Below are 115343 nucleotides of genomic sequence, written 5' to 3' on the forward strand. Positions count from 1 at the left end.
CGATTTCAGGATCGATAAAAAGTACTTCTTTGATAAATGGAATTTAAATTGGTACTTTGATGTCCAAAATGCCCTCAACTTAGACGCAGACCAACCCCCTCTGCTGCTGCCAACACGGAATCCTGACGGATCCCTCCGCATCAGTAGTACAAACCCGGAAAAGTATGACTTGCGGCAGGTGGCGAATCCGGCGGGGACGATTCTGCCGACGATAGGGCTAATTATTGAGTTTTAAACGGACCCAGTTCCACGGCATGAGAGACGCTTTCTTACTCCTTGTTTTTACGTTTTTCTTTACTTTTTCAGTTCAAGGGCAGCAGGAAGGTACCGACACCTTAGCGCATACTGCGGCGGATTCGGATTCCCAGATAAAGGTGCTAGATCAGCTCTTCCGCCTCGGTGATCGGGTGCTCCGTGGCCTGACCGTGGGTGAGCGAATCTTTATCCCGGCGGTAGTTTTCACCCCTGAAACTTCAGTGGGTCTCGGTGTGAAATCTGTTAAGGTCGCTGAAAAAGAGGGGGAAGGGCGACCTAATACCTATCCCCTGACTTTTCTGTATACCCTGAATAATCAATGGATTCTGAGCGCCGAGGCAGACATCTGGGCGGATGCAGACAAGCAGCATTACTTCGCACGTGTGGAGTTTAACGATTATCCTTTTTTCTTTTTTGGCACGGGGGCCAATCCTTTAGCAGAAGGGCAAGCCTATTCCAGTCGTTTTGCACGTGTGTTTGTTAGTGCCACTGAAAACTATTTCCATCGCCACCTTTACGGGGGGGCCTTCCTCCGCTACCGCAGAGAGTCCGTATATGCTTTCGAAGCGAATGGTGTTTTCGAGGACGCGGAGCTGCTCGGCCTAGACCCTTTTCAGCAGTTAACCATCGGTGTGCAGTGGACTTTTGATTCGAGGGACAACTTATTCTACCCTACGCGTGGAATATGGGCAACTTTTCGGGCCGGCTTTGCGGTAGAAGGCCTGCTTTCGAATTTCGAAAATTCAACCTTCGAGCAGGATATTCGGGCCTATCGGCAAATTTCTACTCGTGGGGTGCTGGCTGCACAGCTGTACCATGAGTTCCAAGGGGGGGATGTCCCCTTCACCACCCTTTCTCAGTTCGGAGGGGCCAACTTGATGCGTGGGTATTTTCGTGGAAGGTATCGAGATCGTGGGGTGCTGGCCTTTCAGGCGGAACTCCGGCAGCCGCTGTATAAAAAGTTGAGTTTGGCCTTTTTCAGTGGCCTCGGTACGGTCTATCGTCCCGGGGATGTGGCACCACTTCGGGCTTCGGCTGGACTAGGGGCGCGCTATCGGCTGAGCGATAACGGTCTGCAGTTACGCATCGATCTGGCATACGGAGATGCACTGAAAGGGTATTTCGGGCTGAATGAAGCTTTTTAGCCAGCAGCTGGTTTTTGTTCTATGAGAGGTCGCACTTTCCGAATACCTGCAGGCGAAGGTTAAGAAGCATGATCGCTCCAGTGTCGCTTTCATCGAAGCCTGTAAACGATGAGCGTTTTCATCCGAGTTTTTTTAATGGCTTTTTTTCTTCCCCCTTCGAAAGCTGTATCTTTGTTCAGCACGAAAAATATTTTTATGTTCCGAATAACTTTAGTTGCGGGTGCGCGTCCGAATTTTATGAAAATAGCGCCGATTATCCATGCCATTCAGGCCCATAATGAAGCTGCTGAGCGTCCGATTCACTTCCGCCTGGTTCATACGGGGCAGCATTACGATAAGAAAATGTCGGATTCCTTTTTCGAGCAGCTCCGTATACCCGCGCCTGATGCGAACCTGGGCGCTGGTGGAGGGAGTCAGGCCGAGCAGACGGCGGCCATTATGGTGGCCTTTGAGCGGGAGCTCCTCCAAAACCGCCCTGACGTGGTCCTGGTAGTAGGCGATGTCACCTCTACCCTGGCCTGTAGCATCGCGGCAAAAAAACTTGTGATCGATGTTGTACACGTGGAGGGAGGCATTCGCTCTGGAGACCTGAGCATGCCCGAAGAGATTAACCGTATGGTGACCGACAGTATCAGCGATCATTTTTTTACCACCTCGGAGGTAGCCAATGCCAATTTACGTCGCCTGGGCTTCCGCGAGGAGCAAATTCACTTCGTCGGTAACACCATGATCGATACGTTACTGGCCAACAAAGCCAAATTTCGCGCTCCGGAGGGAGCAGCCTACCAGGCCTTAGCGCCTAAAAAATACCTGGTGATGACCATGCACCGCCCGGCCAATGTAGACCAAGAAGAAAAGTTGGCCACCTTTCTCCAGGTGATTTTAGACCGGACGGCGCCTTTCACCATCGTTTTCCCTGTACACCCAAGAACAGCGAAAATCCTCGAAAGTACGGGCCTGGCGCATGAGCGGCTCCTGCAGTGTGAGCCGCTAGGCTACTTGGAGTTTAACTATTTAGTGCAGCATGCTGCGGGGGTGATCACCGACTCAGGGGGCATCACCGAGGAGGCCTCTGTGCTTGGGGTGCCCTGTATGACCCTTCGGGACAATACGGAGCGACCAGAAACGGTCACCTTAGGGACGAATGTGCTCGTGGGAACAGATCCCGAGCGGCTAGCCCCTTTCTTGGATCGCCTGATGCGCGGTGACTGGCAGCAGGGTGGGGACATTCCGAACTGGGATGGTAAAGCAGCCGAACGTATTGTGGCCAAGCTGCTGGAACTCTATGGGAAAACAGATACTACTGATTCTAATTGACATCTAATACGGTAGATCCGAAGGAAGCGCTAATATTGCGGTATGAAAGAGCACCATATTCTGTTAGTGGAGGATGATGAACGGCTAGCGGAGGTCATTCTGAAAAGTTTACAGGAAAAAGGCTATGCCACCTCGCTGGCCACAGATGGGGCAGAGGGGCTACGTCGCTGGCAGTCAGGAGGTATCGACCTGATTATCACCGATCTGATCCTTCCTGAAATGGATGGCATGCAGCTATCGCGGGAAATACGTGCTTTGGACAAAAGGGTGCCCATCATCATGCTGACAGCGCTGGGTACCACAGACGATAAGGTGGAGGGCTTTGATGCGGGGGCGGATGACTACCTGGTGAAGCCTTTTGACATTCGGGAGCTCTATGTGCGCATCAAGTCCCTGCTCCAGCGCGCTAGCCTGCCGCCAGAAACGGCAGAACCCAATACGGAGATGCTGCGCTTTGCAGATATTCGGATCGACTTGCAGGCAAAGAAAGCCTTTCGGGAGGAGCGAGAACTGCAGCTCACCCCGAAAGAGTTTAATCTGCTGCGCTACATGGTAGAGCATTCCACGCGCGTACTTTCGCGGGAAGAAATCGCGAAGGAAGTCTGGGGTGTGGATTTCGACACTGGGACGAATTTTATCGATGTGTACATCAATTACCTCCGTAAAAAAGTGGATAAGCCTTTCGGAGAAAAACTAATCCATACCCGTACCGGGATGGGATTTGTACTCGAACGATCATGAGCATACAGCAGCGCCTTACCTTACGATTTACCTTTTTAGCCGGGGGGCTCCTGCTGGTGTTTTGCTTGGGGGTGTATTTTTTCTCTGCCCAAAACCGCCAAAATGCCTTTTATTCCATTTTAGAAAAGGAGGCCAGCACTAAGTTGAACCTCTTCCTGAACAGCGGCCTCGATGAGAAGACCCTGCAGACCATTTACCGTAACAATCGGGAAATTCTGTATGAGGTGGAGGTGGCCATTTACGAAGAGGAGGACTTTACGCTGCGCTATCACGATGCCGTAGAGATCGACTTCGTGAAAGAGACCGATGAGATGCTGACGCAAATACAGCAGGAAGTACACCTCACCTTCCAGCAGGAGGGCTGGGATGTCTTAGGTCAGAAATTTCGCACCCAGCAGGGAAATTACCTGGTCACTGCCGCGGCTTTTGATGAATATGGCTATGCCAAATTAGCCGACCTAGGCCGGTTTTTGCTCGCTGGCTACCTGATAGCCATCATCATCCTTTTCTTTTTGGGTAAATATTTTGCGCGGCGCGCGCTCAGCCCCATCAGCGATATGATTCAGGAGGCAGGGAAGATCACAGCCTCCAACTTAGACTTGCGCCTGAAAATGGGCCCGAATCGGGATGAGTTGTATGCTTTAGCAGCGACCATAAATGCATTACTCGAAAAGTTAGAAAAATCTTTCGACACCCAGAAGCAGTTTGTCTATTTTATGGCGCATGAGGTCCGCACTCCGCTGGCGGCCATGATCACCGAGCTGGAGCTCTCTCTGACCCGGAAGCGAGAGAAAAAGGAATACCGTCAGGTAGCGGAGACGGTGCTGGGAGATGCGAAAAAGTTAGCCAAGCTTTCCGGGAGTTTGTTGGATTTCGCACGTGCCAGTTATGATCGGACAGCTGTCAATTTCCGCATGCAGCGGGTGGATGAGCTGGTACTGGATGCCAGCCAGCAGGTGCAGCAGGCGAACCCTGGGTACCGCATCGACCTTTCTTTTGAAGGCCTGACCGAACAGGAAGAAGCCCTAAATGTCACCGGCAACGGCTATCTGCTGACCATCGCATTCGTAAATTTGATGGAAAATGCTTGCAAGTTTTCCACCAATAAGACCTGTCAAGTGTTTATCGCCCCAGACGTATCGGGCGTGCACTTAAAATTTCGGGACACCGGCGTAGGCATCCCGAAAGAAGAGGTGGAAGAGATCTTCGAGCCCTTTTTTCGGGGGAAAAACCAAAATGTGGCCTTTGGAAGTGGCATCGGCCTCAGCCTGGTGAAGCGCATCATCACGCTGCATCAGGGAAAAATCGCTGTGAGCTCCAAGCCGGGGGAGACCATTTTTACCCTGCACCTGAACCATTCCTTCTAAGTTTTTTCTAATCCCATCTTAATGGCTTTCTAAAAGGGGGCGAAATAATGTTTCGTACCTTTGTAAACGTTAAATAAGCCTATCACATGGAACTAGGTCCCATATTTGCATTAAAACGATACATGCGCTAGCGGTTCTTCCTGTCCTACAGGCCACCTGCTGGTGCTGTAGGAACGTGAAAAAAAAGGAGGAAAAGCGATGGAACTAGTAGAATTCATCTTTCGGTTAGGCCTGGCACTGGTTTTAGGTGCAGGCATCGGTTTCGAGCGGCAGTGGCGTCAGAAAAGTGCTGGCCTGCGCACGAATACCTTAGTGGCGATGGGGGCAGCTGCGTTTATTTTGCTCTCCGTTTCCCTCACAGGAGATATGGGGGATCCCTCGCGCGTGGCGGGGCAGATCGTAACGGGAATAGGCTTTCTGGGGGCTGGCGTCATCATGAAGGATGGCCTGAATGTACAGGGGCTGAACACCGCCGCGACGATTTGGTGCTCTGCGGCGGTAGGTTCGCTAGCAGGAGTAGGCCTGACATGGGAGGCGGTCATCACTGCCGCATTCGTAATGTTTGCGCATATTGTTTTGCGGCCCGTGGGGCGCAAAATGTACAGCCTGACAGCTAACCACGACGATGACGACAGCACGGGAACCTACTACTACCAGTTTCAGATCAAGTGTCTGGATAAGGTAGAAAACCACCTGCGGGTGATGCTCCTGGAGACGGTCAAGTCGGATAAAAGTTTGCGCCTGCGCTCCCTAAAAAGCTTCGATAATGGTAATCCCGAGCATGCCTATGTGGAGGCCTTGGTGTTAGCGAATGGCAAGCGGGATGAGATCATGGAGACCTTCGCAGGTAAATTAACATTAGAATATGGTGTGCTGGAGGTGAGTTGGGAAATTCACGGGCAGCAGCCGGCAGAACTGTAAACAGCGGTAGTGATGAAAACAGGAACAGAAAATTGGATCGTGATGAGCGAAAAACAAAAAGTACGGGAGCTGATTCCTGCCCTTCGAAAAATGCCGGCTTTGGAGATCGCACAGACCTTAGAGCCCCTGGAAGAAGCTAGTATCTTAGAGGCTTTGGAGTTTTTTTCTCCCGAGGAGCAGGGCAAGATCATCGCGGAGATGGAGATGGGGCGGCAGCTGGCTTTTTTCCAGCAGGTGAGTAAAAAACGCTTTGCGCCTATTTTCGAGAATATGGCCTCAGATGATCGCTGTGACTTGTTTCAGCACATGAGCCAGGAGGAGCAGGTGGCGCTGCTGCCGTACCTGACCAAGACGGTGCGGGAGGATGTTATCAAGCTGAGTGCCTATCCGCCTGAAACTGCGGGTGGTATCATGAGTACGGATTTCGCGACGGTGCTGGCCACCATGACCGTGGAATCCGCCATCAGTAAGGTGCGGCGCGACAGCCCTTCGAAGAAGATGATTTACTACATCTACGTGGTGGATCATCGCATGAAGATGGTCGGCTTCGTCTCCTTAAAGGACTTGATTATGTCCAGCCCCAGCCAGTTGATTTCCGATGTGCTGCATGAAAATTTCGTCCATGTGCATGTGGAAGAAGACCGCGAAGAGGTGGCGAAGAGGATCGAGTCCTATGATCTTTTGGCCATTCCGGTGCTGAACCATGCGGGACAGCTCGTGGGCATCGTGACCCAGGATGATGCGATCGACGTCATCCGAGCGGAACATACCGAGGATATGGAAAAATTTATGGGAATCATGCAGGAAAGCGAAGGGGCGGACTACCTCGGCACGAGCACCATGGGGCATTTTAAAAAGCGTGTGGTGTGGATCGTCTCGCTGGCCGCTGTAGGCATCCTTTCCGGTATGATTATTCACCGTTTTGAGGCCACCTTGGAAGCCTTGATTATCTTGGCGCTCTACATGCCCATGGTGGCGGATACGGGGGGAAATTCCGGCTCACAGGCTGCTACGGTGATCGTACGTTCCCTAGCGCTCGGCCAAGTGGCACCGAAGCAGTGGTTTCAGATTATTTTTAAAGAGTTTAAAATTTCCTTTCTGTTAGCGATCTGTTTGGGGGTTTTGGCCTTCGGCAAAGTGCTCTTCCTGAGCTGGGAAACAACGGTTCCCCCGGAGTATTCCCTGATGCAAATCGCCAGCGTGATCGCCTTGGCACTTTCCCTACAAGTGGTGACAGCTACTTGTATTGGGGCAGGTTTGCCCCTACTGGTGCGGCGCTTTGGAGGGGATCCTGCGGTGGCAGCCTCGCCCGCTATTACGACAGTCGTAGACGTCACCGGCCTGCTTATCTACTTTACGGTAACCGTCACCTTACTGGGGCTGAGTTAAAATAAGTATATTAAATCTATCTAAATTTATAAATTCGCTTTCTTTCAGAGAGCGGCTAAACGATTATTGCCATGAAAAAAATGTTACTTGCTTTCGCCATGTTAGCTGGCCTGGCGTTCACAGGGGCTCAGGCGCAGGAAGATCCTATCTCCCCGCCTCCTGCCAAGTTGAAAAACCTGAGGGAACAAAATGCCTATCGGCTTCAGATCCTGGATACGCTGACGACGCCTTTAAACATCGATCCAATTAAAAGACTCAGTGAGGATGATATTTTAACGAAGAAGGAAGGCTTTTTCGTGACGGGTTTTCCAGATATCGAAGTTGATCCGATTCGAGGATTAGGCATCGGGGGAACCGCCTTCTTTTTTCAAAATAGAGACTCTAGTGATCCATTCTTCTATTACACGCCCTATCGGTATCGCTTGTCCACAGACTTCCGTTTCTTCACGAATGGCCGCTTACAAGGGGGGCTGAACCTGGATGTGCCGTATATGTTCGGTACCAAGTGGAGGATGCGGGTCGATGCCCTCTATGAGTTTGATCCTAACTTCCAGTACTTCGGTATCGGGGAGCAGAGTTTGCGCTCTTTGGAACAGTTCGATCAAGCCAGAACGGGTCAGCCTGCACAGTCCTTTGCGAATATCGATGCGTATCTGGATAATTTAGCGCAAGCGCAAACACGAAATGGAGGCTTCATCACGAATACCCATTATAACGAGATCGAAATCGAAGAAATGCTGTTTAACGTGCTTCCGGAGCGTGTCTGGTATGGTGGTAAACTGCGCTTGATGTTCGGGTACGAGGCTTTGTTTACACGTACGAATGACTGGACAGGAAGAATAGCAGAGGAGGCCTTCTTTAACGGACAGGAAGTGGAAGCGGTCAATGCCCAGACTTTAATCAACAAGGATGCAATCGCCAGAACAGGAGATGGCAGCACGGAAGGAAGTACGTGGGATCGCTTTAATATCAGTGGATTGAATGCGATCGGAAATAACGATTGGTTTTTTACTTCCATGTTAGCTGCGGCCCTGATCTGGGATACGCGAGATTTAGAGCCGGACCCTTCTAAGGGAACTTTCTTAGAATATTCTCATGAGTATTCTGCTAAATGGTTAGGTTCTGACTTTTCGTTCAACAAGTTTATGGTCCAAGGGCAGCACTTCCAAACAGTCGCGAAGTGGAGAGGTGGAAAGAGCCGCCTGACGCTAGCGGGTATGGCGGCCTTCGGTTACGTGTGGGGGAGTAATATCAACTGGCTGGAAATGTTTGACCTATCTTCTCAAGCCGAGGCGGGTGGCATCAATGTGCTCGGGGGTGACCGTTCGCTACGAGCCTTCCGGGAGTCTCGCTTCGTAGCTCCCGCGATTGGTTTGATTAATCTTGAAGCCCGTTTCCGCTTGTATGACTTCAGAGCCTTGAATCAGCATTTCGCTTTAGGCCTCACGCCCTTCTACGATATGGGAAGAGGTTGGGATGAACTCAGCCGAGTAGGTTTAGAGGGCTGGAGAGGAGCACCCGGAATCGGTGGTCGTATCGCCTGGAATCAGTCTACGATTATCCGCTTAGACTTCGCGTCAGGGGCGGAAGGGAACCAATTTTTCTTCGGTTTCGGTCATATCTTTTAAGGGGTTTCCGTGCCTCGAATGTGTGTTTTACTGTTTTAAAAAGGTGCAGACGCTGTCGGCACCTTTTTTAGTTTTTTTGTGTCAGCGTATAAGCCATTGTTAAACTTTAATGATAATCTAATACGTGATTGGGTATTTGCCTTGTGTAAAGCGGTATTTTTGCGCTCTGAAAATCAGGTGGATGTGAGTATAATTCCATCTTCCTGAAAACCAACACACATTCGACTCCTTAGAAATGAAAAGACTTCGCAATTTAGTGGTAGGGGGGCTTTTACTGCTCTTCACCTGCTCGCAGCTGTCGGCTCAGCAGAGCGACGTACAGGTGGCCACGGCCAAAGATCGTTCTGCGCGTACCGAGAACCTCGATCGGCTGGCGATTTTAGATACCATTCAGCTTCCTTTTACCTTAGCAGAAGAGAAGCGGCTTTCGAAGGAGGATATCCTTTCCAAAAAGGAAGGTTTCTTTGTGACGGGATTGCCACGTTTTGAGTTCGATCCGATCCGGGGTTTTGGCCTGGGGGGCAATGTGTTTTTCTATCAAAATAAGACCAAGGAAGACCCTTTGTTTTATTACACACCCTATCGCTGGAGTTTAAATTCGGAGTTTTTTGTCTTTGAGAATGGCCGCGTAAAGGCGGCGTTAAATTTAGATGTTCCTTATATTTTCAATTCGAAGTGGCGGCTGCGTGCAGATGCCGTACTTTGGGAAGACCCCAATGCGCAGTATTGGGGTATCGGCCGTGAATCTTTAAACCCCTTGCGTTTTGAGGATAAAGCCACAGGTCAGGTTCGTCAGTTTAATCGCGTAAATCGCTACGAAGAAAATTTGCGCGTAGCTGTTCCGGGAGAAGGGGGAGCGCTTTTTACCGATACGCACTTCAACCAGTTTATTCAGCGCGAAGCTTTGTTTAATCTCTTGGGTGAGCGCGTAGAAATGGGCGGAAAGCTGCGTTTGATGTTTGGCTATGAGATGTTGTTTACCGCTTTCGAGGATTATACTGGACGCATCGCGGAGGAGGCTTTTTTACCGGATGGCACAGAGGTGGAGGCGATACAGCGGCAGACCTTAGTAAATCGGCAGATTCAAGACGGCACGTGGGATCGCTTTAACCTTTCGGGTTTTTCGGATTCCTTCATGTTTACTTCCATGTTAGCAGGAGCTATTATTTACGATACCCGTGACTTGGAGCCAGATCCATCGAAAGGGGTTTTCCTGCAGTATAGCCATGAGTACTCGGCGCCTTGGTTGGGCTCAGACTTTAATTTCAATAAATTTATGGTTCAGGGGCAGTATGTGCGCACGCTGCATCGCTGGAAGGATGGGCGCAACCGCATTACCTTTGCGGGCTTAGCGGCTTTCGGTCATATTTTTGGTCCCAATATTAATTTTATCGAAATGTGGGATTTGTCTTCCCAGGCCGAGGCGGGAGGTATCTTGGTCTTAGGGGGTGCCCGCTCGCTACGGGGGTATCGGGAAGCGCGCTTTTTAGCTCCTACCGTCGGTTTAGTGAATTTAGAGATGCGCACGCGATTGTATGATTTTAATGCGTTTAACCAGCATTTCGCCCTCGGGCTGACACCGTTCTATGATTTCGGCACAGTATGGGACGGCATTCGGGATATCCAGCTAAACCAGATGCGTGGTGCTCCAGGTATCGGGGGGCGAATCGCCTGGAATCAGAGTACGGTCCTCCGGCTTGACTTCGCCACCAGCAGGGAAGGCAGCCAGTTCTTCTTTGGTTTTGGACATATTTTCTAGAGGCATGCGTCTTTTAGGGGTATGTGCCCCGGCTTCTTGCTTGGGCCGGGGTGTCGTACCTTTCGGTTTGTCTGCGGCTTTTACAAAGAAAAAGAGATAAGCTGTTTTTTTTATCCATTTTATTCCCTTTTTTTAAAACTAACCCAATACACTATGAAACTAAATAATGCCTCTCCATTATTTCTGTTAGACAGTTTCAAGACTTAATCCGTTAAAACAACTCTTTAAGACAAGAAACGTCAGAGAAGAAATAAATTTTTTCTTAAGTCCTTTATTTCGGTTAACGGTTTTTGTAATCCTTGCTACTTGCGTCATATCTTGTATACCCGAAGATACTGAAAGTATGCTCCCAATACATCAGGCGCAAGTTGTACACACATGAGGCATATATCTTCAAAAGTAAATCACTTCAACCATGGTTAAGAAGAAATCGAAATCAGTCAAAATGATTAGATTAAATCCAACATTCTATTCGCGGAAAAATTGACCTTTGAAGAATGCAGTGAGTTACAGCAAATTGGATTGAATCAGCAGGTTTACATGATCTTTCCGGAAGATAATTTAGCTAAAGATCGCTTTGTGCTGAGTCAGCCATTCCAGGCTTATGAAGTTTGAGTAACAGTTGATAGGCCAATATGAGAGATTTATCCTATAGGCTTTATCTTTTAACAGGGTGCCACTATTCATTTCTACCCTAGCATCTTGTATGCCCGAAAATACTGAAAGTATGCTTGAAAAGTATTCGTTCAGAAGGAACTAGCGCAGGGCGACATAGACCGTCTGATCTGGGTCCCGAAGCCCAAAACGAAAGGAAAAGAAAGTAAACGAACAACAAAAAGAAGGCAAACGAAAGAAAAAGAAAGCAAACGAACACGCTTTTTCTTAAAAAGGAAAGGAAAAGAAAGTAATCGAACATTCGCCTGCTGTTCGCATATCTTCTTCTAGAAGAGAGCTTGTTGGTGTTTATGCCACTGCGGAAAGAGCCCTGCACTGATGGATATATTATATAGAAGGGCTAAGGAATTATTTTTGTTAAGCGGGCTTGTTGAAGGAAGGTTATTTCGTTATTTTACCGATTAGTTATATATAACACCTAATCTGGCACTATGAAAAAAATATTATTTATTCTTTCTGTCCTAATTATTGTAGGAAAGTTACAGGCGCAAGAGTCGAAGCATGAAGCCTTTATTGTAAAGAATTTAGATGCGAAAGAGGCTCAGTATGCTAAAATCGCGCGCGAAATTTGGGAAAACCCAGAATTGGGTTATCTGGAGTTTACCAGTTCGAAGTTGCTAGCTGAAGAGCTTAAAGCGTCAGGGTTTTCTGTGGAGATGGGTGTGGCGGGGATGCCTACTTCCTTCGTGGCCACCTATGACAGAGGGGGGCCGGTCATCGGCTTCTTGGCGGAGTATGATGCGCTGCCAGGTTTATCTCAAGACGCTGTACCTTTTCGTTCGGTACTCGTAGAAGGCGGAAATGGTCATGGTTGTGGGCACAACTTATTTGGTACTGCCGTGGTAGCTTCCGCTGTCACATTAAAAGAGTGGATCGACGCGAACCAGATAAAAGCCACGCTAAAGATTTTTGGCACGCCTGCTGAGGAAGGTGGTGCTGGTAAGGTGTATATGGTACGTGAAGGCCTTTTTGATCAAGTAGATGCAGTCATCAACTGGCACCCAGGAGATCGAAATAGCGCCGATGCCTCCACATGTACAGCTGTTATGCAGGGTTATTTTAAGTTTCATGGGCAGACCTCGCATGCGGCAGGAGCCCCCGAGCGTGGTCGGTCTGCCCTAGATGCCGTGGAAGCGATGAACATGATGGTTAACATGATGCGCGAGCATATCGATCAGGAAAGCCGTATTCATTATGTGATTACGAATGGAGGCCTGGCGGCTAATGTTGTGCCTGATTATGCAGTAGTCGAATACATGGTGCGGCATCCGGATGTTACTGAAGTGAAGCAAATATGGGAGCGTGTCAAGCTCGCCGCAGAAGGTGCTGCTTTGGGGACAGAGACTCGTGTGGAGGTAGAAGTTGTGGCGGGAATTTATGGTTTACTACCGAATGAAACTTTAGCCAAGACGATGCATGCCAACCTAATGCGAGTCGGTGGAGTACATTATGATGAGGAAGAGCGGGTATTTGCAGAAAAGATTCAAGTGAGCCTTCAACTTTCTAAGCTACCAGCACTTTCGGTAGCCCAAGAAGTTCAGCCCTACCAGCTCACCCATTTTCCTGCCTCTACGGATGTAGGAGATGTGAGCTACGTGGTGCCTACCGTCGGTCTGCGGACAGCCACATGGGTTCCTGGCACAGCGGCACACACCTGGCAAGCGGTGGCCGCAGACGGAATGAGCATAGGGTATAAAGGAATGATGGTGGCTGCTAAGACTATGGCACTTACAGGAAAAGACTTAATCATGAATCCTTTGTTAATTCGCGAAGCCAAGCAGGAATTCGAAAAACGTCTTGGAGGACTTGAGTATGAACCCTTAATCGGAGATATGGCCCCTCCTTTGCATTTTCGAAAAGATCAAAATAAGGTGCGGTAACTATCACATTCTGCAATATAGAGCCGGTGAGGCTTTGGAAGTAAAGGAAGTTCGCATTATCTTTAGTTGATACGATTTGTTTTCCTTTACCTTTTAAGGCCCCTATGATATCGAATCTAGCTACGAAGTTACAAGAAAAGGCAGCCCTGAAAGCGGCTGTCTTTCAACTTACCCAGTCCGCTTTTAAGCGCTTAGAAATGCAGGCTCATCAGTTGGCTCAGGAGTTACACGCACAGGTTAAAACGAATGATGGCGTGCAGGTGCAGTTTGATCAGGTAAATTCACATGAGTTTATTTTACGCTTCGGTGAAGATGCTCTTGTAGTCATCCTTCAAAGTAATGTGGTCAAACTTCCTGAGGAGCGCTATCTCAGTAAGGCGAAGTATGTGAAAGCAGATGAAAAACGTGCTTATTTCGGGCAGATACTTGTCTATAACTTTCTGAGTGATACCATCAATTTTAACCGAATGGATGATCACGGGTATCTTATCGGCAGGTTCTTGCTGAATGTCGAAAATAAATTCTTTATCGAAGGAGAAAGACAGCTGGTGTTTCATTATCCCGAGTTGAAGGAAAATGAACTCACAGACGAAAAGTTACGCGATATGTTGGCGCTGCTTATGCGCTCTGCTGTGGATAATGATCTTTTAGCACCGGCCTTTCAAGAGTTAATGGTCATTAACTATCAGCAGAAGCTGCTGTATACGTCTGGCTTGGGAAGTCCACAGAAAATCGGGTTCGATGTGTTCGCTAAAAATCGTGAAGAAGAGAGAGGTACTTCAACTTAAATCCGCCGACAGCTTAAACATAGCTTATCGGCGGATAACAGTCACATATACCTGTAACAGGTTTATGGTCCGCAAATATATTCCTTACCATTTTTTTACAAAATGTCTGTTTTTCGTGGATCCGGGCCGTAGGCATTCTCGCCATCCTGTCCAGGTTTTAAGGCCAGCCAAATGAAGCCTATAAAATTAAGAGGTGGTGGAATGAGGAGGTAGATGACGTATTTATAATCTAATCCGATATCATGAAGGCGGCGAATAGCCTGTACCAGGAGCATGACGATGGTGCTAATCAGAATGGTTCCGAAAATGGCGAAGGCTATCCAATCTTGTAGCTTGTAGGCATAAAAGAGCTGAATTAGCGAGATTACATTCGTACTATAAAAGATGAGAAATAAAGTCAGATATTTCCTTCGGGTGATGCGCCCGTTTGGATTTAAAACAGCTATCATGATTCATTGGTTCTTGGTTAAAGTCATAAATAGAACAAATCATAGGCTGAATTGTTTAAAATGTTTCTGTAGGAAAGCGGTCTCAAAGGGTTTAACGCATGAACTTGCTCCATGCGGTCTGGGTAACGGTTCCGTCTGAATCCCTACACAAATGCCGAAGGTCTTGTGGGTAAATATCCCACTGATTGTCATAACCTCTTGGTAACTTAATTTCTTTATGTTCTAGTAAATTTACATCGAATATATGTACCACGCACTCCACCTCATCTAAAGCATACAGCGTGTCATCTCTCAGCAATATCGTTCGATGTGGAAGATAGGTAAATCACTCCAAACACAAATGAATAGCATTATCAATAAAATGATTCGTTTCATCTCTTCACGATGTCAATATAATTGTTGTAAACAAAGAAATCTTCCCCCGAATAATTATCACACATTCCAGAGGCTAAAAACCCCGTAGATGTAGGAAGTACAAAGGACCAATCTACTTGAAAGCTGTTTCCCAATTCAATTTCTTCGATCTTGGTCAAGTTTTTATCTAATAGGATCAAAGAATAAGTTCTAGCGCAAACATTTTGGGTGTCTATTGGAAGTGCATGTACTACCACCCTAGAAAAGATATCCAAATCTTTATGATAAGAAAGAGCACCATATTGATTGGCATAATAAAATAATTTAAATACCTCACTTCGATCTTTACGATCCTTAAAGGGAGGAGGAAAATTAAAAAAGTCGCTATCGGCTTTTACAGTATGGTAATTTTGAAAATCATTAACATCGTACACGATTAATTCATTACTCAGCGGAAATCCAACGATAAAGCGATTTTCATGGAGTAAATAAAATGGAATTTGAAACTCCTTCGGATAATTGCCTTTTGCTTCCAAGATTTCCGCGGGATAAGAACCGAAAAACTGAGTGACCTGCTGACGATCAAAATCATAAACCCCAAAGGTCGTTAGCTTGTCGTTAATCATCTCATGTGGGTAGGCTCCGATGTCTCCTTGGGTTAAGGAAACAATCATCTCAGTAGGAGACGCAAAATACCCTTTGGTTTTTCTATTGTCGACAATAAAGTAATCCGTAAGTTTCAAGGGATGCAAGGAAGGAGTGCCCTCATGAATCTTTACAAAGCCATTTATTTTTTCCGAATGACCGTAGATAGCATCGTCAAATGGATTAAAAGATAGGACGCTTAGGTCACTCACCTCAAAATCTTGAAATTCAAGGAGAGAGTCCCGGAGCAGATGCATATCTTCCAATACCAGGAGCTTATTTGATGCGTTTGTAACAAACACTTTATCCTCACAAATGTATGCAGTGGAAAGAAAGGTAGAAAACTCCATAGGGATGGGAGTACGGAACGTGTCGCGAACTTCGACTATGTATTTATTGGCTTTTTTCTCTGAGCAAGCAAGCGCAAGTAACAGAAGGACAAAGGGAATTCTTTGCATGACAAAATTTGGTTATGCATCATGCGCTGGGAAGGAACCGGTTGACAAAGCTTATCTAAAGCACAAACATTTTTTCACAGCTACAGATTACGTTTTTTTTAGATAGATTTTTTATAACGAAAATAGATTAATTACGCATTTAGTGCTATTTGCATTGCAATATACCCCCCCCCCCACTTGTTGTATCCAAATATTCATCGCTAAATTTTGCATGAAATATTCCGTGGCTAGGCAAAAAGGTAGAAGGAAGTGTACCCTTTTCTCTTTCCCTTTTTTTCGCTTCGCTCTCGACGTAAAAGTGTGAGGTCCCTGGTATAAATTTCGCTACGCTACTCGTAGTGCACTAGAGCCCCAAAATTCAAACTTTCCGCTAAGTTGCTTGACGTAAGAATACAAAAAAACCTTTGGGACATCGATAGGTTCCCAAAGGTTTTAAAGTATTGCTGCCTACAGCTTGAAACGCTCGTGCTTAGATAATTTCTACACTTCTCTTTACAAAAGCGGTTAAATCCTTACCGGTGAGCAAGCCTTGCGCCAAAAGGGCTAGATCAAAGGCCTGCTTAGCGAGCTTAGCCTGGTCATCGGAAGATTCCGTCTTAAGGATTTTGTCCACCAAAGGATGGTTGCCGTTAATCGCTACCTTATACCGGTCCGGCATAGCGCCATAAAAACTCATGCCGCCCCCGCCCGTCTGGGCCATATCCTTCATGCGACGCATGAACTCATCCATGGTCACGGTCACGGGCAGCTCCTCCGGACTAAGTCCCTCCACTTGAATTTCATAGGTTTCTTTCGCGATCGCCTTTTCGAAAATTTCCTTCACCTGCTTACTTTGCTCCTCTGTGAGTAAATTTTCAATGCTGCTCTCTTTTTCGATCAACTTATCCACCACATCGGCATCCACACGCTTGAAGGCTATTTTTTCACCCTTCATTTCTACATGTTGGATAAAATGACTGTCGATCGGATGGTCCAGCACGAGAACATCATAGCCTTTTTGGTTCGCAGAACCGATGAAGGCATCTTGCTTCTCTACATCAGTAGCATACAGGTAAACTTTCTGCTCGTTCTTATCCGTCTGTAGCGCTTGCACCTTTTCAGCATACTCTTCCAAGGTGAAGCAAGCTCCTTCTGTATTTTTTAGTAAGGCGAACTGCTTGGCCTTATCGGCAAATTTATCTTCGCTAATCATGCCGTATTTCACGAACAAGCCGATATCCGCCCATTTTTGCTCATAGGCGGCACGGTCTTTTTTAAACAGTTCCCCTAGTTTATCCGCTACCTTTTTCGTGATGTGGTTGTTTATCTTCTTCACATTTCCATCGGCCTGTAGGAAGCTTCTGGACACATTTAGCGGAATATCCGGAGAATCGATCACCCCATGTAGGAGCATTAAAAATTCCGGTACGATGTCTTTTACCTCATCGGTTATGAAAACCTGGCGGCTAAAGAGCTTGATTTTATTTTTCTGAAGGTCAAAATCATTTTTGATCTTAGGAAAATAAAGGACTCCTGTTAAGTTGAAAGGGAAATCAACATTCAAATGGATCCAGAATAGCGGGTCCTCACTAAATGGATAAAGCTCCTTATAAAACGCAAGGTAATCTTCATCCTTCAGGTCACTGGGAGATTTGGTCCAAATCGGGGCCGTCGTGTTGATCACATTCGGCACTTCCACGGAGGCGTACTTCGTTTTTCCTTCCTCATCCACACCATCTTCCTTACTCTCAGTTTTAGTGCCGAACTGGATCGGAACAGGTAGGAACTTGGCATACTTATCTAAAATGCCTTGTAGCTTATGCTTATCTAAAAACTCTTCTCCTTCCTCAGAAAGATGTAAAATCACCGTGGTTCCACGAGATGTGCGCGATCCCTCACTGATTTCAAAACTGGTACTTCCATCGCATACCCAGCGAGCAGGCTCTGCCCCCTCCTGATAGGATAAGGTCTGAATTTCAACCTCCTTGGCCACCATAAAGGCAGAGTAAAAGCCCAAGCCGAACTTACCGATGATTTCATTCGCATCCTTTCCCTCTTTAAACTTTTCCACAAATTCAGTAGCCCCGGAAAACGCAATCTGATTGATATACTTTTTGATCTCCTCAGCTGTCATCCCCAAGCCATTATCTGCGATGGTGATGGTCTTTTTTTCCTCATCGAAGCTCACCTGCACGGTGGTATCGCCCAAGTCTCCGCCATACTGACCGAGTGAGGCCAGACGCTTGATTTTTTGCGTAGCATCGACGGCATTCGACACAAGCTCACGCAAAAAAATCTCGTTATCGGAATACAAAAATTTCTTGATAATCGGGAAAATGTTCTCGGTATGAATCGAGATGGTACCTTTTTCTTGCATATCTAATTATTCGTTTAGAATGGAACGCTCTGTTTAAAGCTGCTAGGGCAAGAGCTGTTCCAATCCCTGTTTTCTGTCATTTTGTCATTTTATGCCCCGGCCTTACCTACGCTATGTCTTTTTGAAGTAAATTGCCACCCGACCGTCTCGGATAAAACATGCATACCCCTAGTCTGACTCCTGCCAAAACCCTTTATCAACACACGCTTTCCCAACTTCGTTATGTGTACGAGGAGGAAGAGGCACCGGCAGTAGTAGAACTCCTGCTGGAGGAAGTCTACGGGATTTCGCGCATGCAGATGCATAGCCAGGAGTTGCTCGACGCTGAGCGGCTTAGCCCTTTTTTAGCGCTGCTCGCCACAGGCATGCCGCTACAGCAGGCGCTCGGTTATGCCTATTTTTATGGGCGTAAGTTTCGCGTCAGTGAGGCGGTTTTAATTCCTAGGAGAGAGACGGAAGAGCTGGTATACACCTTGCTGCAGCGCCATCAGCCCGCCAAAGGGAAACGCCTCCTCGATATCGGTACAGGGAGCGGCTGTATCGCGCTGACCCTTGCCCTAGAGTTGCCCGCCGCCACTGTCTGGGGGCTAGATGTGTCAGAAGAAGCTTTGGCCGTGGCCAAAGAAAACGGAAAACGGCTCTCCGCGGCGGTGCACTGGCTGCAAGGGGATATCTTAAACTGGAAACAGGAGGGTCCAGCGGGCCCTTGGGACATTATTGTGAGTAACCCTCCTTATGTCTGCCGCACAGAAAAGGAGCAGATGGCAGCCCGCGTACTGGATTTTGAGCCCCATCTGGCGCTTTTCGTCCCTGATGAAGATCCCCTCCAGTTTTATCGGGAAATTGGGAGCTACGGACGCCAGACCCTGCTGCCAGGAGGAGCGCTCTATGTGGAAATAAATGAGGCATATGGACGGGCTTGCTGCCAACTTTTTACCGAGCAGGGCTATGAAAAAGTGGCCCTACATGTGGACATGCAGGGCAAAGACCGTATCGTGGAGGCCTTTCAGCCGAGGCCGGTGGACCTAGTCTAAGTGGCGCTCGCGGCAGCATAGTCTTTGGCCGGTAGGCCAAAGAACGGGAAGGAAAAGGTCCCTTAGTCCTCCCAGCCCCATGCGGGCCCTGGGTTTTCCACCTCTTCGCTCAGGTCAAAGCGCACCGTAAACTCCCGGCTGGCGCCCACACGGCGTAAGTTGTAGGTAAAGCTCTTCTCGTCAACAGTGATCCACCAAATATTATTCGCCGCATAAGGAATCAGATCAGCCGTCTCTTGGTCGGCAGGAAAAAACTGGATGCCTGCCATGCCCGTGTTCGAGCTCACACCGCCATACTGCGTGATTTCATCTTCGCTGCCGTCCTCATGGCGGTGGTCATGCTTGAGCTTGATCGTGCCTCCTGCCTCGCGGGTAAGGACCCAGGTGCGTGATTTGTCTTCGCCCACAAAGAATGGGATCGTGATGCGGTCAGGGTCACAGCTGCGGACATGCATGACCAGTTTTTTCCCTGCGAACTGGTCATTCGGGCCCATCGGGGTGGTAACCTCACCTGCAAATGTCTTTCCGCAGTGCTGACTGAGGCGTGCCCAGAAAGTATCTGAACCGCGCTCTTTCTCCTGAGCAGCGGCAGAAAAAGTGGATAAATGGAAAATAAGTAGGAAAAGTCCTGTCGTTAATTGCGTGATATACTTCATTCTTTTACAAAATTATACGGTAAACATAAGAATAAATAATCGATCAGCAGTTCCCAAAAACAGTTTTATTCCATGAGCGGTTTTAAAGGAAATGAATACAAAAAGAGTTGTAGTTTGGTTTAGAAATGATTTAAGGGTGCATGATCATGCACCTTTATTTTCTGCCTACGAAAAAGATGCGGAGGTCATTCCGGTTTACTGTGTGGATCCGAGACAGTTCGCTACCATGCGCTTAGGCCTTCCTAAGACAGGCGCCTTTCGGGCCAAATTCCTCATCGAGGCGCTCTGCGACTTACGGCTTAGGCTTATCGATTTAGGCGCCCAGCTGCATCTCTTATACGGCAAGCCCGAGGAGGTGCTGCCCGACTTTCTACGTGCAGTAGAGGCAGATGCGCTGTACTTTTCAGAGGAAATCGCATCTGAGGAGGTAGCGGTGGAGAAGGCTGTGGAGGCTGCTGCCTGGAAAGCGGGGGTGGTGACAGAGTCTTTTTGGCAGCAAACGTTCTTTCATATTCAAGACCTTCCTTTCCCTGTGGGGCAGACCCCGGAAGTCTTTACCCAGTTTCGGAAAGAATGCGAAAAATTTAGCAAAATCAGACCGGCCTATCCTGCGCCGGAGGAATTATATTATCCCTTTCCAGATGTGCCAAAAGGAGAAATTCCCACTTTGGCAGCTCTTGGTTTGGAGGAGCCCGAAGTTTCGGACCGTGGCGTGTTGGTGTTTGAAGGTGGTGAAGGTCCGGCTTTGGCGCGACTCCAAACCTACTTTTGGGAAAATGACTGCCTAAAAGTCTACAAAGAGACACGTAACGGTCTTCTCGGTGCGGATTATTCCAGTAAATTTTCTCCTTGGCTGGCCTTAGGCTGTATCTCGCCCCGCTACATCTATGAGGAGGTAGTCCGCTATGAGAAGGAGCGCAAGAAAAACCAGTCTACCTACTGGCTCGTTTTCGAGCTGATCTGGAGAGATTATTTTAAGTTTATCGCTAAGAAACACGGCAATAAGATCTTTTGGCTGCAGGGCATCAAGCCGAATGCAGAAAGGTGGCAGCGTAATGAGACCCTCTTTCAGCGCTGGGTGGCAGGGCAAACGGGCATTCCTTTTGTAGACGCCAACATGCGCGAGCTGGCAGAAACGGGTTTTATGTCGAATCGGGGCCGCCAAAATGTGGCGAGCTTCCTAGTGAATGATTTGAATATCGACTGGCGCTGGGGTGCTTCCTACTTCGAGTCGGTGCTCATCGATTACGACGTGTGCAGCAACTGGGGCAACTGGATGTATGTGGCGGGCGTTGGAAATGATCCACGAGAAAACCGTTATTTTGCGATTTTGAAGCAAGCGAAAAATTACGATTCTAAGGGTGATTATGTGCGTCACTGGGTGCCGGAACTCGCTGCATTGCCGGGTTATGATATCCAAAAGCCTTTTGATTTGCCGCCAGGCACCCTTAAAAAATACGGCATCAGCCTCGGTGGGCACTATCCTCATCCTATGGTTAAGATGCGTGCGATCTATTAAGTATTTTCTATAGTCATCCGTATATCAAGCTTTCCTATTCCGCGACTCGGGAGGAAAGGTCTTTTCTAAAAATGCTGCTAGTGCTTCGATGCCGGCAGCATTTTTTTCGTACATGCCCATGTGTCCTACTCCTTCCAAGAGAACAAAACTATCGACGAGGCCTTCCTGTGCACGGCTGTCTGTGACTGAAATGGCGGGGTCCTCTAGGCCGGCGATGAATAGGCTAGGGGACATGCGGGCGAGCACTTCACGGCGGTCTGGTCGATTGCGCATGGCTCGGGTATAGGCGAGCGCCACCTCGGTGGGTGTCCGACTCCCCTGCCGGATGAGAGATTGGATGGGGCCCTGCAGCAGCTCCCTTTGCCCCTGGGCAAATAGGCTGGGCACAAATCCCCTCAGAAAGGCTTCTACACCCTGTTTTTCCAGAAAGCTGCATACCTTATCGCGCATACGTTGCTTTTCGGGGCTATCTGCAAAGGCCGTGGAGTGGAACAGGCAAATCCCTTTCAGCTTCGCTCCCAGTAGTTCAGCTAGGGCTAGGGCAATGTAGCCACCGAGGCTGTGGCCGATGAGAAAGAGGTTTTCTGTGGCATCTTGTTCCTCAAGCCAGTCGAGCAGGCTTACGGCCACACTTTCTACGCTAAGAGGACCTTCTGTTTCAGCAGGCATGGGGCTTTGCCCAAAGCCCGGTAAGTCGACTAAGAGCAGCTCAAACTCCCCTTCCAGAGCGGGCAGGGCAGCTTGCCAGATGCGATGGTCTTCGAGGAAGCCATGGAGAAAGAGTAGGCAGGGGCGTCCTTTCTGGATGCTGGCGATACGGCGGACGAAGCGTGTGGACATAAAAAAGACCTTTAAGAACGATGCTTAAAGGTCTTGAAATCTTTTCATGGGCCAAAGTGTCGCCAAGAATTTTTTTAGGCGCGGATTTTTTCGCTTAGCGCCCGAACGGTTTCTGCGATGCCGGCGGGATCAAAACCACAGTCGGCATGGAGCTCCAGCTGCTCTCCGTGTTCGATAACCTCATCCGGGATGCCGAGTCGCTTCACCTGAGCCTGATACCCATGGTCCATCATCCACTCCAAAACAGCACTTCCGAAGCCACCCATCAGGCAGCCATCTTCGACGGTAATGACTTTGGAGAACTTGCTGAAGACCTCATGTAAAAGTCCTTCATCCAGTGGCTTCACGAATCGCATGTCGTAGTGTGCGGGGTTAAGCCCCTCTTTAGCAAGCGCTTCACAGGCCTCTACAGCATAGTTTCCGATGTGGCCAATGGTTAGGATGGCCACCTCTTCTCCTTCTTTAATGATACGTCCTTGGCCTACGGGAATTTCCCGCATCGGCGTGCGCCATTCCGGCATGACCCCATTCCCTCTCGGGTAGCGGATGGAGAAGGGCCCTCCGAAACGGGAGGCGGTGAACATCAGGTTACGCAGCTCTTCTTCGTCCATCGGAGCACTGACGACCAAGTTAGGAATACAGCGGAAGAAGGCGATATCATAGGCTCCATGATGCGTAGGGCCATCAGCTCCCGCGAACCCTGCGCGGTCTAAACAGAATACTACAGGAAGTTCTTGTAAGCAGACATCATGGAGAACTTGATCGTAAGCACGCTGCATGAAGGTGCTGTAGATGTTACAGAAAGGCACAAGTCCCTGCGTCGCTAAACCAGCGGAGAAGGTCACCGCATGCTGCTCGGCGATGCCCACATCGAAAGCTCTATCCGGCATTTCTTTCATCATGATGTTCAGCGAAGAGCCGGAAGGCATGGCTGGGGTGACGCCCATGATGGCAGGGTTTTCCTTTGCCAGTTCTACGAGTGTATGACCGAATACATCTTGGTACTTTGGCGGCTGTGGGGCCGAAGGTTTTTTCTTGTAAATTTCACCTGTAACTTTATCGAAAAGCCCAGGCGCGTGCCAAGTGGTTTTATTACCGTTTTCTGCCGGCGCGAAGCCTTTTCCTTTTACGGTTACACAGTGCAGGATTTTCGGCCCAGGGATATGTTTCAGGTCTTCTAACAGTTCGACCAGATGGTGCACGTCATGTCCATCTACAGGGCCGAAGTAGCGCAAGTTCAAGCTTTCGAAAAGATTCGACTGCTTCATCACGGCAGACTTGATCGCCCCCTCCACTTTAGAAAGCACCTCCTGGGCGGAGCTACCAAATTTACTCAGCTTTCCGAGCAAGTTCCACACCTCATCCTTCGCCTTGTTATAGGTCTGCGAGACGGTGATGTCGGTCAAGTATTCTTTTAAAGCACCCACGTTCGGGTCGATGGACATGCAGTTATCGTTTAGGATAATGAGCATGTTCGTATCCGCTACGCCGGCATGGTTCATGGCTTCGAAGGCCATCCCGCCCGTCATGGCACCATCTCCGATGACCGCGACATGTTGCTTCTTCCGATCTCCCTTATACGTCGATGCTACTGCCATGCCTAGTGCTGCCGAGATGGAGGTGCTGGAGTGGCCTACGCCGAAGGTGTCGTATTCACTTTCTTTACGTTTCGGAAATCCCGAGATTCCCCCATACTGTCTATTGGTATGAAAGCGGGATTTTCTTCCCGTTAAAATTTTATGTCCATATGCCTGATGGCCCACATCCCAGACCAGCTGATCTTCGGGGGTATTCAGTACATAGTGCAGGGCTACTGTCAGCTCTACGACTCCTAGGCTGGCGCCAAAGTGCCCGCCATAGATCGATACATTGTCCACGATGAACTGTCGCAGTTCATCACAAATCTGTACCAGCTCATCCTTAGAGAACTTTTTTAGGTCCTCAGGACTGTCGATCTGAGCGAGTAATTTACCTGGTTTTATCAACATGCCTTTCCTGTTTCGATTTAAAATAACTAAACCAGCCACTTCACGTGAATGTTTAGCGGCGGTTTGATCATTTTGGATTCCTATCTCGTATTATATCAACGGAATATGATATCTTTGAATTCGATTAGGCGACAAAAATACGACAAAATAAATAGTATTCAGTGAGTTTCGAAATCAAATTACCACTTTTCGAGGGACCTTTCGATCTGATGCTCTTTTTTATAGAGCGGGATGAGCTGGATATTTACGATATTCCTATCGCGCGGATCATCCGCGATTTTTTAGCCTACATCGAGCAGCTAGAGCAGATGGAAATTGAGGTGGCCAGTGAGTTTATCCTCTTTGCAGCTACGCTGATGAAAATTAAATCCAAGATGCTGATTCCCCGCCCCGAGTTAAATGAGGATGGGGAAGAAGTCGATCCGCGGGAGGAGCTGATCCGGCATCTGGTCGAATATAAGAAGTATAAGTCTGTGGTGGGGACGCTGGCAGAGATGGAAGAGCGCCGCCTCTCCATGCATGTGCGTGGCAATGTGGAGCAGGAACTGAAAAGTCTGACGCCGGTCCACGAGGTGGAGGCAGAGGTACAGGACATCGACTTGTATAAGCTCTTGAAGGTGTATCAGCGCGTGCTCGGGAAATTTGCGGCGCGAGCCGAGGAGACCCGCCATACGGTCATCCCTTACCCCTATACCATCGAGCAGCAAAAGGCCTACCTTCTGGACAGGATCAGTCTTCAGGAGCGAATCGCATTTACGGATATCATCACAGAAAATCCGGATAAAATCCGTATAATCTATACTTTTTTGGCCATTTTGGAACTCCTGCAGGCTTCGCTGGTTACCATTAGGATCGGTGAGGGCTTTAATAACTTCTGGGTGGAGAAAACTGCGGGCACACCGACGCTAATCGTATGAAGTTAGACAATAAAAAGATTTTCGAGACGCTCAATCCGAATCGGGTGTGGGTACCTGTATTGATCGGGGTGGCGATCGTGCTGCTCCTTTTTTATCTGGATCCGAATGTAAACACAGCGACGCTTCGAGGGATTTTTGATGCTTCTTGGGTGGGCATCGTGCTGGCTATCGTGGTGATCTTATTCCGAGATCTGGGGTATATTTACCGGATTCGTGTGATCACCGACGGGGAGCTCACATGGGTTCGGGCGCTCTATGTGATCATTTTATGGGAGTTCGCCAGTGCCGTTACCCCCTCTATCGTAGGTGGTACGGCTGTAGCGGTCTTTATTTTGAACAAAGAAAAAATCAAGTTGGGCAAGGCCCTAGCCTATGTCATGTTGACGGCGATTTTAGACAATTTATTCTTTGTGATCGGAGCGCCTTTGATCCTGTTTTTCGCACAAGGGGATATTTTTCCTTCTGGGCGTCTGATGGAAATGAAGCTGGGCCGCAGTTTAGAAATCATTTTTTTTACCAGCTACGGGCTTTATGCCTTTTACTCCTTGGTGATGGCCTCAGCGCTGTTTTGGCGGCCTCGCGTGTTCAAGTGGCTCTTACTGAAAATCGCTTCCATTAAATGGCTGCGGCGCTGGCGCCATCAAGCCAGCGAATATGGAGACCAGATCATTGAGGCCTCTAAGGAGCTGCGTGGCAAGCGCTGGGATTACTGGGTGCCGATCGTGTTGGCTACTGTTTTCATTTGGTCGAGCCGCTATTTTATGTTGAACGCGCTGATGTCCGCCTACATTCCATTAGAAATTGGTGAACACATACTCATTTTCGCCCGTCAGGTGATCATGTGGATCGCGATGATGGTATCGCCGACGCCGGGAAGCAGTGGCACGGCAGAGTTCTTCTTTAACCAATTCTTCTCTGAGTTTTTAGGGGGCTACACTTTTGTGACGTCGATTCTCTGGAGACTCTTATCCTACTACCCGTATTTACTTTTGGGCGCCTTTTTCTTACCCCGCTGGGTGAAGCAGGTGTTCTTTAGTGCTAAGAAATCTTCATGATATATGCATTTCGTCCTCGTGAGCTGGTGGACCTTTGCGCGGGAGCGCTCCACAGCTTACTCCCTACTGAGCAGGTAGATTTACTGACCATCGAGTCCTTGAGTATCGATAGCCGCGAGTCTTTTTTGGGGCAGGGGCACCTGTTTGTCTGCTTACGGGGGGCCAAGTTTGACGGGCATGCGTATGTGGCGGAACTGTATGCGCGCGGTTTACGGCATTTTTTAGTAGGTAGGGAGCAGCTTCCGGTGTTAGCGGCCTACCCGGAGGCCATTTTTTATGCAGTGGCGGACACGCGCGAGGCTTTACAGGCATTAGCAGCGGCCCAGCGGAATGCCTTTCAGCGGCCCCTGCTCGCGGTGACGGGTAGTAATGGAAAAACGATCGTGAAGGAGTGGCTGGGTCAGGTGCTCTCCGAGCAATTTGCCGTGGCCAAAAGCCCGAAAAGTTACAATAGCCAGGTGGGGGTGCCCCTTTCACTCTTTGGGCTGGCTCCTTATCACCAGGTGGCGCTCATGGAGGCGGGCATCTCGCAAGTAGGTGAGATGGAGCGGCTCGAAGCGATGCTGCGCCCCGAAATAGGTATTTTCACGAACATCGGGACAGCTCATGATGCGGGCTTCCGAGATCGGGAGGAAAAACTGCGGGAGAAGCTGCTACTTTTTCGACGGTCTCGGTTGATTATCGCCAGGGCCGATCAGCCGGCAGTACGTGCAGCCCTTTTGGCCACCTTTCCTCGTGAGCGCTTGGTGCTATGGTCCGATACCCCGGGAGAAGATTACTGCCTAGGGGTAAAGATACGCGAGGGGCAGGCACAAATCCTCCTACTTAAGCCCGATATGAGCATGTTCACCTTTCGAGTCCGCTTTACGGATCCGGCTTCTTTAGAAAATGTACGTGCGGTGATCGTGGCGGCGCTTACGGTAGGCATGTCTCCGTCCACCATTCAGCAGGGCCTGGAAAAGCTGCGCACAGTTCCGATGCGGCTGACGGTGAAAAATGGGGTGGCGGGTAACCTGCTTATCGACGATACGTATAATAACGACCTTGCGGGATTGCGCATCGCGCTAGCCTTCATGCAGCAGCAGCGGCCGATGCGGCGTAAGATCCTGGTCCTTTCCGCGCTGAAGCAGGGGGGAGAGCCGGAACCCCTTTATGCGGAGGTGGCGGCTTTACTCATCCAGCATGACATTAACTCCATTTACTTGGTAGGAGAGGAAGCCTTTGGCTTGAAGGATTTACTGGAAAACGTACACTGCTTTCGGACGACAGACGAGCTGCTGGCCTACCTGCGGGAGCGGGAGCCTTTTCAGCAGGATGTCATCCTCATCTCAGGTGCGCGTACTTACCGTTTCGAACGTATCGTGGAGGCGCTAGAGCGCAACATCCATGGTACTTCACTGGAAATTAACTTGAATGCGCTGACGCATAACTATAATTTCTATAAGCGGAAGCTGGCGCCTGGGACGAAGGTCATGGTGATGGTCAAGGCCTTTGCTTATGGAGGAGGAGCGGTGGAAATCGCGAATCACCTGAGCTATCTCCAGGCGGACTACTTGGCAGTAGCCTATACAGATGAGGGTGTGGCCTTACGGCAAGCGGGCATTCGGCTGCCCATCATGGTGTTGAACCCCCTGGAGGAGGCTTTTCCACTGTTGGCAGAGCACCAGCTGGAGCCAGTGGTGTATAGCTTACGCTTTTTGCGGGAGCTCCAGCACTTTGTGCAGCAGCGAGCCGTCACCTTGCAGATTCACTTGGATCTGGATACCGGCATGAAGCGTTTGGGCTTCGACTGGAAGGATGTAGATGCACTAAAGCAGCAGCTATCTACTGCTTCGGGTTTAGCCGTTGCCTCGGTCTACACCCATTTAGTGGGGGCGGATGGAGAGGAGCATAATGCATTTAGCAGGGAGCAGATTGCTCGTTTCGAGCAAATGTATGCGGCTGTCGTGGCGGATTTGCCAAACAAACCACTGCGTCATGTGTTAAACTCTGCGGGAATCCTTCGTTTTCCAGAGAAACAGATGGATATGGTGCGGTTAGGAATCGGGCTCTATGGAGTGGAGGTGAACCGCATGGCAGATCGAGAGCTTCGCGCCGTTTCTCGCCTAAAGACGGTTATCAGCCAGATAAAGGTTTTAGAACCGGGAGAAACAGTGGGCTATAGCAGAGCGGGTAGTCTTCCGAAAGGAGGTCGCATCGCCACCATTGCGATCGGATATGCCGATGGCTTCGATCGCCGCTTTAGCCAAGGCGTGGGCAAGGTGTACATCCAGGGGCAGCTGGCACCGGTCGTGGGCAATGTCTGCATGGATATGTGTATGGTAGATGTCAGTCATATACCAGAGGCCAGCGAGGGGGATACGGTAATTATCTTCGGAGAAGAGCTTCCGCTTATTCAGCTGGCCCAGGAGATAGGGACGATCCCGTATGAACTACTTACAGCTATTTCAACACGTGTGAAGCGTGTGTATTATTTAGATTAAAAAAAGAACCATGATTAAACGTGTTTTCACGCGTCGCTTTCGCCTTTCTGGGGCGCTCTACACACTCGCTTTACTCTTGCTGGCCCAAGGCTGGTGGGCCTGTTCGCCTTCAGAAGGCGAGATCAACTTTTCTATTATAGAGGCATTAGAAGCTCAGGAAGGGATCCGAGGGAAAGAGGCGTATTTAAAATCTCCTTTTTTCGCAGCAGGAGATCGGCTTTACATGGTGGGGCATCAAGATGGAACCTTTCCCGATATGGGTTTTCATGTTCCTGGCGAAATGGGGGGAATTTGGAACCACCCGATAAAGCTAATGGACGGTTTTACCATGACAGCCATGGCCGATAATGGGGAATACTGTTTAAATGATGCGGATGAGTTCGTCAACTATCCTATCGGGAATAAGCATGTCTTCCGTAATCAAGTGCCGAATTTTGAGATTACACGTGCGCAGTTTGTACCGGATGGTGTGGAAGGCATGGTCGTAGAGTACCGCATGACGAATGTGTCGCCGGAGAAGCGGCCGATACTCATGGAATTTACCGGCTACACGGACTTGCGGCCAGTGTGGTTAGGAGAAGAGACCGGCATGCTGGATGCTGAGGATGACCTTACCTTTCATCGAGACCTTCAGGGCTGGATGGGAAAGGACAGTCAGAACCCTTGGTACGTAATCTTCGGAGGTGACCAGCGCTTAGCGATGTACCGCGAGGGTAGAGCTACCTTTTGTATTTACAAGCCGAATGGCCTGGGCAAGGCCTCCAAGCTAAGCTATAATTTTGAGATAGAGCCGGGCCAAAGTGCGGATATGCGCATTTTTATCGCGGGATCCTACACCGACCAAGAGACGATGGAGGCCACCTACGAGGATTTGAAGAGAAACTATGCGAAGTATTTTCAAGACAAGGCCGCGCGCTATGCAGAAATCGCCGCCCAAGCGAATCTAACTACGCCCGACTCGGTATTTAATCAAGCGTTTCGCTGGGTGAAGTACAACACAGAATGGCTTGTTCGGGAGGTGCCTGAATTTGGCCGTGGCTTGGGAGCGGGTATGCCCGATTATCCATGGTGGTTCGGCGTAGACAATGAGTACACCTTAAAAGGCGCCATCGCTACAGGCCGGAAAGACATCACCCTCCATACCATCGACCTGATCCGAAAGTTTTCTGAGCAGGGGACTGAAGATGGACGCATCATCCATGAGGTAAGTACGAATGGAGTCGTTTTTAATCCGGGAAATGTGAATGAGACGCCGCAGTTTAGCTCCCTCATCCGCTGGGTATACGACTGGACCGGCGAGCAGGACTTGCTGACGCAAAATTACCCCATCATGCGCTCCGGACTCAACTGGCTGCTGGATAAAAAGGACAGCGACGGCAACTTATTTCCTGATGGGTATGGCATGATGGAAATTCATGGCCTCAACAGTGAAATGATCGACGTGGCTGTTTACACGCAGCGGGGATTAGAGGATGCTGCCTATGTGGCGGGCGTGCTCGGTGAGCAGCAGGATCAGCGACGCTTTGAAAGGTTAGCGAAGGAACTAAAAGAGAAGATCAACGAAGAATTTTGGGTGGAGGAAATGGGTGCTTACGCCGATTTTATTGGCACCCCAGAAGAGGCACTTCTCCTGCTAGAAGATGCTTTAATACGTGCCGACACCCTGGAGAAACCCTGGGCGGTAGCCGAGCTGCAAGAGGCCCGCGAGCGCATTCGCAAGTATCCGAAAGGGGTGAAGCGGGGCTTCGTGTTGTATCATAACTGGGTAGTTAATACGCCTATGGAGATGGGCATCGCGCCACAGGAGAAAGGCATACGTGCACTGGATAAGGGGGCTAAGTTTACGAATCCCTTCGGTGTATTCGTTACGGGAATCGATCGGGATGAGCGTGCAGATGAGGAGGATGGAAGTTTCTCTGGCAGCCAGGTATTTTCGTATGTAGGCGCCGTCATGACACTGCCTACGGGAGTTCAAGCGGTGGCGGAGAATAACTATGGTCGCCCGAATCAGGCGTTGGACTACCTGCAGCGTATGACGCGTTCTTTCAGTTTCGCCCTTCCGGGCTCCATTTATGAGGTTTCTCCAGATTATGGCATGATGACGCAGGCTTGGAACCTATATAGTTATGCTGTTCCGGTGATCACGCAGTTTTTGGGCATCCGCCCAAAGGCCGCTGAGCGCCATGTAGAACTAATGCCACACCTTCCGGATGCCTGGCAGCCAGGCGTAAGTATCGAGCGTCTCCCTATGGGGGATAATGAGCTGACGGTCAAGTATAAGTGGAAAGATGGACGTAAAATCGCGCAGGTGGAACATTCTCAAAAAGACTGGACGACGAGTTTCGCCTTTCCTGCGGGGAAGTATAAAGAAATCCTTCTTAATGGGACCCCGCAGGAAATTTTGACGGAGGGCGAAAAGTCCTACATCAAAACAAATAAGCCAGATTTTATCTTGGAAATTCTCCTGTAGCCTGCCTTATAAGTTCAGCCAGTACGTCCATTTCGCGATTAAGGCTCGCTGCTTGGAGACGAACGTGGTTGGGAAATAGTTATCCGTGTAGACAAAAAAGAAATCGGATACAGGAGCATAGCGCCATTGTAGGCGCGTGTTGATGTTGAGGTTATCGATTTGATTATTGTACTGTACAAAAGTGGTCCAGAAGAGGCTTTTCGAGAAGGTGAGGTCGATTCTGGGCCCGATTAGAAAGAGGTCGGCGCTGTTTTGTGGCTCTGGGAGGCGGATGCGGTTAAAGCTGAAGTTCATGGAGATATTGGCTCGATAGCCATAGCGGTAGTTCGCCGAACCCGCCAGCGTTAGGATATCGCCGGTGAAATATTCTCCGATTTCCGTTCGTCCACTGACAAAGAAGCTATTGCGTGGATTTGTAAAGAAATTCATGCGAAAGAAGGTGTTGCGGTAGTCAGTGCCTGATTCGAGGGCTTTGCCGCCCGTCCGGGTGGGATCAAAGGGGAAGAAAAGGTAGGTATATCGGTTACTCACGGCCATGGTGATGGTCGATAAGGACTGAAATTGGATGCGGTAAAACAGGGTGTGCAGTTCATCGGTCACGCCGAGGGTCTCGTTCCAGAGGGTTTCTGTTTCAGCGCCTGGCCCGTGTCTATTGATAAGTCGGGAGCGCGGGAACCACTGGTAGCCGATGCTGCCCGCGGCGCGCTGGAAGTCATTTCGAGGAGTGAAGCCTACCGTGGGATTAAAGTTCTCTCCCACTTTCGAGTAGCTTACGCTGGCGTTGAAGTTGACCTGAGCGTAATTCAGCTGTCCATGAATGGCTTGGTTACGATTTTTCACGCCTTCATCTTGCGTTTGGTGGTAGAAAAATTTCCCTGTCCAGCGATTGTCCCTGGAGGCCAAGTTGTAATCGAATCCGATGAGGGAGTTGCGGGCATTCGGGTCAAAATTGAAGCCACCTTGTTCCAGGTCGAGGCGTTCCCGGTTCACAAAGATCATCCCCACATTAGAGCGGTTAAAGACTTTGCGCTGCACAGCGGCCACGGAAAAGTTACTACCGGCGATACCGCGTTCGGCGTCGGAGGCGGTCTGCATGTTCATGGCCCCTACTCGCCAGTCATCGGTAATTTTTCCGGAGAGGCGCGCGCCGTATAGAATTTGGTTTTGCACGTTTTGGCCAGTGCGCTCATCGCGGTCGACTCCTATGCGTCGGGAGAAGAAGGGACGAATCCGATCTGCGCCGAAGTCAGCGAAGAGGTCTGCATTTTCGAGGAAAAATTGCCGCTGCTCGGGAAAAAAGATCTCAAAACGATCTAGATTAGTTACCTGCTGGTCTACTTCTACCTGTGAAAAGTCTGGATTAAAGGTCAGGTCCAGGTTAAGTCCCGGTCCTAGACCCACCTTGGCATCGCCGCCGAAGGAGGGCCGGAAGGGGTCAGCGGTCTTGTCGATGTTATTTTGGGCGCTGCCCCCTGCGACGTAAGGGATAAGGGAGACATTACTGCCCCGTTTTTTTAGTGGTTCTTCGAAGTGCAGCTCCTTCATGAAGGCCAGCGCGATCATGCTGAAGTTTCGGGGGATGGGTGCCCAGGTGCTGCGCTCATTATATTCACTGTCGATGCGGTAGAAATTCAGGTTCCACTTTTTCGCGCCATCGTTATAGCGCAGGGTACTAAAAGGTATCATGGCTTCTACCACCCAGTAGTCTTCATAGATTTTAGCTTCTGCCCACCAGACATTATCCCAGGCGAGGTTTAGGTCGCCCGGCACCATGCCACCATTTGCGATAAGAGACTCTCGCATGACCCCGAAAGGATTAACACCGAACTGGAAGGCATTCGTTTTATCGTTAAAGGTATCGAAAAGGAAGCTGACTCCATCGTTTTGCTCTCCGCGGTAGTCTCGGCGCAGGGAGGTGCTGACATACTGATCTTCTGTGCGCGGGCCTTTGTTGAGCATGACGGCCGCGATGTAGAGGTTGCGCTCATCGTAGGCCACTTTTACGCGGGTTTGGGCTTCCGCCAAAGAGGTGTCTGAGGGAAAATACTGGGTAAACTGGCCGGCCCAGCCGTCCTCCTGCCAGATAGCTTCATCTAAAATGCCATCGAGGACGATCGTCTCGGTGATTTTTTTAGCATGATGGGCATCTACTTGGAGGTTCTGCGCCTGGAGTGAAGGGCATGGAGCGAATAGGGCGAGCAGTATCAGGCCACTAAGGAGAAAGTGGATAACATATTTCATTGTGCTGGGGTCTACTCTAAAAGTATAAAATTTTGTCTTTAAGAAGTAAACCCTTTACACGTAAGGTTTAATTTTGATTTGATGGTTTTAATACCAAGAGGCTCTTAGTTTTAAATCCTAAAAAAACTTTTCATAGTATTATTTAAGTGCCCTCTATAATTAAAAGGAGCAGCAGCGTAGGACCTCTTATAAAAAAGAAGGTTGGTGGCGCTACTTAGCGCATCAGGAAGCTCACTGAAAGCTGTTGTCTTTTCTAGGTTTTTAGCCTAAGGGGGCTAAAAGCTCGGCCCCGATGCCGGGTCCATCAGGAAATTTTACTCCTTCGACGGCTATCTGTACACCCTTGGCGATATCCTCTGCTAGCAGCATGGCGCCATCCATGTCTACGTAATCTAAAAGTGGGGCTAGATGTGCGATAGCAGAAATACCGATAGAACTTTCTGTCATGCAGCCCACCATCGTGAGCATGCCCAGCTGCCGTGCTTCCTTTAACATCCTGAGAGCAGGGGTGATGCCGCCCGCCTTTACCAGCTTCACGTTAATGCCATGAAATCTGCCGGCGCATTTTTTCACGTCGGCTTCTTCGATGCAACTTTCATCTGCGATGATCGGCAGCACGCTATGCGCATAGACACGCTCCATGCCTGCTAAATCATCCTTAGGTAGGGGCTGCTCCATAAACTCTACTCCTAGTGCCTTTAGCTTTGGCGCCAGCCGGATCGTTTCCTCTGCCGTCCAAGCACAGTTCGCATCGATCCGGAAGCGTGCATGGGTGTGCTCGCGCAAAGACCGGATAATGGAGAGATCATCGGGGGTGCCCAACTTGATTTTATAAAGGGGCCAGTCTACTTCTTTCATTTTCGCTACCATGGTGGGAATATCTGCGATGCCGATGGTGAAATTAGTAAGTGGGATTTTCCTCGGGTCTAGGTCGAGGTATTCGTACAGTTTTTTCCCCTGGTGCTTCGTAAACAGGTCCCAAAGTGCCATGTCTAAGGCGCAGTGTGCGAAAGGATTGTCTTCAAAAAAAGGCTTCACATGTGTCCAGAAATGCTCAGGATGCGGGATGCCCGGCAGGGCCTCTACGATGTCGCGCACACGCTCCAGAGCTCCCGTGATATTTTCCCGGGTCATGCCATAAAAAGGATTAGTCGTCGTCTCGCCCAGCCCAAAGTATCCCTCATGTTCCACTTTCACGATAACAGTATCCTGCACATCGCGACTTTGATGGGCGATGGTAAAGGTGTGCTTTAGGGGCAGGTCGGCAATAAAATAAGAGAGCTTCATGGGCTTTTCTACTTGAATGTGTAATTTAGGCTATCATTTCCTCTGGCTTGTACGGTGCTGCTCTGGGAAGAGTTGGCCGCTCGTACAAAATTGCATAAAGGCTTTTGTAAAATAAAATTTTTACATAAGTTTTGTGTGTAAACAAAGAATTTTAGCATTTATCTCTTTTCTTTTATGATCAAGCATTTCTCATCGTTTTTCTTCTTTTTCTCTGTAGCGTTCCTGCTATTTTCCTGTTCAGGTGCAGGGGATTTCTCCAAGCAGGCAGAAGTCTCTTACACGCTCAGCCAGCTGGAGCAGGCCTATACGGCTTCACAAGAGAAACGTATTCAAGAGCGCCGTTTCCTGTATGCGGATGTTTTGCCGCTCATCACGGCGCGAGCTTCGGATAAGTTGTCCGTTTCTCCTCTTGGAAAATCGGTGGAGGGACAGCAGGTGTATCAGGTGGATTATGGTCAGGGGCCGGTGAAGGTGATGCTATGGTCTCAAATGCACGGAAATGAAAGTACGGCGACGATGGCGCTATTCGATCTGTTTAACTTTTTAGAGGGAGAGGACCCAGAATTTGCGCTTTGGCGCGAGCTCCTGCATGAGCGTTTACAGCTCAAGTTTATTCCCGTGGTGAACCCGGATGGGGCTGACCGCTGGATACGGCGGAATGCGCTGGACATCGACTTGAATCGGGATGCGATCGCGCAAGCTTCTCCTGAGGCACGCTTTTTGAAGGCTGTTCGCGATGATTTTGCGCCTGATTTTGGCTTTAATTTACATGATCAGCAGACCTATTATAATGTAAAGGGTACGGGCAACCCGGCTACGATTTCTGTTTTGGCGCCAGCCTACAATGCTGCCACGGAGGTAAATGCGGTGCGGGAGGCAGCCATGCAGGTGATCGTAGGGATGCATGCGCTGATGCAGGAAGCGGAGCCAGACCATGTGGGCAAGTATAACGATGCTTTCGAGCCACGGGCCTTCGGGGATAATTTTCAGAAGTGGGGCACCTCTACGATATTAATTGAATCGGGTGGCTACCCGAATGATCCGGAGAAGCAGGTAATTCGCAAGTACAATTTTATGCTCATGCTACAGGCGCTTTTGGCGATCGCGACGGAGGAGTACAAGCAGCAGGATATCGCAGCTTACTATGCCATTCCGGATAATGATTTGAAGTTGATGGATCTGGTGCTGCGCAATGTACAGGTGGAGCTAGCGGGGCAGGAGCTGCGCATGGACCTCGGGGTGAAGCGGCGAGAGGTCGAGGCTATGGGGGGTTACTATGTGCAGGGGGCTATCGATGATATGGGCGATTTATCTGTTTTTTACGGATATGAGGAATTAGATGGGAGTGCACTGCGTGTGCGTGCAGCGGAGGTTGTTTCCGAGCCTTTACCGTCACTGACCGATTTAAGTATGGAGAAGGCGATGGGATATTTGCGTGCGGGGCAGCTGGCGCTTCAGGTAAAGGGATTGCCTGAGGGCTTGGTACATCCTTATCCTTTGCTGCTCAGCAGCGGACCTGCTTCCACCCCTACTGGCATCGGTTTAGGTGCTCCTGCGAATTTTTTCTTAGCTGATGATGCCGGCGTCCTTCGGTATGCGGTAGTCAATGGCTATCTGATAGACCTAGAGGAGGGGCCTTCGCGATCGATGCGGATGCGTAGTCGCTAGGGGCAAGGTAAAGCATAATGTTTTCATAAACTGGGGGTCAAAAATAGGTCATGCATGAAAGGTACCTTTGAAGAAAACCCAGTAGGTATGCTTAGTGCTCATGTAAATCGGTCGGATCAGGAACTTTTATACTGTCTACAGCGGGGCGATAGTGCCGCTTTAGCGCAACTTATGGAGCGCTATAATGGGCTGCTGTTTACGGTGGCTCGGCATATGCTTCCCGAAGAGGCGGAAGCGGAGGAGCTAGTAGCGGATTTTTTTATCGGGCTGTGGGAGCGTGAGGAGCTGCTCGTTTTACATGGTACGTTCAAGCTTTATGCGACGATAAGTGTGAAGAATGCGGCCTTAAATAGGTTGAAAAAACGTCGTCTTCCGACCACACCCCTCTCGTCAGAGGAGGTAGGAATAGGGTATTTGCAGGCGGGGGAGGTAGCAGATGCTGCTTTGCGGATGGAGGGGCTGCAGGAGGAGTTAGCCATTTTTATGGGTGCATTACCGCGCCAGCGCAAGCTTATCTTTGAACTTTCGCGCTTTCAGGGTCTGCGGCATGAGGAAATTGCGGCTGTTTTACATTTACATCCGAAGACGGTGGCGAATCAGGTGGCTCTAGCCCTGCAGGAGCTGGCGAAGTTTTTTCATCTAAAGGGCTAAATGCTTTTTATTTTTTCGAGTAACATTATGTTAACTTGTTTTTTAGGCGTAAGGCTTCACGATTTGTTCATCCTTTTTTTCGGGAGTAAGGAGTGGAAACCTTGTCCTAAGGGTGCATGGAAAATCAACTACTAGCAGAAAAAAAGTATAAGGCCTTACTGGTACGTCGCTTGGCTGCAGAATCCTTAACTACGGCTGAGGAGGAAGCTCTGGCTAGCCTGGCGGCGGAGCTGGACGGAGAGGGTGCCATCGCGGAGGCATTTGCGCTTGCTTGGCATTGTGCGGAAGCCACGGACAGTTCGCTCGCTTTAGCCCGAATTCAGCAGCGGGTATTGGCTCAGGTGCATGTATCAGAACCTAGCGCTCCGAAGGCTGCGCAAGCGGATTTTTCCTCTATGTGGACGGATAGGTTGGCGCGTTCTATTTGGCCGAAGGCCATAGCAGCAGTACTGTTAGGCGCCTTACTTGTTCTTTCTTTCTTGTTTTATCCTGCAGAGCCGATCGACCAGTCGGCCTCGTTAAGCATCTTTACTGCGGAAGGCGGGCGTCGATTTTTGCAGTTAGAAGATGGTACACGCGTGACTTTGGCACCTGGGGCTAGTTTAAGCTACGCTTCTGGCTACGGAACGGTCCACAGGGAGGTTCAGGTGGAGGGGCAGTTTTTCTTTCATGTGGCTAAGGATGAGGCGCTCCCTTTTCTGATCGTGGGAGAAGCTACTACGACACGTGTGACGGGCACTTCCTTCAATTTATTATCAGTTGCGGGCCATTTTCAGGTGGAGGTAGCTACTGGCAGTGTGCAGATTATAGATGCAAATCAGCCGCGAAGTTCTGCGGTGGCTGCCGGTGAGCGACTACGGGTGATGGATAGTGTATGGAGCCAGGAAGAAATCGGCGCTGAGCAGCCCTTTTTGTGGACGGAGCGGGAGTGGTCTTTCGAGGCTGTTCCGCTGGCGGAAGTGTTTCAGGCGATGGAACGTGCCAAAGGGATCAAGATACAAGTAGCAGACTCGGCTTTACTCGGCTGCCGCTTTACCGGGAAAATAGGTGCTGAAAGTGGTACCGAGGTCTTGCGCATGATCGCGCAGGTTATGCAGCTAGAACTTACAGAAATTCACCAACATACTTTCTTATTTCGTGGTAGGCCCTGCTAAAAAAAGGAGATCTGGGGGGATCTCCTTTTGGTAAGCTTAGTAGGTGCTACCGCACCCACTGAACATTCAAATTTATGAAAAATTCTTTACTTCATCCACTTTGGTGTATGACGAAATCAGCATTTTGGGGTTTTACCCTGAGTCTTTTTTTTACTTGCCTGGCACTGGCTTCTGGGACATCGGCCCAGAGTGTCTACAAGATGAAAGCTTTCCGTAGCATGGAACAGGCACGCACCTTCGGCTCCTTTATGGAAGCGGTGGAGCGGGAGACTCCTTTACACTTTGTGTACAGCAGTGATCGGGTGGACCTTTTGGAGGCCATTCAGCTGGACGCGGAGCTAGAATCACTAGGAGAAGTGCTGGAGCAGGTTTCCGCGCAGACGGGGCATAGTTTCCGACAAATTCGGGAGCGTGTCATCGTAGTACCACGTACACCCTTAAAGGTGCGGGAGCAGGAAAAGGGAGAAGTGCGCGGCCGTGTGTTCGATGCGGTCTCCGGAGAGCCCTTAATCGGGGTCACCATCCGCGTGGAGACGGTGTCTGGAACTGTCGGTACGGTTACCGATAGCAATGGCAGTTACCGGCTACAAAATATCCCAGAGGGGCCGCAGGTATTACTTTTTTCCTATATGGGATATACCTCCTCTGCTGAAGAGGTTTTGATTCGTGCAGATACGGCCGAAGCGCTTACTGTTCGCTTAAAGGCTACATTCGATGAGCTGCAGGAGATTACGATCGTCGGCTTTCGCAAAGGGCAGTCTCGGGCACTTAGCGTGCAAAAGGAGGCACTTAACCTGAAGCATGTTGTGGCTTACGAGCAAATGGAGCGTTTTCCGGATTTGAATGTAACCGAGGCGATCAAGCGTGTGCCTGGCGTGGTGACTGAGCCCCAGCGAGGTGAGGCGCAGTCGGTCATGATTCGTGGCTTAAACTCGAGCTTCCACACGGTTACTTTAAATGGGCAGCGGGTGGCTTCCACAGGTGAAACGGATCGAGAAACGAATACGGCCATCATTCCGATCGGCATGATCAGTTCTATGGAGGTAGTTAAGTCAGTGACTGCCGACATGGACGCCGATGCGACAAGCGGTTCGATCAATTTATTAACCACACGACCTGTAGGCGATAGTGTTCTTTTTAAAGCTTCTGCCGCGACTGGCTATAATCACATGTCGGGGCGCCCGCAGTGGTTGTCTTCGGCTACGTACAGCCAGCGTGTGGGGAGATGGGACTTCGTGTTAAGTGGCACTTTTCAGCAGGATAATAGGGCCACGGAAGATATCCGACACGACTGGGGTGTTCAGGATTATGGTCAGGGTCCGCAGGATGTTTTGGCCGGCCTACGGCCTTCTTTTTATGAGACCGAAAGACGCCGGATCGGCATCGGGGGCCAGATAGATTACACGGTTTCGGATCGATCGAGCATGTATTTTCGCGCAGTATATAATAATTACGATGAATATGAGGTAAGAAATGACGCGCGTCTGGGTTTAGATGCCGGAAATTTCGTCGCTCCCGGACAGGTGGAGCGTGGGCGATACGAAAAGGTGCTGCGTGAATACAACCGGATCACGAATCTAATCAGTTTAAATGCCGGTGGGCAGCAGGACATCGGCAAGAGTACCTTGGATTACAATGTAGGCTATTCCTATGGGACGTTCCAGGTACCTCTGCGCGAGTATTATGCTTTCCGTCATGCAGGGAGGCCTAATTTCAGCTATGATATATCGAATCGACAGTTTGGGTCGGCCACGGTGAGTAATGAGGTGGAGCTTTCGGATATGGACCAGATGGATTTTCGGTATTATGAGCGCAGAAGAGACGAGGTTCGCGATACAGATTTGTTTGCGACGATTAATTTAAAGACCCCTTACCTGCTTGGTTCTGGCAGGGGATATTTTAAAGTAGGCGCTAAAGCCTGGCAAAAAGTGAAGCAACGCGAGATGCTGGAACAGCGCTGGACTTCCTTCGATGGTCGGCTGACGATGGCGGATTTATATGCCCCACTGGATCGTAACTTGATCGGTGGTCGCTATCCGATAAACGGTCAGATCGACTGGGAAAGGGGCAAAGCATTTTTCAATGAAAATGAGGCGCGTTTTGGTTTAGATGAAAATCGTACGCGCAGTGCATCGGATCCCAATAATTATCGTGCGGTAGAAAATATCTTTGCAGGCTATGTCATGACCGATTACACGGTAGGGAAGTTCAGCGCTAATTTGGGCTTGCGGGCCGAACAAGTAGCCAATGCCTATGTGGGGAATGAGGTCTTTTTCGATGCAGAAGGAAATTATGCGCGGACGGAGGAGGTACGAAATGATGCCATAAATTATTTTAATCTCTTTCCGATGATGAATCTGCGGTACGCTCTTTCACGTGATGCCAACATTCGATTCGCCTACACGAACACGATTGCGCGCCCGATGTTTTCTGATTTAGTGCCTTATCGTGTGGTGAATGAGGACAATCAGGTGATCCTGACAGGAAATCCGGACCTAGCGCCATCACGAGCCCATAATATCGACTTGATGTTCGAAAATTATTTTCAGAACGTAGGGGTGCTCTCGGTAGGGGCTTACTTCAAAAAGCTGAATGACTTTATCTATAACGAAACGCTCTTCATCCACGATGGCAGTGAGTTTGATGGCTACCAGTTGATCACGCCGTTAAATGGGGAAGAGGCCTTTGTTTATGGCATTGAGCTGGCGTGGCAGCAGAAATTAGACTTTTTACCTGGTTTCCTCAGTAACTTCGGACTCTATGCTAATTATACCTACAGCCGGTCTGAGGCTAAGATTATCGTACCCAATGAACGCCGCATTCCACTTCCACTTCAGACGCCACATGTCTACAATGTCGCCCTACAGTATGATAAAGGCGGCTTTTCTGCTCAGCTTTCGTATAACTGGAGAGATACATGGTTGCACAGCGTAGGGGGGAGCACGAGCGCCCCTTCCATTCAGGAGCGTGGAGAGCTGTTTTTAGACCGGTATTTTGCATCGATCGGGCAGTTAGACTTTACTGCCTCTCAGCGTATCAGCAAGAATTTCTCGAGTTTTATCAACTTGAATAATTTAACAAATTCCTCGCACGTTCATTATTTTGGACAGCCCGTGTATCCGTACAGAGCCTCTTTCCACTCTTGGTGGGGCCATTTAGGGCTACGATATAATTTATAAGGTACTTCCGCTCATCAGGTGTTAACTTGATGGGCGGAAATAATTTCTTGACTATGCATAAATCAAGTAAGCGCCTGCTGGCGTGTTTTGGCCTATTGCTACTACTCGTTGGCATCACCGCCTTTTATGGCCCATCGCGGCAATTGGAAATTCGGCATGCGCGGGTGATTTGGGTGGAGCGGCCCGCCACTGAGGCGATTATTTCTTGGACCACATTACATGCTCAGGGTAAGGAGTCCCGCGTGTTACTGGACACTCGGCCAGGGATTACAGCGGAGCGTTTTGCGCTGGCGCAAAGAACCGTTCGGCAGGGGGCGATTACCATGACGGCAGAAGACCGGGAGTTTACCGATCTGCCACAGGGGTTTTATCATCATGCTGAGCTAAAAAGTCTGCAGCCGGATACACGCTATTATTTTCGTATTCAGGTGGATGGTCAGCTTTCTGAGGAATACTACTTTCTGACGGCTTCACAGACCGATAAGCCGGTGGCATTTATGTGGGGAGGAGATTCGCGCATGGGAGGAGATAAGCCCCGCTATGCCGGGCTGCGGCCGCATGTCGATCGCCAGGCGATGAACCGCAGGATTCGAACTTTGATGGAGGATAATCCGGAGATTTTAGCCTTTGTGCATGGAGCCGATTACGGTAGCACAGCCAACTGGATGCATTTATACTGGTGGTTTGAAGATCAGGAGCTCTGTAAAGGGCGGGATGGCCGTATTTTACCACTCGTACTTTCTCGGGGGAATCATGATATGCAGGTAGGCTTCGAGGAGAATTTTTACATCGGAAGGCCACGTTCTGGCAGCGGTGAGGGCTATTATTTCGGTACGCAGTTCAGTGCACAGTTTCATCTTTTGACCATGAACACGGAAATATCTGTTGCGGGCGATCAGTACGACTGGCTGGAGGAAGCTTTGGCGCGGGAGCGCCTACGGCATCGCTGGCTGGTGGTCAATTATCACCGTCCGGCTTATCCGGTGCACAAAGATGTGAATGCGGCGCCATTTAAGCGGGTGCGGGACAATTGGGTCCCCCTTTTTGAGCGCTATACCATCGATTTAGCGCTCGAGTCAGATGGGCATACTTTGAAGCGGACCTTGCCGATACGCAATAATAGGCCAGATGAATCCGGCATCGTATATATTGGAGAGGGTGGTTTAGGGGTACCGCAGCGGGTACCGGATACGAGTCGTTGGTTTATTCAGGAGCCGGGATTCGCTACGAGTGCTCATAATGTGCATGTGCTGCGTGCCACAGGCGAAAAACTCCACATTACGGCTTTCGGGATGGAGGGAGATACCCTGGATCATTACAGCCGGGTGCCGCGTAAGCTATAAATAGGTATGGAGCAGTCCTCTCGCCCAAAGTCTTCTCGCTCAAAGTTGTTTCGCTTGGGTCTGCCTGTCTGGCGTGCTGGCGGAAATAGCACGTCTTTAGAGCTGCTTTTTCGGGTAGCCTTAGCACTCCAGTGTCTAGGCATGTACTTTTATTTCCGGGGGGGGAGTAGTTTAGAGTCTTACCTGTTTTTAGACCGTGGCTGGGAGCAATCGGCAAGTCGGCAGGTCGACCTGCTGCTGGCCTATGTGCATCTGGCGGCGGCCTTGTTTTGGTTGCTGCGGCCTACGCTACTTGCCGCATTGCTGCTGGGGAGCTTACAGGTGCTGGTGACTTCCATGACTTGGTATCAGGGGGGCGCTCATTTTAGTGAGTGGGCCTTTATGACGCAGGCGGTTCGGATCCTCAGCTATCCTGCTTTTGTGTTTTGGGTTTTGGGGTACCCCAAAGCATCCGCTTGGGCTTTACGTGTGGGGCTTGGGCTGACTTTTTTTTCACATGGGCTAGAAGCGCTGTACCAGCATCCCCATTTTATCGATTACCTTATCGGCACGGCACGTCGCTTTGGGTTTCGTTTACGTGAGAGCCAGGCGATACAAGTACTTCGCGTGATTGGGGCGGTGGATGTAGTCGTAGCAGTGTGGGTGCTCGTTCGTCCTTGGAGCGGGCTCATGTTTTGGATGGCTTTTTGGGGCTTTTTAACTGCTTTTTCGCGACTTACAGAGCTTGGGTTGGAGCAATATCCTCAGGTGCTGCTTCGTAGTTTTAATTTTTTAGGCCCTTTTCTCTTGTGGTGGCTGCTACGAGGGCGACCTCTTTGGCGTTCGCAAGGTCGTTTGCTTTAGGGCGGCAGGGCACTTGAGGTCAGCGGTGATTCAACAAAAAAAACGAGGCTATTCAGCCTCGTTTTTAACGTTTAGTTCTATTTCTTCTCCAGATTCATCGAGGAATCTGTACTCCGTCACTGGTAGGGAGGAATCTTGAATCAGTTTTACCCATTTGAAGTATTTCAAAAACCACTTCACACGTTTCGAAATGATCCCCTTACTGAAATAAGCATGCAGGTAAGGGTGTAATCCGATGTGGATATTGGAAGCGTTTTGGATAGTAGCGATATGTTCTAGGTCTTTCTCTAATCGGTCTGCCACCAAAATAGAGGCTTGGATTTTACCTGTGCCATTACAGGCTGGGCAAATTTCCTTTGTAACAATGTTCACTTCTGGACGGACGCGCTGTCTGGTGATTTGCATCAGTCCGAATTTTGTAAGTGGCAGAATGGTATGCTTGGATCGATCACCGCGCATCTCGTCTTTCATGGCATCGAAGATAGCCTTTTTGTTATCGGCCTTTTTCATGTCGATAAAGTCGATGACGATAATGCCACCCATATCCCGTAGTCTGAGCTGTCTGGCCACCTCTTTTACTGCGACGAGATTCGTCTTTAGTGCAGTCATTTCCTGGTCGCTTTCTTGGTTAGACTTATTTCCGCTATTTACGTCGACTACGTGCAGGGCTTCTGTATGTTCGATGATCAGGTAACCTCCTTGTGGGAGGCTGACTGTTTGCCCGAACAAGCTTTTTATCTGCTTTTCTATTCCAAAACTTTCAAAGAGCTTCGCTTTACCGGAGTAAAGCTTGACAATTTTTTCCTTCTCAGGGGCAATGGTCTTGATGTAAGACCGAATCTGATTGAATGTAGATTCTTCTTCTACGGTGATTGCATCGAAAGATTCATTTAGCAAGTCTCTTATAATCGAAGAGGCCATGCTCATCTCTCCCACGATTTTATCCCTATTTTTCGCTTTGGGAAGCTTTTCCATTCCCTTATCCCAGATGTCCACGAGATTTCGTAGGTCTTTATCCAGCTCTGTCACAGACTGACCGTCTGCTACTGTGCGAATAATAACACCGAAATTACTCGGCTTTATGGAGGTAATAAGGCGAACTAAGCGCTTCCTTTCTTCCGCGCTACGAATCTTTTTAGAGACGTTTACGGTATTCGAAAAAGGGACTAAAACCAAATAGCGTCCCGCTATGGAGAGCTCACAAGAGAGTCGAGGCCCTTTCGTCGAGATGGGTTCTTTCACCACCTGAACGAGTATTTGTTGATTTCGTGAAAGCACACTGGAAATTTTTCCAAGCTTTTCGATATCGGGCTCTAGTTCGAAGCCCTTCAGGCTCTGCGATTGTTTCGCATTCGCCCGAAGTTGTTTCGAATATTTATTTAGGCTATTAATCTGTGGACCGAGGTCCTGATAGTGTAAAAAAGCATCTTTCTCATAGCCTACATCGATAAACGCTGCATTTAAGCCATTTACGATCTTTTTTACGGTGCCTAAATAGATGTCGCCTACTTTAAACTTGTTGCCGTCGCCGTCTGCATGCAGTTCGACGAGGCTTTTGTCTTTCAGTAGGGCGATTCGACTTTCTCCTTGAGATGAATCAATGACTAATTCACTGCTCAAAGTCCATCATGTTAAGTGTCTAAAAAAACTTAAACAAGAAGAAGTGTATTACTTCTTCTTGTGTCTGTTCTTTCTTAGTCTTTTCTTACGCTTGTGCGTAGCGATCTTATGTCTTTTTCTTTTTTTACCACAAGGCATATTCGTATGTGTTTAAAGGTTAATAATACATTTATAGTCTATCCCGGTAACTTTGAATGCCAGATAAAATAACTGGATCATCTGTCATCTCGCTTACACGGTCAAACTGTTTTTTAGCTTTATTTTTTTGGTTACTCTCGAAGTAACTGATCCCAAGATAAAACTGCCCCTGTAAATGGTCTGGATAGTAGTTGGTCAACTCCTCGAAGCGCTCAGCGGCACGTCGGTACTGTCCGGACTGCATGGATAGGATTCCCATGTTATACAGGGCGTCTTCATTCATCGGATCCTCTTCTAAAATTTCGCGGAGCATCGTGATGCCCTGCATGGGATTAGAAGAAGAAACATAGGTCATCGCCACCTTCGTTTTTAAGTCTGTTCTTTTCGGCTGCTCTTCTAATGCCTTGCCTAAAAACTTACGGGTTTCTGTGGCCAGGGCCTGTACTTTTTGCTCGTTTAGCGCGAAGGTATAGGCCTCATAATAGGCCTCCCCTGCTGCAACATGCTGCGGGAAGGCGGGAAATTTATCTGCTGCTCCGCCTAATACATACGCTGCGGAGTCGAATTTTCCGTAGCGCGTGTAAAGTACAGCGAGCGAATCAGCAAATGTAAGAAATCTTTCCTTATTTTCTTCTGTTTGTAAACTAGCTTTTAGCTGGTCCATGCGCTCTCGAGTGCTAGCGTCCATTTCTGCACTGTGCATGTCTGCGGGCGTATTGGCTGTCTCAGAAGAAGCCGCCACCTGTTCAAAACTTTCTTCGCTTTCATTGTCCACCACCACGCGGGGAAGTGCATATAAAATGCCGACAGTTAAAACTGCCGCTGAAATGAGTCCAATGATTTGAATTTGTGGCTTTTTCATAAGGTAACTACACGTAATTTTACTCAGTAGGTGCTAATTCCTCCTTGATTTTTTTACTTCCCTTGATTTTCTCGATGAAAACCTTAGACGGCTTGAAGGCTGGTACGTAGTGCTCATCGATCACGATAGCAGTGTTCTTCGAAATATTACGGGCGATTTTTTTAGCTCTTTTCTTATTGATAAAGCTTCCAAAACCTCTGACGTAAATGTTCTCCCCTTCGGCCATGGAGTCCTTTACCACCTTGAAGAAAGCTTCGATGGTTTCTGTTACGTCATCTTTTTGGATTCCGGTTTTCTCCGAAATTTTGGCGATTACTTCTGCTTTAGTCACTGTTAAATGAATTTAAATTTTTCTTGAATAAGCTTAACAACCTATTAACCAACTAATTTTGGGATTGCAAAAATACACCAAGCATTTCAATTTAAAAACAAAATCCCTAAAATTAGATTCCATTTAAGGGAAAAAACCGACAATTTTAATTCCAAAAGATTTTGATTATCAGCACCTTTGCCTCTAAACTAATTCCTTGGTATACCCTGCATAAAAGGGATTTGCCTTGGAGAAACACCCGATCCCCTTATTTCATTTGGCTTTCTGAGGTCATTTTACAACAAACCCGCGTAGCCCAAGGGCTTCCTTATTTCGAGAAATTCGTAGCAGCTTTTCCAGATGTTTTTGCGCTTGCCGCAGCCCCAGAGGATGAAGTGCTTCGGCTGTGGCAGGGCTTAGGCTACTACAGCCGAGCTCGAAATTTACATCGCTGTGCGCAGGAAGTTGTGGAGAGCCATGGTGGGGTGTTTCCCTGTACTGCTGCAGCCCTACGTCGCCTGCCCGGTATAGGCCCCTACACCGCAGCAGCCATAGCCTCCTTTGCCTTTGGCGAAGCCGCCCCCGTGGTAGATGGCAATGTATACCGTGTACTATCCCGCTACCTCGGTATTCAGGAGGATATCAGCCGCCCCGCTACGTATAAAGTTTTTGAGCAGGTGGCGGGAGAGCTGATGCAGGGTGTGGATCCGGGCCTGTTTAATCAGGCGATCATGGAATTCGGTTCCCTGCAGTGTGGTCCGAAGGATCCGGACTGTGGGCACTGTCCGCTGCAGTCCTCCTGTTTTGCTTTTCAGCAGGGACAGGTGCAAGAGCTGCCCGTTAAATTAGGCAAAGTCAAGGTGCGTGAGCGCTACTTTTATTACATGTTGATCCGCTGTGGAGGTCATGTGCTGCTGACCAAGCGAGGTGCAGGGGATATCTGGGAGGGTCTTTATGAGCTCCCGCTTCAGGAAATGGAGGCTTTACCTCAGGAACCTGTGCTGCCGGAGGATTGGGATTTGCCGATACAGCGCCTGGAGTTTCCAGAGAGGACGCTCAAGCATTTGCTGTCGCACCAGCGTCTTTTCGCCCGCTGTGTGGCACTCGAGGTGGAGGACAAGTACTTAAATTCGCTTCGTGAATGGGCTGCGCCAAAGTCTTATCTTCTTATTCCTGAGCGAGATGTGGTCAATTATGGGAAGCCGGTGCTTGTAAGTAAGTTTTTAGAGCTGCTGAAATTTCCTTATCTTTAGCTCATGAAAAGAGGAGGGACTTGCCAGCAGGCTGGGTCGTTATCACTCTCAGTTTTTAGTAGAAAGGACGAATTATGGCAGGTGTTAATAAAGTTATCTTAGTAGGAAATTTAGGACAAGATCCTGAGGTGCGTCACCTAGAGGGTGACAAAGTGGTCGCAAACTGTAGTCTGGCCACTTCTGAAAGTTACCGCGACCGAAATGGGCAGCGGGTGGAAAGCACGGAGTGGCATGATTTGGAACTTTGGGATGGGCTGGCGCGAATCGCGGAGCAGTACTTGCGAAAAGGCAGTAAGGTTTTTGTAGAAGGTAAGATTAAAACCGACTCTTGGACCGATCAGGAGGGGAATAACCGAAAAAAGACCAAGATCCGTGTGCTGAGCATGACCATGCTGGATGGCCGTCCAGAGGGAGGTGCCGCGGGTGGAGGTGCTTCAGCTCCGCAGCGGAACCAGCAGCAGATGCCGCCAAATTCGCCGCCCATGCAGCAGCCAGCCCCAGGTAACTCGGGACCCAGTGGTGATTTCGATGGCGGGGATGATGACCTCCCCTTCTAGTTTATTTTTAAATGCGATTCTAATAGTAAGGGAAGAATCAGCAGATAACACGTGCATAGTAGAAGCGTTTTTGCGAGAAATACTTCTATTATGCGCGTAATTTTCTGGCTATTTCGTGCGGCTAGATACTTAGGTACTGAAATTAGTGTTAATTTTGTGTTGAAAATGTTTGTACCTCTATGGACGACCCCTATCCGAGTTGGCTCTTTTTAGATAGTATCTCGACTTTATCCTTCAGTTATCTATTCGGTAACGCCTCTCTTTTCGTGCTATTACTCATCGCATCTGGCCTGGTATCGGGTTCAGAGGTTGCCTTTTTTTCTTTGACGTCGGACGATTTAGTAGAAGTTCGTGAGCAGGGAGATGGTAAGTCCGAAAAGATAATTTCTTTATTAGGCGATCCGCAGCGCTTGCTGAGCACGATTTTAATATTAAATAATTTGATTAATATCGGTATGGTTACGCTGTCGACCTTTTTTCTTTGGGAGGTTTTTGGCGGGACCACTTCCGGTCTGGTCATTATATTAGCACAAACCTTAGGGGTTACTTTTGCCATTGTGTTTTTCGGGGAGATCGTTCCGAAGGTATACGCTACACGCGCCAGAATCGCTTTTGCACGTGTGATGGCCCCTTTTTTAGCTGCCAGCAGCTGGTTGCTGAAGCCTCTATCGCTATTTTTAATGTCTTTAGGCCGACTTATTCAAGGGCGCGTAGAGAAAAAGAGCGCGGCTATCACGCGTGAGGAGTTAAACCAGGCCTTGGAGATCACGACACAAGATACTTCGGATAACGAAAAGGAAATCTTAAAAGGAATCGTAAACTTCGGTGCCCTGACGGTGAAGCAAGTCATGCGTTCTCGGATGGAAATTACCGCCTTGGAGGATGATACTCCTTTTACGGAGCTACTGGAAATAATTCGAGAGAGTGGTTTTTCTAGGATTCCGGTATATCATGAAACCATCGATCAAATCTCTGGTATTTTGTACATAAAAGATCTACTTCCTCATCTGCAGGAGGCGCCGGATTTTGAGTGGGTGAAGTTGCTGCGCAAAAGTTATTTTGTGCCCGAAAATAAGAAAGTGGATAGCCTATTAAAGGATTTCCAGCAGAAGCGCGTTCACATGGCTATCGTGGTAGATGAATATGGCGGAACTTCCGGCTTGGTGACGTTAGAGGATCTTATCGAAGAGATTATCGGGGAAATTAATGATGAGTTTGACGAAGGGGAAGATTTTTTCTTTAAGGATTTAGGGAATGATACGTATGTGGTAGAGGGGAAGCTCTCGCTGAATGATTTCTGTAAAAAGTTAGGAGTGGATGCACAGGTATTCGATGAGGTGAAGGGTGAAAGTGAGTCTCTCGCAGGTTTACTGCTCGAGATGTATGGCCATTTTCCGAAGCCAGGCACCACCTTAGAGCATGCATTTATGCGGTTTACAGTGGTAGGGCGCGATGACCGGAAGATTAACAAGATTAAAGTTAAGGTCCTTCGGACTGTAGCTCCTCCGGATTTCGAGGATTAAGTGGTTATTTTTCGGTTTTCAACAGTTTTGCCTTTGTTTTATTAGATGGAATTAAAATATTTTAATCAGCAGTCTTTTTCCCAAACGAATCTATCGGTAATGGAAGTTTAGCTGCTGATTTGAAAGGAGTCTACCCGTGTTTTTTTCGTGTTGTCGGCATTTTTTTTGTCCGAAAGTGTTAATTTGCTATAAGTTTAAAATTCAATCTTCTTTTCATAAAATCTTGTAAAAAAATCCATTAGTGGTTTTGTTTAGCCTAATTTCTTTGCTTTTTTTTGTAAATTTAGACAAATTAGGCTATTCCTTTGCCTATGTTGCTGTTGGGTTTTTGGTAAAGGAAGTGTGTTTTCTGTATATTTTCGTCTACAAAAAGGGGTTGTTTCTTGCCTTTAATTTAAAATTGTGAAATATTTTTTGTATATTCAGCAACTCAAATTGAAATTAACAACCTATTTTGAAAATGAATACAGGATTATATCGTTCGGAATTCGAGCATGACGCTTGTGGGATAGGGGCAGTCGTTAACGTGAAAGGAGTAAAGACCCATGAGACGATTAGCGATGCCTTATTCATGCTGAGCAACATGGAGCACCGTGGGGGTAGAGGGGCAGATCCTAAGACAGGAGATGGCGCGGGTATTCTCATACAGATTCCTCATGGTTTTTTAGCAGAGGTTACGCAGCGTTCGGGCATTTCACTGCCTGAGGCCGGCCGTTATGGGGTGGGGATGGTGTTTTTCCCTCGTAATGCACAGTTGTATAAAAAGTCTAAGGAGCAGTTTAATGGACTCATTAAGCAGCATGGCTTTAAGCTTCTGGGATATCGGCAGGTGCCTGTGGATGAAACAGTACCTGGCTCGGGCGCCCTAGACGTGATGCCTAATATCGAGCAAGTTTTCGTAACCCATAAAGATGGGCTTCAGGATATCGATCTCGAGCGCAAGTTGTATGTGCTGCGTAATGATGCGACGCATGTAATCAATAAGCAAATTCCTGGGGTTAATAATGCCTTTTATTTTGCTAGTTTCAGTGCATTTACACTCATCTATAAAGGACAGCTTCGTACAGATCAAGTTCTGCCCTTCTATAAGGACCTCCAAAACAATAAAATCTCCTCGGCATTAGCTGTGGTGCACTCCCGTTTTAGTACGAACACCTTTCCGAACTGGCGTTTAGCGCAGCCTTTCCGGTTTTTATCTCATAATGGAGAGATTAATACTATTCGGGGAAATCTGAACAAGATGAAATCCAAAGAGTCGCTGATGCGTTCGGTCAACTTCACAGATGAGGAGATCGCCAAGCTACTGCCGGTTACTAATAAACAAAACTCCGATTCTGCCAATTTAGATGTGCTCGTCGAGCTTTTGGCTTTAAGTGGGCGATCACTTCCGCATGTAATGATGATGCTGGTACCGGAAGCCTGGCAGGATAATCATTTAATGGATAAGGATCGGAAGGCCTTTTATAAGTTCCACGCTTCTATGATGGAGCCTTGGGATGGTCCTGCGGCACTTCTGTTTACCGATGGAAAAACGATCGGTGCTACTTTAGACCGAAATGGTCTCCGCCCGCTGCGTTATTTAACCACAAGTGACGACAGGTTAATCATTTCTTCCGAGGTGGGCGCGCTACCCGTTCGTGAGGCTACCGTCCTCGAAAAAGGACGCATTTCTCCAGGCCGTATGCTGTACGTAGATCTTAGTAAGGGGAAGTTGATGTTCGACGAAGAGGTGAAGCAGCTGGTGACCTCGAACAAGCCTTATGAGACTTGGATTAATGAGCAGCGCCTGAAGCTTCGGCTCATCGCTCCACCAGAAAAGCTAAAGTTTCCGTATGCGCTGGATCGTTTAAAAATGCGACAGACGGCCTATGGGTACACCGCAGAGGAGTTGCGTGTGGTTTTGGCCCCGATGGGCCAAAGTGGGCAAGAAGCCATCGGCTCCATGGGGGCAGACACGCCTTTAGCGGTGCTTTCCAAGCAAAGTCAGCATATTTCAAATTATTTCAAGCAGCTTTTTGCGCAGGTGAGTAATCCCCCTATAGATCCGATTCGGGAGCGTCTGGTGATGTCTTTATTTACACGCATTGGAGAGAGTCATAATATTTTGGACGAAAGTCCGAGGCATGCGAAGCAGATTCACATCTCGCAGCCTGTGTTATTAAATGAGGATCTCGAAAAATTGTACCACCTAGAGGGTGAAGGGTATCGCAGCATCACCTTAAAAGCCTTGTTCGTCGCGGACCACGAGCCGGGAAGGCTTTTACAGGCGCTGGATCAGCTGTGTGCCGAGGCAGAGGCAGCGATTTATGATTGTAAAAATATTATTATCCTTTCGGACAGAAATTGTGACGAGGGGCATGCCCCGATTCCGAGTTTGCTGGCGATAGGTGCCGTGCACCATCATTTAGTGAAGAAAAAGTTGCGGACCCGTGCGGGCTTGGTCCTTCAGTCGGGAGATATTCGAGAAACCCATCACTTCGCTACGGCGATCGGTTATGGGGCGAGTGCTATCAATCCGTATCTCGCTTTAGAGACTTTAAAAGACTTAAACGAAAAAGGTCAGCTGGGTGGGGAATCTCTTCCACAGGATCAGCTTTTTAAAAATTATCAGTATGCCATTGGCAAAGGGCTTTTAAAGGTACTTTCGAAGATGGGCATTTCGACGCTACAGTCGTATCAGGGTGCTCAAATTTTCGAGGCGATCGGTTTAGGACCGGAAGTGATCGATCGCTGTTTTAAAGGAACCATTAGTCGTATTTCGGGAATTAGTTTTGATGAGCTGGCGGAAGAGGTACTAATTCGTCACCGCGCGGCCTTTAAGGGAAGTGGACCTGTGTTAGAAGCAGGGGGTGTTTACCAGTGGAAGCGCCGAGGCGAAAAGCACTTGTTTAATCCTGAGACGATTCATTTGTTACAGAAGTCAACCCGTTTAGGGGATTTCAACTTATACAAAAAGTTCGCGCAAAAGATCAACGATCAGACGCGTGATGCGCTTACGCTGCGGGGTTTGTTCGAGTTTAAGAAGCGTATTTCCATACCTGTGGAGGAGGTGGAGCCTGCTAGCTCTATCATGCGGCGTTTTGCGACGGGGGCGATGTCTTTTGGTTCTATCTCTCATGAGGCCCATACGACACTGGCCATCGCCATGAACCGGATCGGCGCGAAAAGTAATAGTGGAGAAGGAGGCGAAGATGAAATCCGTTTTGAGCGCAAGCCAAATGGTGACTGGGAGCGGTCTGCGATCAAGCAGGTGGCGTCTGGGCGCTTCGGGGTGACAAGTAATTATCTAGCGAATGCGGAGGAAATTCAGATTAAAATGGCGCAAGGGGCCAAACCTGGAGAGGGTGGACAGCTTCCGGGTCATAAGGTGGATGAATGGATCGGCCGAGTACGACATAGTACCCCCGGAGTAGGACTTATTTCCCCTCCTCCTCACCATGATATATATTCTATAGAGGACCTGGCACAACTTATATACGATTTAAAAAATGCGAACCGTAAGGCGCGTATCAACGTGAAGCTTGTGTCACAGGCGGGCGTAGGTACTGTGGCTGCGGGTGTGGCAAAAGCGCAGTCCGACGTCATTTTAATTTCTGGTGCTGATGGGGGTACCGGGGCATCGCCACTGAGTTCTATTCGCCATGCGGGACTCCCTTGGGAGCTGGGCTTGTCGGAAGCGCATCAGACGCTGGTGAAAAACAATTTACGCTCGCGTGTGACTTTACAAGCGGATGGGCAGATCCGTACGGGACGGGATATCGCCATTGCGACGCTTTTAGGGGCTGAAGAATGGGGTGTCTCCACAGGGGCGCTCGTGGTGGAGGGATGTATCATGATGCGAAAGTGTCATTTAAATACCTGTCCAGTAGGGATTGCTACCCAGAATCCTGAGCTGCGCAAGCTATATACGGGGGATCCAGATCATGTGGTGAACTATTTTAATTTCTTAGCGGAGGATCTTCGTGAGATCATGGCTTCGCTTGGTTTCCGCACCGTAGATGAGATGGTGGGCCAAAGCGATGTGCTAAAGGTAGTCTCGAATTTACAGCATTGGAAGTGGGATAAGGTAGATTTTACGCCTATTTTTCATAAAGTAGAGGTGCCTGATCATGTGGGTATTTTCAAGCAAATCGATCAGGACTTCGGCTTGAAAAAAGTCTTGGACCGTCAACTGCTAAAAGTGGCAGTGCCGGCATTGGAACAGGCAACAGCAGTCAAGGGGTCTTTTGATATTAAAAACACAGATCGTACAGTGGGAGCCATGCTTTCGCATGAGGTTTCTAAAATTTATGGCAGCCCGGGCCTTCCGGAGGATACAATTCAGATTAAGTTTCGTGGTTCTGCGGGACAGAGTTATGGTAGTTTCCTAACGAAGGGCATTCGTTTCGAGCTTGAAGGCGAGGCGAATGATTACTTCGGTAAAGGGCTTTCAGGGGGTAAGCTCATCGTGTATCCGAGTCGCAATGCGAATTTCAAGGCTGAGTCGAATATCATCATCGGTAATGTAGCTTTTTATGGGGCTACTTCTGGTGAGGCCTATATCAATGGAAAAGGAGGAGAGCGATTCTGTGTGCGTAACTCGGGCGTGAAAACCGTTATCGAAGGTATTGGAGATCACGGCTGCGAGTATATGACAGGCGGTATGGTGCTGAATTTAGGAGAGATCGGCAGAAATTTCGCAGCAGGTATGAGCGGAGGAATAGCCTACATCCTAAAGGAGTATAACTACCTGGTGAATATGGAAATGGTCGATCTAGATCCGCTAAATGAAGATGATTTCGTGACGATAAAGACGGCGCTTCAAGCGCATGTAACGGGTACTGGAAGTGCTTTAGGACAAACTTTCCTAGACGAGTGGGAGGTACGTAAGGCGGATTTTATTAAAGTGATCCCAAGGGACTATAAGGAGGTTTTACGTAAACGAGCAGTTGAAAAATCAAAAACACTAGTGTAAGATGGGAGCGAAAGAAGGATTTATAGCGTATAAGCGGGAGACGCCGGAGGCGCGTAACCCTGAAGAAAGAAAAAAAGATTACAAAGAAATCTATGTACCGTTTTCTGGGGAGAAGTTAAATCAACAGGCGGCACGCTGCATGGACTGTGGCATTCCGTTTTGTCACTCGGGCTGTCCTCTGGGAAATGTTATCCCCGACTTTAATGATGCAGTGTACCAACAGGAGTGGGAAGAAGCCTACCGTATTTTACGGTCCACGAATAACTTTCCTGAATTTACAGGCCGTATCTGTCCTGCACCCTGCGAGGCTTCCTGCGTGCTGGGGATCAACAAGGATCCGGTTACCATTGAGCTAATTGAGAAAAATATAGCCGAGAAGGCCTTTGAAATGGACTTAGTCCAAGCTACGCCGCCCCTTTCACGCACTGGAAAGCGTGTTGCAGTTATCGGCTCGGGGCCTGCTGGCTTAGCGGCTGCAGATCAGTTGAATCAAGCGGGCCATGAGGTCACCGTATTTGAGAAGGACCATAAGGTGGGCGGCCTGTTACGTTATGGCATCCCGGATTTTAAAATGGAAAAGTGGGTGATCGATCGTCGGGTGGCGGTGATGGAGAAAGAGGGTGTGCAGTTTAAAACAGACGTTACCATCGGTAAAACGATTGAAGCTAGTGCTATTTTAGCAGACTTTGACGCCGTAGTTCTAGCCACAGGTGCCGCCCAACCGAGGGCCTTGCCAATCCCAGGAGCTGATCTTAAAGGAGTTCACTATGCTATGGACTTCCTAGGTCGCCAAAATCAGGTGATTGGTGGGGAAATCGAGGAAAACCCTATTTCTGCAACGGCTAAACATGTCATCGTAATCGGTGGAGGAGATACAGGAAGTGATTGTATCGGAACATCTAATCGTCACGGGGCTGCTTCTATTACCCAGCTGGAGCTTCTTCCTGAGCCCCCGAAGCAGCGTGCTGTGGTAAACCCTTGGCCAGAATGGCCGATGACACTACGCACTTCTTCCTCCCACGAGGAAGGTGCAGACAGAAAATTTTCTGTACTTACGAAACAGTTTATTGGGGATGATAAAGGTCAAGTGACAGGCTTGGAACTGGTGGATATCGAGTGGAAACATCTCGATGGACGTATGCAGTTCGTGGAAATTCCAGGTTCTAACCGTGTGGTTCCCTGTGACCTCGCCTTTTTAGCTATCGGGTATACAGGGCCGGCACAGGATGGCCTACTGGCTGCATTCGACGTGCAAACCCAGGAAAATTCACTTCCCAAAACCGGAAAGCATATCCCTTATGCGAGTACCAATGCCAAGGTATTCCTGGCTGGAGATATGCGGAGGGGACAATCGCTGGTCGTTTGGGCGATTTCGGAAGGGCGTGAAGCTGCCGTGGCTGTAGATGAGTATCTCATGGGAGAAAGCACACTGCCACGAAAGGATGAAGGCTATTTCGATATCTCGAAACCTCATGCAGAAGAGCATGTAAAAGAGTAGTAAAACTTAGTTTTAGTTTGATGATAGGGTCTTTGGCCCAGCTAAACGCCTCTTCGCAAGAGGCGTTTTTTCTATTTATGCCCACCTTAGTGGCTTTAGCGCATTATCCTACTTCTCTTTCGCTCTTGCGCACATGCCTGCTCTATGCATTTAGGCTGGAGCTCCTCACGCTCTTGACTTTACATGAACAGAGATAGCAACCTAAAATCGACTATAGCGCCGCCGAATAATCGGTTTAAGGGAACTTGATTGGAGTAATGGGCTGAATTGGCGTAATGTTTGGAACACCTCTATTCGTGGAAAAGACCTCTGCTTGCTTGGACGTTTGGGACGGTAAGGGACCTGTCACTAATTGCTGCGCTGAAACATCTAGGGCCATAAACACCCCTACCAAGCTCATAATTATCCAATGTTTTTTCATGTCTCCCAATTTATTTCCCATACACTTAGTTTACGGTCAATGAACGGAAACTGTTGCAGTTCAGCGCGCTTAGTGACATTTCCCAAGCCAAGAAAATCCCTCCGGTGGTGGCCGGAGGGAGGTGAAAAGGAGCTAAATTATCCGTTATTCGGCTTACCCCTTCTCTTTTGCATACGTTTACGCTGCTGCTGGCGTGTATCCTGCTGCCCCTGACGGTAGGCCTGCCAAGTAGACCACTGTTCTTCCGTGAGGACTTCCTGGATGCTAGCCTGAAACTGCTCCTGCTGCTGACTGCGATTTTCTCGCATACGCTCTTGCTGTTGCTTTCTATTTTCCTGCTGCTCTTGAATCAGTGCCTGAAGAGCGCTCAACTGCTCGGGATCCAGGTCTAAGACCTCTTGCATGCGCTCGATGGGTCCCTTTCCTCGCTCCTGCCCGCCTCTGGGGCCATAAGGTCCTTGCTGTGCGAAGCTTGCCTGTAAGCCAAAGAAGAAAACACCTATACAAATTATTTTTATTGTATTCATTTTCAGTTTTTTTTAGTGATGTAAGGTTTATTATAGATTCGAATCTACTGTTTAGATGCTGGCCAGTCGAAAAGGTTTAATGGCCTGTTTCTATTTTTTTTGCGCCGAGGCGCAAAGGGAACACCTTTTTCACACCTTTCTAAGCTAAAAATTTCTTTCTGCTACCTACTGGCAGGAAAGATTTACTATTTTTACGAGATTAAATTTAGCTGAAACGTTATGGGAAGAGCATTTGAATTTCGTAAAGAACGAAAATTTAAACGTTGGAGTAAAATGTCGAAGGTCTTCACGCGCCTGGGAAAGGAAATCGTGATGGCGGTAAAGGCGGGCGGTCCTGATCCGACGACGAATGCCAAGTTGCGTACGGTGATTCAAAACGCCAAGGGTGCGGCTATGCCGAAGGATCGTATCGAGGCGGCGATCAAACGTGCTTCGAATAAGGATGAGAAGGATTACGAAGAAGTACTTTATGAGGGATATGGCCCTCATGGTATCGCCATTTTGGTGGAGACCTCCACGGATAATACGAATCGAACGGTGGCTAATGTACGCCATTATTTTTCCAAGTATGGGGGTTCTTTAGGGACTTCGGGCTCGGTTTCGTTTATGTTTACGCGTAAAGCGGTGTTTCGCTTTCCTCAGCACGATCTCAATATCGAAGAGCTAGAGTTAGAGCTGATCGATTATGGACTGGAGGAACTCGCTGAGAATGAGGGAGAGTTTTTCGCTTATACGGCATTCGAAGATTTCGGTAATATGCAAAAAGCGCTGGAAGAGCGCCAGATCGAAGTAACGAATGCGGACTTTCAGTGGTTTCCGAGCACGACGATCTCATTAGATGAGGCGCAGGAGGAAGAACTGAATAAATTAATTGAAAAAATAGAAGAAGACGATGACGTGAATCAAGTCTTCACGAACCTGGCCTAAAAATCCCGGTAGTATGCAGTTTCCAAAAAGAAAAAACATCACCTCAGAACACCTTCAGAAACTTCACATCATCGTGGGAAGTAAAAACCCTGTCAAACAAGCCAGTGTGCAGGATGGCTTCAGCCAGGCGTTTTTAGCAGATCTTCTGGTTCAAGGTTTAGAGGTAGACTCCGGGGTGGCTGAACAGCCTTTTGGTGATGCGGACACCTTTCAGGGGGCGCTTAATCGCGCACAAAATGCTAAAAATGCGTTTCCTGAGGCGGACTATTGGGTCGGAATCGAAGGTGGGGTCGGACATATAGCAGATGAATTAGAGGCCTTTGCTTGGGTGGTGGTTTTAAATCGTGCGGGCAAGCTTGGTAAGGCGCGTACTTCTTCTTTTATATTGCCACTGGTAATCCAAGAGCTTGTGGAACAGGGCATGGAATTAGGTCAGGCCGATGATCAGGTCTTCCAGCGGCAGCATTCCAAGCAAGGCTCTGGAGCTGTGGGAATATTAACTAAAGGTGCCTTGACGAGAAGAACATATTACAGCCAAGCTGTGTTATTAGCTTGTATACCCTTTATTCAATCGAATTTATATGGGCAATAGATAACCTAAATGCATCATAGTTTTTTTCGATTGGTTTTAGAGTTCAATAGAGTTTATCTTTGTGTCATCAAGTGAGTACTAAACCAAAATACCAATATGCTACAGGAATTAGAATCAGATACTTTAGGTCAGTTAGTGAAAGAGAACGATAAGGTGATCGTGCAATACGGTGCCACCTGGTGCGGGGCTTGTCGCATCATGAAGCCGAAAATGAAGCGTTTGTCCGGTGATTATGAGGGAGTAACCTTTGTGTATGTGGACGCAGAGAAGTATCCAGACTCACGTAAATTAGCGGAGGTGACGAACCTACCTACTTTCGCAGCCTTTAAGGACGGAAGTTTAGTTAATCAGATTCAAACGAATAAAGAGGACGCACTTAAAGCATTAATCGATGAGGTTACCACTAATTAAGCAGATCGTTTCCTTTATCGAGGCGAATGATGAGGACTGGGTAAATGAAACTATAGAGCTTTTGGAAAACATATCTGAAGTTTCTTCGTTAAAAGATGAAGAAATAGAAGTAATCGGTGAATTACTATCTAATATGTATGGTTCCCTAGAGGTTAGTCAAATGATCAAAGGGGGGATGGATAAGAAAGAAGCCATGAACACGTTTATGAAGCGTGTGATGGGAGCGATAGATAAGTAAGCTGAGTCTGTTTAATCACCCGAAAAACATTCTTTAGCGTGATGGAAGCCTTCGGGCTTCCATTTTTATTTTTAGCGGTCTGCAGTCGCCGGATGCAGTTGGAGGAGAAAGTTTTCGAGCGCCTGTCCGGGGTCCTCTGCAGCATCCCACTGTGTGCCTGTGTAGTTTTCATCCCGTACGAGGAACTTGATGTAGTATTTCGTGACGATACGATTCGTATTTCGGTCTGCGGGCACTGAAAATCCCATATTTTCCATCAGATCACTTTCGCGTCCTTCTAATTTACTTAGAATAAACTGTATACGCTGGTTGAGGAGACTTTGCCGCTCCTGCGGCTGATCTAAAAAAACGAAGCGATGTGGATAGTAGGCCTCGAAAAGTCGCTCCAGGTCCTGCTGTTCCTTCGTGCGCTCCTGTGCGATGCGGCTTTCGCTGAGGCCAAGTCGATCGTATCGAAAACTGTTCAAGATCCCCGCTCCTGCCTGAAAGCCTGCAAGTGGAATTCCGAGTGAGAAGACGTCTAAATTAAGGGGTTTGCTGCGCAAAAAGCGTGCTGCTCCGCCGCTATTACCGGCGGCAGCGCTTGAACTGCCCCCTACTGCTCCTGCTGCAAGGCTCGGGAATTCGGGTACCTGCAGGACAAGGAAGTTGGTGCTGGGGAGCTGTAGCCCAAGGGTTTCCATTTCGGCATAGAAATTTGATAGCGAATTACTTTCATGCTGCCAGAGCTGGTCGATCCGTACCATTTCTCGGCTTGGTTGAAAGGGCATGATACTACAGGTGATGCTTCCCGAGCTTTTACGCGTTAGTATGGCGATTTTTTTCACTTGGCGCTGCGCGAAACCTGCTGCGAAGCGCTGCTGACTTTCTTCTGAAAGAGCCACCTCTTCGAGTTCGAAATAGCCGATGGGATCTGCCCCTGCGGCCACTAAGGCGGGGTGGACAGACTCGGCCAGCTCTTGCCATTCCATGAAAGGAGTAGCGTCTGGAGCCCCAGATATCAGCACCATCATCTTTCCGCTAAATAGGTCTGCGGGAGTGTTTTGGCTGAAAACCGAGGCACTAGTGTTCAGAAAAAAGAGTAACAGCAAGGGTAAACGCAACATGGGTCTAAATTTCACTTATAAAATTAACGTACAATTCTCTTCTTTTTAGCTGCTGGCGCAAGTTTTTCTTGAAAATGTTTCCACTATTAGTAGAATTCCATGAAATTTAGGGCATATTAAACCTAAGCACATGAAATCTAATTTCTATTTCTTTTTACCCAGCATCTTTGTTTTATTCTTGTCTTTTGCGGCTCAGGCGCAAAGCTCCTCCGATAAGGAATTCTTGCTTCGTGATCTCGAGTATCTCGCGTCGGATGCATTAAAGGGTAGAAAAACGGGCTCTGAAGGGAGTAAATTGGCGCAGGCCCATATTATCGAGGTTTTCGAACAGGCGGGCTTGCGTTCCCAGTTTCCAGGATATAAGCAGCCTTTCCAGTTCGAGGCGCGCCGGGAGCAAAAGGTATACGAAGATGCGACTAATCTCATCGGTTTTCTTCCGGGTAGCCGATCGGAGAAGCTAGTGGTAATCATGGCCCACTATGATCACTTGGGTGAGAAAGACGGTGTAATTTTTAATGGAGCAGACGATAATGCCTCCGGTGTAGCTGCACTTTTAGGTTTAGTGCGCTATTTTAGTGTCAATCGCCCCGAAAATTCTATTCTTTTTGCGGTCGTGGATGCAGAAGAGCTGGGACATCATGGTTCTAGAGCCCTGGTGGCAGACTTTCCCTTTCCGATGAAGCAAGTGGAGGTGGTCATTAACATGGACATGCTGAGTCGCTTCGATATGGCGCGAGAGCTGTGGGCTGTAGGAACAGCGCATTATCCGAAGTTGAAGCAGGTGCTTGACACGGTTCAGGCAGGTGCTGAAGATGTCAAGCTGATGTATGGACACGATACGCCGGGACCGGGTGACTGGACCATGGCCTCAGATCATGCGGCCTTTCACCGTGAAGGGGTGCCGTTCATTTATTTTGGGGTCGATGATCATCCTGATTACCATAAACCGTCGGATACCTTTGACCGAGTGGACCAAGAGGGATTTGTACAGGCCTTTCGTTTGGTGTTGAATAGTGTAAAAGGCTTAGATCAAGCGATAACGGCAGGAAAAACTTTCCGTTAAATTTAGTCGAATACCCGAAGACCTGTGGCAGCACAAACCCTCCTATCTAAACTTCTGATCTGGCGTCTGCGTCATCTGAGCACAAAGAATTTTGTCTTGTTGCTCAGCGCCCTTATCGGTATTATTTCGGGTCTGGCGGCGGTATTCCTAAAGTGGGCTGTGCATGCGATCCAGCATTTTCTTACACAGGATTTTAACGCGGCTTACGCTAATTTCTTTTATATTATCTATCCGCTTATCGGGATTTCCTTAGCCTACTGGGTGGGTAATTATATATTAAGGGATGTTGGAGGCCACGGTATTCCTGACGTACTCTACGCCATCAGCAAACAGAATAGTTTAATTCCACGGATCAAGATGTTTAGCCGGGTGCTCACTTCAGCCCTTACCGTGGGTTTCGGTGGTTCTGTGGGGCTGGAGGCTCCTATCGTGATGACGGGCTCTGCCATCGGTTCTAATGTGGGGCTGACGATGCACCTAAATGCGAAAAAGCGAACGCTGCTGATAGGCTGTGGTGCTGCGGGAGCGATTTCTGCTATCTTTGGCGCGCCTATCGGGGCGGTCATCTTTGCGATAGAAGTCATCTTGCTCGAGGTGAGCGCTGGAAGCTTCATTCCCCTTTTGCTGGCCTCTGTGATGGGCTCGATTACGGCCATGCTACTGGCTGATTCGGGGAGTATTTTAGAAATCAACTTGCAAGATGATTTTTTAGCTGCGCACATGCCCTATTATTTGCTGTTAGGGGTGTTTACAGGCTTGATCTCGCTCTATTTTAGTCGCACCGTATTACGTACTGAAAAATTAATGGGGCTATTAGAGGAGCCAGCAGTGAAGCTGCTCTATGGTGGCGCTTTTATAGGCTTAATCATCTTCTTCTTCCCGCCCATCTATGGGGAAGGCTATGAGACCTTAAATGCGCTTATCGCGAATGACCCAGAGCGCATTTTACAAAACTCTCCCTTTTTATCCGAAGTAGATAAACCCCTCTTTATCGTCCTTTTTTTAGGGTTGGTCTTGTTGGTTAAGCCTATCGCATCGGCTATTACGATCGGCGCTGGAGGTAGTGGGGGGATTTTCGCTCCTTCGCTATTTGCTGGAGCTATCGCTGGTTTTCTTTTCTCCTATGTCCTCAATTATCTCGGCTGGTTACCTGTTTCACTTCCTGTGGCCCATTTTACGCTCGTAGCTATGTGTGGCCTGATGAGTGGTGTGCAGCATGCGCCTCTTTCGGCCATCTTTTTAATCGCAGAACTAACAGGAGGCTATGCCTTATTTTTACCTCTGATGTTAGTTTCAGCTATTTCTTTTCTTACCACTACCTATTTTGATAAGGCTTCCCTCTATAAGCAGCAGCTTCAAGATACCGGTCGCTATATTCCAGAAAGTACGGATGAAGAGCTCTTGGATCAAATCGACCTCCGAAAGATAACCGAGAAAGACCTACTTCCCACACATCCCGAGGCGAGTTTAGCCGAGCTTTGTGAGCTGGTAAAGAAATCAAAAAGAAACATCTTTCCTGTTTTAAACTCAGACGGAGCATTAGTAGGGATCGTTACCTTGGATGATATCCGTACCATTATGTTCGACCCTGTTAAACAGGGGCAGCTCCAAGTGAAGAGTCTGATGCATAGTCCTCCTGATTTTATATTTTTAGGTGAAAATATGCAAGTAGTTATGGATAAGTTCGAGCGCTCCGGAGCTTGGAATCTTCCCGTTATAGCAGATGAAAAATACCTAGGCTTCATTTCTAAATCTCGAATTTTTAATGCCTATCGCAAACGGCTGATAAAACAAAACCAAGAATGACGAACGAAAAACTTCCTTCTTTTTTTGTTTGAGAAAGGGCATTCTATAGCCATTTGCATATTTTAAAAATCTCATTTTCAAAACGTTATCCACAAAATCAAATTTTGCTTTTATTTATCAACTATCTGATAATCAATAAATTAAGTAGTTGTTTTTATTGAATGTGGATAAGTGTGGATAAGTGTGGATAAATAAATTCTTCTGAAAAAGAGTCGATTTTAGCCTGTTGAGGGACTTTTTTATGGATGGTGAAACCCTACTAATAGATCTCCGGTTACACCCTTACGTAGTCTTTGGCGTATTTCCTTCGGTTTTCATCTGAAAAATACGCTTATCCCCGTCCTAGGTATTTATATACATGTGTATATGATCTTATTGTTACGCGATAAAGTACAAATGCTAATCTAAATTGTCATGAAATTATTCACCGTAAAAGTTGTCTTTTTTTTAAGTCTCTTTCAAACCTTTTGGATGCCGCAGCCCACGTTTGAAAATGACTCCTTTACGATCATTAAATATCCCGAACTAGAAGCGCATATTCAGGCGCCTTCTGATCAGCTTCGGATTTATAACTTTTGGGCGACCTGGTGCGCACCTTGTATTAAGGAAATGCCACATTTCGAATCTTTGGCGTCAGCCGACCCGAAAGTATCCCTTTTTTTTATTAGCATGGACGATGGGCGCAAGCCAGAGCGGGTGACTTCCTTTATCGAAAAGCGGCAGATTCAGCACCCTGTCCTGCTCTTAGACGATGTAGACTTTAATGCTTGGATCGATAAAATAGACCCTTCTTGGTCTGGAGCGATTCCCGCCACACTCTTCGTAAAAGCTAACGGTGAAACCTATTTCCATGAGGGAGAGTTAAGCGAAACGGCTTTATCTGCGTTAATTTCAACCTATAAATAAACATATCATGAAAAATTTACTTCGTTTCGGACTGTTTTGCTGCCTACTGGCAGTGGGTGCAGCGGCTTCCGCACAGGATAGCCAAGGGCTAAAAGTTGGCGATACAGCCAGTGACTTTAAACTAAAGAGCGTCGATGGTTCTTGGGTTTCACTCAGCGGCCTTTCCAATGCGAAAGGGGCGATCGTGATTTTCTCTTGCAACACCTGTCCTTACGTGGTGGCATATGAAGATCGTATGATTGAGCTGCACCAGAAATTTGCCCCGGAGGGCTATCCCGTCATCGCCATTAATCCGAATGATCCACAGGTAAGTCCAGGTGATTCTTATGAAAAAATGCAGGAGCGTGCTCGCGAAAAGGGTTTTCCTTTCCCCTATGTGTACGATCAGACACAAGAGGTGATCAAGGCCTATGGGGGTACACGCACGCCGCATGTCTATCTGCTTCATAAGGAAGGTGAGGCTTTCGTGGTGAAATATATCGGCGCTATCGATAATAACTATCAGGATGCTAGCGCCGTTACTGAACGCTATGTAGAAGATGCCCTAGCGGCCGTGATGCAAAATAAATCGGTGGCTGTAACTACGACGAAGGCGATCGGATGCACCATCAAATGGACTCCTACGGGAGAAGAAGAGTAAAAGATAAGCGCTGACGGAGACGACGGAGAGTTCCTGGGGTTTACCCCCAGTATGCGCACAAGTAAAAACCCCCCGCTACACCAGGAAGCGAGGGGTTTTTTATAGCCCTGTCCTCGAAGAAGGATGCACACCCTAGACTGCTTTCGCGGCGTCCATCTGGTTGATGATGTCTTCGTAGTCTAGCTTATCCCAGTTTTGGGTAATAAGTGGGTCGGCCAGTACCTGTCGCATGATCGCATCCTGCAGCTGTCCCTGTGCGTAAGCCTCCGCATAGGGCATGTCACTGAAGGTTACCATCGTGTAGAGGGGTACCCACTCCTTCGGATAGAGGGCATGCAGTTTCGCCTCGATTTTTTTCCGAATCTGAAACTTGGGGTCTGCCACCGCATCCCGCATCTCGATAAAATTATCTAAAGCGAGCTGACAGATGGCATCGGTATTAGGCTTGCGCATTTTTTGAAACTTGGCGAAGATCAGCTCCCATGCAGCCGTACCGATTTTATCAATTAAGCCATCTAAAACGAATACATCCTCAAAACCGCAGTTCATGCCTTGGCCGTAGAAAGGGACCATAGCGTGGGAGGCGTCTCCGATCAACAAGCATTTATTTTGTACCCAAGGGAAGCATTCGATGTTCACCAGGGCTGCTGTAGGGTTCGCGAAGAACTCTTCGGCCAGCTTCGGCATCAGAGCGAAGGCATCGTCGAAATAGGTGCGGAAGACGGTTTCGACGTCGCGTGCATCTTGTATTTTCTCGAAGCACACTTTAGTACCCTCGAAGGGTAAAAACAGCGTGCAGGTAAAGGAGCCATCGGGGTTGGGAAGGGCGATTAGCATAAACTTACCTCGGGGCCAGATATGTAGCGCGTTCGGGTCCATCGCGAAGCTGCCATCCGCGCGTGCGGGGATGGTGAGCTCCTTATAGCCATGCGAAATATACTCCTGCCGGAAATTAAAACGTACCTGCTTTTGCATGGCCATGCGCAGAGCGGAATAAGCGCCATCAGAGCCGATGATGACCTCGGAGGCCACTATTTTAGACCCTGTGGGGGTGTCGAAAAGAATTTCGCGCTTCTCTAAGTTCACGTCTTCACAGCGATGCTCGAAGTGATAGACCGCACCTGCTGCCTCAGCTTCTTCGATGAGCAGCTGGTTGAATTTCTTACGCGAGATGGAATAGATGGCTTGGTCCTCTTTGCCGTAAGGCATAAAGCTCGTATTCCCATGTTCATCGTGGATCCGCCGCCCATACATCGGAATGGCTAAAGGCATGACCTTCTCGCGTAGCCCGATTTTATCGAGGGCGCGCCAACCGCGGTCGCTGAGGGCCATATTAATGGAGCGGCCTTCTTCCAGGAGCTCACGCTGCCGGCCATCGGCACGCTTTTCGTAGACATGCACATCGAGTCCACGCTTTCTAAAATAAATGCTGAGTAGGGAGCCGATGAGACCCGCACCCAGTATGTTTATTGCATTCGATTCTTTTGTCATCTTTATTTCCTGTTCAGGCGAAGCGCTTTAGCTCCTCTTCGAGAAGCAGAGCGAAGCGGTACACCTCTTCATACTGATTATACATCGGAGTGGGTGCGATCCGAATAACATCGGGATGTCGCCAGTCTCCCACTACCCCACGGGCATATAAGGCATCGAAAAGTGCCTTGCCCCCTTTTTTCACTTGCAGGCTGAGCTGACAGCCGCGCGCTTCCCGTTCCGCAGGGGTGATGATGCTTACCCACTCTTTTAATGCTCCAATCTTACCTAAGCAGAACGCTAAGTAGGCTGTTAATTGTTCACTTTTTTCCCTTAATCTACTAATTCCTGCTTCCATGAAGAGGTCTAACGCTGCTTGGTGAGCATATAGGGCCAGAACATTGCTATTCGCCAGCTGCCAGCCATCTGCCCCAAGCATGGGCTGAAAGCCTTTTTCCATTTTGAAGCGTTCTCCTTCATCGTGTCCCCACCAGCCGCCAAAACGTGGGAGCTCAGGGCTTTCGGCCCAGCGCTCGTGCACATAGATTCCCGATACATTTCCAGGGCCAGAGTTGAGGTACTTATAGCTGCACCAAGTGGCGAAATCCACCCCCCACTCATGCAGTGCCAAGGGTGCATTTCCGATGGCATGTGCTAGGTCGAAGCCTGCCAGGGCCCCCACGGCATGGGCGGCTGCAGTGATGCGCTGCATGTCAAAAAGCTGGCCGGTATAGTACTGAATGCCGGCCATCATGACGAGCGCTAGCTCATCGCCTATCTCTAGGATTTTCGCTTCGATATCTTCGGTGCGCAGGGTCTGCTCCCCCTCCCGCGGTTGCAGTTCCACTAAGCAGGTATCCGGGTCGAGTCCATGGTAGCGCAGCTGCGTCTCGAGTACATAGTAATCGGATGGAAAAGCACCCGCTTCGGTGATGATTTTCACCCTTTTGCCCGCAGGGCGAAAAAAGGAAACCAAGAGCAAGTGTAGGTTCGTGGTTAAGTTGTTCATCGCCACGACTTCATGCTCCTCCGCCCCAGTTAGAGCGGCTAGGGCAGGTTTGGACAACTTGCGGATATGGTACCAGGCATCCTCGCCATAGAAGTGTCCATCCACAGCTTTCGCAGCCCAGCTGTCCAGTGCGCGCTGCAGGTAGGCTGCTGTGCTTTTGGGCTGCAGCCCGAGGGAATTACCACAGAAATAGAGTGCTGGCTGTCCATGAACCTGCGGAAAGTAGTAGCGGTCTCGGAAGCCGCGTAGGGGGTCCTGTGCATCCAGTGCTTGCGCAAAGGCCAGGCCTTCCTGAAATTCAAATGTTTTTGAGCTCGTTTCCATAGGCTTCGATTAACGGGTCATACGCGTGCCACAGGCGGCACAAGTGGTGTGGTCTGGATTCGACCAGAAGCGCTCCATGATCGGAGGCAGCTGGCTAACGATGTCAGTGATTTCCTCAAAATGCCGGAAGAGCTCCTGGCCGCAGTTTTCACAGTGCCAGAGAAAGCCATCCTGCTCCCCTGGTCTCCTGTAACGTTCGATGACCAGGCCTACCGTATTCGCTGGACGCCGCGGGCTGTGCGGCACACGGGGAGGGAGCAGAAACATCTCTCCTTCACGAATCGGGATATCCACCACCTGTCCCTCTTCTACAATCTTTAGGACAATATCGCCTTCTACCTGATAAAACAGCTCCTCTCCTTCGTTATAGTGGAAGTCAGTTCGGCTGTTAGGCCCCCCGACGACCATCACGATGAAGTCTTCATTTTCCAGGTAAACCTGTTGGTTCCCGATCGGTGGACGCAGCAGGAGCCGATTGTCTGTTATCCACTGCGTAAAATTAAAAGGTCTGGCGATGGGCATTCTGCTATTTTTTTGGGAGATTTGTGCTGCTTTACCGTGAAAACACGGGAAAGCTGCTGTGCGTATAACCGAATTAATCGGTAAAAGTATTAAAAAACACCCGGATTTTTGCCATAAAATTATCCAGACCCCTATGTCAACATCATTTCCCATAGTGGATACCCACTGTGATCTCCTGTCCTATTTAGCTGTAGTGCCCCAGGCCGACCCGATGAAGGCGGATGATATCGCTTGTGCGCTGCCCCATCTGCAGGCGGGAGGTGTGCAGCTACAGGTTTTTGCGATTTATACCGATGTACGTCCGGGAAGTATGGCGCTGGCAGACCGTCAGGTGGCCGCTTACCAGCATCTTTTATCAGCCTATGCGGATCAGGTGTACCCGATGGAGGCGAACAGGCTAGAGGAGCTGAGCGCTTATCCGGGTATCGGCGCGCTGGCGGCGATTGAAAATGCTGCGGGGCTGGCGGAAGAGAACACTCCTTTGCCGCAGGCTTTACACCGGCTAAGAGCCATTCATCAGGCGGTGGGTGGTCTAGCCTATCTCTCACTTACCCATCATACCGAAAATCGATTTGGCGGGGGAAATTACACGGAGGGCGTCGGTCTTAAACCCGATGGGCAGCGGCTGCTGGAGGCTATGGCAGAGTTACACATCCCGATCGACCTTTCGCATACCTCTGACCTGCTCGCGGAGGGCATTTTAGAGCACCTCGAAAAGGCAGGATTAAAGCTGCCGATTTTAGCCTCTCACTCGAACTTCCGGACAGTATGGCCACATAAGCGGAATATCTCCGATGAATTCGCGCAGGAGGTGGTGCAGCGTGGAGGTATAATCGGGATCAACTTTCTACGTGCCTTCTTGGATACTGAAAATCCTGAGCGGATATTCGCCCATATTGTACATGGTGTGGAGCGTTTTGGCCGGGAAGCTATCTGCTTCGGGGCGGATTATTTTTATACAAAAAACTTTCCGGATCCCTCTCGCCACCCTTTTTACTTCCCGAATGTAAAAAACGCCCGCTGTTACCCGAGCCTGCTGGAGAAATTGGCACAATACCTGCCCAGTGCGTATTTGCCCCAGATCGCTTATCAAAACGCGGCGACTTTCTTTCGGCGCCAGCGTCAGGTTGTGGAGGCAGGCCTTTTGCGTGATTAGCGCGGGGTAGATATTAGCTATTGAGGTTTAAACGAAACGCACATGTCAAGTCATCATTTTGTAAAAGAACAACAGGAGCCGGCACTGCTGCTGCTCGATTTAGCGGGAGTGGATGCAGAGGCGCTGGGGGCGCTGCTGGAGTGGGCGCCCACGGTCATGGTGGCGGAGGCTGTGCTCGAGAAGGTGGCTTCCTGGGGCATTAAAATCGATGTGGCTCTGGTGTCGGAGGAGTTCGCGGCACGGGAGACGGAACTCCTGCGGGCGCACTACCCCTTAAAATTTCTACATGTCCAGCCGGAGACGGCTTATCCCACCGCGCTCCATTACTTGAAAGCTTCCAAGCATGAGGCAGTACATGTTTTCGGGGATTTTGGCGCGCTGCGCCAAAGTGTCCTAGACTTCACCGCACAGCTAGGGGTGCAGCAGCTGCTCTTTCAGGGAGATCAGAAATTTACGCCCGTACAGAGCGGGCAGTGGAAAAAGTGGCGCATACCGGGGCGTGTAACAGTCATCCCTGAGACTGAACTTTATCTGGAATTAACCCGGCCAGGACTGCCGGTGATGAAACTCAAGGCGGAAAAGCCGGTGCAGCTGGTGCTGGATCATGAGGGGAATTATACGTTTACAGCACTAGAGCAGCGTACATTTTGGGTGCAGGAAACTTGGTTTTAGGCCTGGACAGGAATGCTTCCATATTCTATTCCGATCGGGCAGGTTTGCTTTGTTTATTTTGCGCGGGAGCGCCAAAGGAAAAGCACTTAGGAGGAGCAGGCCGGCCGGTTTAGCAGGTAATAAAAGTAAAGCGTGCCGAGGGTATAGCAGAGCACATCCCACGGGTCGGCGGTGTAGGTGCTTGAATAGCGGGGCAGCAGGACTTCGAAGAGCAGGGAAAAGTAGAGGAGGCCGACGAGGAGCTGGATGGGTGTGAAAATAAAAGCCTCCCGAAGCGGATGAAACCAGCGGTACACCTGTAAGGTAAGGCCAAAAACGACCGGCATGGCGAGCAGGTCATCTCCATAAGCGTGCACATAGGGCAGATGAATTTCAAGCCCCCGTTCGAGGTATTGGTTGATCCAAAACAGCAATGCCGGAACCCAAAAGTAAGGGTTTAACCATACATGAAAGGTACTGATCGCGTTTTTGTGCGTATCCATGGCCCGGGAATTTAGTTCCTTAAACGAAGTCTCATCCTGGCAGTACAGCGATCAGCCAAGCGATAAAGGTGATGATGCCCATGTAAATGGTGTAGAAGAAATTTCCGACATGCTTGGCCATTTTTACCGCCTCGGAATCACTTTCTTTGATGTAAAAAATCCACTGTTCTTCGTTGCGTTTCGTGTCGGCATCTCGTTTTTCTTGGTAGTCTAAGTCGCGTCCACCCAGCGGTTTCCCGCAGTGCTCGCAGGCGTCGCGCATGTCTCCGTTCCAGGCGGACCATTCCCCGCAGTGGGGGCATTTTTTTTCTCCCATGGGTACAAAATTAATGAATCAGGGCAAAAAGCTGGAGATTTTCTCCACTTTCCAGCCAGTACCAGGCAAAAAACAAGTTGAGCGCAGTAGCGGACAGTCTATTCATCCACATGGCATGCGTATAATCGCAGTAGCGCACGGGGTTTTGCCATACTTTTCGCATCCAATAGCCGAAAAACAGCAGTAGCGGACTTAAAAAGACGAAAAACCCGAGTATTGCCCAGTTTTGGCCTGTGGCCAAAAAATATCCCGCAAAGGCCAGACCAGAAAGCAGAAACCAGACAGCAGAGAAGCGGAAGGTGCCTTTTTTTCCTAGTAGCAGGCTGAGCGTTTGATCGCCACGGCGCGCATCCTCTTCGTGCTGGTACACCTGCGTAAGGGGGTAAGAGCCCATGAGTACGAAGGTGGTCAGTAGGCCCGGAAGGGCATATTCAGGGAGGAAAAGCAGCTCCAGTCCTCCAGCCCCGAGCCCGCTCAGGCTCATGATAAAGGTCAGGTAGCCTTGGAAGATACCTGCGACGAGCCAGCTCCCAAAAGGATATTTTTTTAGGCGGATGCTAGGGTGCGAATAAGCCATGGAGACTAAACCGTATACGAGCATCAGCAGGGTGAAGGTAAAGCTCACCGCCAGCCCCAGCAAGAGGGCGGCCGCAAAAAAGAGTAAAGAAAGTGTGTAAAGTCCTTTGGTGACCTTCGGCGGGGTCCGTAGCCCTCCGATGCTGCCTTCGTCTTTATCGAAGTAGGAGTTATAGCCATTACTGGAAGGGTATAAAAATAAGTGTAAACTAATGAATACCAGTGCGAAGCGGTTCGGGTCCAGTTCGGGCACGAAAGCCAGTGCAAAAAGGAACACGGGAAGCAGATAGTAGGAAAAAGGAATGCGGAGGTGCTTCCAGTCCGCGGATTTAAAGGTAAGCGTCATCGGGGGCATAACTTTTATGTAAGCAGGATGTTTGATAGGCATAACCAAGTTAGCCAAATAACGCGTAAATTACTGCATGAATAGCTACATATCGAGCATAGGCTCGGCTAATCCAGGGGCGGATATTCCTCAGCAGCGCATCGCTGATTTTATGGAACGGGCCCACCAGCTGACAGGAGATGATGCCCGCAAGCTGCGCTTCATCTACCGCCAGTCGGGAATTCTTTCGCGCCAGAGTGTGCTGCGTGATTTTCAGGAAAAGGACCCTACGCGCTACCAGTTTTTTCCTCCTAATGAAGCCCTGGAACCCTTTCCTTCGACCGTAGATCGCATGGCGGCCTATCGGCAGCATGCCCCCCTCCTTGGAGCGGATGCTGCCAGCCGCTGTTTGGCACAGGCGGAGGTGGCGGCGAACACCATTACCCACCTAGTGGTCGTCAGCTGCACGGGCATGTATGCGCCTGGATTGGAGGTGGACCTGCAGCAGCGTCTTGGCCTAGCTCCCGATGTGGAGCGCTATAGCATTCAGTTCATGGGCTGCTATGCGGCATTTAATGGCTTGAAGCTTGCCGACGCCCTCTGTCAGACACAGCCAGACGCGCAGGTGCTTCTGGTATGTGTGGAGCTCTGCACGCTACATTTCCAAAAAACCTTTACGGAGGACAATCTCCTCGCTAATGCGCTTTTCGGAGATGGTGCGGCGGCTGCACTCATCGTGCCCAAAAGACCTAAAAAAGGAGCTCTCCGCCTGGCGCAAAAGTATAGTGCCCTGGTGGGGGCTGGAGAGGAGGACATGGCTTGGGAAATCGGCAACTTTGGTTTTGAGATGAAGCTGACCAAGTATGTGCCCGAGCTGCTCTCTGGAGCCATCGACCGCTTTCGAGGGCGCCTTCAGGCCACCTATGCGCTGGACAAGATTCCGAATTTCGCGATTCACCCGGGGGGCAAGCAGATCCTGGCGAAGGTGGCGGAGGCCTTCGCCGTGGGCAGGAGTCAACTGGAGCCCTCTTACGCCGTTCTCGCTGCCCATGGCAACATGTCTTCGGCCACGATCCTTTTCGTGCTGGAGCGCTGGATGCAGCAGCAGCCGGATGGCCCGATTTTAGCGATGGGCTTTGGCCCTGGCCTCACCTTAGAAACCTTACTCCTACACTATGAAGCCTGATTTCAGCACCCGCTCCTATGAAAAAGAATGGATGGATGACTTTCAAACCTCCGGTCCTGTGCTGGAGCAAACGCTACGGGAGCTGCGGGTGATCAATAAATTCCTCGGAGGAAATCAGGTCACGACCTCTGGCCTGCGCTACTGGTTACGGCAGCGCCCTACGGGCAAAATCCGGGTCCTCGACCTCGGCTGTGGGGGTGGAGATATGCTGCGCGTGATGTGGAACTGGGCCAGGGCCCAAAAGGTCCTCGATCGCTTTCAATTTTCTGGAGTGGATGCAAATGCGGCCACAGTGGCGGCGGCGCAGGTAAATCTGGCCGATCTCCCGGATGTTCGCATCTTTCATCAAAATGTATTTGCTCCTGATTTTTTAGCCGAAGGGACAGACGTGGCCACCTGTACACTGTTTACGCATCATTTGAACGATGAGGAGTTTGTGGCTCTCCTTCGTGTATTACACGAAAAGGTTCGGCTGGGGGTGGTGATAAATGATTTGCATCGGCATCCTTTTGCCTATTACAGCATCGGGCTACTAACGCGCCTGTTTTCCCGAAGTCCCATGGTAAAAAATGATGCTCCCCTGTCGGTGTGCCGAGCCTTTCGAAAGGCCGAGCTGCATGCACTCTGCCAGCAAGCGGGCTTCGAAAAGGTACAAATTCGCTGGTTTTGGGCATTTAGGTGGCAAGTTCTTTGCATAAAATAGAAAGGAAAAGTAATTTTAAAAAAACTTAATTATTTCATGGAATTAGACCAATTGACAGAACGACTACTTGATTTAGCCCTTAAAGATGTGGGACCTGCCTTAGTGAAAGCCATTTTACTCTTTCTTGTCGGGCGCTATGTGATAAAATTAGCGATCCAGCTCTTAGGAAATGCCTTTACTAAGTATGAGATTGATGCTTCTTTGGCCACTTTTTTAAAGAGCTTGCTGAGTGCGCTTTTGTACGTTTTATTGGGGATTAGTATAGCCACCACTTTAGGCATGCAGATGGCTTCTTTCGTCGCCATTTTAGGTGCTGCAGGTTTGGCCGTAGGTTTAGCCCTTCAGGGTTCCTTGTCTAATTTTGCCGGTGGTGTGTTGATTCTTATCTTCAAACCCTTCCGTGTGGGAGATACCATCGATGCTCAGGGCACACTCGGCTCGGTAGAAAGCATCGCCATTTTATACACAAAAATTCGGAATTTCGATAATAAGGTGGTGACTGTGCCGAACGGTGCACTCGCGAATAATAAAATCGTAAACCTTTCCGATAAGCCTACGCGCCGTGTGGAAATGTCGGTGGGGGTCGCCTATGGTACTGACTTGAAAAAGGCGCGTCGCGTTATTTTAGAGCTATTAGAAAAGGACGAACGCGTGCATAAAGATCCGGCACCGGTAGTACTTTTCACTACCTTTGGCGATAGCTCCCTAGACCTTTCAGTACGCTGCTGGACCGATGCTGGAAATCTTTGGCCGGTATACTGGGAGAAGATGGAGGAGATAAAAGAGGCCTTCGAAGCCCACGACATCGAGATTCCATTCCCGCAGCAGGATGTGCATCATTACTATCCGGAAGGAAAGCCGGGGGATCCGAAAGGAGCCTAAAGGGCGTGCATATAAGTTTTGCGCCTCGGCGCCATGTCATTAGTAAAGGGCCTTCCTGTATGAGGGTACCGAAACAGAAAAGGCGAGCATTAGTCTCGCCTTTTTTTACGTTCAGGGGTACAGCCCAAGTTATGCCCCAGTGAGATGTCGCTAGGAAAGCCACCGAAATCTCTACTCTCCTCTTCGATGTCTTCGTCCTTTTCAGCTTCGGCCGCTTTTAGGGCCTGCCACTTCGCCGCGTATGCGGCTTGCTTGTCCTTAGCGCCCACCTCAGGAGAGGTTTTTTGCTCTTCCTGCTTTGTTTTTTTTTCTGCATGCTCTTCCTTTTCAGAAAGGGATGGGCGAGTGGTACTTTTTTTCAGCTTTGACGTCTTTTTGTTACGGGGAGGCTTCATGTTAATGCGGTTTTAAACGAGGGATCGGCCAGTTATCTTCAAATTTTGCACCAGATAGGAAATTAGCGAACTCTCGATCGTCAAGTAAGCAAGCGTTTAATTCTGAGCGAATCAGGCCTTCGTCCATATCTTGCCCGATAAAGACAAGCTCATTTTGGCGATCTCCTAGCTCTTTATCCCATTTCGCTTCGATTGTATCCCGGTAATTGAGGAAAGAGGGATGCTGCATGCGTTCCCCGAAGGACATACTTGCCCACCAAACGCCTGCGGGTTCAGCTTTCAGCGATCCTCCCGCTTGTGACCAAGAAATCGCCTCATCTTTACGTGAAGCGAGGTAGAAAAGGCCCTTGCTTCGGATAATGGTATCTGGCCACTGCCCACTGAGGTAGTTCCAGAAACGTGTCGGATGGAAAGGCCGCTTCGCTCGAAAGACAAAGGAGCTGATGCCATAGGTTTCTGTTTCTGGGCTGTGCTCATGGCGCAGTTCTTCCTGCCATGCGGCACTTTCACTGGCAGTCTCAAAATCGAAAAGTCCTGTATTTAGGATCGCGGAGGGATCTATTTGACTATTTTGAGTCAGGTAAATACGTGCTTTTGGGTTTAGGCTGCGAATGATGGCTTGCAGTTCCTCTGCATCTTCTGGCGAGACGAGATCGATTTTATTTACTAAAATGACATCAGCGAACTCTATCTGATCGGTGAGCAAGTTGACGATCGTACGCTGATCCTCTGGGTCTTCATTAAGTCCGCTGCTATGAAGGGTGGCTGCGCTTCCGAAATCTTTAGCGAAGTTTAAGGCGTCTACCACTGTTACCATGCAGTCTAAGCGACTGAAGCGGCTCAGGTCGATGCCTTTTTCTTCATCTACGAAGCTAAAAGTTTGTGCCACGGGGAGGGGCTCGGAGATGCCCGTACTTTCGATTAATAGGTAGTCGAATCGCCCCTCTCGCGCTAGTTTTTCTACCTCCTCCATAAGATCTTCTCGTAGCGTGCAGCAGATGCAGCCATTACTCATCTCCACGAGCTTCTCTTCTGTTCGAGAGAGGGTGTTTTCACGCGCGACTAGCTGCGCGTCGATGTTGACCTCACTCATATCGTTTACGATAACCGCCACTTTTAGGCCCTGCTTGTTATGCAGCACATGATTGAGTAAGGTCGTCTTTCCTGCTCCTAAAAAGCCGCTTAAGACGGTGACTGGAAGTTTTTTTTCGCGTTTACTTTTTGTAGATACTGGCATTTTTTAGAATGAAGTTGAGTTCGTCTATATCGTCTTCATTCAATTGTAAGCGGCCTTTTACAGTTACTATTTCGTCCACTTTAAACCTTCTGGATGGTTTTTTTTCCAAATATCCCACTACCACGGATTCAGGGCCAGCTCCTCCACAAAAAAAACATTCCGCCATCGGAAATTTAGAAATCACGACAATATTCGCATCATTCATTTCCAGTGGAATGTAAAAACCTGTTACCTCAACCTCCTTGCCTGCATAGTCCATGAGTTCATCCGGAAACTTCGGGTAGAGAAAGTACATATTATACTCTCGGTTTAGCTTTTCGATGAAACGGGTCTTTCCGAAAAGCGCCCACATGTCCTCCTTAAGGACTGAGGCCGATAAGGAGCCTAACAGTAAGGCACTGAAGCCAATAATAAAAAGGAAAGCTGTGAATCTTTTCATGCTTAGCGAAACAAAAGAAGACCTCGAAAAGTTCGAGGTCTCGCTGTCAACCACCATCATTCTAATGAAGTACAATTGAATGATGCCTAAAGATACGTGAGAAAAATTTAAAATGCAACAATATTGCATAAAATCATTTCAGTTCGCTTTCTTTATGTTTCACGGGAATGTTCCATTAGATCTAGGCGAAAGGCCCAGCTTTACGTTGCTGTACGCATCTTGGGGCCCTTAGGGGGTACGTATGGACCTGCTTCCCTAAAAAGGTTCTTAGGGCGGGCAGATGCTGGCAGGCTGGGCAGATTTATGTACTTTTGTCCATGGCATTACCTTTTGAGACCCGGGAGGCACATTTCCGGCAGCGACAAGAAAAGATCAAGCGATTGGTTTTTTTATTCTCCTTAGCGCGGCTCGCCTTGTTTGCGGGCCTACTTGTTTTTCTCATTTTGGCAGTTTCGGAGCATCCAAGCTATGGTCTGCTTTTTTTTCTATTTTTAGGCGGTTTTATTTATTTAGTGCAGCGCACAGCCGCGGCTGAAAAGGCCCAGCGCTACTGTCTGGAGCGCGTGCGCTTAGCGGAGGGCTTGCGCCAAAAAGCAGTCCGCGACTTCAGCGGGTATCCTTCTGGTGAAGTGTTTAAGGATTCCAAGCATCCCTACACCTCGGATTTAGATGTTTTCGGGGAGCACTCTTTATTTCAGCTTTTAAACTACAGCCCGCATACAGATGCGCAGGAGCGTCTGGCATCTCTTTTGGCGCAAGCCCAGCCCATGGACCAGCAGGCTGATGCACGGCGTGCCGCCCTGGACGTGCTTCGGCAGGACCCAGAGCTACTGCAGGACTTAATCGCGCAGGCAGCCGCCACCTATGAGCCGAAAGAAACGCTTAAGCGCTCGAACGAATTACCTGCTGGCAGCTGGAAAGGCAGCTTCTGGCTAGCGATGGTGCTCGGGCCTGTCGTCGGTGTTCCCCTTCTTTTTCTAGTGCTGTATCAGGTGATTTCAGCGCTGTATCTGAGCCTATGGATTTTAGGAGGACTTTTCGTGCTTGGACTGGTTTTTAAGACCTTAAAGGCTGTTTCCGATGCGCTTCCAGACGGTCGACAGGTGCGGCGCATGGAGCAACTTTTTACACGTTTTCGGCAGTCACCTCTCCACCAAGACCCTGCATTAACGCCATTTGTACAAGTTTTTCAGCAGGCAGCTACTGCGGCTGGAATACGCGGGATTTCGCAAAATGTTTTTATGCTGGAGTCGCGTTTTAACTTGGTATACCTCATTTTTAATTTTATCGCTTGGTTGGATTTTTACTATTTATGGCGCTATACGCAGTGGTTTAAACAGCATGGAAAGGCCTATCCTTCTTGGCGCGCGGCCGCTTTAGAGTTAGAGGTATTAGCGAATTTAGCCTTGAGTAGTGTAGCGGAGGGCTTGGATGGCAGCGTGGAGCAGACCACAGAGGCGCGTTATACAGCCGAGCGCTTGCGTCACCCCCTTCTGCCGCGCGAGCGAGCGGTGGCCAATGACTTTTCCTTTGGCCCTGGCCAAAAAATCATGCTGCTAACGGGCGCGAATATGTCGGGAAAGACCACATTTATGCGCACAGTGGGTCTGAGTGTGCTCTTGGTGCAGGTGGGGTTACGGCCTTCGGCCAAAAGGCTGGTGCTGGGGGATTTTTATCTCTTTACGAGCATGCGAAATGCGGATAATTTAGCGGAAAGTGTAAGTTCATTTTATGCGGAAATGGCGCGTATCAGGACCTTAATCGAGCGTTTAGCTGCCGGTGATAGGATGTTTTTTCTTATGGACGAAATCATGAAAGGGACGAATACAGAAGACCGCATCATGGGGAGTACAGCGCTGATCCAGCAGCTCGGTGAGGGAAGCTGTCAGGGGATCATTTCTACACATGATATCGAGCTGAGTGGGCTAGCAAGGCGGCTTTCGTATGTGGTGAATTACAGTTTTCATAGTGAGGTAGGCGAGCGTACCATCGACTTCGATTACACACTGAAAACGGGTCCCTGTCCAAGTTTTAATGCAAAAAAGCTAATGGAGCTCATGGGGGTGCGTATCGGTGGGAACTTGGATTGATTTTCAGCTATTTAGGAAATAGGGACTCGGGCTGGCACAGTTTTGGATTCAGGTAGTACATAACCAAACGACAACAACCATGAGTTCATTATTGTATTTGATAGCCTTAATCCTGCTGATAGGATGGATTTTAGGCTTTTTCGTGTATAGTTTAGGAGCGCTTATTCATGTGCTGCTGGTACTGGCCATTATTTCGGTCTTGCTGCGGTTAATTGGTGGCCGACCGGTCTAGTAATCTTTCCGAGGATGCTGACAAAATAAATTTATTGCTGTAATTTTGTTTCACACCAAAACAGTAGTGCTTGTGAAAAAAACAGCCATAAGTAAGACGCTTGGCATCCTAGGGGGTGGTCAGCTAGGTCGTATGTTTATTCAATCAGCGATTTCGTATAACGCCACTATTCATATATTAGATCCAGATGCAGCGGCTCCCTGTCGCCCTTTAGCGCACCAGTTTACTCAAGGGGACCTGCTGGATGAGGAGACAGTTTTTCAGTTCGGTATGCAATGTGACTTGATCACGATCGAAATCGAGAAAGTGAATACGGCTGCCTTAAAACGTCTCCAAGAGGCTGGCAAGGAAGTTTATCCGGAGCCGGAAGTGATTCAGTTGATACAAGACAAAAGGCTTCAAAAGGCCTTTTATGAGGAGCATGGTATTCCCACTGCTCCTTTTCGTTTAACGGCGGATCGCGCGGACGCGCAGCAGCATATGGATTTCCTTCCCGCTGTGCATAAGTTGGGCCGCGACGGCTACGATGGGCGTGGGGTGTCGATTATTCGAACTGCTGCGGATTGGGACAAAGCTTTCGATGCGCCGGGGCTTTTGGAAAAACTGGTTCCTTTTACCTTGGAGTTAGCGGTCATCGTAGCTAAAAATACGGCGGGTGAGGTAAAGTCTTATCCTGCGGTAGCTTGTGCTTTTCATCCCACTGCGAATTTGGTCGAATATTTATATGCACCAGCGCCGATTTCAGCGGAGGTAGAAGCTCGAGCGCAGGCACTGGCACGTCAAGTCATCGATGCCTTGGGCATGACGGGAATCCTAGCGGTGGAGATGTTTTTACTTGAAGATGGCAGTTTACTGGTCAATGAAGTAGCGCCCCGTCCCCATAACAGCGGGCATCACACGATCGAGGGTAATTTCACCTCGCAGTTTGAGCAGCATTTTCGAGCCATTATGGGACTTCCCCTAGGGGAAACCGCTTTGCGCTGCCCGGCAGCTATGGTCAATCTACTGGGTGCGCCGGGTTTCGAGGGGCAGGCGATCGTGGCGGGCATGGAAGAGGTGATGGCTGTTCCGGGGGTGTATGTACACCTATATGGAAAAAAAATCACCAAGCCTTTCCGAAAGATGGGGCATATGACCATCTTAGCGGATGATGTGGAGGCTTTAAAGCCAAAGGCAGACGAAATACGGGCTAAAATACAAATACAAGCATGACAAAGCAGGTAGGAATCATTATGGGAAGTCAGTCCGACTTGCCAGTGATGGCCGAAGCGGCCAAATTTTTAGAAGAGATCGGGGTAGATTTTGAGTTGACGGTAGTGTCGGCACATCGCACGCCGGATCGCCTAGTGGAGTATGCCCGCTCTGCCCGTTCGCGAGGGATTCGGGTGATCATCGCCGGTGCGGGAGGTGCGGCGCACTTACCGGGTATGGTGGCTTCTATGACCAGTCTACCGGTAATCGGGGTACCTGTAAAATCTTCGAATAGCATAGACGGCTGGGACAGTATTTTGTCGATTTTGCAGATGCCTGGTGGAATTCCTGTGGCCACAGTAGCCCTTAACGGGGCGAAAAATGCCGGTATTTTAGCGGCAAGTATCTTAGGCGCTCATGATCAGGAACTTGGCGCCCGCTTAGATGCGTATAAGGCGGCATTAGAACAAACGGTACTAAAAAGTGCCGAGGAAATCGAAACTAAAGGCTGGAAAGCAGCGTTATAAAAGTAAGTATGAAGAGAGAAAACTAGTGTTTCGGGAGCGGCTTGTCCGCTCTTTTTTTATTTAGGGCTAATAGATTTAGATAGACGATGGATTTCAATCGGCGCATAAAATTTAAGATAGGAGACGTTCCTTGGGATATGCCTTTAGGAACGCTCCTTCTTGTGGTCGGCATCGGCCTTACTTTGATGGCTTTGGGTACCTTTATGGGGTATTATTTTGGCCTTCGGCTTCAGCCTTAGCTCCAGAGATCTTCTGGAGGATTGATTTAGAATGGGAGGACGTCTTCCGCGCTATCGTCTGAGAAGGAGCTCACGTCTGGAGACCCGCCGGATTTTTGGCTGAAGCTGTTGCCACTTGCCGCACCTGCCGTAGCCCCAGCAGACTGGCCTTCACGCTCTACCCGCCATGCTTTGATGTCAGTATACCAGCGGCTATTATACTCGCGGCTTTCGATTTCGATGCCAGCGGTGATGGTTTCTCCTTGCTGGATGCCGAACTGTTCGATTTTATCTCCCCACACAGCTAGGCACACTTTTTTCGGGTAATTACCAGGAGTTTCGATGATATATTCTTGTTTTCTCCAGGTGTTGCCATTCCTGGAGCTGCCACTTTGTTCGGCTAAAATTTGGATTACTGTTCCGGTGATGTCCATAATACGTTGCTTATAATTATTCGAATTTTTCGCTTTTTTAGTAAAAGTAGCTCCTTGATAATCAGAAATATGGAGCAATTACGTACTTTTCACAGTTCGAAGATAACAATTTTGTCTCAGACACGCTTTTGTTTAAGCGGTTAATCCGCAAAAGAAAGCACTTAAAATCTTGCACGCATGCATTCCTTTACTTACATTTGAAGTCAAGGAATGGGTTAAAAATACTGTTTAAAGCTGATTTTGCCAATTATGCTTTACGCGAACAAAATTAGCAAACGATTCTATTCCAATAAGGCACGATAAAATATATACTATGGCATAAACCTCTACGTTATTTAACAGTCAGAATTTATGAACAAAAGGACGAGTCCTAAGGACAGCGAATTAATCGCGCAGTTCCGTGCTGGAAATGAATTTGCCTTTGAGTCATTAGTAGAGAAGTATAAGTCGCGTGTCTTTACTACGATTCAGCTTATTGTAAAAGATGATGCTGTAGCGGAGGATTTATTACAGGATGTATTTATTAAGGTCGTACAGACTTTAAGTAGTGATGCGTATAACGAAGAGGGTAAGTTTCAGCCTTGGCTGATGCGTATCGCGCATAATTTAGCGATCGATTACTTTCGAAAGGCGAAGCGTTACCCTAAAATCGTCATGGAAGACGGTGTGGATATCTTTAATTCCTTGCAGTTTGCTGAACAAACAGTAGAGGATGCACGCGTAAAAGAAGAAACCACTGTTCTCATTCGCCGGCTTATCGATGAGCTGCCGGAGGCTCAAAAAGAAGTTTTGATCATGCGGCATTACATGGATTTAAGTTTTCAGGAAATTGCTGACCAGACGGGCGTAAGCATAAATACGGCTCTTGGCCGCATGCGCTATGCGCTCATTAATCTGAGAAAAAAACTAAACGTGATACAAAGTGCCTATGACAGAACCTTTTACCCCAAATGATCTCTTGCGATTTGTCTATGGAGAAATGCCTGCCCAAGAGGAAGAAGTTTTCCATGCTTACCTCTTGACCCAGCCGGATTTATTTCAAGAATACTTATCGCTTCGAGAAAGTATGCGTGCTTTAGACGCCACCTTTAAGCGGCCGAGCCTAACCGCAGCCCAAGTGCTCCGAAAGGCTAAAAAAGCGGGCTTAGAGAAAGTGTGAAGACAGGTAAACCTGAGCAATCAGGTTTTTTTTATGCCTTTTTTATTCTTTTTTTGTTAAGAGAGTAAATAAAAGACAAGTTATGACTAAAAAGGAGCGTTATGCGGCGCTTATCGAACACTTTCAGGTAGCCATGCCGGAGGCAGAGACGGAGTTACGATACGAAAACCCCTTTCAGCTACTGGTAGCTGTCGTTTTATCTGCGCAGTGCACAGATAAGCGTGTCAATATCGTTACGGAAAAGCTTTTTCAGGATTTTCCTACGCCGGAGCATCTGGCAAGCAGCGATTTCGAGAGCCTCTTTCCCTATATTCGAAGCGTTTCTTATCCAAATAATAAGACCAAACATCTCCTCGGTCTCGGAAAAATGCTGGTGGAGGACTTCCACAGTGAGGTCCCCCAGACGGTGGAAGAGCTTATCAAACTCCCCGGGGTAGGTCGAAAAACGGCTAATGTGATTACCTCTGTCATTTGGCATCAGCCAAACATGGCCGTGGATACCCATGTTTTTCGGGTCTCTCGTCGTTTGGGGCTCGCCCCACTCACGGCTAAAACACCGCTGGAGGTGGAAAAACATCTAATTCGGCATATTCCAAAACAACATGTTCACCAAGCCCATCACTGGTTGATACTCCATGGACGTTATACCTGTCTGGCTCGAAGTCCGAAGTGCGCGGGGTGTAGCATTACCCACTTATGTAAGCATTTTGAGCGTGGTGAGCGCATGAAGCGCAAAAAAGAGGCGATTGTCACTCCCGCGGACGATAGCCTGATGCCCTAAAAATATGGTCGGCACGTGGCTCGGCCATAAGTGCTTTTAGGTCTAGCCCTTCTTTTAACTGGAAATCGTCCACGATATTCCAGCCGAGCCAGCGGCCCAGCCTGCCGGGAGCATCGGGAGAAATCTCGTCTGTGTTTGGCGCTTCTCCGGTATACTTGCGAATGATGAAGGGATTAGTTTCGAAAAAGAGGTCTTGCTCTACGAAATAGGACCAGATGTAGCGTTCATTCGCGTAGGAGGCCACTACTTCCTCTCCCGTATAGCCGATAATTAGGCTGTCCGGGGTGCAGGGCAAAAGACTTTTTGTAAAGTGATAGGCTTTGCCGTAATAGATCATTTCTGCTAGCAGTGTCTGATCGTCTGCTTGGGTGGTATTAAAACGGGTAGAGAGTGCTGTCATTAAGTTGGGCACGAGATAGGCGGGCGCGTATCTTTTCCGGATGTAGTAGGGCAGATCCGGTGGAACAAAGCCGCTCTCTTCAGGTAGAAAATACTCTAAGCCGATAATGATGATGTCTGCATCTAAAGTGAAGTCGGCAGCAAAGCCACTGTTAATAAAATAGAGGCGGGGTAAATTTTCTTGAGGGAAATAATAAGAAAAATGCTTAAAGGCCTCCTGTATTTCTTTTTCTAGCGCTTTCGTATCTGCAAACTCAGTGGCGATCGCCGCGTCTAGCGGCTTAAAGTCAGCCTCTTGGTGCAGGTCAAACAAGGATTCTGCGAGCTCTTCCACTTGATTGAGTGCATCGGCACCAAAAAACAGTGTGGTAAACTCGTGGTGCTCTTCCAAGAGGACCTGAATGACGCTCGCACTTTCAGCATTTTGGAATTCCTTATCAAGCCGAATGATATCCAAAGAAATTTCTCTGCTGGTAATCTTGGAGTCAAGCGAGCAGCTGTCTTGTTTTTTGCACGCAAGCGTAAGCAGTACAACAAGTAAAGTGGAAGAGAGTCTGAAAATCCGCATAGGGCACAAAGAACGGGAATCGAATCCATTTTTTCCATTCTCGTGGAAGAATAGTTTGGGTACTGAGCTTGCCGTCATGGTCTTAGCTGCAGGCATTAAAAAAATCACTTTTTTTTGAGACATAATCGAAAACCGGTTCGTATACTTTTATATGAGGCGATACCCATACCTATTATGTGAAAAGTGATTCTTTTTTTGAGGACATGCCACCTTTTGGCATAGTGATTGATAAAAGAAAGGTGTAAATCGTCGAGAATATAAAAATTACAATAACCTTATTAATCGAAATTAAGTATATATCTTTGTAATTCACTAAACCAATTATTTTATGAATTTCTTTCAAAAGTACAGTAAGTTCACGACACCGGCGCTAGGGTTAGCGCTAGCGATGGGTTTCACAGCGTGTAGCGATGAGGATGATCCGATCCCTACTCCTCCAGCAGCAGAATCTAATATCGTAGAGATTGCTTCTGAGACTCCTGATTTCTCTACTTTGGTAACAGCTGTAGAGACTGCGGGTCTAGTAGAGACACTTTCTTCTGATGGTCCTTTTACTGTTTTTGCTCCGACTAATGCCGCATTCGAAGCGTTCTTAGAGGAGAATAACCTAACCGCAGATGACCTACTCGGTATGGAAGGATTAGGAGATGTGCTAACCTACCACGTTCTTGCAGGTGAGGCCATGGCAGCTAATTTAGAAGCGGGTCGCCTGAATACGGTAGCCGATGCGCCTATTTTTGTGAGTATTGCTGAAAATGGTAATGTATGGATCAACGGAAATACCCGTGTGGTTCAAACCGACATCGATGCATCTAATGGTGTTATCCACGTTTTAGACTTTGTGTTAATGCCACCAAGCGAAAATATCGCCGAGATGGTAATTGCTGCTACTGAAGGAGAAACTCCTGAGTTCACGCAACTTTTAGCGGCTCTACAGCGTGCTGATTTAGCCGGAGCATTTATGGGTGGTTTTGAAGATGATTTCACCGTATTTGCGCCTACCGACGCAGCATTTATGGCACTTTATGAAGCACTTGAGGTAGATGGTATCGAAGACATCGACCTAGAAACCTTAACAGCAGTACTTCAGTTGCATGTGATTGGGAACACACGTGCTTTCTCTCAGGATCTGAGAGACGGTATGGAAGTAGCTACCTTAGGTGGTGCTGAAATCACAATTGACCTATCTGCTATGACTGTAGGTGGTGCACCTTTAAATAGCGACAACTTAAATATGTTAGCTACAAACGGTGTTATTCACGTAATTGACGCAGTTATTCTACCAGAAATGGCAGAAGAGGAAGATGATGATATGGAAGGATAATTAAAACTGCCTCATAGTTTTGACCCACGATTTATCGTGGGTTTTTTTATTCTCTTATCTTTAGGGTTAAATTGACGATTCATGAAAAGGGCTTGGTTACTACTTTTGGGGCTGATCGTATTTTGGGCTTGTGATGCCTTTGAGGAATTGCCCGTAGGGCAAGAAAAAACAGTATGGGAAACCTTACAAGAGCGGGAAGACGCACGTCTTTTCGTATCTGTACTAGAGCGATTAGAAATAGTCGATACCCTTCAGATAGTTTCACCCATAACGGTTTTCGTACCTGATCCGCAGGCCTTGCAGCTATGGGCGAATGGGGCACTACCTGCAGATGCGGATAGCGAGCAGCTCGCTCTGGCGCGTAACAGGATGCTGTATCATATCGTTTTTAACCGCCGCATTTTAGGAGACATACAAGAGGAAACACTACCTACACTTTTTGAACCGAATGTCATCACGGTTACCCTACAGTCCGGTAGGCGGGTACTGAATGAGCAAGCTGCTGTAATCGAGGGCAATGTAGATGCGCGAAATGGAATTATACACTTTATTGATGGCTTTTTAAATCCGTTGTAAGCAAGAAATACTTTTATTGTGTATCTTGGCCTTGTTTATTTTCTGCTTATGAACCACTTAGCTACAGAACTCGAATCATTTTTTAAACAGAATACAGATGCGGTCGATATTATGATCCATTCCATCTCCGATGGTGTCTGGTATTGGAATACAGAGAACCCCGAGGAGATATACCTTTCTGACGAGCTATGGGCTGCACTGGGATTTTCTTTGGCCGAGGCCAAAGCTCCGGATTTTAGGTGGCAACAGCAAGTGGCTGAACAATCATTCGAAGAGGCGCTGGCTTTGCTGGAGCAGATGCAGGATAATCCCAAAAAGCTGTTTGACTTAGATGTTTGCTTTTTTCATAAAGAAGGGCATGCCGTCTGGTTTAACTGTAAAGGTCGTTATCTGTTAGATGCGGCTGGGCAGCCAAAGTCACGAATGATCGGCTTCTTGAGTGAAATAAATGAGTTGAAGGAGCAAGAGCTAAAGGTTTCGCTACTCCAGAACCTCATCAATCAATCTTCTGATGGTCTACAGGTGGCACGTACGAACGGGGCTATTTTTTACTTGAATCGGGTGGCGCAAGAGCGCTTAGGGATTCATGATTTCCAGCCTGAAGACTTATTCGTATGGGATTTTGAAGAAATCTTTAGAAAAGAAGGTGCGTGGCAGCTGCATATCGAGGAGCTTAGACATGCAGGCGTTTTACTGATAGAAGGTGTAAATTATAATCAAAAGACGGGTTCTTCTTTTCCCGTAGAAGTGACTGTACAGCTGGCTACCATTAACAACGAGGAGTTTGTTATCGCGAATTCTCGGGATATATCAGAGCGGGTTCGCACCACAAGAGCGATTAAGAAACAGCGGGATCTGCTAAATGATGCCCAGAAAATCGCGAATATGGGTGCTTGGGAGGTAAATTTGAAAACTGGAGAAATCGTTTGGACCGATGAGTTATATTCGATTTTCGAGCGGTCTATAGAAAAAGGTCCTTTAGAAGTAGAAGAGACACTAGCGCGTTATGGAGAAGATGCCGCCAGAGAAATAAAAGTCATCATTCAGGAGGTAAGCGATAAACCGGGAGTATATAAAAATTTCACCACTAGTTTTCGGACACTTTCAGGTGAAATGCGCTGGATACGCATCTCCTTTCGCTCTACACGCGATGGAGCAGATCATCGCTTGTTCGGACTAGTGCAAGATGTCACAAAGGAACAGCGTGCCACCGATGAAAACAAGCGACATGCAGCGCTCCAGCGCTTGTTATTAAAAATATCAGGGGAGTATATTAACTTAGACTTGGAGGAAATGCCGGCGATTATCAACCGGTCACTCGGAGAACTTGCGTCTTTCGTTCAAGCAGACCGCGCCTATATTTTTTCTTACGATTTCGAAAAAAATGTGAGTCATAATACCTATGAGTGGTGTGCGCCCGGAGTTAGCCCCGAGATCGAAAATTTACAAGATATTCCTTTAGACCTTGTGGCCCACTGGGTGGAACACCATTTAGAGGGAGAAATCTTTCAAGTTGAAAATGTCCAAGACCTGGAAGAAGGGGAGCTAAAAGAAATTCTTCTTCCGCAGGGAATTCAGACGCTTATCACTTTTCCGCTGTTACAAGATGAAACACTAAAGGGCTTTGTAGGCTTCGATTGGGTCCATGAATTACATCCCATGAACGAACTGGACACCAATTTACTACAGGTGTTTGCCGAGCTTCTTGTAAACGTGCAGCGTCGTGCCGACTTAGAAGCTAATTTAGTGCAGGCGAAGCAGGAGGCAGAGCAAGCGAATCGCTCCAAATCCGAATTTTTAGCCAATATGAGTCATGAAATACGAACGCCACTAAACGGCGTAATCGGCTTCACGGATTTATTAGTGAATACAGAGCTAAATGCGGAGCAACTTCAATACGTGCAAAGTGCTAACAGTTCGGCACATTCTCTCCTAGGCATCATCAATGACATTTTAGATCTATCTAAGATCGAGGCAGGGAAATTAGAGCTGGAAGAGGTGGAAACGGATCTTCTTTTCCTCGCTGAGGAGACGGCCGACATCGTCAAGTATAACACTGCCAAAAAGAATATAGAGTTCCTGCTAAATGTGGCGGTAGACATGCCTCATTTTCTAGAAATAGACCCTATCCGGTTAAAGCAAATTCTGGTGAACTTGCTAAGTAACGCGATTAAATTTACAGCACAGGGAGAGGTAGAATTAGCTATTTCTTTCGAAGAGAAAGCGGATGGCCTAGGCGCCTTTACCTTTAAGGTGCGCGATACGGGAATCGGCATTTCGGAGGCCCAGCGGGAAAAGTTGTTTAAGAGCTTTTCTCAAGCAGATACCTCGACCACGCGAAAGTTTGGAGGGACAGGCTTAGGCTTGGTTATTTCTCAGATGCTGGCGCAAAAAATGGGCACACAAATTCAATTTGACTCCGAAGAGGGTAAAGGTTCTACGTTCTACTTTACGGTGGAGCGTCCGATTTTGGCGACCAAGCAAGCGACAAAGGAACCCTCTTTTTCTGATTTAGAAAAAATTCTGATTGTGGATGATAACTTTAACAATCAGGTGATTTTAGAACAGATGCTGGCGCACTGGAATATCCAAACCCAGTCGGTGGATAATGGTATCGCTGCCCTAACACTTTTAAGTAAAGAGGTGCACTTTGATATCTTGATTATCGATTATCACATGCCGTTTATGGATGGGATAAAAACAATAGAAGAAATTCACCGCCTTTTTAAAAATCAGGGGCGAACCATCCCCAAAATCATTTTATACAGCTCAGCCGATGATCATAAGGTAAATAAAGGACCGGGTGGAAGCTTATTTGATGTGAAGCTCATCAAACCTGCAAAGGTCAGTGAGCTCTTCCATGCGCTGAAGTCGCTTAGTGAAACTACCGATGAAGTGCTACCGGGACAAAATCCAAAAGGAGAAACACACTTGGCTTCTGGTGAAGATACACGTATTCTGATCGCGGAAGATGTTTCGCTGAATATGTTACTGATCAAAACACTCCTGAAAAACCACCTGCCAGGAGTGCAAATTATAGAAGCTGAAAATGGGCAAGTAGCCGTTGACTTATTTTTAAAAGTACAGCCCGACCTGGTTTTCATGGACATTCAGATGCCGGAATTAGACGGGTATGAAGCGACACGTGAAATCCGACGGCAGGAGAAGGAGGCCTCTTTACTGCCGACTCCGATCATCGCCCTGACGGCTGGAGCTATCCGAGGGGAGCGCGAACGCTGCCTGGCGGCGGGCATGAATGAGTTTCTGACTAAACCGATCGATAAGCGGCGCTTATTAGAAACACTGGGGCGTCTGCTCAGTCATAAAGGCCCTACCGTGGTGAATTTCGACGAATCTCACATCGCGGAGGAAGGCCTGCTGGAGCTATTGGATGGGGATAAAGTGCTCCTAAAAGAGCTCTTATCCGAAGGCATACGTGAAATTTCGAATGTGCTGCCTGAGTTAGAAAAAGTTATCCAAAGTAACGACCGTGTGCGCACGAATCGCTATTTACACAAACTAAAGGGGATTGCGCTAAGCTTAAAATTCGGTCAGCTATCGGACCGTATAATCGAGATGGAAAGAATAGACTCCATGGAGGGCATTCACGAGCATTTCGACCCACTGAGAATGTATTTTGGTAAGCTACGTCAGGAAGTGGAAAATCGCTTGAAGACCCTCGAGTAGCGGCTAGGCAGGCATGTCGCTCTTACGGTCTTGTAGGATGAAGTAGCGAAGCAGTATGCCGAAAAAGCCGAAGAGGAGCAGACATAGGACCACTTTCAGGAGGTTGCCATAAAGTGCAAAGCCCGTTCCCAGCAGTAAACTGTAAATACATACCGTGCCCGTCAGCATGGCACCGATCTGATGCCCAAGCTGCCGGTTTCTTCCAGACACTTCTTTCCGTAATTCAGGTGACAGTACGGGTTTCCAGCCCCATGGCGCCGGCCGTGTGAGCGAGTAGAAGCGTTGAAGCACTTCTCGCGGTTCAGCTGGTGTAAGCCAGGTGACCAGTAACCAGCCCGAAGTCGTGATGAGGACACCGTACACCAGCTTTAGATACTCCTGCTCAGGAGGAATGGGGATCCATTGCCACCTAGGATTCAACTGCTCGAGGTAGATAGCCACCAAAAAGGAGATAACCATACCAGAAATTTCAGTGTAGGCATTTATACGCCACCAAAACCAGCGTAAAATAAAGATTAAGCCTGTCCCGGCACCGACTTGCAAGAGTAGTTGAAAGGCACCGAGCGCATCCTGCAGGAGCAAGGCTGTGCCTCCCGCCAAAAGCATAAGCCCTAGGGTAGTAAGCCTACCCGCCCGAACCATTTGGCCTTCTGAGGCCCCCGGGCGTAAAAAGCGCTGATAGACATCATACACAAAATAGCTGGCCCCCCAGTTGAGATGCGTCGATAGGGTACTCATCACCGCTGCGATTAAGGAGGCGAGTACCAAGCCGAGGAGGCCTGCCGGCAAAAAGGTGAGCATGGCTGAATAGGCCAAGTCATCCCCTAACTTATCGGCAGGAATATGAGGAAAGGCTGACTGCAGTGCCTCCATAGAGGGAAACACAATGAGTGAGGCTAAGGCGATGAGCATCCAAGGCCAAGGGCGTAAAGCATAGTGTGCTACGTTAAAAAGTAAGGTAGCTCCCAATGCATGTCCCTCACTTTTAGCGGCGAGCATACGCTGTGCGATGTATCCCCCGCCCCCCGGTTCGGCCCCGGGGTACCAAGTGGCCCACCACTGGATGGCGATAGGCATCAGAAATAAAGGAATGTATAGGTTCGGGTCATTGAAATCTGGAAAGAAGGACAGCTTCCCTGCTACTGCCTCGTGCTGAAAAAGCCCGTCCAGCCCCCCAACTTCCGGCATGCCCACGATATAATAAGCTGCGCCGATCGCTCCAGCGAGGGCTAAAAAAAACTGGAAAAAGTCCGTCAGCAATACCCCCTTTAAGCCGCCTAAAGCACTGTAGAAGACTGTTACTACTCCGATGAAGAGCAAGGTCTGCCAAGGGCTTATACCTAGCATAACTCCAAATATTTTAATGGCAGCCAAACAAACGGTCGCCATGATGATGGCATTAAAGAAAATACCTAAATAAACGGCCCGAAAGGCGCGTAAATAAGCAGCAGCCTTTCCTCCATAACGTAGCTCGTAAAAGGCAAGATCGGTCGCCACCTCCGAGCGTCTCCACAGCCGGGCATAAACAAAAACCGTCAACATACCCGTGAGTAAAAATGCCCACCATACCCAGTTGCCAGAAACGCCATGCTTGCGGACGATGTCCGTTACTAAATTAGGCGTGTCGGCTGAAAAGGTCGTCGCCACCATCGAAACGCCCAAAAGCCACCACGGCATGTCCCTGCCCGATAAAAAAAAGTCTCGCGCACTACGACCGGCCTTTCTGGCCGTCACTAAACCGATTCCAAGACTGAGTATAAAAAACAAGGCGATGATAAGCCAATCGAATAAACTAAGCTGCATGGGTTGCGCGAATAATAGAAAATGAACAGCTAAGGTAAAGATTTTTTGGTCGAGAATTTTTATGCCACCGATTTTTAGCCAAATTTGCCACGCTATCAGCCTCCTATCGCCATGCCCTCTTCGCTACCCCCCTCCCTGGATGCCCTTTTTCTCTCTGTCCCCGACTTTTATCCCCAGGTGCCTGCCGGGCTTCATCCGCAGCCGCTTCAGCAAGGCCACATTCACGATACCTGGCGGCTGGGTGATACCTTCATCCTCCAGCGCTTTAATGAATATGTCTTTCCGAATGCAGATATGGTGGCGGCTAATCACCGGCTTCTACGCCAGCACGAAAACGCCCACCCACTGCCCTTTTCCCTGGCCCTACCTTTTCCGAACCGCGAAGGAGCACTTTTTACGCGACAGGGTACAAGTCTTTATCGCATTAGCCCCTTTTTTAAAGGCCCCTGCCTGGAAAAAGTGAAAGATCCGGCACTCGCAGAAAATCTAGCGGCCGCTTTTGCGCGTTTTGCTGGACTGCTTGGACAGAAGCAGGAGGAAATCAAGCACTACCAAGAAGTCATCCCCGATTTTCATCATTTTGGCAAGCGTTTCCAGCATTTTTTAGCCTTACGAAAAAGCAGCCAGCGCCCACGGTCAGCCTTTGCTGTCCAGCTCATCGAGCAGTATGCCGCCCTCGCTCCTATGGAAAAGGACTATCTCCGCTACTGTGCCCACCTGCCGCAGCGCCTCACACATAATGATGCGAAAATCACGAATGTCATCCTCGACAAGCTGCAGCTACAGGTGCAGGCACTCCTCGATTTAGACACCGTCATGCCGGGATATGTCCTTTATGATTTTGGTGACCTGGTCCGAACCGTGGCCAGCACCGTACCAGAGGATAGCACGGACTGGGAGAGGGTCGGCATAGACGCCACTCGTTTTGACGCGCTTTTAAAGGGCTATAGACAGGGAGGCGCTGATTACCTGACAGCGGCAGAGCAAGATAGCCTTCTTTTTGGCGCACAGCTGCTTCCAGCCCTGATTGGCCTACGCTTTTTGAGTGACTGGCTGGAGGGTGATCGCTATTTTAAAGTAAAGGATCGGGAACATAATTTGCGCAGGGCGCAAAACCAATGGCTGCTCTATACTGCCATCCGGAGGTATTTGCACTAAATAAGTGGGAGATAAAAAAAGACCCCGACATTTCTGTCGAGGCCACTAAAGTAGGAGCCATAGGCTTTTTTACCTACGCGAAAACTCTTCTTTTGCTTCCTCTAAAAACTGGATAAAATTCGGGATGCTCGTATCATATCCCTTCGGACGAACGAGCAGTTCCTCATTTGTGTCTAACAAGACATAATAGGGCTGGGCATTGTTATTAAACCGCGTGATCTGAAAATCCGCGTTTTGCTTACCGATCGTCTGCTTCACCTTGCCGTCATAGTCGCTGGTGTACCACTCCGATTCTGGAAGCGTATAGCGCTCGTCGATGTAAAGGGCCACCACGATAAAATCCTCTTGCAAGCGGCGTAAAACCTGTGGATCGGACCAAACACGGGCCTCCATCTCGCGGCAGTTTACGCAGCCATGTCCTGTAAAGTCGATAAAAAGCGGTTTATTCTGTCTCTTGGCAGCCGCTAATGCTTGCTGATAGTCAAAATAGCCTTCGATTCCATGGGGTAGATGCAAGAAATCACTGTACTTCGGCACCTCGTCCAAGCTACTTTCTCCGCTGCTGCGGGCACCGCCTAAGCCTGCTTGTGTCAGGTTGAAATCATGCGTCGCCATGGGGGGAAGATAGCCGCTGAGGGCTTTGAGCGGAGCTCCCCAGAGGCCCGGAATCAGGTAAACGACGAACACAAAAGTTACGATCGCCAACATTAGGCGCGGTACGCTGAGGTACTCCAGCGGCGAATCATGCGGCAGGCGCAGTTTACCCAGTAGGTAAAGGCCCAGCAGGGCAAAGATGACGATCCAAATCGCCAAATAAATATCCCTGTCTAAAATGCCCCAGTGGTACACTTGATCTGCCACAGAGAGGAACTTGAAGGCCAGGGCTAGTTCTAAAAAGCCTAAAACTACTTTTACGGAGTTAAGCCAGCCCCCAGATTTAGGTAGGGAGTTTAACCACTCCGGGAAGATGGCGAAAAGTGCAAAGGGGATCGCAAAGGCCATGGAAAAGGCAAACATCCCTAATATCGGTTTCAGTAGGGCACCCCCTGCAGAGCTGATCAGGATGGAGCCCACGATCGGGCCGGTACAGGAAAAAGAGACTAAAACCAGCGTAAAGGCCATAAAAAAGATGCCCGCCAAGCCGCCCTTATCAGCTTTCGCATCGATTTTATTCACGAGGCCAGAGGGTAAGGTCAGCTCAAACATGCCCAAAAAGGCTGCCGCAAAGAAAAGGAATACCAAAAAGAAAAAGACATTTGGCACCCAATGGGTGGAGAGCCAGTTGGCGAACTCAGGGCCCTGAATCGCCGCCACTGCAGTTCCCGCTACAGTGTAAATACCGATAATGCTTAAGCCATAGATGAGGGCATTTCGAATACCCCCGGCCCGCGATTTCGCCCGGCCTGTGAAAAAGGTCACCGTCATCGGAATCATCGGAAATACACAGGGTGTTAGTAGCGCGGCCAAGCCGGCTAAGAAGGCGATCAGCATGAAGCCCAGCAGGTTCTCTTCCGCCTCGTCTGCATCTAAATCGATATAGCTGCGCTCTTCCGACGCTTCTGCTGCCGGCCTTTCTTCAGTGGACGGACTTGCTGCTCCCCCCTCAGCTTCCGGTGCTGTTCCGGCGCCTGCTGCACTGGAAAAGGTAAAGTTAAATTCTTCCTCGAACAGGATGCACTGCCCGGTGATATCGGAGCACATCTGGTACTCGACATACCCCTTTAGGGCTGCTGGAAGAGTCTCCACGGTAAATTCCTGCGTGAAGCGACCTTTTACAGCGAAGTAGCTCACCTCTCCTTCCCAGATCTCGTCGAACTTGCGACGGGGATTGTCCGGTACCAAGGCTTTGGCCTGCAGGCCAAAGGAATCGTCCAGCACCGTAGCCGTCAGGATAGGACCCACATCTTCGCTGAAGTCATTTGAGTAAATGTACCAGTCCTTCGGGATTGTCGCGAGCAGCTCTAGGGTCACCTGCTCGCCTACAGCGGGATTTTTTTCACTCACCGTGATCGTCCAGGTAGGAGGCTGCACCAGCTGGGCATGTCCAGGGCTGGCCAAAAGCAGCCAGATAGCTGCACTCAATAGCAGTAAGCGAAGGTATACGTGAGGTGTAGGCATAAGGATAAAAGGCTTATCACCGCGGTTCCTATGGGTGGGACCTAACGGAGTTGGAATAAAACAAGGATCAGCCTATGCAAGCTGGCGAGAGGCCACCGCATAGGCTGAAAATTGGGTTTAGGGGCTTTTCTGCACCGGGTTTAGCTTAGCTCTTTCCGGAAATGCTGGAAAAACTTCGCGATCGTCTCGATGCCGATCAAGTAGTTTTTTACACCATAGTGCTCATTCGGAGAGTGTATGGCGTCTGTGTCCAGACCAAAGCCTAACAAAATTGGGTCTAATCCAAGTTCCTTTTGGAACAAAGAAGTGATCGGAATGCTGCCACCCTCACGGGTAGGAATAGCAGTTTTGCCAAAGGTCTCCAGGATAGCCGCTTCTGCTGCGCGATAACCGGGAGAGTCTGTAGGCACCACAGCGGCCTGACCTCCATGGTGTGGCGTAACCTTCACACGCACCGAAGCAGGTGCAATCGCCTTAAAATGGTTTTCGAAAAGGGCTGCGATCTCCTTATGGTCCTGATTCGGCACCAGGCGCATGGAGATTTTTGCATATGCCTTGGAGGGCAGAACGGTCTTGGCACCTTCTCCTGTATAGCCTCCCCAGATGCCGTTAACGTCTAGGGTGGGACGGATGCCGACACGCTCGAGTGTGGTAAAACCTGCCTCGCCGTGTACATCCGCGATCGCTAATTTTTTCTTGTAATCTGCTAAATCGAAAGGAGCCGCATTCAGCGCCTCACGGTAGGCGTCAGAATAGTTTTCTACTTTATCATAAAAACCGGGAATCGTGATGCGATTGTGCTCATCTTGCAAAGAGGCGATCATCTGGCATAATATATTAATGGGATTAGCCACTGCACCGCCATAGGTACCGGAGTGCAAGTCCCGATTTGGTCCCGTAACTTCCACTTCCATGTAGGCGAGCCCTCTCAGGCCCACCGTAACAGAGGGATGTTCCAAGCTGATCATGCTGGTGTCTGAAATGAGAATGACGTCAGCATCTAATTTCTCCTTGTTCGCTTTCACGAAGAGATCTAAGTTCTCGGAACCTACTTCTTCCTCCCCTTCGATCATAAACTTGATGTTGCAGGCCAAGCTGTCCGTCTGCATCATGGCCTCGAAAGCCTTCACATGCATGTAAACCTGTCCCTTATCATCAGCTGACCCGCGCGCGAAAATCGCTCCTTCCGGGTGCAGGTCTGTTTTTTTTATCACAGGAGTGAAGGGCGGCGAATCCCAAAGCTCATAAGGGTCTGCCGGCTGCACATCGTAGTGGCCGTACACCAGCACGGTAGGAAGGGCAGGATCTATTATTTTCTCTCCATACACGATCGGGTAGCCCGCTGTGGGACACACTTCCACAGCATCTGCCCCCGCTAATAGGAGTTGTTCCTTCATAAATTCCGCTGCTGCTAAAACATCTCCCTTAAATTTCGGGTCCGCACTTACCGATGGGATTTTCAGCAGGTCGATAAGCTCCTGAATAAAGCGCTCTTGGTGCGTTTTAATGTATGTGGCTAATGACATATTTGGGTTTTTACATGAATTTGCCCAAAATTACGTTTTAATTAAAGAATAGCCTATTTATCCATCAAAATATATCCCTTACCTAAACCGAAAATCCCTATGTTAGCCCTTCGCTGTGAGGCCTATGGAGGCCCTGAGTCGCTTGTATTTCGTGAACTGCCTGAGCCCGTGCCGGGTGCCGGTGAGCTCCTGCTAGAGGTAAAGGCCTGTAGTCTAAATTTCCCCGACCTGCTTATGATCGCGGATAAATACCAGGTCAAGCCACCGCTACCTTTTTCACCTGGGGGGGAGCTGGCGGGTCGTATACGCGCCATAGGCACGGATGTAAAGGACTTCCAAGTGGGAGATCGTGTTTTAGCGCTTTCGGGCTGGGGAGGTCTCGCCGAGAGGGCCACCGTTCCCGCATCACGCTGCATCACACTTCCTGCTGGCCTCTCTGACGAGGTGGCGGCTTCTGCTCTCTATACACTGGGTACCTGTTACCATGCCCTGAAGGACCGAGCCGCCCTGCAGCCAAAAGAACGGCTCTTCGTGCTCGGTGCCGCAGGTGGCATCGGGATGGCAGCTATTCAGCTGGGCAAGTTGATGGGCGCAGAAGTGATCGCCGCCGTCGGCAATGCCGAAAAGGTGGAGGCCTGCTTGGAGGCTGGAGCTGACCATGCTTTCGTGTATGAGGCCGAGCGTGCGCGGGCGCAATTTAAAGAAGAGCTGGGCCCGAAGGGTGCAGAGGTGATCTTAGACCCCGTGGGGGGCGATTTTGCGGAGGCGGCTTTCCGCTGCATGGCCTGGAAGGGTCGGTACCTGGTCGTGGGTTTTGCCGCAGGCCGGATCCCCAGCCTTCCGTTTAACCTGCCTCTGCTGAAAGGCGCCGATCTGCTCGGAGTCTTCTGGGGACGCTTCACCCAAGAGGAGCCGCGGGTGCACCTCGAAAATACGCGGCAGCTGATGCAGTGGCTAGAGGAGGGGCGGCTGGCGCAAAGGATCCACAAGCGCTACTCCCTGCGAGAAGGCATTCAGGCACTGCAGGACCTGCAGGAGCGAAAGGTAGTAGGGAAGGCTATTATTCTCCCTTAAGAGGCAGTAAATCAATTTATTGTAGAATTTACATGAACGGTAAGCGCTTATTTTTTATGGAAAATGAGTCGCTTGTCGTTTTTTTATGCTGATGAGCGGGCATTTGATTTGTGGGAACCAAATAAAATTGGGCGTTAAGCAAAATGAAGGCTTCGGAAAAGCTTAATTCTTATTTTGCAGCTAAACAAATCTTGACTGGGAAGGATTTAAGTTATAAATTCAAAATTGTATACAAAAATACAAAACCAATAAACCCAATCATAATCATGTCAAAAATCCGCATTGGAGTAGATGTGGGTGGAACCTTTACCGATGTTCTGCTCATGAACGTAAGCACGGGGGAGACGCATCGGGCCAAGACGCCCAGCACCCCCGAGGACCAGTCTAAGGGTATCCTGAATGGGATTTTAGCCGCCTGTGAAAAAGCGGGTGTTTCGCCAGCCGAAATTAAAGAGCTGATGCATGGCACCACCGTGGCCACGAATGCTGTTTTAGAGCGAAAAGGCGCACGTGTGGGCCTGATGACCACCGATGGCTATGGGCAGGTCTTGCAGATCGCCCGCTCCTTCGTGCCGGGGGGGCTGGCGGGCTGGATCGTCTGGAACAAGCCAGAGCCCCTCGCCGACCTAGAAGATACCGTGGAAGTGCTGGAGCGCATCGGCGCCGATGGCAGCATCGTCCGTGAGCTAAACGAAGACTCCGTGCGGCAGGCGATCGCTAAACTGAAAAAACGTGGCGTAGAAGCGATTACAGTATCGCTCATAAATTCCTACGCGAACGACACACATGAGCAGCGGATCTTAGCACTTTTTAAAGAAGAGTGGCCAGAAATTCCGGTTTCGCTGTCCTCTGACGTTCTACCCGAAATGCGTGAATACGAGCGCACCGTCACCACCGTGGCCAACTCTTACGTGCGACCGACCCTCTCGCGCTATCTTTCTTCCTTAGAAAAAACCCTTAGCGAAAATAATATCCAAGCCTCTACGAAGGTGCTACGCTCAGACGGTGGCTTGATGTCCTTTGATATCGCAGCCGAAAAGCCGGTAAACCTGATGATGTCAGGTCCCGCGGGTGGCGTGAAAGGGGCGCTGTGGATCGCGAAAAAGGCAGGCTTTAAGAATTTGCTTACCTATGATATGGGAGGCACCTCTACAGATGTGGCACTGATCGAAAATGGCACCCCTGTGGTTCGCCGCGAAACCCGTGTGGGAGACGTATCTGTACGCGCTTCTTCCTTGGATGTCCGTACGGTAGGAGCAGGCGGTGGCTCTATCGCGAAAGTTCCCGAGCTGACGAAAGCCCTTCGCGTGGGCCCAGAAAGTGCAGGCGCTGTGCCCGGCCCGGCATGTTACAGTAAAGGCGGCGAAGAGCCTACCGTGACCGATGCGAACGTGGTCCTCGGCTACCTGCCGGTAGACCTACTGGGTGGTGAGATGCAGCTCGACCGAGAAGCCTCTATCCGTTCGGTCCAGAAAATCGCGGATGCCCTAGGCGTTTCTCTCGAAGAAGCGGCCGCAGGCATTATCAGCATCGCGAATGAAAATATGTTTGGCGCATTACGCCTGGTGTCCATCGAGCAAGGCTACGATCCGCGGGACTTTGCCCTCATCGGTTTTGGCGGAGCCGGCCCCCTCCACGCGAACGCCCTCGGCAAGCTTATGGGCTCCTGGCCTGTAATCATCCCACCTAGTCCGGGAGTGCTCTGTGCCTATGGAGACGCTACGACACAGATCCGAAACGAAGCTGCGAAGACCCAGATAGCAAAGTTAGAAAGTTTAGATGCGAATGCCCTGGCAGCAGAGCTGCAAAGCCTCGGCGAGTCAGCTGCCGCCCTGCTAGAGGAGGAAGGAATCGCCCCTGAAGACCGGGTGTATACCTATCAGATGGACCTGCGCTACACCGGACAGGGTTTCGAAGTGCCCGTAAAGGTGACTGTGGAAGACTTGAAAAAAGATGGTTTTCATGCTGCTATAGCTGCTTTCGATACCATCCACGAACAGCTCTTTACCTTCAAGCTAGACCTACCGCATGAGCTGGTTAACCTTCGCGCCATTGTGGAACAAAAAGAGCAGGAACTCCAAGTGCAGGAGTTGGAAAAAGGGACCGAAGACGCATCAGAGGCTCTCGTGAAGCGGCACGACACCTTCTGGTATGAAGGCCAAAACTACGAGGCTGCTATCTATGACCGTGCTCGGCTAAAGCAAGGAAACCACATCCACGGGCCAGCTATCGTGGCGGAAATGGACTCCACCACGGTGATTTTGCCGAAGCATGAGGCGGTAGTAGATGCCTTTGGAAATCTAATTATTAACCCAACCAACTAAGCAAATCATGTACAAAGCACAAATAATCGAAACGAACGATACCCCGATCCAGGTGGGGGAAATCGATCCGATCACCTTAGATATTATCGAATCAGCGCTGCGTAATGCACGCTTCGAGATGGATGCGGTGCTCTTCCGCACAGCGATGTCGCCGGGAATTCGTGAACAGCATGATGAGTTTCCACTCATCGCGGACCGTAAGGGTAAGATGGTGGTAGGGCAGTTTGGCTCCTTCGTGGATGGCTTTCTAAAAAGCTATGCGGGCACTATCGAAGAAGGCGATATTTTCCTCACGAATGATCCCTATGCTGTGGAAGGTGCTGTCTCCCATCTGAATGACTGGCTCGTGCTCATGCCGATTTACTTTGAAGGACGTCTGGTCGGCTGGTCCGCGATGTTCGGGCACATGACCGATGTAGGGGGCAAAGTGCCAGGCAGTTTGCCGACCGATGCCACCACGATTTTCGAAGAGGGCGTCCGCTTCGCGCCGTTTAAAATATACGAGAAAGGGGTCTTTAACAGTACTGCCATGGAGATCATCCTGCGGCAGTGCCGCCTGCCCCACTGGAACCGCTCAGATTTTAATGCCATCGTGGCCGCCTGTCGCACCGCAGACCGTCGCGTACGTGAAATCTGCTCTCGCTTCGGTGTGGACACCTACTGTTCCGCTACCGAGGCAGCGCTTAACCGGAATAAAGAAGCCATGCGCAAGCTCTTCCAGATGACTGTTTCCGAAGAGACGATTTATTTCGAGGACTACCTCTGCGATGATGGTAGAGGGTTCGGTCCTTATAAATACCGCTGTTCCATGCGACGAGAAGGGGATAAGGTAATTCTAGACTGGGATGGCACTGACCCACAAGCCTTCGGTTCCATCAACTTCTACCTGAATGAAAACATGTTCAAAATGTTCTTTGGCATTTACATGATCATGGTGTTCGACCCGCAAATTCTCTTTAACGATGGCTTTTATGACCTAGTGGAGGTCCGCATTCCCGAAGGCTCCCTACTGAAGCCCCAGTACCCGGCAGCACTTTCTTGCCGTACGCACGCGCTTGGAAGGATGTTCGACGTGCTCGGCGGGCTCCTGGGGCAGCGTCAGCCGGAATTTTTAAATGCGGCTGGCTTCTCTTCTTCACCACATCTGATGTACAGTGGCTATGATAAGGAGGGTGACTGGTTCCAGCTCTTCCAAATCGGTTTTGGCGGGATACCAGGCAAGCCTTTTGGCGATGGGCCGGATGGGCATTCTCTGTGGCCCTCTTTCACGAACGTGCCGAATGAATTCCTGGAAGCCTATTTTCCTCTGCGCATTGAGCGCTACGAGACCGTACAGGATTCCGGTGGTGCAGGCAAGCATCGCGGCGGAAATGGGGTGGATATCGTGTATCGCTTCCTCGAGCCTGGAGAAATTTCTATTCATGACGATCGCTGGTTCCTGCCTCCTTGGGGGGTGAACGGTGGGGCACCTGCGGCTCGTAGCCGCAAAGAGCTCGTAAGAACAGACGGCTCTCGCGAATTTCTGCCAGCTAAATGCGACCGTATCCGCGTGCAGGAAGGCGACCAGCTGCACTTCATCACCTGGGGAGGTGGCGGCTGGGGCGATCCCCTCGAGCGCGAACCGGAAAAAGTACTCAAAGATGTGCGTCGAGGCCTCATCTCCCTTCGCGGTGCTGAGGAAGGTTATGGCGTCTGCATCACTGAGGAGGAGACCTTAGATGGTGCTGCTACCGAAAAATTACGCGAAAAAATGCGTGCTGACCGCGGAGATTTACCTATGTTTAACAGTGGAAGAAGTATCGAGGAGCTTCGGGAGAGCTGCCTGTCCGAAACAGGTTTAGAGCCACCGAAACCTCCTGTATTCATCCGTGCATAAGCCACCTTAAATCATATTCTCTGTGTCTGCTACATCTGAAAAAGCCTACGAGGCCATCAAGTTCATGTTGCGAACTGGCGACATCCCACCAGGTGCGCGCCTCATCGAGCTGGAGCTCGTCGAGAAGCTGGGCATCAGCCGTACGCCCATCCGCGAAGCTTTAAAGAAGCTGGTAGAAGAGCGCTGGCTTGAGTACTTGCCGAATCGCGGCATGCGTGTCCGCGTGTGGACGAATAAAGATGTGCAGGATAATTTCTTCGTGAGGACCATATTAGAATGTGAGGCGGTGGCACTTTGTGCGGAGCACATCCCTGCTCGCGCCATAGAAGAGCTGCGCATGATGAACAAGCAGCTCCGCGCCATCGCCTCTCACCCCTCACAGGAAGCTATCGAGCAGATGACACGTATCAACTTGGATTTTCACCAGTGCATCTGGGCGCATGCCGGAAATCGTGCACTTGAGGATGTCTTGCTGCTGAACATCAATATGCCCACCATGGTCCGCACCTATCAGCATTATGATGCCGAAAAGACGGCGGCTAGCCTAGAGGAGCATGATGCGATGATCGCCGCTTTCGAGGCACGCGACCCAGAGAAAGCACGCCATCTGATGCAGCAGCATTTAAATCGCGCTAATGCCATATTTAACGTATGAAACAGATAGATGCTGGTTTTGCAGGAAGCTTAGGCATGGGAGAGCGTCCCGCCCTCTTGGTCATCGACCTCATCGCGGGCTATTTCCTGCCTGAGTCGCCCCTTTACAGTCCGCGCTATGCCGAAAGCCTGTCGCAGATGCTGGAGAGCATCGCCTTTGCGCGTAGTTCCGGCTGGCCGGTGCTCTACACCCGGCTGACTTATGATCAGCAGCACTGGACCGGAGGACATTTTCTCCGGAAAATCAGTGCCCTCACCCAGCTGCAGACTCATCCGCACTGGGCAGAGTGGGTGAATGGATTGGCCCCTGGGCCAAAGGAACCCATCCTAACCAAGCAGTATGCGAGTGCCTTTCATAATACGCCGCTGCTGGCCACATTAAACTTTCTCCGAGTGGATACCCTCGTGCATGTGGGCCTGTCGGCAAGCGGCTGTGTGCGTGCTACGGCCACGGATGCCATGCAGTATGGCTACATTCCTATCGTGGTGGAGGACGCTGTCGAAGACCGCAGTGCGGCGATAAAGGAGGCGAATCTTTATGACCTGCAAGCTAAGTATGCAGATGTGATGCCTTTAGTGGCCCTTAAAAAACAATGGAATAACCTGAAATAGGTATGGAAAAGATAAAAGGATTAGAACATGGACCGCTTACCGGCATCCGAGTAATCGAGCTGGGTGTGCTGCTGGCGGGCCCTTTCTGTGGGCAGCTGATGGGCGACATGGGCGCCGAAGTTATTAAGGTGGAGCTCCCCGGACAGGGGGATCCCATTCGGAAATGGGGCCGCGAGCTGGTGAACGGGCAGTCGCTTTGGTGGCCTGTACTGGCGCGGAATAAAAAGTCTATCACACTTAACCTGCGCGAAAAGGAGGGACAGGACATTTTACGTCGTCTCATCGAGCAGGCGGATATACTAGTGGAAAATTTTCGTCCGGGTACGCTGGAAAAGTGGGGGCTAGATTATGATACGCTGGCTAAAGTAAATCCTAAGCTGATCATGGTGCGCGTGAGTGGTTTCGGGCAGACAGGGCCTTATGCTCCACGTGCCGGCTATGGCAGCATCGGGGAGGCAATGGGGGGGCTCCGGCATATCGTCGGAGAAGCGGATCGCCCCCCGAGCCGGGTGGGCATCTCCATCGGGGATAGTCTCGCTGCCACGCATGCCACATTAGGAGCATTAGCCGCCCTACGCGCCCGCGAAGTGAGTGGTCGTGGTCAGGTGGTGGACTGCGCCATCTACGAGGCCGTACTCACCATGATGGAAAGCACTGTCACAGAATACTATAAGACAGGGTACGTGCGCGAGCGTACGGGCTCTCGCTTGCCGAATATCGCGCCCAGTAATGTGTATCCCACAGCGGATGGGGAAATTTTAATCGCTGCTAATCAGGACACCGTTTTTCGTCGTCTGTGCGAGGTAATGGGCCGCCAGGAATGGATCGAAGACCCACGCTACCGCGACCATGTCAGCCGGGGCCAAAACGAGGTGGAGCTGGATGAAAAAATCAGCACTTGGTCTATTAATTTCGCTTCCGCAGATTTGCTGAAGCTGCTACACCAAGCAGGAGTGCCTGCCGGTAAAATTTTTACGCCAGCGGATATGCTGGAAGATGCTCACTTTAAAGCAAGGGAGGCGCTTATCACCCATGAGCACCCCGGGGTCGGAGAGCTGGTCATGCAAAACGTGTTTCCCAAGCTCTCCGCCACGCCCGGTCAGGTGCGTAGCGCTGCCCCAGAGCTCGGCCAGCATAATGCGGAGATCTACGCCGACTGGCTGGGTCTCAGTGATACGGAGCAGCAGCAGCTGAAGGAAAGGGGGATCTTATGAGTCCAAAAGATCGGGTCGAGCTGTTGGAAGTCAGTCCGCGGGACGGCATCCAAAATGAACCTTACCTCTTAAGCTTAGACGAAAAGGAATTGTTGGTGCGCAAATTACTCGCAGCAGGATTTCCTGCCGTGGAGATGGGAGCCTTTGTTTCCCCGAAAGCAGTGCCGACCATGGCGGGTACGGGTGAGCTACTGGAGCGTCTGTCGGATGTGCCGCAAGCCCTGCACGCACTCATTCCGAATGTGAAGGGCTACGAACTGGGACGACAGCATGGTGCGAAACATCTTTCTTACGTGTTATCGCTGACCGAAACCATGAACCAGCGTAATGTGCGCATGTCGGTGGCAGAAGGTTTAGAGCAGGTGCGAATTTTAGCCCGCAGGGCCCAAGAGGACGCTATTTCCTTTCGCGTGTACCTCGCCGTGGCCTTTCACTGCCCCTTCGAAGGGCCCACGCCTGCAGCACATAGCTGGGAAATCTTACAGCGCATTGCAGACTGGGGTGTCGCCGATATTTGTTTGGCGGATACGGATGGACATGCGGAGCCGGAACATGCGGCCACCCTTTTAGGGCAGGCGGCCCGTCTTCACAGCCAGGGAGGAAGCCCACGTATCAGTTTACATTTTCATCAGACCTATGGCTTCGCGGCAGCGAATGTTCGGCAGGCGCTAGCGCTGGGATTTCGACATTTCGATACCGCTACGGCCGGGCTGGGAGGCTGCCCTTTCGTTCCGGGTGCTAAGGGCAATGTCCCGGCTGAGGAGCTCTTGCACATCTGCGCGGAAGAGGGCTACAGCACCTCGGTCGATGCCGGCACATTAGCACAGGTAGGTAGCTGGTTGACGGACTTGAAAACCCGTAAACAGGAAAGCCATGTCTAAGACACGCCTCGCAGGCCCCCAGACGGTTTTCGACAAGCTATGGGCAGCCCATGAAGTGGCTGTTTTGCCCGGGGGGCAATCCCTGCTCTACATCGATCTCCACATCTTACATGAGGTCACCACACCACAAGCTTTTCGCATGCTGGAAGAACGTGGCCTTTCGGTGCGCCGACCGGACCGCTGCTTTGCGGTGACGGATCATAATGTGCCGACAGTGAATCAGCACCTGCCGCTGCGGGATGCCCTAGCAGCGCGTCAGGTGGCGCTTCTCCAGAAAAACTGTCGCCAGCACGGTATCACCCTTTATGATCTGGAGCATACTGATCAGGGCATTGTGCATGTGGTAGGGCCGGAGCTGGGTTATACGCAGCCGGGCATGACAATCGTCTGTGGGGATAGCCATACCAGTACGCATGGCGCCTTCGGCACGCTGGCCTTTGGGATCGGGACCTCCGAGGTGGGCTTGGTGCTAGGTACACAGTGTTTGGTGCAGGCCAAACCGCGTCAGCTGCGTATCCACATCTCGGGTCGACCCGCGCCTGAGGTACGTGCTAAGGACGTCATTTTGTATGTTTTACAGCTGCTCGGGGCGAATGGAGCTGCCGGGTACTTTATCGAATACGCTGGCCCTGTGGTGGAAAATATGAGCATGGAAGAACGCATGACGCTTTGCAATATGAGCATCGAGCTCGGTGCACGTGGCGGGCTGGTCGGCGTAGATGCCGTGACGCTGCAGTACCTGCGGGAGCGCCCACGGATACAGGATCACGAGGACCTAGAGGCACTTCTAAGCACTTGGTCCGGCTACAGAAGTGATCCCGAGGCTGAGGTGGACCGTGTGCTTGAGGTGGATATTAGTAACTTGAGTCCTATGATTACCTATGGGACCAATCCTGGCCAGGGGATACCGCTGACGGAGCATATCCCTCGATCGGAGGAGCTCCCGGAAAGCCAGCGGGAGGCGCACCGGAAGGCGCTGGCCTACATGGCGCTAGAGGAAGGGCAGTCCCTATTAGGTGAGCCTATCGACAGTGTCTTTATTGGGAGCTGTACGAATGCCCGGTTCGAAGATTTGCGGGAGGTGGCGACCCTTTGGAAGGGACGTCAGGTGGATCCTCGCTTACGTGTTTTAGTGGTTCCGGGTTCGCGGGCCGTTTTGCGCGAAGCGCAAAAGGAGGGCCTGGATAAAATTTTCGCTGCGGCGGGAGCGCCCCTTCGGGAGCCGGGCTGTAGCGCCTGCCTCGGTATGAATGAGGACAAAATGGCTCCTGGAACGCGCTGCCTAAGTACCTCTAACAGAAACTTCGAGGGACGTCAGGGGCCAGGTGCACGTACGCTGCTGTGTAGCCCGCGAACGGCTGCACTGTCTGCACTTTATGGAAAAATTACGCTAAACGAACTACCTTTATGAGGCCTTTACGAAGCCTATGCGACCGCATTTTATACTTTCCCGACAGCCAAGTGGATACCGATCGCCTATTTCCAGGGGAATTTTTAAAGCGCTCGGATCGGGAGGGCATGGCGGATGCCTTGCTGGTATATGAGCGCTTCGATGCAGCAGGAAATCCACTGCCCCACCCCTTCAATCAAGAAAATCCTCCATCGATTCTTTTGACTGGAGCGGAGTTTGGGACGGGCAGTAGCCGAGAACATGCCGTTTGGGCTTTGGTAGACTACGGGATTCGCGTGATTATCGCTCCCTCTTTTGGGGATATCTTTTATTCCAACTGCCTGAATAACGGGCTCCTAGCCCTCCGACTGCCGGAAGGGGTCTGTGCCCAGCTCGCAGCGCTCGAGCAGGAGGTGCTGGTAGATGTGGAAGAGCAGCATGTAAAAGTGCTGGAAAGTGATGGCGTCCAGTTTTCTTTCGCCCTAGATCCTTTTCGTAAAGCTTGCCTGCTGGCAGGTACCGACATGCTCGGCTATGTGCTAGACAGAGAGAATGAAATTAGGGCCTACGAGCAGGAGATGCACAAATAGCCAGTGGGGATGTAAACAATACGAAAGGCCGAGCCTTCTACTTGCATAGGTGGCCCGACCTCTCCTTGCTTACGGGGACTTGCGTAGGATTACTTTCTGTTTGTCAGCACGCTCGACTTGCTCTAAGAAACTTACGTACTCATTAAACAACTCGGGAGCATATTTTCCTTCTTTCACTTGCAACTCACGCCGAAAGAGCAGCATCCCCGCTTCGTAGGCCAGTGCCGTTTTAAAGTAGCCAAAGGGCATTTCCAGCTCAATGGCCTGTGGCAGTTGATCCACTTCGAAGCCCTTCGGTAGGATGTATGAAATTTCATCCTCATCAGTATATCCCATCGAAATCCGAAATGGTCCTTCACGCTGCTGCTTAGTGGGACGCAGGCCGGTTTCAAGTGTATTCCATTGGTTGGGCTGCAAGATAATACGGCCTCCAGCCAGCTGCCCTACTTTTTTCGCCTGCAGATCCGCTTGAAAGTGGATTTCGGGAAGCAAGTTACCGGTACGTTCGAAGCCATAATCTGCCACAGACAAGTTAGGCAGGCGGTACATGCGCTGGATCCAATCCATTTTGGCACTTTCTTTTGCGTAGGGGAGTTGCAACATCCCTCCGAGATCACTCTGAAGGGCACTACGTATTAGAGAGACTTGGCCTGACAGGTTGGCCCCTTCGTCTAGCTGAAATTTTCCTACTTGCTTTTGAATGTTGACTTCAGCACGATAGGTGGGGGTTTTAACTAATTTTCCTCCTTCGGGAGTGATCAGCAGGGCATGCCGATCGGAGGTGAAATCACCTAAAAAGCCAAAAGGCGTCTGCTGGCTGGTGCACTCCAGGAAGACAGTATCTTTTTCGAGCGGCACGGCCAAAATCGCATGGTTGAAGTAATCTGCCGGGAATGCTGAAAAGAAAGGCTTATTTTGTTCACCCGCATGGATGAGGGTATAAAAATTCGGAATTCCGACTTCATCCAAGAGTGCCCCCATGTAATTCGATAGCGCTTTACAGTCGCCAAAACCATTTTTTTCTACTGACTTCGCCTCGAAGGGGACAAGGCCACCAATCCCCAGCTGAATGCTGACGTAGCGTGTTCGTCCCTGCATGTAGTGGTAGAGTGCTTCGGCCTTTTCCATATCATCCGATAGCCCGGCCACTAGGGTCTGCACGTCTGCTTTGGTTTGTGCGGAGAGATCGCGCTTATCTGCATTTAAGGCATAAAACCAGCGCCCCATTTCCTCCCAGCTACTCAGGTCTCCTGAATTTCCATCAAAGGCAAACTTACCAGGAGAGGCCAGCAGCATCGGTTTTCGCTGCTCTTCTATCACAGCCATCGGTTCGGGCGTGTAGGCGGAAAGAGGCCCGATTTCCCATGACTGTACGTGAAGCTTTCCCTCCTGTCTTTGCGCGTAGCGCGCATCGTCCAGATGACGGCTTAAAAAACGAATTTCGGTCTCTTCAGGGTACAGGTAGGTGATGGAGGCTTTTTCTACGGGGATGCTGGGGTAGCGCTGCGGCACCCAGTTGGGGACATAGTACAAATTCGGCAGCTCGATTTCAAATTCCAAGGTAGCCTTATAGGGGTACTGTGTCTGCCGTAGGTCTAGTACCTTCACCCTATTATCTTCATAGATCGAAAAAGAGCTGAAGTTGCTATAGTCTTCTACATCCGACTTTTTAAACTTATACCGTGTATTTCCTTGTAGATCATGAACAGTGCCCACCAGGTCTTTCACTTTTATGCTGGAGGAATAAGGGACCTGTAGTTTAGCTAACTCAGCCGCTTCAGACCGATAAATCGTGACCACCAGTCGATCCCGGAGCGTAAACTTTCCCCCCGGGCTTACGGTCACGGTCTGTATGTGCTCGTGGATGAGAGCGGGTGGTAGCTGTCTCGCGGCTAAGGGAGCGCCGACCAGCAGGAGCAGCAGTAGGGCAAGGGAAGTGCCGCCTGCTATCCGCAAGTAAGATGAATCAAAGCCCCTCATGTGTCCGCTTTTTTAATACGATAACTTCTTTTTGCTTTTCAGCGATATCTTCGAAAAACGCTTTAAGCTCCGCATAGTCTTTCGCCGCATGCATCGTCTGCTGCACCTGGTAGGTGATCATGATTTGGATTTTCGTCGGTGTGGGCATGGAGCTTCTATAGCGATAGACGATGCCTTTATCGCGAAACTCCAATACTTTGTCTCCAGGGAGTTCCTCCATTTCGTATTCCTCTGGAATATCTAAAATAACGACCGTTTGCCGGCGGGAGGGATAAATGAAATCGATGGGATAGGCGCGATCCTCCCGCTTGAAAGGATTTTCTGTGAGATAAACATCTTCGAAAAGGGAACAAAATACTTGGTCTCCCGCATAAATCAAGCCTTTTTCACCACTTAAATTCATTTTTTGAACGAAGGGGAGCTCCTTATCCAAGGGGTTTTCTACAGAGAAGGCATGCATGTGCCAGTCTTTCGCTGCTGCCTGCTGTTCTTCTCGATATTGGTCAGGACCTTCGGTCAAATATTTCTTGCGTAGATACGTGCCCTCATAACCAAAGGTATTCCGCTGCACCTCCTGGGTGAGCCCATTTGCTCCTAGAGTTAGCTCATGCAGGGCCACGGTATTATTGGGCTTGGCATTTCGCATTTCACACCAGCGCGCACCACTGGGCTCGATCACTAGGCCAGCATTATTAATGGCCCGCATGGGCAAAATCCCGTAAGGCATCGCTGCATCACTGGCATCTAAGACTAGGTCCTTCCCTTCAAGTTTTACCAGGGCCGTGACATAGTTCAACTTATGCATGACAGGATAGCTTTGGTTTAGAAAGCCTCGATCGCGGCTCATGCCCACGACCGGGTAAGCTGGCAGCTGCGCCTCTTGAAGTAAGGCCACGAGCAGCAGATTAATTTCAGGTACAGTCCCCTTGCCCTCTTTGTACACCTTTTCTAGGCTTTGGTTCGGGTAAAGGCCTCGCGAACCCTCCCAAGCTACTTTTTGTGTGACATGCGCATAGATTTTTTGTGCCTTTCGCTCCGGGCTGTCAGACTCTTCCACGATGGAAGCTACAAGTTGACGAGTGAAGCGGTTGGAAGCTAGATGCTTCCCGAAATCCTCATCCTGCATTAACTTGGTGGCTACATCTTGCCAGTTGCCTGAAATAGTTTGGCGGGCGCTGTTTGGGAACTGTACGTGTAGGAGCTGCAGGTCTACGCGTGAGGCATAGCTCATGGGATTGTCAATGAAGGCCTCTTCACGCATAGCGGGCACATCAGCAATGGCCAGATGCATCTTGCGTGTCGTGTAGCGAACATTTGAAGTGGTATAATTGCTTTGGCGTGTCAGGCGGCTGTCCACTGTTTCCTTTTCTGTCCACATCGCATTGCCATTTCCTTCACTATAATCAGACACCGTAAAGGGCAGAAACCCCTGTGAAGTCTGCGCGTACTGGAAATATTCCGGGTATTCGAAGTTGAACTCACTCCAAACCGTCGGAATCCAGTCTTGGAAGTACCATTCCCGCACATAGTGCAGCAGATCAGACGAGAGCTCATAGCTGATTTCCACGATGGCGCCTTCCTGCACTTGGGGTGGTGACACTTTTTTTAAAGCAAAGTTTTTACTTACCGCCTCATCGAAGACATGCTCTTTGCCGATTTTGGTGCGCTGCACTTTGCCGTTTACGGCCTGATACACATTTCCTTTAATGCTGGCTACCTGATCGTGGCTGCCCTGGAAGGTGTAGTAAGGGATTTCCAGATCGCCATGGGTCAAGCCGTCCTTTTTTAAGATTTTCACCACCTTATAGACTTGATACTTGATCACAAAACCCAAGTTGCTCTGGTATTCGATGGTTCCTTTGGTCGCGTTATGCAGCACGAGGGCTGCATCATCCGGGTATTCGGATGCATGGTCGTGAAGTAAAAGCTCGGAGGAAATTTTACCGAATTTTAGGTCTGACTGCGCATACAGCCCCCCTGTCTGAAGAAGAAGCCCAAAAAAAAGGGCCATTGTAAAAAAACTTTTCATAGTGTGCTGAGTTATCTAGCACTAATTTATGAAAAAAAGAAGAATATTTACATAATGAATGTATTTATTTCGTTTAACTTTATTTTAGCTGTTTAAGTTTTTGTCTGCTGCTAGGGTGTGAGTAAGGGGATTATTTTAGCTAAAAATGATCGTGTGAGAGAGGTTTAGTGCGAAGAACAAGCCAAATTAAACGCCTACTGCATCTATATGGGCTTGTTTTTCTATTGGTAGCTGGATTTAGTTACAGCTTTCGGCGTTTTTATTTAGGATGTCTGTTTTTACAAAATCATTTCGGAGCAGAGGTTCCCATACGAATTCAGGATGCGGCTGTATGCGGAAGAGTATGTTGGTGTCTGTATCCATTAGATAAGCCATAAAGCGATCTTCTATGGCGCGAAGCTCATCCAGCTGGCAGGCGGATAGCTCACGCTTTTCAGCTTTTGCGCTTAGCGCTCCGATTTCTGCAGGCTTTACGCCAGCGTTCAGATTTACAGTTACAGCTTTTTGCTCAGAGACTCGTTCTACCACATAGAGACTTTCGATACTGTCGTCCACATAAAAGGTATTGTACTGATAGCGTGCGCCTGTTAAATAGATGGCAGCATCGGTGAGGCAGGGGGAGGACTTAGAGACGATACGTAAGTCTGTTCTATCGATGACACCGTCGGGGAATAGGTGCTGAAAGGCTTCCTGTAAGCCCAGGGCGCCCACCACTAAACCATCGCAGAGGTGTCCATGAAATTTCACTAAATCGTCTAGCCCTAGCTGCTGAAGGTTTCCCAGCCGTCCTTTAGAAAAGTCTGTGTCATTCGTTTGGAAGGAGAGGCTATTTTTTCTTTTAGGGAGATAAAGGATGCTTGTGGAAAGGTCTGTAGTAAGTGCGTCGATATGGCCGGTGAAGGTAGTGGTTTCATCGATAAAGTGGGCATGGATATCTGTGTTTTTATGCGTGTAAATTCCTCTTCCTTCTTTGGAGAAGACTCCGATGATTTGCCCTCTTTCTCGCTTATGTGTGTAATTTTCTTGATTTCTTCCTGCTACATATCCAGGTATTTCGGGTGAGCGTGGGGTAACAATATGTGTAACCATATGATCGAACTGTCCTTCGATTTTAAAAAAGAGGGGTTTTTCGGTATCATACCCATGCTTTTTCGCGGTACCTTCGATAAAGGCATCTAGGTCTAGCAGTGTCTTCACAGCCCCTTCCAAAGGAAAGCTTTCCCACTCCTCTACTTGTGCGTAGACGAAAAAAGGTGCTTCGATCTCCCATTTTTCTTGGACGATAGCCTCCCCATTTTCGTTCACCATGCCGAACAGCGGCTTGCCGTCCACATAGGAAATTTCCCCTTGCATTTTGCCCAGCGGGCCCAAGCCTATAATACGAGGATATTTTTTTAAGGTATCCAGTGAGATCGCCGGTGCAAAGCCCGTTTTTCCCATCTCATGCATAGCTCCTGCCGATTTTACATGGTGGTTTTGTGCGAAAAGAGGACTGATTAGTAGGAAGAAAAAGAGAAATAACGAAATATTTTTCATAGTAAAGTAGGGAAAATGTAGTTGAATAGAAAACCAGAAAGAATAATAAAAAAGGTTACCGTACTAAAAAAGATAAGGATGAGTTTTCCAGACATTACCTTTTTCAGCAAAGTTCCTTCAGGAATGGAAAGACCGATGGTGGCCATCATAAAGGCAATCGCCGTCCCCACCGGAATGCCTTTCACGACCATAACTTGGATTACGGGAATGATGCCCGCGGCATTCGCATACAGAGGTACTGCCAGAATAGCGGCTATGGGTACGGTCCACCATTGTCCATCTGCCAGATAGCTGGCGAAGAAATCATCGGGAACATATCCATGCATGAAGGCTCCGATGCCGATCCCTATAAGTACGTAAACGATGATGCTTTTGACGATGGTAGCAGCTTCGCGTAGAAGTGCGGGGGTACGCTGCAGGAAGGTAGTCTGCTCGACTTGATAAGAACCCTCTTGCACAGATTTATTTTTGATGAGCTGCTGCACCCAGTCACTGAGGTAACGTTCCAAGCCTAGCCTACCAAGAACAGCACCGCCTAGAGCACCGAGTAAAATGCCTGTGAATGCATAGACTATGGTAAACTTTACTCCGAACATCCCAATAAACAAGGCCAATGCGATTTCATTTACCAAGGGAGAGGTGATTAGAAAGGAGAACGTTACTCCCAGCGGGATGCCCCCTTGCACGAAGCCGATAAAAAGCGGCACTGAGGAGCAGGAGCAGAAGGGCGTTATCGCACCGAAGAGGGAAGCTAATACATATTCTAATCCGAAAAGCTTTTTTCGCTGCAAATAGTCCCTTAGGCGTTCGATGGGGAAGTAGGTATTTACTATACCCATGAGAAAGGTAATCAGGAATAAGAGCAGCAAGATCTTTATCACGTCATAAATGAAAAAGCTCAATGCTTTTCCTAATGCACTATCCGTAGCAATCTTCAGCAGCTCATAGATAAACCAGTCCGCTGCATACTGTAACCAGTCGAACATATACGTTAATTAGGCGAGTGCGGCAGTGACTTCCTGTACAGTAGGTACTTTTCCTTTAATCTTAACCACTTCATCTACGACTACTGCCGGAGTGGATAGGATGTTATAGGCCATGATCTGCTGGATGTCTTCTACTTTCAGGACTTCTGCTTCTATGCCTTCTTTAGCGATTACATCTCTTACGATTGCTTCTGTCTGTTTGCATTTGGCACAGCCAGTGCCCAAGATTTTAATGGTTTTCATGTGCTGTTGGATTGGTGTTGAAGAAGGATTGAAAACGAATGGCAGCAGCTGTCCAAGCTTCTCGGTTAATGCAGTATCTGATCCTCGGCGGGTTAATTTCCCCCTGTATCAGACTGGCCTCCTTTAAGACTTTCAGGTGCTGCGAAAGAGTAGACGCGGCTAGAGGGATATGTTTTCCCAAGTCGCCGCTAAAACAACAGGACTGCTGGTCCAGCAAAAGTAGGATTTGTACCCGAGCGGGGTGACTTAGTGCCTTCGCTACTTTCGCTAGGTAATGTTCTTCTGTCTCTTTTCGTAGCTGTTGCTGCATGACCATTTCGTATTTCGTAAAAGTACGAAATGAAAAAGCCCGATGAGGTGATACTTGTCACCTAAGAAAGTGATTTAGGCTCTAGGAAAGTGATTTAGGCTCTAGGGTGATGGTGGGAAAGAGCGCTACTGCGCGGAATTTTTGAAGGATTCGGGGGCACCTGCCTAGGGCGGAACTGTAACAGCGCCAGCCAAAAAGAGAAAAGAGCAAAGCCAAAAAATCCCCAATGCCTGTTGTTCCGAATCGGGGCGCTCGTGTAATAGTCTCCATAGATGCCTGCTAGTACCACATCGTATTCCAGTGTGAGCCGGTGCAGGGGCTTTCCCGAGGGATAGCGGACTTCTATCCGGTCGCCCACCTGATGATGAAACCGCTCTGCCTGAAACTCTGCCGCTGAGCGAAAGGACACCCATTCTCCGCTGTGGTGCTGAAAGCGAACCGTGGGTACTCGTAGGTGCATGTTGCCGGCAGCAGAAAAGGTCCTCACCTCCAAATCCTCCAGGGCGATAATCTCTCCTTTTACAGGGATACCGGACTGCAGCAGCGAACGCTTGTAGTGGCTTTGTCGGGCGAGCACAAGCCCGTAGATGGCGGCCGAGAAACCTGCAAATACCAGTATCGTCGCGATAAGATTCTGTCGAGTGGCAGCTTTCATGATGCTAAATAGTTGGTTTACAGCATAAACTGCGCTCCTCTGAAAAATGTTAGGAGATAGGAAGGGGATTTTGGCCCGTGGGCCAAAAAAAATCAGGCCCACCCCTAGGAAGGGATGCGCCTGTTATTAACCGACACCGTCTAAAGGGTTTTTAGCCCATTAAAGCCACATAGCGTGCCTCAACGGCCTTCCAATTCACTACATTCCACCAATTAGCCAAATAACCGGCGCGATCGCTGGTGTAATTCAGGTAGTAGGCGTGTTCCCATACGTCATTTCCTAGGAGCGGGATGCCCTGAAAGTCAGACAGGTCCATGAGAGGATTGTCCTGATTTGGTGTAGAGTCTACGGCCAGCCCTTTGTTTTTATCCAGCACCAGCCAAGCCCAGCCCGAACCGAAACGGGTTTTTCCGGCTGTTTCGAAGGCCTCTTTAAAGGCAGCATAGGAGCCGAACTGAGCCTCTAGGGCAGCACCTAATGCCCCTTCAGGAGCTCCGCCTCCCTCTGGGCTCATGGTGCTCCAGAAGAGTTCGTGATTATAGTGCCCCCCACCGTTATTCCGCATTTTCGTAGAGTATTTACTCATGGACATCAGCACTTCCTCGAGTGGCTTACTGGTGTCTACGCCCTCCTCTTCGGCGGCGTCTTTCAGGTTATTCGCATAAGCAGCTGCATGCTTGCTGTAGTGAATTTCCAT

97 protein-coding genes (2 of these 97 cut by a window edge) are annotated in these 115343 nt (G+C 49.2%); 61 read left to right on the forward strand and 36 right to left on the reverse strand.

Annotation, left to right across the window (positions count from 1 at the left end):
• The 11 genes from ACXIT9_RS06455 to ACXIT9_RS06505 all read left to right on the forward strand — a co-directional run.
• A protein-coding gene (locus ACXIT9_RS06455; protein WP_458055404.1) for a TonB-dependent receptor crosses the window boundary here: on the forward strand, positions 1-235 show its 3' portion. Its footprint begins 2174 nt before the window's first position; the window shows 235 of its 2409 coding nt (coding positions 2175-2409); its start codon lies off the left edge, out of view; the stop codon is at positions 233-235.
• Positions 236-254: 19 nt separating this feature from the next.
• Positions 255-1400 (forward strand): BamA/TamA family outer membrane protein, encoded by a 1146-nt coding sequence (locus ACXIT9_RS06460; protein WP_458055405.1) that lies wholly within the window; start codon positions 255-257, stop codon positions 1398-1400.
• Between the two features lie 195 nt (positions 1401-1595).
• Positions 1596-2717, forward strand: coding sequence for a non-hydrolyzing UDP-N-acetylglucosamine 2-epimerase (gene wecB / locus ACXIT9_RS06465; protein ID WP_458055406.1), 1122 nt, complete (start codon positions 1596-1598; stop codon positions 2715-2717).
• A gap of 42 nt (positions 2718-2759) precedes the next feature.
• Positions 2760-3458 (forward strand): response regulator transcription factor, encoded by a 699-nt coding sequence (locus ACXIT9_RS06470; protein ID WP_458055407.1) that lies wholly within the window; start codon positions 2760-2762, stop codon positions 3456-3458.
• The gene (locus tag ACXIT9_RS06475) at positions 3455-4825 is read left to right on the forward strand and encodes an ATP-binding protein (protein WP_458055408.1); all 1371 of its coding nucleotides are present in this window, start codon (positions 3455-3457) and stop codon (positions 4823-4825) included. Before ACXIT9_RS06470 ends, ACXIT9_RS06475 begins: the two co-directional genes overlap by 4 nt.
• A gap of 198 nt (positions 4826-5023) precedes the next feature.
• Positions 5024-5746 carry an MgtC/SapB family protein gene (locus ACXIT9_RS06480; RefSeq protein ID WP_458055409.1) on the forward strand — a complete coding sequence of 241 codons (723 nt, stop codon included), beginning with the start codon at positions 5024-5026 and terminating at the stop codon, positions 5744-5746.
• Positions 5747-5758: 12 nt separating this feature from the next.
• Entirely contained in the window at positions 5759-7135 is a 1377-nt protein-coding gene (mgtE, locus tag ACXIT9_RS06485) for a magnesium transporter (protein WP_458055410.1), read from the forward strand.
• A gap of 71 nt (positions 7136-7206) precedes the next feature.
• Positions 7207-8763 carry an Omp85 family outer membrane protein gene (gene omp85, locus ACXIT9_RS06490; RefSeq protein ID WP_458055411.1) on the forward strand — a complete coding sequence of 519 codons (1557 nt, stop codon included), beginning with the start codon at positions 7207-7209 and terminating at the stop codon, positions 8761-8763.
• 235 nt (positions 8764-8998) lie between these two features.
• The gene (omp85, locus tag ACXIT9_RS06495) at positions 8999-10522 is read left to right on the forward strand and encodes an Omp85 family outer membrane protein (RefSeq protein WP_458055412.1); all 1524 of its coding nucleotides are present in this window, start codon (positions 8999-9001) and stop codon (positions 10520-10522) included.
• A 1106-nt stretch (positions 10523-11628) separates the two neighbouring features.
• Positions 11629-13077: an amidohydrolase gene (locus tag ACXIT9_RS06500; protein WP_458055413.1), complete on the forward strand. Its 1449-nt coding sequence runs from the start codon at positions 11629-11631 to the stop codon at positions 13075-13077.
• A gap of 104 nt (positions 13078-13181) precedes the next feature.
• On the forward strand, positions 13182-13865 hold the full coding sequence (locus ACXIT9_RS06505; protein WP_458055414.1) for a hypothetical protein: 684 nt from the start codon (positions 13182-13184) through the stop codon (positions 13863-13865).
• A gap of 95 nt (positions 13866-13960) precedes the next feature.
• Here the strand turns inward: ACXIT9_RS06505 and ACXIT9_RS06510 are convergent, their stop codons facing one another.
• The 3 genes from ACXIT9_RS06510 to htpG form a co-directional block, all read right to left on the reverse strand.
• On the reverse strand, positions 13961-14314 hold the full coding sequence (locus ACXIT9_RS06510) for a DUF805 domain-containing protein (protein WP_458055415.1): 354 nt from the start codon (positions 14312-14314) through the stop codon (positions 13961-13963).
• 371 nt (positions 14315-14685) lie between these two features.
• Positions 14686-15771 (reverse strand): hypothetical protein, encoded by a 1086-nt coding sequence (locus tag ACXIT9_RS06515; RefSeq protein ID WP_458055416.1) that lies wholly within the window; start codon positions 15769-15771, stop codon positions 14686-14688.
• A gap of 469 nt (positions 15772-16240) precedes the next feature.
• A complete protein-coding gene (gene htpG, locus ACXIT9_RS06520; protein WP_458055417.1) occupies positions 16241-18127 on the reverse strand; it encodes a molecular chaperone HtpG in 1887 nt (628 codons plus the stop codon).
• A 158-nt stretch (positions 18128-18285) separates the two neighbouring features.
• Here htpG and prmC point away from each other — a divergent pair, with 158 nt between their 5' ends.
• On the forward strand, positions 18286-19161 hold the full coding sequence (gene prmC, locus ACXIT9_RS06525) for a peptide chain release factor N(5)-glutamine methyltransferase (protein WP_458055418.1): 876 nt from the start codon (positions 18286-18288) through the stop codon (positions 19159-19161).
• Positions 19162-19223: 62 nt separating this feature from the next.
• On the opposite strand, the gene ACXIT9_RS06530 is transcribed toward prmC, so the two are convergent.
• A complete protein-coding gene (locus ACXIT9_RS06530; protein ID WP_458055419.1) occupies positions 19224-19817 on the reverse strand; it encodes a hypothetical protein in 594 nt (197 codons plus the stop codon).
• Between the two features lie 91 nt (positions 19818-19908).
• Between ACXIT9_RS06530 and ACXIT9_RS06535 the strand changes: the two genes are divergently transcribed.
• Entirely contained in the window at positions 19909-21336 is a 1428-nt protein-coding gene (locus ACXIT9_RS06535) for a DASH family cryptochrome (protein WP_458055420.1), read from the forward strand.
• A 24-nt stretch (positions 21337-21360) separates the two neighbouring features.
• On the opposite strand, the gene ACXIT9_RS06540 is transcribed toward ACXIT9_RS06535, so the two are convergent.
• The gene (locus tag ACXIT9_RS06540) at positions 21361-22176 is read right to left on the reverse strand and encodes an alpha/beta fold hydrolase (RefSeq protein ID WP_458055421.1); all 816 of its coding nucleotides are present in this window, start codon (positions 22174-22176) and stop codon (positions 21361-21363) included.
• A 74-nt stretch (positions 22177-22250) separates the two neighbouring features.
• Entirely contained in the window at positions 22251-24164 is a 1914-nt protein-coding gene (gene dxs, locus ACXIT9_RS06545; protein WP_458055422.1) for a 1-deoxy-D-xylulose-5-phosphate synthase, read from the reverse strand.
• A gap of 161 nt (positions 24165-24325) precedes the next feature.
• Here dxs and ACXIT9_RS06550 point away from each other — a divergent pair, with 161 nt between their 5' ends.
• Genes ACXIT9_RS06550 through ACXIT9_RS06565 form a run of 4 tightly spaced genes read left to right on the forward strand, consistent with a single transcriptional unit; the run spans position 24326 to position 31089 of the window.
• Complete coding sequence (locus ACXIT9_RS06550; protein ID WP_458055423.1) at positions 24326-25081, forward strand: segregation and condensation protein A; 756 nt, start codon at positions 24326-24328, stop codon at positions 25079-25081.
• The gene (locus ACXIT9_RS06555) at positions 25078-26136 is read left to right on the forward strand and encodes a lysylphosphatidylglycerol synthase transmembrane domain-containing protein (protein WP_458055424.1); all 1059 of its coding nucleotides are present in this window, start codon (positions 25078-25080) and stop codon (positions 26134-26136) included. Before ACXIT9_RS06550 ends, ACXIT9_RS06555 begins: the two co-directional genes overlap by 4 nt.
• On the forward strand, positions 26133-28619 hold the full coding sequence (locus tag ACXIT9_RS06560; RefSeq protein WP_458055425.1) for a bifunctional UDP-N-acetylmuramoyl-tripeptide:D-alanyl-D-alanine ligase/alanine racemase: 2487 nt from the start codon (positions 26133-26135) through the stop codon (positions 28617-28619). The genes ACXIT9_RS06555 and ACXIT9_RS06560 overlap by 4 nt, the downstream gene beginning before the upstream one ends.
• A 10-nt stretch (positions 28620-28629) precedes the next feature.
• Entirely contained in the window at positions 28630-31089 is a 2460-nt protein-coding gene (locus ACXIT9_RS06565; RefSeq protein ID WP_458055426.1) for an alpha-L-rhamnosidase-related protein, read from the forward strand.
• Positions 31090-31095: 6 nt separating this feature from the next.
• On the opposite strand, the gene ACXIT9_RS06570 is transcribed toward ACXIT9_RS06565, so the two are convergent.
• Together ACXIT9_RS06570 and ACXIT9_RS06575 are read right to left on the reverse strand one after the other, a co-directional pair.
• Complete coding sequence (locus ACXIT9_RS06570; RefSeq protein ID WP_458055427.1) at positions 31096-33330, reverse strand: DUF5916 domain-containing protein; 2235 nt, start codon at positions 33328-33330, stop codon at positions 31096-31098.
• 261 nt (positions 33331-33591) lie between these two features.
• Positions 33592-34617 (reverse strand): dipeptide epimerase, encoded by a 1026-nt coding sequence (locus ACXIT9_RS06575; protein ID WP_458055428.1) that lies wholly within the window; start codon positions 34615-34617, stop codon positions 33592-33594.
• Between the two features lie 174 nt (positions 34618-34791).
• Here ACXIT9_RS06575 and ACXIT9_RS06580 point away from each other — a divergent pair, with 174 nt between their 5' ends.
• From ACXIT9_RS06580 to ACXIT9_RS06605, 6 genes are all read left to right on the forward strand, one after another.
• Positions 34792-36285, forward strand: coding sequence for a M14 family metallopeptidase (locus tag ACXIT9_RS06580; protein WP_458055429.1), 1494 nt, complete (start codon positions 34792-34794; stop codon positions 36283-36285).
• A 54-nt stretch (positions 36286-36339) separates the two neighbouring features.
• Positions 36340-36936 carry an RNA polymerase sigma factor gene (locus ACXIT9_RS06585; RefSeq protein WP_458055430.1) on the forward strand — a complete coding sequence of 199 codons (597 nt, stop codon included), beginning with the start codon at positions 36340-36342 and terminating at the stop codon, positions 36934-36936.
• A 116-nt stretch (positions 36937-37052) separates the two neighbouring features.
• Complete coding sequence (locus ACXIT9_RS06590) at positions 37053-38090, forward strand: FecR family protein (RefSeq protein WP_458055431.1); 1038 nt, start codon at positions 37053-37055, stop codon at positions 38088-38090.
• Positions 38091-38308: 218 nt separating this feature from the next.
• The gene (locus ACXIT9_RS06595; RefSeq protein WP_458055432.1) at positions 38309-41269 is read left to right on the forward strand and encodes a TonB-dependent receptor; all 2961 of its coding nucleotides are present in this window, start codon (positions 38309-38311) and stop codon (positions 41267-41269) included.
• Positions 41270-41322: 53 nt separating this feature from the next.
• Complete coding sequence (locus tag ACXIT9_RS06600; protein WP_458055433.1) at positions 41323-42612, forward strand: purple acid phosphatase family protein; 1290 nt, start codon at positions 41323-41325, stop codon at positions 42610-42612.
• 6 nt (positions 42613-42618) lie between these two features.
• Positions 42619-43455 (forward strand): hypothetical protein, encoded by an 837-nt coding sequence (locus tag ACXIT9_RS06605; RefSeq protein ID WP_458055434.1) that lies wholly within the window; start codon positions 42619-42621, stop codon positions 43453-43455.
• Positions 43456-43503: 48 nt separating this feature from the next.
• On the opposite strand, the gene ACXIT9_RS06610 is transcribed toward ACXIT9_RS06605, so the two are convergent.
• From ACXIT9_RS06610 to ACXIT9_RS06620, 3 genes are all read right to left on the reverse strand, one after another.
• Positions 43504-45075, reverse strand: a complete 1572-nt coding sequence (locus ACXIT9_RS06610; RefSeq protein WP_458055435.1) for an Rne/Rng family ribonuclease — start codon at positions 45073-45075, stop codon at positions 43504-43506.
• 169 nt (positions 45076-45244) lie between these two features.
• Complete coding sequence (locus ACXIT9_RS06615) at positions 45245-46075, reverse strand: tetratricopeptide repeat protein (protein WP_458055436.1); 831 nt, start codon at positions 46073-46075, stop codon at positions 45245-45247.
• A 19-nt stretch (positions 46076-46094) separates the two neighbouring features.
• Positions 46095-46406, reverse strand: coding sequence for an HU family DNA-binding protein (locus tag ACXIT9_RS06620; RefSeq protein ID WP_009053936.1), 312 nt, complete (start codon positions 46404-46406; stop codon positions 46095-46097).
• 161 nt (positions 46407-46567) lie between these two features.
• Here ACXIT9_RS06620 and mutY point away from each other — a divergent pair, with 161 nt between their 5' ends.
• The 5 genes from mutY (at position 46568) to ACXIT9_RS06645 (ending at position 56170) form a co-directional block, all read left to right on the forward strand.
• Complete coding sequence (mutY, locus tag ACXIT9_RS06625) at positions 46568-47638, forward strand: A/G-specific adenine glycosylase (RefSeq protein WP_458055437.1); 1071 nt, start codon at positions 46568-46570, stop codon at positions 47636-47638.
• 74 nt (positions 47639-47712) lie between these two features.
• Positions 47713-48195: a single-stranded DNA-binding protein gene (locus ACXIT9_RS06630; protein WP_458055438.1), complete on the forward strand. Its 483-nt coding sequence runs from the start codon at positions 47713-47715 to the stop codon at positions 48193-48195.
• A 179-nt stretch (positions 48196-48374) separates the two neighbouring features.
• Positions 48375-49718 (forward strand): gliding motility-associated protein GldE, encoded by a 1344-nt coding sequence (gldE, locus tag ACXIT9_RS06635; protein WP_458055439.1) that lies wholly within the window; start codon positions 48375-48377, stop codon positions 49716-49718.
• 460 nt (positions 49719-50178) lie between these two features.
• Entirely contained in the window at positions 50179-54672 is a 4494-nt protein-coding gene (gene gltB / locus ACXIT9_RS06640) for a glutamate synthase large subunit (RefSeq protein WP_458055440.1), read from the forward strand.
• A gap of 1 nt (position 54673) precedes the next feature.
• Entirely contained in the window at positions 54674-56170 is a 1497-nt protein-coding gene (locus tag ACXIT9_RS06645; protein WP_458055441.1) for a glutamate synthase subunit beta, read from the forward strand.
• A gap of 235 nt (positions 56171-56405) precedes the next feature.
• Here the strand turns inward: ACXIT9_RS06645 and ACXIT9_RS06650 are convergent, their stop codons facing one another.
• Positions 56406-56591, reverse strand: coding sequence for a hypothetical protein (locus ACXIT9_RS06650; protein WP_458055442.1), 186 nt, complete (start codon positions 56589-56591; stop codon positions 56406-56408).
• A 137-nt stretch (positions 56592-56728) separates the two neighbouring features.
• A complete protein-coding gene (locus ACXIT9_RS06655; RefSeq protein ID WP_458055443.1) occupies positions 56729-57118 on the reverse strand; it encodes a hypothetical protein in 390 nt (129 codons plus the stop codon).
• Between the two features lie 219 nt (positions 57119-57337).
• Here ACXIT9_RS06655 and ACXIT9_RS06660 point away from each other — a divergent pair, with 219 nt between their 5' ends.
• From ACXIT9_RS06660 to ACXIT9_RS06675, 4 genes are all read left to right on the forward strand, one after another.
• Positions 57338-58045 carry a YebC/PmpR family DNA-binding transcriptional regulator gene (locus ACXIT9_RS06660; RefSeq protein ID WP_458055444.1) on the forward strand — a complete coding sequence of 236 codons (708 nt, stop codon included), beginning with the start codon at positions 57338-57340 and terminating at the stop codon, positions 58043-58045.
• Positions 58046-58058: 13 nt separating this feature from the next.
• Positions 58059-58637 carry an inosine/xanthosine triphosphatase gene (gene yjjX / locus ACXIT9_RS06665; protein ID WP_458055445.1) on the forward strand — a complete coding sequence of 193 codons (579 nt, stop codon included), beginning with the start codon at positions 58059-58061 and terminating at the stop codon, positions 58635-58637.
• A gap of 96 nt (positions 58638-58733) precedes the next feature.
• Positions 58734-59048: a thioredoxin family protein gene (locus ACXIT9_RS06670; protein WP_458055446.1), complete on the forward strand. Its 315-nt coding sequence runs from the start codon at positions 58734-58736 to the stop codon at positions 59046-59048.
• Positions 59029-59286, forward strand: coding sequence for a DUF6952 family protein (locus tag ACXIT9_RS06675; protein WP_458055447.1), 258 nt, complete (start codon positions 59029-59031; stop codon positions 59284-59286). Before ACXIT9_RS06670 ends, ACXIT9_RS06675 begins: the two co-directional genes overlap by 20 nt.
• Positions 59287-59357: 71 nt before the next feature.
• Here ACXIT9_RS06675 and ACXIT9_RS06680 read toward each other — a convergent pair whose 3' ends face one another.
• The gene (locus tag ACXIT9_RS06680) at positions 59358-60392 is read right to left on the reverse strand and encodes an NTPase (protein WP_458055448.1); all 1035 of its coding nucleotides are present in this window, start codon (positions 60390-60392) and stop codon (positions 59358-59360) included.
• A 130-nt stretch (positions 60393-60522) separates the two neighbouring features.
• On the opposite strand from ACXIT9_RS06680, the gene ACXIT9_RS06685 reads away from it, so the two are divergent.
• The 4 genes from ACXIT9_RS06685 (at position 60523) to ACXIT9_RS06700 (ending at position 64807) form a co-directional block, all read left to right on the forward strand.
• Positions 60523-61455 (forward strand): M20/M25/M40 family metallo-hydrolase, encoded by a 933-nt coding sequence (locus ACXIT9_RS06685; RefSeq protein WP_458055449.1) that lies wholly within the window; start codon positions 60523-60525, stop codon positions 61453-61455.
• Positions 61456-61479: 24 nt separating this feature from the next.
• A complete protein-coding gene (locus ACXIT9_RS06690; RefSeq protein WP_458055450.1) occupies positions 61480-63261 on the forward strand; it encodes a chloride channel protein in 1782 nt (593 codons plus the stop codon).
• Positions 63262-63675: 414 nt separating this feature from the next.
• Positions 63676-64167, forward strand: a complete 492-nt coding sequence (locus tag ACXIT9_RS06695) for a TlpA family protein disulfide reductase (RefSeq protein WP_458055451.1) — start codon at positions 63676-63678, stop codon at positions 64165-64167.
• A gap of 7 nt (positions 64168-64174) precedes the next feature.
• Positions 64175-64807: a thioredoxin family protein gene (locus ACXIT9_RS06700; protein ID WP_458055452.1), complete on the forward strand. Its 633-nt coding sequence runs from the start codon at positions 64175-64177 to the stop codon at positions 64805-64807.
• A 132-nt stretch (positions 64808-64939) separates the two neighbouring features.
• On the opposite strand, the gene ACXIT9_RS06705 is transcribed toward ACXIT9_RS06700, so the two are convergent.
• The 3 genes from ACXIT9_RS06705 to ACXIT9_RS06715 are packed head-to-tail and all read right to left on the reverse strand — an operon-like array spanning position 64940 to position 68132.
• Entirely contained in the window at positions 64940-66298 is a 1359-nt protein-coding gene (locus ACXIT9_RS06705; protein ID WP_458055453.1) for an FAD-dependent oxidoreductase, read from the reverse strand.
• Positions 66299-66311: 13 nt separating this feature from the next.
• Positions 66312-67610, reverse strand: coding sequence for a kynureninase (kynU, locus tag ACXIT9_RS06710; protein ID WP_458055454.1), 1299 nt, complete (start codon positions 67608-67610; stop codon positions 66312-66314).
• Between the two features lie 9 nt (positions 67611-67619).
• A complete protein-coding gene (locus ACXIT9_RS06715) occupies positions 67620-68132 on the reverse strand; it encodes a 3-hydroxyanthranilate 3,4-dioxygenase (protein ID WP_458055455.1) in 513 nt (170 codons plus the stop codon).
• Positions 68133-68265: 133 nt separating this feature from the next.
• Between ACXIT9_RS06715 and ACXIT9_RS06720 the strand changes: the two genes are divergently transcribed.
• Together ACXIT9_RS06720 and ACXIT9_RS06725 are read left to right on the forward strand one after the other, a co-directional pair.
• Entirely contained in the window at positions 68266-69288 is a 1023-nt protein-coding gene (locus ACXIT9_RS06720) for a dipeptidase (protein WP_458055456.1), read from the forward strand.
• 42 nt (positions 69289-69330) lie between these two features.
• Positions 69331-69960 carry a thiamine pyrophosphokinase gene (locus ACXIT9_RS06725; protein ID WP_458055457.1) on the forward strand — a complete coding sequence of 210 codons (630 nt, stop codon included), beginning with the start codon at positions 69331-69333 and terminating at the stop codon, positions 69958-69960.
• Between the two features lie 86 nt (positions 69961-70046).
• Here ACXIT9_RS06725 and ACXIT9_RS06730 read toward each other — a convergent pair whose 3' ends face one another.
• The 3 genes from ACXIT9_RS06730 to ACXIT9_RS06740 are packed head-to-tail and all read right to left on the reverse strand — an operon-like array spanning position 70047 to position 71722.
• Positions 70047-70442: a magnesium citrate secondary transporter gene (locus tag ACXIT9_RS06730; RefSeq protein ID WP_458055458.1), complete on the reverse strand. Its 396-nt coding sequence runs from the start codon at positions 70440-70442 to the stop codon at positions 70047-70049.
• Between the two features lie 31 nt (positions 70443-70473).
• Positions 70474-70758, reverse strand: a complete 285-nt coding sequence (locus ACXIT9_RS06735; RefSeq protein WP_458055459.1) for a hypothetical protein — start codon at positions 70756-70758, stop codon at positions 70474-70476.
• A 10-nt stretch (positions 70759-70768) separates the two neighbouring features.
• The gene (locus ACXIT9_RS06740) at positions 70769-71722 is read right to left on the reverse strand and encodes a UbiA family prenyltransferase (RefSeq protein ID WP_458055460.1); all 954 of its coding nucleotides are present in this window, start codon (positions 71720-71722) and stop codon (positions 70769-70771) included.
• 34 nt (positions 71723-71756) lie between these two features.
• On the opposite strand from ACXIT9_RS06740, the gene ACXIT9_RS06745 reads away from it, so the two are divergent.
• From ACXIT9_RS06745 to ACXIT9_RS06755, 3 genes are read left to right on the forward strand one after another with little or no spacing between them, the layout of a single operon-like run.
• Complete coding sequence (locus ACXIT9_RS06745; RefSeq protein ID WP_458055461.1) at positions 71757-72845, forward strand: type III polyketide synthase; 1089 nt, start codon at positions 71757-71759, stop codon at positions 72843-72845.
• Complete coding sequence (locus tag ACXIT9_RS06750) at positions 72835-73548, forward strand: methyltransferase domain-containing protein (RefSeq protein ID WP_458055462.1); 714 nt, start codon at positions 72835-72837, stop codon at positions 73546-73548. Before ACXIT9_RS06745 ends, ACXIT9_RS06750 begins: the two co-directional genes overlap by 11 nt.
• 36 nt (positions 73549-73584) lie before the next feature.
• Positions 73585-74430 carry a mechanosensitive ion channel family protein gene (locus ACXIT9_RS06755; protein ID WP_458055463.1) on the forward strand — a complete coding sequence of 282 codons (846 nt, stop codon included), beginning with the start codon at positions 73585-73587 and terminating at the stop codon, positions 74428-74430.
• Between the two features lie 89 nt (positions 74431-74519).
• Here the strand turns inward: ACXIT9_RS06755 and ACXIT9_RS06760 are convergent, their stop codons facing one another.
• Genes ACXIT9_RS06760 through ACXIT9_RS06770 form a run of 3 tightly spaced genes read right to left on the reverse strand, consistent with a single transcriptional unit; the run spans position 74520 to position 76501 of the window.
• Positions 74520-74825, reverse strand: a complete 306-nt coding sequence (locus tag ACXIT9_RS06760) for a hypothetical protein (RefSeq protein ID WP_458055464.1) — start codon at positions 74823-74825, stop codon at positions 74520-74522.
• Between the two features lies 1 nt (position 74826).
• A complete protein-coding gene (locus ACXIT9_RS06765; protein ID WP_458055465.1) occupies positions 74827-76062 on the reverse strand; it encodes a GTP-binding protein in 1236 nt (411 codons plus the stop codon).
• Entirely contained in the window at positions 76040-76501 is a 462-nt protein-coding gene (locus tag ACXIT9_RS06770) for a hypothetical protein (RefSeq protein ID WP_458055466.1), read from the reverse strand. Before ACXIT9_RS06770 ends, ACXIT9_RS06765 begins: the two co-directional genes overlap by 23 nt.
• A gap of 317 nt (positions 76502-76818) precedes the next feature.
• Between ACXIT9_RS06770 and ACXIT9_RS06775 the strand changes: the two genes are divergently transcribed.
• The 4 genes from ACXIT9_RS06775 (at position 76819) to purE (ending at position 80541) form a co-directional block, all read left to right on the forward strand.
• Entirely contained in the window at positions 76819-78591 is a 1773-nt protein-coding gene (locus ACXIT9_RS06775) for a MutS-related protein (protein ID WP_458055467.1), read from the forward strand.
• Positions 78592-78670: 79 nt separating this feature from the next.
• Positions 78671-78823, forward strand: a complete 153-nt coding sequence (locus ACXIT9_RS06780; RefSeq protein ID WP_156810172.1) for a lmo0937 family membrane protein — start codon at positions 78671-78673, stop codon at positions 78821-78823.
• A 72-nt stretch (positions 78824-78895) separates the two neighbouring features.
• Entirely contained in the window at positions 78896-80035 is a 1140-nt protein-coding gene (locus ACXIT9_RS06785) for a 5-(carboxyamino)imidazole ribonucleotide synthase (protein WP_458055468.1), read from the forward strand.
• Positions 80032-80541, forward strand: coding sequence for a 5-(carboxyamino)imidazole ribonucleotide mutase (gene purE, locus ACXIT9_RS06790; protein WP_458055469.1), 510 nt, complete (start codon positions 80032-80034; stop codon positions 80539-80541). The genes ACXIT9_RS06785 and purE overlap by 4 nt, the downstream gene beginning before the upstream one ends.
• A 265-nt stretch (positions 80542-80806) precedes the next feature.
• Here the strand turns inward: purE and ACXIT9_RS06795 are convergent, their stop codons facing one another.
• A complete protein-coding gene (locus ACXIT9_RS06795) occupies positions 80807-81193 on the reverse strand; it encodes a DUF3127 domain-containing protein (RefSeq protein WP_458055470.1) in 387 nt (128 codons plus the stop codon).
• A 351-nt stretch (positions 81194-81544) separates the two neighbouring features.
• Between ACXIT9_RS06795 and ACXIT9_RS06800 the strand changes: the two genes are divergently transcribed.
• The 3 genes from ACXIT9_RS06800 to nth all read left to right on the forward strand — a co-directional run bounded on the left by ACXIT9_RS06800 (position 81545) and on the right by nth (position 83133).
• Positions 81545-82147 carry an RNA polymerase sigma factor gene (locus tag ACXIT9_RS06800; protein ID WP_458055471.1) on the forward strand — a complete coding sequence of 201 codons (603 nt, stop codon included), beginning with the start codon at positions 81545-81547 and terminating at the stop codon, positions 82145-82147.
• Positions 82122-82352, forward strand: coding sequence for a hypothetical protein (locus tag ACXIT9_RS06805; protein WP_458055472.1), 231 nt, complete (start codon positions 82122-82124; stop codon positions 82350-82352). The genes ACXIT9_RS06800 and ACXIT9_RS06805 overlap by 26 nt, the downstream gene beginning before the upstream one ends.
• A gap of 82 nt (positions 82353-82434) precedes the next feature.
• A complete protein-coding gene (gene nth, locus ACXIT9_RS06810; RefSeq protein ID WP_458055473.1) occupies positions 82435-83133 on the forward strand; it encodes an endonuclease III in 699 nt (232 codons plus the stop codon).
• Here nth and gldB read toward each other — a convergent pair.
• The gene (gene gldB / locus ACXIT9_RS06815; RefSeq protein ID WP_458055474.1) at positions 83102-84100 is read right to left on the reverse strand and encodes a gliding motility lipoprotein GldB; all 999 of its coding nucleotides are present in this window, start codon (positions 84098-84100) and stop codon (positions 83102-83104) included. The two genes, nth and gldB, sit on opposite strands and share 32 nt — an antisense overlap.
• Before the next feature lie 328 nt (positions 84101-84428).
• Here gldB and ACXIT9_RS06820 point away from each other — a divergent pair, with 328 nt between their 5' ends.
• From ACXIT9_RS06820 to ACXIT9_RS06830, 3 genes are all read left to right on the forward strand, one after another.
• The gene (locus tag ACXIT9_RS06820; RefSeq protein ID WP_458055475.1) at positions 84429-85424 is read left to right on the forward strand and encodes a fasciclin domain-containing protein; all 996 of its coding nucleotides are present in this window, start codon (positions 84429-84431) and stop codon (positions 85422-85424) included.
• An 81-nt stretch (positions 85425-85505) separates the two neighbouring features.
• A complete protein-coding gene (locus ACXIT9_RS06825) occupies positions 85506-86000 on the forward strand; it encodes a fasciclin domain-containing protein (protein ID WP_458055476.1) in 495 nt (164 codons plus the stop codon).
• Between the two features lie 48 nt (positions 86001-86048).
• Positions 86049-89687 (forward strand): response regulator, encoded by a 3639-nt coding sequence (locus ACXIT9_RS06830; RefSeq protein WP_458055477.1) that lies wholly within the window; start codon positions 86049-86051, stop codon positions 89685-89687.
• 3 nt (positions 89688-89690) lie between these two features.
• Here the strand turns inward: ACXIT9_RS06830 and ACXIT9_RS06835 are convergent, their stop codons facing one another.
• Complete coding sequence (locus tag ACXIT9_RS06835; protein WP_458055478.1) at positions 89691-91490, reverse strand: sodium:solute symporter family protein; 1800 nt, start codon at positions 91488-91490, stop codon at positions 89691-89693.
• A 111-nt stretch (positions 91491-91601) separates the two neighbouring features.
• Here ACXIT9_RS06835 and ACXIT9_RS06840 point away from each other — a divergent pair, with 111 nt between their 5' ends.
• Positions 91602-92648: a phosphotransferase enzyme family protein gene (locus ACXIT9_RS06840; RefSeq protein ID WP_458055479.1), complete on the forward strand. Its 1047-nt coding sequence runs from the start codon at positions 91602-91604 to the stop codon at positions 92646-92648.
• Positions 92649-92717: 69 nt separating this feature from the next.
• On the opposite strand, the gene ACXIT9_RS06845 is transcribed toward ACXIT9_RS06840, so the two are convergent.
• On the reverse strand, positions 92718-94766 hold the full coding sequence (locus ACXIT9_RS06845) for a cytochrome c biogenesis protein CcdA (protein ID WP_458055480.1): 2049 nt from the start codon (positions 94764-94766) through the stop codon (positions 92718-92720).
• Between the two features lie 140 nt (positions 94767-94906).
• On the reverse strand, positions 94907-96292 hold the full coding sequence (locus ACXIT9_RS06850) for a dipeptidase (protein WP_458055481.1): 1386 nt from the start codon (positions 96290-96292) through the stop codon (positions 94907-94909).
• 99 nt (positions 96293-96391) lie between these two features.
• Here ACXIT9_RS06850 and ACXIT9_RS06855 point away from each other — a divergent pair, with 99 nt between their 5' ends.
• The 9 genes from ACXIT9_RS06855 to leuD all read left to right on the forward strand — a co-directional run bounded on the left by ACXIT9_RS06855 (position 96392) and on the right by leuD (position 106907).
• Positions 96392-97366, forward strand: coding sequence for an NADPH:quinone oxidoreductase family protein (locus tag ACXIT9_RS06855; RefSeq protein ID WP_458055482.1), 975 nt, complete (start codon positions 96392-96394; stop codon positions 97364-97366).
• 266 nt (positions 97367-97632) lie between these two features.
• Positions 97633-99690, forward strand: coding sequence for a hydantoinase/oxoprolinase family protein (locus tag ACXIT9_RS06860; protein WP_458055483.1), 2058 nt, complete (start codon positions 97633-97635; stop codon positions 99688-99690).
• 7 nt (positions 99691-99697) lie between these two features.
• Entirely contained in the window at positions 99698-101566 is a 1869-nt protein-coding gene (locus tag ACXIT9_RS06865) for a hydantoinase B/oxoprolinase family protein (RefSeq protein WP_458055484.1), read from the forward strand.
• A gap of 22 nt (positions 101567-101588) precedes the next feature.
• Positions 101589-102221 (forward strand): GntR family transcriptional regulator, encoded by a 633-nt coding sequence (locus ACXIT9_RS06870; protein WP_458055485.1) that lies wholly within the window; start codon positions 101589-101591, stop codon positions 102219-102221.
• Complete coding sequence (locus ACXIT9_RS06875) at positions 102218-102832, forward strand: isochorismatase family protein (RefSeq protein ID WP_458055486.1); 615 nt, start codon at positions 102218-102220, stop codon at positions 102830-102832. Before ACXIT9_RS06870 ends, ACXIT9_RS06875 begins: the two co-directional genes overlap by 4 nt.
• 2 nt (positions 102833-102834) lie before the next feature.
• The gene (locus ACXIT9_RS06880; protein WP_458055487.1) at positions 102835-104046 is read left to right on the forward strand and encodes a CaiB/BaiF CoA transferase family protein; all 1212 of its coding nucleotides are present in this window, start codon (positions 102835-102837) and stop codon (positions 104044-104046) included.
• Positions 104043-104927 (forward strand): hydroxymethylglutaryl-CoA lyase, encoded by an 885-nt coding sequence (locus ACXIT9_RS06885; protein WP_458055488.1) that lies wholly within the window; start codon positions 104043-104045, stop codon positions 104925-104927. Before ACXIT9_RS06880 ends, ACXIT9_RS06885 begins: the two co-directional genes overlap by 4 nt.
• A complete protein-coding gene (gene leuC, locus ACXIT9_RS06890; RefSeq protein WP_458055489.1) occupies positions 104920-106338 on the forward strand; it encodes a 3-isopropylmalate dehydratase large subunit in 1419 nt (472 codons plus the stop codon). Before ACXIT9_RS06885 ends, leuC begins: the two co-directional genes overlap by 8 nt.
• Positions 106335-106907 carry a 3-isopropylmalate dehydratase small subunit gene (leuD, locus tag ACXIT9_RS06895; protein WP_458055490.1) on the forward strand — a complete coding sequence of 191 codons (573 nt, stop codon included), beginning with the start codon at positions 106335-106337 and terminating at the stop codon, positions 106905-106907. Before leuC ends, leuD begins: the two co-directional genes overlap by 4 nt.
• Before the next feature lie 69 nt (positions 106908-106976).
• On the opposite strand, the gene ACXIT9_RS06900 is transcribed toward leuD, so the two are convergent.
• The 8 genes from ACXIT9_RS06900 to ACXIT9_RS06935 form a co-directional block, all read right to left on the reverse strand.
• On the reverse strand, positions 106977-108887 hold the full coding sequence (locus ACXIT9_RS06900; RefSeq protein ID WP_458055491.1) for a DUF3857 domain-containing protein: 1911 nt from the start codon (positions 108885-108887) through the stop codon (positions 106977-106979).
• The gene (locus tag ACXIT9_RS06905; protein ID WP_458055492.1) at positions 108874-110916 is read right to left on the reverse strand and encodes a DUF3857 domain-containing protein; all 2043 of its coding nucleotides are present in this window, start codon (positions 110914-110916) and stop codon (positions 108874-108876) included. The genes ACXIT9_RS06900 and ACXIT9_RS06905 overlap by 14 nt, the downstream gene beginning before the upstream one ends.
• A 237-nt stretch (positions 110917-111153) precedes the next feature.
• Positions 111154-112452, reverse strand: a complete 1299-nt coding sequence (locus ACXIT9_RS06910) for an FmdE family protein (RefSeq protein WP_458055493.1) — start codon at positions 112450-112452, stop codon at positions 111154-111156.
• Entirely contained in the window at positions 112449-113438 is a 990-nt protein-coding gene (locus ACXIT9_RS06915; protein ID WP_458055494.1) for a permease, read from the reverse strand. The genes ACXIT9_RS06910 and ACXIT9_RS06915 overlap by 4 nt, the downstream gene beginning before the upstream one ends.
• A gap of 9 nt (positions 113439-113447) precedes the next feature.
• Positions 113448-113681, reverse strand: coding sequence for a thioredoxin family protein (locus ACXIT9_RS06920; protein ID WP_458055495.1), 234 nt, complete (start codon positions 113679-113681; stop codon positions 113448-113450).
• Positions 113668-113991: an ArsR/SmtB family transcription factor gene (locus tag ACXIT9_RS06925; RefSeq protein ID WP_458055496.1), complete on the reverse strand. Its 324-nt coding sequence runs from the start codon at positions 113989-113991 to the stop codon at positions 113668-113670. The genes ACXIT9_RS06920 and ACXIT9_RS06925 overlap by 14 nt, the downstream gene beginning before the upstream one ends.
• 94 nt (positions 113992-114085) lie before the next feature.
• Entirely contained in the window at positions 114086-114646 is a 561-nt protein-coding gene (locus tag ACXIT9_RS06930; RefSeq protein ID WP_458055497.1) for a hypothetical protein, read from the reverse strand.
• Between the two features lie 151 nt (positions 114647-114797).
• On the reverse strand, positions 114798-115343 hold the 3' portion of the coding sequence (locus ACXIT9_RS06935; RefSeq protein ID WP_458055498.1) for a superoxide dismutase. Its footprint extends 231 nt past the window's final position; only the last 546 of its 777 coding nucleotides appear in the window; its start codon lies beyond the right edge, outside the window — the gene reads right to left on this strand; its stop codon occupies positions 114798-114800.

The organism is Nitritalea sp. (assembly GCF_054166705.1).

Coding starts and splice junctions, on each gene's coding strand:
- ACXIT9_RS06835 (WP_458055478.1), bottom strand. CDS start 91,490: ATGCAGCTTAGTTTATTCGATTGGCTTATCATCGCCTTGTTTTTTATA.
- ACXIT9_RS06760 (WP_458055464.1), bottom strand. CDS start 74,825: ATGAAGCCTCCCCGTAACAAAAAGACGTCAAAGCTGAAAAAAAGTACC.
- ACXIT9_RS06535 (WP_458055420.1), top strand. CDS start 19,909: ATGAATACAAAAAGAGTTGTAGTTTGGTTTAGAAATGATTTAAGGGTG.
- ACXIT9_RS06805 (WP_458055472.1), top strand. CDS start 82,122: ATGACAGAACCTTTTACCCCAAATGATCTCTTGCGATTTGTCTATGGA.
- ACXIT9_RS06730 (WP_458055458.1), bottom strand. CDS start 70,442: ATGGATACGCACAAAAACGCGATCAGTACCTTTCATGTATGGTTAAAC.
- htpG (WP_458055417.1), bottom strand. CDS start 18,127: ATGCAAGAAAAAGGTACCATCTCGATTCATACCGAGAACATTTTCCCG.
- ACXIT9_RS06605 (WP_458055434.1), top strand. CDS start 42,619: ATGGAGCAGTCCTCTCGCCCAAAGTCTTCTCGCTCAAAGTTGTTTCGC.
- ACXIT9_RS06865 (WP_458055484.1), top strand. CDS start 99,698: ATGTACAAAGCACAAATAATCGAAACGAACGATACCCCGATCCAGGTG.
- wecB (WP_458055406.1), top strand. CDS start 1,596: ATGTTCCGAATAACTTTAGTTGCGGGTGCGCGTCCGAATTTTATGAAA.
- ACXIT9_RS06505 (WP_458055414.1), top strand. CDS start 13,182: ATGATATCGAATCTAGCTACGAAGTTACAAGAAAAGGCAGCCCTGAAA.
- ACXIT9_RS06680 (WP_458055448.1), bottom strand. CDS start 60,392: ATGTTGCGTTTACCCTTGCTGTTACTCTTTTTTCTGAACACTAGTGCC.
- leuC (WP_458055489.1), top strand. CDS start 104,920: ATGTCTAAGACACGCCTCGCAGGCCCCCAGACGGTTTTCGACAAGCTA.
- ACXIT9_RS06695 (WP_458055451.1), top strand. CDS start 63,676: ATGAAATTATTCACCGTAAAAGTTGTCTTTTTTTTAAGTCTCTTTCAA.
- ACXIT9_RS06530 (WP_458055419.1), bottom strand. CDS start 19,817: ATGAAGTATATCACGCAATTAACGACAGGACTTTTCCTACTTATTTTC.
- ACXIT9_RS06750 (WP_458055462.1), top strand. CDS start 72,835: ATGAAGCCTGATTTCAGCACCCGCTCCTATGAAAAAGAATGGATGGAT.
- gldE (WP_458055439.1), top strand. CDS start 48,375: ATGGACGACCCCTATCCGAGTTGGCTCTTTTTAGATAGTATCTCGACT.
- ACXIT9_RS06500 (WP_458055413.1), top strand. CDS start 11,629: ATGAAAAAAATATTATTTATTCTTTCTGTCCTAATTATTGTAGGAAAG.
- ACXIT9_RS06675 (WP_458055447.1), top strand. CDS start 59,029: ATGAGGTTACCACTAATTAAGCAGATCGTTTCCTTTATCGAGGCGAAT.
- ACXIT9_RS06630 (WP_458055438.1), top strand. CDS start 47,713: ATGGCAGGTGTTAATAAAGTTATCTTAGTAGGAAATTTAGGACAAGAT.
- ACXIT9_RS06855 (WP_458055482.1), top strand. CDS start 96,392: ATGTTAGCCCTTCGCTGTGAGGCCTATGGAGGCCCTGAGTCGCTTGTA.
- ACXIT9_RS06880 (WP_458055487.1), top strand. CDS start 102,835: ATGGAAAAGATAAAAGGATTAGAACATGGACCGCTTACCGGCATCCGA.
- ACXIT9_RS06845 (WP_458055480.1), bottom strand. CDS start 94,766: ATGCCTACACCTCACGTATACCTTCGCTTACTGCTATTGAGTGCAGCT.
- ACXIT9_RS06765 (WP_458055465.1), bottom strand. CDS start 76,062: ATGCCAGTATCTACAAAAAGTAAACGCGAAAAAAAACTTCCAGTCACC.
- ACXIT9_RS06540 (WP_458055421.1), bottom strand. CDS start 22,176: ATGTCCACACGCTTCGTCCGCCGTATCGCCAGCATCCAGAAAGGACGC.
- ACXIT9_RS06570 (WP_458055427.1), bottom strand. CDS start 33,330: ATGAAATATGTTATCCACTTTCTCCTTAGTGGCCTGATACTGCTCGCC.
- purE (WP_458055469.1), top strand. CDS start 80,032: ATGACAAAGCAGGTAGGAATCATTATGGGAAGTCAGTCCGACTTGCCA.
- nth (WP_458055473.1), top strand. CDS start 82,435: ATGACTAAAAAGGAGCGTTATGCGGCGCTTATCGAACACTTTCAGGTA.
- ACXIT9_RS06560 (WP_458055425.1), top strand. CDS start 26,133: ATGATATATGCATTTCGTCCTCGTGAGCTGGTGGACCTTTGCGCGGGA.
- ACXIT9_RS06860 (WP_458055483.1), top strand. CDS start 97,633: ATGTCAAAAATCCGCATTGGAGTAGATGTGGGTGGAACCTTTACCGAT.
- ACXIT9_RS06775 (WP_458055467.1), top strand. CDS start 76,819: ATGGCATTACCTTTTGAGACCCGGGAGGCACATTTCCGGCAGCGACAA.
- ACXIT9_RS06460 (WP_458055405.1), top strand. CDS start 255: ATGAGAGACGCTTTCTTACTCCTTGTTTTTACGTTTTTCTTTACTTTT.
- ACXIT9_RS06575 (WP_458055428.1), bottom strand. CDS start 34,617: ATGAAGCTCTCTTATTTTATTGCCGACCTGCCCCTAAAGCACACCTTT.
- ACXIT9_RS06930 (WP_458055497.1), bottom strand. CDS start 114,646: ATGAAAGCTGCCACTCGACAGAATCTTATCGCGACGATACTGGTATTT.
- ACXIT9_RS06740 (WP_458055460.1), bottom strand. CDS start 71,722: ATGCCTATCAAACATCCTGCTTACATAAAAGTTATGCCCCCGATGACG.
- ACXIT9_RS06850 (WP_458055481.1), bottom strand. CDS start 96,292: ATGTCATTAGCCACATACATTAAAACGCACCAAGAGCGCTTTATTCAG.
- ACXIT9_RS06795 (WP_458055470.1), bottom strand. CDS start 81,193: ATGGACATCACCGGAACAGTAATCCAAATTTTAGCCGAACAAAGTGGC.
- ACXIT9_RS06925 (WP_458055496.1), bottom strand. CDS start 113,991: ATGCAGCAACAGCTACGAAAAGAGACAGAAGAACATTACCTAGCGAAA.
- ACXIT9_RS06840 (WP_458055479.1), top strand. CDS start 91,602: ATGCCCTCTTCGCTACCCCCCTCCCTGGATGCCCTTTTTCTCTCTGTC.
- ACXIT9_RS06600 (WP_458055433.1), top strand. CDS start 41,323: ATGCATAAATCAAGTAAGCGCCTGCTGGCGTGTTTTGGCCTATTGCTA.
- ACXIT9_RS06915 (WP_458055494.1), bottom strand. CDS start 113,438: ATGTTCGACTGGTTACAGTATGCAGCGGACTGGTTTATCTATGAGCTG.
- ACXIT9_RS06900 (WP_458055491.1), bottom strand. CDS start 108,887: ATGAGGGGCTTTGATTCATCTTACTTGCGGATAGCAGGCGGCACTTCC.
- ACXIT9_RS06745 (WP_458055461.1), top strand. CDS start 71,757: ATGAATAGCTACATATCGAGCATAGGCTCGGCTAATCCAGGGGCGGAT.
- kynU (WP_458055454.1), bottom strand. CDS start 67,610: ATGGAAACGAGCTCAAAAACATTTGAATTTCAGGAAGGCCTGGCCTTT.
- ACXIT9_RS06910 (WP_458055493.1), bottom strand. CDS start 112,452: ATGAAAAATATTTCGTTATTTCTCTTTTTCTTCCTACTAATCAGTCCT.
- ACXIT9_RS06595 (WP_458055432.1), top strand. CDS start 38,309: ATGGAACAGGCACGCACCTTCGGCTCCTTTATGGAAGCGGTGGAGCGG.
- ACXIT9_RS06470 (WP_458055407.1), top strand. CDS start 2,760: ATGAAAGAGCACCATATTCTGTTAGTGGAGGATGATGAACGGCTAGCG.
- ACXIT9_RS06515 (WP_458055416.1), bottom strand. CDS start 15,771: ATGCAAAGAATTCCCTTTGTCCTTCTGTTACTTGCGCTTGCTTGCTCA.
- omp85 (WP_458055412.1), top strand. CDS start 8,999: ATGAAAAGACTTCGCAATTTAGTGGTAGGGGGGCTTTTACTGCTCTTC.
- ACXIT9_RS06650 (WP_458055442.1), bottom strand. CDS start 56,591: ATGAAAAAACATTGGATAATTATGAGCTTGGTAGGGGTGTTTATGGCC.
- ACXIT9_RS06920 (WP_458055495.1), bottom strand. CDS start 113,681: ATGAAAACCATTAAAATCTTGGGCACTGGCTGTGCCAAATGCAAACAG.
- gldB (WP_458055474.1), bottom strand. CDS start 84,100: ATGCGGATTTTCAGACTCTCTTCCACTTTACTTGTTGTACTGCTTACG.
- leuD (WP_458055490.1), top strand. CDS start 106,335: ATGAGGCCTTTACGAAGCCTATGCGACCGCATTTTATACTTTCCCGAC.
- ACXIT9_RS06755 (WP_458055463.1), top strand. CDS start 73,585: ATGGAATTAGACCAATTGACAGAACGACTACTTGATTTAGCCCTTAAA.
- ACXIT9_RS06475 (WP_458055408.1), top strand. CDS start 3,455: ATGAGCATACAGCAGCGCCTTACCTTACGATTTACCTTTTTAGCCGGG.
- yjjX (WP_458055445.1), top strand. CDS start 58,059: ATGCAGTTTCCAAAAAGAAAAAACATCACCTCAGAACACCTTCAGAAA.
- ACXIT9_RS06830 (WP_458055477.1), top strand. CDS start 86,049: ATGAACCACTTAGCTACAGAACTCGAATCATTTTTTAAACAGAATACA.
- ACXIT9_RS06685 (WP_458055449.1), top strand. CDS start 60,523: ATGAAATCTAATTTCTATTTCTTTTTACCCAGCATCTTTGTTTTATTC.
- ACXIT9_RS06720 (WP_458055456.1), top strand. CDS start 68,266: ATGTCAACATCATTTCCCATAGTGGATACCCACTGTGATCTCCTGTCC.
- mgtE (WP_458055410.1), top strand. CDS start 5,759: ATGAAAACAGGAACAGAAAATTGGATCGTGATGAGCGAAAAACAAAAA.
- ACXIT9_RS06590 (WP_458055431.1), top strand. CDS start 37,053: ATGGAAAATCAACTACTAGCAGAAAAAAAGTATAAGGCCTTACTGGTA.
- ACXIT9_RS06615 (WP_458055436.1), bottom strand. CDS start 46,075: ATGAAAAAGCCACAAATTCAAATCATTGGACTCATTTCAGCGGCAGTT.
- ACXIT9_RS06715 (WP_458055455.1), bottom strand. CDS start 68,132: ATGCCCATCGCCAGACCTTTTAATTTTACGCAGTGGATAACAGACAAT.
- ACXIT9_RS06825 (WP_458055476.1), top strand. CDS start 85,506: ATGAAAAGGGCTTGGTTACTACTTTTGGGGCTGATCGTATTTTGGGCT.
- ACXIT9_RS06725 (WP_458055457.1), top strand. CDS start 69,331: ATGTCAAGTCATCATTTTGTAAAAGAACAACAGGAGCCGGCACTGCTG.
- ACXIT9_RS06565 (WP_458055426.1), top strand. CDS start 28,630: ATGATTAAACGTGTTTTCACGCGTCGCTTTCGCCTTTCTGGGGCGCTC.
- ACXIT9_RS06510 (WP_458055415.1), bottom strand. CDS start 14,314: ATGATAGCTGTTTTAAATCCAAACGGGCGCATCACCCGAAGGAAATAT.
- ACXIT9_RS06885 (WP_458055488.1), top strand. CDS start 104,043: ATGAGTCCAAAAGATCGGGTCGAGCTGTTGGAAGTCAGTCCGCGGGAC.
- omp85 (WP_458055411.1), top strand. CDS start 7,207: ATGAAAAAAATGTTACTTGCTTTCGCCATGTTAGCTGGCCTGGCGTTC.
- dxs (WP_458055422.1), bottom strand. CDS start 24,164: ATGTTGATAAAACCAGGTAAATTACTCGCTCAGATCGACAGTCCTGAG.
- ACXIT9_RS06735 (WP_458055459.1), bottom strand. CDS start 70,758: ATGGGAGAAAAAAAATGCCCCCACTGCGGGGAATGGTCCGCCTGGAAC.
- ACXIT9_RS06660 (WP_458055444.1), top strand. CDS start 57,338: ATGGGAAGAGCATTTGAATTTCGTAAAGAACGAAAATTTAAACGTTGG.
- ACXIT9_RS06645 (WP_458055441.1), top strand. CDS start 54,674: ATGGGAGCGAAAGAAGGATTTATAGCGTATAAGCGGGAGACGCCGGAG.
- ACXIT9_RS06705 (WP_458055453.1), bottom strand. CDS start 66,298: ATGACAAAAGAATCGAATGCAATAAACATACTGGGTGCGGGTCTCATC.
- ACXIT9_RS06585 (WP_458055430.1), top strand. CDS start 36,340: ATGAAAGGTACCTTTGAAGAAAACCCAGTAGGTATGCTTAGTGCTCAT.
- ACXIT9_RS06670 (WP_458055446.1), top strand. CDS start 58,734: ATGCTACAGGAATTAGAATCAGATACTTTAGGTCAGTTAGTGAAAGAG.
- ACXIT9_RS06770 (WP_458055466.1), bottom strand. CDS start 76,501: ATGAAAAGATTCACAGCTTTCCTTTTTATTATTGGCTTCAGTGCCTTA.
- ACXIT9_RS06820 (WP_458055475.1), top strand. CDS start 84,429: ATGAATTTCTTTCAAAAGTACAGTAAGTTCACGACACCGGCGCTAGGG.
- ACXIT9_RS06905 (WP_458055492.1), bottom strand. CDS start 110,916: ATGAAAAGTTTTTTTACAATGGCCCTTTTTTTTGGGCTTCTTCTTCAG.
- gltB (WP_458055440.1), top strand. CDS start 50,179: ATGAATACAGGATTATATCGTTCGGAATTCGAGCATGACGCTTGTGGG.
- ACXIT9_RS06580 (WP_458055429.1), top strand. CDS start 34,792: ATGATCAAGCATTTCTCATCGTTTTTCTTCTTTTTCTCTGTAGCGTTC.
- ACXIT9_RS06800 (WP_458055471.1), top strand. CDS start 81,545: ATGAACAAAAGGACGAGTCCTAAGGACAGCGAATTAATCGCGCAGTTC.
- ACXIT9_RS06780 (WP_156810172.1), top strand. CDS start 78,671: ATGAGTTCATTATTGTATTTGATAGCCTTAATCCTGCTGATAGGATGG.
- ACXIT9_RS06555 (WP_458055424.1), top strand. CDS start 25,078: ATGAAGTTAGACAATAAAAAGATTTTCGAGACGCTCAATCCGAATCGG.
- ACXIT9_RS06700 (WP_458055452.1), top strand. CDS start 64,175: ATGAAAAATTTACTTCGTTTCGGACTGTTTTGCTGCCTACTGGCAGTG.
- ACXIT9_RS06655 (WP_458055443.1), bottom strand. CDS start 57,118: ATGAATACAATAAAAATAATTTGTATAGGTGTTTTCTTCTTTGGCTTA.
- ACXIT9_RS06480 (WP_458055409.1), top strand. CDS start 5,024: ATGGAACTAGTAGAATTCATCTTTCGGTTAGGCCTGGCACTGGTTTTA.
- prmC (WP_458055418.1), top strand. CDS start 18,286: ATGCATACCCCTAGTCTGACTCCTGCCAAAACCCTTTATCAACACACG.
- ACXIT9_RS06875 (WP_458055486.1), top strand. CDS start 102,218: ATGAAACAGATAGATGCTGGTTTTGCAGGAAGCTTAGGCATGGGAGAG.